The organism is Sphingobacterium sp. HMA12 (genome assembly GCF_002933815.1).
Classification (GTDB): domain Bacteria; phylum Bacteroidota; class Bacteroidia; order Sphingobacteriales; family Sphingobacteriaceae; genus Sphingobacterium.
In genome coordinates this window covers 2,381,465-2,496,807 of record NZ_BEYR01000001.1, presented here as the reverse complement: position 1 = coordinate 2,496,807, position 115,343 = coordinate 2,381,465, and the positions used below count along the sequence as shown (strand labels likewise).

General features: G+C 39.8%; 112 protein-coding genes and 3 tRNA genes (2 of these 115 running past the window's edge). 53 read left to right on the top strand and 62 right to left on the bottom strand.

The genetic code is table 11. The annotated features are described in order from the left end of the window. From HMAT_RS10840 to HMAT_RS10825, 4 genes are all read right to left on the bottom strand, one after another. Positions 1-378, bottom strand: partial view of a hypothetical protein gene (locus HMAT_RS10840; protein WP_104382718.1) — the 5' portion only. 786 nt of this gene lie to the left of the window's left edge; the window shows 378 of its 1,164 coding nt (coding positions 1-378); the start codon lies at positions 376-378; its stop codon lies off the left edge, out of view. A gap of 133 nt (positions 379-511) precedes the next feature. Further along, positions 512-1,255: a dienelactone hydrolase family protein gene (locus tag HMAT_RS10835; RefSeq protein ID WP_104382717.1), complete on the bottom strand. Its 744-nt coding sequence runs from the start codon at positions 1,253-1,255 to the stop codon at positions 512-514. Between the two features lie 168 nt (positions 1,256-1,423). Further along, positions 1,424-2,272, bottom strand: coding sequence for an NAD(P)-dependent oxidoreductase (locus HMAT_RS10830; protein WP_104382716.1), 849 nt, complete (start codon positions 2,270-2,272; stop codon positions 1,424-1,426). Between the two features lie 152 nt (positions 2,273-2,424). Beyond that, positions 2,425-3,051, bottom strand: coding sequence for a Crp/Fnr family transcriptional regulator (locus tag HMAT_RS10825; RefSeq protein WP_104382715.1), 627 nt, complete (start codon positions 3,049-3,051; stop codon positions 2,425-2,427). Positions 3,052-3,461: 410 nt separating this feature from the next. Here HMAT_RS10825 and HMAT_RS10820 point away from each other — a divergent pair, with 410 nt between their 5' ends. The 3 genes from HMAT_RS10820 (at position 3,462) to HMAT_RS10810 (ending at position 7,826) form a co-directional block, all read left to right on the top strand. Further along, positions 3,462-6,074 carry a TonB-dependent receptor gene (locus HMAT_RS10820; protein ID WP_104382714.1) on the top strand — a complete coding sequence of 871 codons (2,613 nt, stop codon included), beginning with the start codon at positions 3,462-3,464 and terminating at the stop codon, positions 6,072-6,074. A 101-nt stretch (positions 6,075-6,175) separates the two neighbouring features. After that, positions 6,176-6,559, top strand: coding sequence for a hypothetical protein (locus tag HMAT_RS10815; protein ID WP_104382713.1), 384 nt, complete (start codon positions 6,176-6,178; stop codon positions 6,557-6,559). Positions 6,560-6,629: 70 nt separating this feature from the next. Continuing rightward, the gene (locus tag HMAT_RS10810) at positions 6,630-7,826 is read left to right on the top strand and encodes a hypothetical protein (RefSeq protein WP_104382712.1); all 1,197 of its coding nucleotides are present in this window, start codon (positions 6,630-6,632) and stop codon (positions 7,824-7,826) included. Between the two features lie 168 nt (positions 7,827-7,994). Here HMAT_RS10810 and HMAT_RS10805 read toward each other — a convergent pair whose 3' ends face one another. Both HMAT_RS10805 and HMAT_RS10800 read right to left on the bottom strand, forming a co-directional pair. Beyond that, positions 7,995-8,852, bottom strand: a complete 858-nt coding sequence (locus tag HMAT_RS10805) for a prephenate dehydrogenase (protein ID WP_293942656.1) — start codon at positions 8,850-8,852, stop codon at positions 7,995-7,997. A gap of 148 nt (positions 8,853-9,000) precedes the next feature. Continuing rightward, positions 9,001-10,161 (bottom strand): pyridoxal phosphate-dependent aminotransferase, encoded by a 1,161-nt coding sequence (locus tag HMAT_RS10800; RefSeq protein WP_104382710.1) that lies wholly within the window; start codon positions 10,159-10,161, stop codon positions 9,001-9,003. Between the two features lie 271 nt (positions 10,162-10,432). Between HMAT_RS10800 and HMAT_RS10795 the strand changes: the two genes are divergently transcribed. The 4 genes from HMAT_RS10795 (at position 10,433) to HMAT_RS10780 (ending at position 14,955) form a co-directional block, all read left to right on the top strand. Next, complete coding sequence (locus HMAT_RS10795; RefSeq protein WP_104382709.1) at positions 10,433-12,256, top strand: ABC transporter ATP-binding protein; 1,824 nt, start codon at positions 10,433-10,435, stop codon at positions 12,254-12,256. 134 nt (positions 12,257-12,390) lie between these two features. Next, positions 12,391-13,590: a CofH family radical SAM protein gene (locus HMAT_RS10790; protein WP_104382708.1), complete on the top strand. Its 1,200-nt coding sequence runs from the start codon at positions 12,391-12,393 to the stop codon at positions 13,588-13,590. 17 nt (positions 13,591-13,607) lie between these two features. Next, entirely contained in the window at positions 13,608-14,234 is a 627-nt protein-coding gene (locus tag HMAT_RS10785; RefSeq protein ID WP_104382707.1) for a histidine phosphatase family protein, read from the top strand. Further along, on the top strand, positions 14,227-14,955 hold the full coding sequence (locus HMAT_RS10780; RefSeq protein WP_104382706.1) for a menaquinone biosynthetic enzyme MqnA/MqnD family protein: 729 nt from the start codon (positions 14,227-14,229) through the stop codon (positions 14,953-14,955). The genes HMAT_RS10785 and HMAT_RS10780 overlap by 8 nt, the downstream gene beginning before the upstream one ends. Before the next feature lie 88 nt (positions 14,956-15,043). Here HMAT_RS10780 and HMAT_RS10775 read toward each other — a convergent pair whose 3' ends face one another. From HMAT_RS10775 to HMAT_RS10750, 6 genes are all read right to left on the bottom strand, one after another. Further along, entirely contained in the window at positions 15,044-16,348 is a 1,305-nt protein-coding gene (locus HMAT_RS10775; RefSeq protein ID WP_104382705.1) for a DEAD/DEAH box helicase, read from the bottom strand. Positions 16,349-16,485: 137 nt separating this feature from the next. Then, positions 16,486-17,493, bottom strand: a complete 1,008-nt coding sequence (gene asnA / locus HMAT_RS10770) for an aspartate--ammonia ligase (protein ID WP_104383385.1) — start codon at positions 17,491-17,493, stop codon at positions 16,486-16,488. Between the two features lie 291 nt (positions 17,494-17,784). After that, positions 17,785-18,111: an iron-sulfur cluster assembly accessory protein gene (locus HMAT_RS10765; RefSeq protein ID WP_104382704.1), complete on the bottom strand. Its 327-nt coding sequence runs from the start codon at positions 18,109-18,111 to the stop codon at positions 17,785-17,787. Positions 18,112-18,191: 80 nt separating this feature from the next. Continuing rightward, the gene (locus tag HMAT_RS10760; RefSeq protein WP_233789187.1) at positions 18,192-19,370 is read right to left on the bottom strand and encodes a cysteine desulfurase family protein; all 1,179 of its coding nucleotides are present in this window, start codon (positions 19,368-19,370) and stop codon (positions 18,192-18,194) included. A gap of 26 nt (positions 19,371-19,396) precedes the next feature. Continuing rightward, a complete protein-coding gene (locus HMAT_RS10755; protein WP_104382703.1) occupies positions 19,397-19,822 on the bottom strand; it encodes a DUF983 domain-containing protein in 426 nt (141 codons plus the stop codon). Between the two features lie 2 nt (positions 19,823-19,824). Then, positions 19,825-20,691: an AraC family transcriptional regulator gene (locus HMAT_RS10750; protein WP_104382702.1), complete on the bottom strand. Its 867-nt coding sequence runs from the start codon at positions 20,689-20,691 to the stop codon at positions 19,825-19,827. 147 nt (positions 20,692-20,838) lie between these two features. Here HMAT_RS10750 and HMAT_RS10745 point away from each other — a divergent pair, with 147 nt between their 5' ends. Continuing rightward, entirely contained in the window at positions 20,839-21,705 is an 867-nt protein-coding gene (locus tag HMAT_RS10745; protein WP_104382701.1) for a mechanosensitive ion channel family protein, read from the top strand. Here the strand turns inward: HMAT_RS10745 and HMAT_RS27250 are convergent. From HMAT_RS27250 to HMAT_RS10720, 6 genes are all read right to left on the bottom strand, one after another. After that, positions 21,702-21,854, bottom strand: coding sequence for a hypothetical protein (locus HMAT_RS27250; RefSeq protein WP_199768590.1), 153 nt, complete (start codon positions 21,852-21,854; stop codon positions 21,702-21,704). The two genes, HMAT_RS10745 and HMAT_RS27250, sit on opposite strands and share 4 nt — an antisense overlap. Then, positions 21,851-22,825, bottom strand: coding sequence for a D-glycerate dehydrogenase (locus HMAT_RS10740; protein WP_104382700.1), 975 nt, complete (start codon positions 22,823-22,825; stop codon positions 21,851-21,853). Before HMAT_RS10740 ends, HMAT_RS27250 begins: the two co-directional genes overlap by 4 nt. Positions 22,826-23,007: 182 nt before the next feature. Continuing rightward, positions 23,008-24,450, bottom strand: coding sequence for a serine hydrolase (locus tag HMAT_RS10735; protein WP_158655769.1), 1,443 nt, complete (start codon positions 24,448-24,450; stop codon positions 23,008-23,010). Positions 24,451-24,481: 31 nt separating this feature from the next. Next, positions 24,482-25,222: a LytTR family DNA-binding domain-containing protein gene (locus HMAT_RS10730; protein ID WP_104382698.1), complete on the bottom strand. Its 741-nt coding sequence runs from the start codon at positions 25,220-25,222 to the stop codon at positions 24,482-24,484. After that, positions 25,215-26,261: a sensor histidine kinase gene (locus HMAT_RS10725; protein ID WP_104382697.1), complete on the bottom strand. Its 1,047-nt coding sequence runs from the start codon at positions 26,259-26,261 to the stop codon at positions 25,215-25,217. Before HMAT_RS10725 ends, HMAT_RS10730 begins: the two co-directional genes overlap by 8 nt. Before the next feature lie 3 nt (positions 26,262-26,264). Continuing rightward, a complete protein-coding gene (locus HMAT_RS10720) occupies positions 26,265-27,146 on the bottom strand; it encodes a LiaI-LiaF-like domain-containing protein (protein WP_104382696.1) in 882 nt (293 codons plus the stop codon). A gap of 264 nt (positions 27,147-27,410) precedes the next feature. Between HMAT_RS10720 and HMAT_RS10715 the strand changes: the two genes are divergently transcribed. Continuing rightward, a complete protein-coding gene (locus HMAT_RS10715) occupies positions 27,411-27,746 on the top strand; it encodes a DUF3276 family protein (protein ID WP_104382695.1) in 336 nt (111 codons plus the stop codon). A 97-nt stretch (positions 27,747-27,843) separates the two neighbouring features. On the opposite strand, the gene HMAT_RS10710 is transcribed toward HMAT_RS10715, so the two are convergent. After that, complete coding sequence (locus tag HMAT_RS10710) at positions 27,844-28,671, bottom strand: alpha/beta fold hydrolase (RefSeq protein WP_104382694.1); 828 nt, start codon at positions 28,669-28,671, stop codon at positions 27,844-27,846. Positions 28,672-28,857: 186 nt separating this feature from the next. On the opposite strand from HMAT_RS10710, the gene HMAT_RS10705 reads away from it, so the two are divergent. The 9 genes from HMAT_RS10705 to eno all read left to right on the top strand — a co-directional run bounded on the left by HMAT_RS10705 (position 28,858) and on the right by eno (position 35,074). Next, positions 28,858-28,931, top strand: a tRNA-Arg gene (locus HMAT_RS10705). A 29-nt stretch (positions 28,932-28,960) separates the two neighbouring features. Continuing rightward, positions 28,961-29,034: transfer RNA gene (locus HMAT_RS10700), tRNA-Arg, on the top strand. A gap of 170 nt (positions 29,035-29,204) precedes the next feature. Then, positions 29,205-29,278: transfer RNA gene (locus HMAT_RS10695), tRNA-Arg, on the top strand. A 74-nt stretch (positions 29,279-29,352) separates the two neighbouring features. Continuing rightward, complete coding sequence (locus tag HMAT_RS10690) at positions 29,353-29,922, top strand: adenylate kinase (RefSeq protein ID WP_104382693.1); 570 nt, start codon at positions 29,353-29,355, stop codon at positions 29,920-29,922. A gap of 37 nt (positions 29,923-29,959) precedes the next feature. Continuing rightward, complete coding sequence (gene obgE / locus HMAT_RS10685; RefSeq protein WP_104382692.1) at positions 29,960-30,958, top strand: GTPase ObgE; 999 nt, start codon at positions 29,960-29,962, stop codon at positions 30,956-30,958. A gap of 614 nt (positions 30,959-31,572) precedes the next feature. Further along, complete coding sequence (locus HMAT_RS10680; protein ID WP_104382691.1) at positions 31,573-31,929, top strand: TM2 domain-containing protein; 357 nt, start codon at positions 31,573-31,575, stop codon at positions 31,927-31,929. Then, positions 31,929-32,240: a DUF2752 domain-containing protein gene (locus HMAT_RS10675; RefSeq protein WP_104382690.1), complete on the top strand. Its 312-nt coding sequence runs from the start codon at positions 31,929-31,931 to the stop codon at positions 32,238-32,240. Before HMAT_RS10680 ends, HMAT_RS10675 begins: the two co-directional genes overlap by 1 nt. 229 nt (positions 32,241-32,469) lie before the next feature. After that, the gene (carA, locus tag HMAT_RS10670; RefSeq protein WP_104382689.1) at positions 32,470-33,570 is read left to right on the top strand and encodes a glutamine-hydrolyzing carbamoyl-phosphate synthase small subunit; all 1,101 of its coding nucleotides are present in this window, start codon (positions 32,470-32,472) and stop codon (positions 33,568-33,570) included. A 208-nt stretch (positions 33,571-33,778) separates the two neighbouring features. Next, positions 33,779-35,074, top strand: a complete 1,296-nt coding sequence (gene eno / locus HMAT_RS10665; RefSeq protein WP_104382688.1) for a phosphopyruvate hydratase — start codon at positions 33,779-33,781, stop codon at positions 35,072-35,074. A 94-nt stretch (positions 35,075-35,168) separates the two neighbouring features. On the opposite strand, the gene HMAT_RS10660 is transcribed toward eno, so the two are convergent. From HMAT_RS10660 to HMAT_RS10645, 4 genes are all read right to left on the bottom strand, one after another. Beyond that, on the bottom strand, positions 35,169-35,387 hold the full coding sequence (locus tag HMAT_RS10660; protein ID WP_158655768.1) for a hypothetical protein: 219 nt from the start codon (positions 35,385-35,387) through the stop codon (positions 35,169-35,171). A gap of 120 nt (positions 35,388-35,507) precedes the next feature. Further along, a complete protein-coding gene (locus tag HMAT_RS10655; RefSeq protein WP_104382686.1) occupies positions 35,508-36,395 on the bottom strand; it encodes a DUF72 domain-containing protein in 888 nt (295 codons plus the stop codon). Further along, the gene (locus HMAT_RS10650) at positions 36,392-37,588 is read right to left on the bottom strand and encodes an MFS transporter (RefSeq protein ID WP_104382685.1); all 1,197 of its coding nucleotides are present in this window, start codon (positions 37,586-37,588) and stop codon (positions 36,392-36,394) included. Before HMAT_RS10650 ends, HMAT_RS10655 begins: the two co-directional genes overlap by 4 nt. 3 nt (positions 37,589-37,591) lie before the next feature. Next, on the bottom strand, positions 37,592-38,233 hold the full coding sequence (locus tag HMAT_RS10645; RefSeq protein WP_104383383.1) for a YceH family protein: 642 nt from the start codon (positions 38,231-38,233) through the stop codon (positions 37,592-37,594). 195 nt (positions 38,234-38,428) lie between these two features. Here HMAT_RS10645 and HMAT_RS10640 point away from each other — a divergent pair, with 195 nt between their 5' ends. Genes HMAT_RS10640 through HMAT_RS10630 form a run of 3 tightly spaced genes read left to right on the top strand, consistent with a single transcriptional unit; the run spans position 38,429 to position 41,488 of the window. After that, complete coding sequence (locus tag HMAT_RS10640; protein ID WP_233789186.1) at positions 38,429-39,334, top strand: histone deacetylase; 906 nt, start codon at positions 38,429-38,431, stop codon at positions 39,332-39,334. Positions 39,335-39,343: 9 nt separating this feature from the next. Further along, positions 39,344-40,402, top strand: coding sequence for a nucleoid-associated protein (locus tag HMAT_RS10635; RefSeq protein WP_104382683.1), 1,059 nt, complete (start codon positions 39,344-39,346; stop codon positions 40,400-40,402). A 6-nt stretch (positions 40,403-40,408) separates the two neighbouring features. After that, a complete protein-coding gene (locus HMAT_RS10630; protein WP_104382682.1) occupies positions 40,409-41,488 on the top strand; it encodes a DUF3810 domain-containing protein in 1,080 nt (359 codons plus the stop codon). 82 nt (positions 41,489-41,570) lie between these two features. Here the strand turns inward: HMAT_RS10630 and HMAT_RS10625 are convergent, their stop codons facing one another. Both HMAT_RS10625 and lpxB read right to left on the bottom strand, forming a co-directional pair. Further along, on the bottom strand, positions 41,571-42,206 hold the full coding sequence (locus HMAT_RS10625; RefSeq protein ID WP_104382681.1) for a hypothetical protein: 636 nt from the start codon (positions 42,204-42,206) through the stop codon (positions 41,571-41,573). Positions 42,207-42,262: 56 nt separating this feature from the next. Then, positions 42,263-43,378: a lipid-A-disaccharide synthase gene (gene lpxB, locus HMAT_RS10620; RefSeq protein ID WP_104382680.1), complete on the bottom strand. Its 1,116-nt coding sequence runs from the start codon at positions 43,376-43,378 to the stop codon at positions 42,263-42,265. A gap of 280 nt (positions 43,379-43,658) precedes the next feature. On the opposite strand from lpxB, the gene HMAT_RS10615 reads away from it, so the two are divergent. Further along, on the top strand, positions 43,659-43,964 hold the full coding sequence (locus tag HMAT_RS10615; protein ID WP_104382679.1) for a septum formation initiator family protein: 306 nt from the start codon (positions 43,659-43,661) through the stop codon (positions 43,962-43,964). A gap of 111 nt (positions 43,965-44,075) precedes the next feature. Here HMAT_RS10615 and HMAT_RS10610 read toward each other — a convergent pair whose 3' ends face one another. After that, a complete protein-coding gene (locus tag HMAT_RS10610; RefSeq protein WP_104382678.1) occupies positions 44,076-44,789 on the bottom strand; it encodes a DUF4397 domain-containing protein in 714 nt (237 codons plus the stop codon). Between the two features lie 527 nt (positions 44,790-45,316). On the opposite strand from HMAT_RS10610, the gene HMAT_RS10600 reads away from it, so the two are divergent. Continuing rightward, positions 45,317-45,688: a YkvA family protein gene (locus HMAT_RS10600; RefSeq protein ID WP_104382676.1), complete on the top strand. Its 372-nt coding sequence runs from the start codon at positions 45,317-45,319 to the stop codon at positions 45,686-45,688. A 51-nt stretch (positions 45,689-45,739) separates the two neighbouring features. Here HMAT_RS10600 and purH read toward each other — a convergent pair whose 3' ends face one another. The 6 genes from purH to HMAT_RS10570 all read right to left on the bottom strand — a co-directional run bounded on the left by purH (position 45,740) and on the right by HMAT_RS10570 (position 52,680). Further along, the gene (gene purH, locus HMAT_RS10595; protein WP_104382675.1) at positions 45,740-47,266 is read right to left on the bottom strand and encodes a bifunctional phosphoribosylaminoimidazolecarboxamide formyltransferase/IMP cyclohydrolase; all 1,527 of its coding nucleotides are present in this window, start codon (positions 47,264-47,266) and stop codon (positions 45,740-45,742) included. Positions 47,267-47,382: 116 nt separating this feature from the next. Beyond that, positions 47,383-48,021: a uridine kinase gene (locus HMAT_RS10590; protein ID WP_104382674.1), complete on the bottom strand. Its 639-nt coding sequence runs from the start codon at positions 48,019-48,021 to the stop codon at positions 47,383-47,385. A gap of 36 nt (positions 48,022-48,057) precedes the next feature. Then, positions 48,058-48,975, bottom strand: coding sequence for a LysM domain-containing protein (locus HMAT_RS10585; protein ID WP_104382673.1), 918 nt, complete (start codon positions 48,973-48,975; stop codon positions 48,058-48,060). A gap of 11 nt (positions 48,976-48,986) precedes the next feature. Further along, positions 48,987-49,742, bottom strand: coding sequence for a hypothetical protein (locus tag HMAT_RS10580; protein ID WP_104382672.1), 756 nt, complete (start codon positions 49,740-49,742; stop codon positions 48,987-48,989). Between the two features lie 115 nt (positions 49,743-49,857). Further along, positions 49,858-51,456: a hypothetical protein gene (locus HMAT_RS10575; protein WP_104382671.1), complete on the bottom strand. Its 1,599-nt coding sequence runs from the start codon at positions 51,454-51,456 to the stop codon at positions 49,858-49,860. Between the two features lie 72 nt (positions 51,457-51,528). Beyond that, positions 51,529-52,680, bottom strand: a complete 1,152-nt coding sequence (locus HMAT_RS10570) for a hypothetical protein (RefSeq protein WP_104382670.1) — start codon at positions 52,678-52,680, stop codon at positions 51,529-51,531. A gap of 178 nt (positions 52,681-52,858) precedes the next feature. Between HMAT_RS10570 and proS the strand changes: the two genes are divergently transcribed. The 3 genes from proS (at position 52,859) to agaR (ending at position 56,126) form a co-directional block, all read left to right on the top strand. Next, a complete protein-coding gene (proS, locus tag HMAT_RS10565) occupies positions 52,859-54,331 on the top strand; it encodes a proline--tRNA ligase (RefSeq protein WP_104382669.1) in 1,473 nt (490 codons plus the stop codon). A 12-nt stretch (positions 54,332-54,343) separates the two neighbouring features. Beyond that, positions 54,344-55,132, top strand: a complete 789-nt coding sequence (locus tag HMAT_RS10560) for a GDP-L-fucose synthase (protein WP_104382668.1) — start codon at positions 54,344-54,346, stop codon at positions 55,130-55,132. Positions 55,133-55,364: 232 nt separating this feature from the next. Continuing rightward, positions 55,365-56,126, top strand: a complete 762-nt coding sequence (gene agaR, locus HMAT_RS10555) for a transcriptional repressor AgaR (RefSeq protein ID WP_104382667.1) — start codon at positions 55,365-55,367, stop codon at positions 56,124-56,126. A gap of 91 nt (positions 56,127-56,217) precedes the next feature. Here agaR and HMAT_RS10550 read toward each other — a convergent pair whose 3' ends face one another. From HMAT_RS10550 to rpoN, 3 genes are all read right to left on the bottom strand, one after another. Beyond that, complete coding sequence (locus tag HMAT_RS10550; protein WP_104382666.1) at positions 56,218-57,297, bottom strand: agmatine/peptidylarginine deiminase; 1,080 nt, start codon at positions 57,295-57,297, stop codon at positions 56,218-56,220. A gap of 80 nt (positions 57,298-57,377) precedes the next feature. Next, entirely contained in the window at positions 57,378-58,253 is an 876-nt protein-coding gene (locus HMAT_RS10545) for a carbon-nitrogen hydrolase (protein ID WP_104382665.1), read from the bottom strand. 81 nt (positions 58,254-58,334) lie between these two features. Then, a complete protein-coding gene (gene rpoN / locus HMAT_RS10540) occupies positions 58,335-59,801 on the bottom strand; it encodes an RNA polymerase factor sigma-54 (RefSeq protein WP_104382664.1) in 1,467 nt (488 codons plus the stop codon). 379 nt (positions 59,802-60,180) lie between these two features. Between rpoN and HMAT_RS10535 the strand changes: the two genes are divergently transcribed. Beyond that, positions 60,181-62,553 (top strand): penicillin-binding protein 1A, encoded by a 2,373-nt coding sequence (locus tag HMAT_RS10535; protein ID WP_104382663.1) that lies wholly within the window; start codon positions 60,181-60,183, stop codon positions 62,551-62,553. A gap of 95 nt (positions 62,554-62,648) precedes the next feature. On the opposite strand, the gene HMAT_RS10530 is transcribed toward HMAT_RS10535, so the two are convergent. After that, positions 62,649-62,972 carry a hypothetical protein gene (locus HMAT_RS10530; RefSeq protein WP_104382662.1) on the bottom strand — a complete coding sequence of 108 codons (324 nt, stop codon included), beginning with the start codon at positions 62,970-62,972 and terminating at the stop codon, positions 62,649-62,651. Positions 62,973-63,073: 101 nt separating this feature from the next. Between HMAT_RS10530 and HMAT_RS10525 the strand changes: the two genes are divergently transcribed. From HMAT_RS10525 to infB, 4 genes are all read left to right on the top strand, one after another. Further along, a complete protein-coding gene (locus HMAT_RS10525; RefSeq protein ID WP_104382661.1) occupies positions 63,074-63,850 on the top strand; it encodes a LexA family transcriptional regulator in 777 nt (258 codons plus the stop codon). A gap of 139 nt (positions 63,851-63,989) precedes the next feature. Next, complete coding sequence (gene rimP / locus HMAT_RS10520; protein WP_104382660.1) at positions 63,990-64,454, top strand: ribosome assembly cofactor RimP; 465 nt, start codon at positions 63,990-63,992, stop codon at positions 64,452-64,454. Between the two features lie 5 nt (positions 64,455-64,459). Next, on the top strand, positions 64,460-65,701 hold the full coding sequence (gene nusA, locus HMAT_RS10515; RefSeq protein ID WP_104382659.1) for a transcription termination factor NusA: 1,242 nt from the start codon (positions 64,460-64,462) through the stop codon (positions 65,699-65,701). Between the two features lie 103 nt (positions 65,702-65,804). Beyond that, positions 65,805-68,951, top strand: coding sequence for a translation initiation factor IF-2 (gene infB / locus HMAT_RS10510; RefSeq protein WP_104382658.1), 3,147 nt, complete (start codon positions 65,805-65,807; stop codon positions 68,949-68,951). A gap of 58 nt (positions 68,952-69,009) precedes the next feature. On the opposite strand, the gene HMAT_RS10505 is transcribed toward infB, so the two are convergent. The 4 genes from HMAT_RS10505 to HMAT_RS10490 are packed head-to-tail and all read right to left on the bottom strand — an operon-like array spanning position 69,010 to position 71,854. Continuing rightward, positions 69,010-69,402, bottom strand: coding sequence for a VOC family protein (locus tag HMAT_RS10505; protein ID WP_104382657.1), 393 nt, complete (start codon positions 69,400-69,402; stop codon positions 69,010-69,012). A gap of 1 nt (position 69,403) precedes the next feature. Beyond that, positions 69,404-70,465: an NADH:flavin oxidoreductase/NADH oxidase gene (locus HMAT_RS10500; protein ID WP_104382656.1), complete on the bottom strand. Its 1,062-nt coding sequence runs from the start codon at positions 70,463-70,465 to the stop codon at positions 69,404-69,406. 27 nt (positions 70,466-70,492) lie between these two features. Next, entirely contained in the window at positions 70,493-71,209 is a 717-nt protein-coding gene (locus HMAT_RS10495; protein WP_104382655.1) for a 3-ketoacyl-ACP reductase, read from the bottom strand. 57 nt (positions 71,210-71,266) lie between these two features. Continuing rightward, the gene (locus tag HMAT_RS10490; RefSeq protein ID WP_233789184.1) at positions 71,267-71,854 is read right to left on the bottom strand and encodes an NUDIX domain-containing protein; all 588 of its coding nucleotides are present in this window, start codon (positions 71,852-71,854) and stop codon (positions 71,267-71,269) included. 22 nt (positions 71,855-71,876) lie between these two features. On the opposite strand from HMAT_RS10490, the gene pyrE reads away from it, so the two are divergent. After that, positions 71,877-72,527 carry an orotate phosphoribosyltransferase gene (gene pyrE / locus HMAT_RS10485; RefSeq protein WP_104382653.1) on the top strand — a complete coding sequence of 217 codons (651 nt, stop codon included), beginning with the start codon at positions 71,877-71,879 and terminating at the stop codon, positions 72,525-72,527. A gap of 19 nt (positions 72,528-72,546) precedes the next feature. After that, positions 72,547-72,945, top strand: a complete 399-nt coding sequence (locus HMAT_RS10480; RefSeq protein WP_104382652.1) for an SRPBCC family protein — start codon at positions 72,547-72,549, stop codon at positions 72,943-72,945. Positions 72,946-73,008: 63 nt separating this feature from the next. Here HMAT_RS10480 and HMAT_RS10475 read toward each other — a convergent pair whose 3' ends face one another. After that, positions 73,009-73,725: a superoxide dismutase gene (locus HMAT_RS10475; RefSeq protein WP_104382651.1), complete on the bottom strand. Its 717-nt coding sequence runs from the start codon at positions 73,723-73,725 to the stop codon at positions 73,009-73,011. Positions 73,726-73,902: 177 nt separating this feature from the next. On the opposite strand from HMAT_RS10475, the gene HMAT_RS10470 reads away from it, so the two are divergent. Together HMAT_RS10470 and HMAT_RS10465 are read left to right on the top strand one after the other, a co-directional pair. Continuing rightward, on the top strand, positions 73,903-74,949 hold the full coding sequence (locus tag HMAT_RS10470) for a ferredoxin--NADP reductase (RefSeq protein WP_104382650.1): 1,047 nt from the start codon (positions 73,903-73,905) through the stop codon (positions 74,947-74,949). A gap of 167 nt (positions 74,950-75,116) precedes the next feature. Beyond that, positions 75,117-77,048 carry an acetoacetate--CoA ligase gene (locus HMAT_RS10465; RefSeq protein ID WP_104383382.1) on the top strand — a complete coding sequence of 644 codons (1,932 nt, stop codon included), beginning with the start codon at positions 75,117-75,119 and terminating at the stop codon, positions 77,046-77,048. Positions 77,049-77,157: 109 nt separating this feature from the next. Here HMAT_RS10465 and HMAT_RS10460 read toward each other — a convergent pair whose 3' ends face one another. Next, on the bottom strand, positions 77,158-78,765 hold the full coding sequence (locus tag HMAT_RS10460) for an acyl-CoA carboxylase subunit beta (RefSeq protein ID WP_104382649.1): 1,608 nt from the start codon (positions 78,763-78,765) through the stop codon (positions 77,158-77,160). Positions 78,766-78,918: 153 nt separating this feature from the next. Here HMAT_RS10460 and HMAT_RS10455 point away from each other — a divergent pair, with 153 nt between their 5' ends. The 3 genes from HMAT_RS10455 to HMAT_RS10445 are packed head-to-tail and all read left to right on the top strand — an operon-like array spanning position 78,919 to position 81,697. Continuing rightward, positions 78,919-80,064: an acyl-CoA dehydrogenase family protein gene (locus HMAT_RS10455; protein WP_104382648.1), complete on the top strand. Its 1,146-nt coding sequence runs from the start codon at positions 78,919-78,921 to the stop codon at positions 80,062-80,064. A gap of 9 nt (positions 80,065-80,073) precedes the next feature. After that, the gene (locus HMAT_RS10450) at positions 80,074-80,913 is read left to right on the top strand and encodes a hydroxymethylglutaryl-CoA lyase (protein WP_104382647.1); all 840 of its coding nucleotides are present in this window, start codon (positions 80,074-80,076) and stop codon (positions 80,911-80,913) included. A gap of 7 nt (positions 80,914-80,920) precedes the next feature. Continuing rightward, positions 80,921-81,697: an enoyl-CoA hydratase/isomerase family protein gene (locus tag HMAT_RS10445; RefSeq protein WP_104382646.1), complete on the top strand. Its 777-nt coding sequence runs from the start codon at positions 80,921-80,923 to the stop codon at positions 81,695-81,697. Here the strand turns inward: HMAT_RS10445 and HMAT_RS10440 are convergent, their stop codons facing one another. Then, positions 81,698-82,171 (bottom strand): hypothetical protein, encoded by a 474-nt coding sequence (locus HMAT_RS10440; protein WP_104382645.1) that lies wholly within the window; start codon positions 82,169-82,171, stop codon positions 81,698-81,700. 736 nt (positions 82,172-82,907) lie between these two features. Here HMAT_RS10440 and HMAT_RS10435 point away from each other — a divergent pair. The 4 genes from HMAT_RS10435 to HMAT_RS10420 are packed head-to-tail and all read left to right on the top strand — an operon-like array spanning position 82,908 to position 85,785. After that, positions 82,908-83,759 carry an ATP-binding cassette domain-containing protein gene (locus HMAT_RS10435; RefSeq protein WP_104382644.1) on the top strand — a complete coding sequence of 284 codons (852 nt, stop codon included), beginning with the start codon at positions 82,908-82,910 and terminating at the stop codon, positions 83,757-83,759. Beyond that, positions 83,743-84,558, top strand: a complete 816-nt coding sequence (locus HMAT_RS10430; RefSeq protein ID WP_158655767.1) for a hypothetical protein — start codon at positions 83,743-83,745, stop codon at positions 84,556-84,558. Before HMAT_RS10435 ends, HMAT_RS10430 begins: the two co-directional genes overlap by 17 nt. A gap of 1 nt (position 84,559) precedes the next feature. Further along, a complete protein-coding gene (locus tag HMAT_RS10425) occupies positions 84,560-84,943 on the top strand; it encodes a GntR family transcriptional regulator (protein WP_104382642.1) in 384 nt (127 codons plus the stop codon). Beyond that, a complete protein-coding gene (locus HMAT_RS10420; protein ID WP_104382641.1) occupies positions 84,940-85,785 on the top strand; it encodes a hypothetical protein in 846 nt (281 codons plus the stop codon). The genes HMAT_RS10425 and HMAT_RS10420 overlap by 4 nt, the downstream gene beginning before the upstream one ends. A gap of 84 nt (positions 85,786-85,869) precedes the next feature. Here the strand turns inward: HMAT_RS10420 and HMAT_RS10415 are convergent, their stop codons facing one another. The 4 genes from HMAT_RS10415 to HMAT_RS27245 form a co-directional block, all read right to left on the bottom strand. Beyond that, positions 85,870-86,622, bottom strand: coding sequence for a DUF1080 domain-containing protein (locus HMAT_RS10415; RefSeq protein WP_104382640.1), 753 nt, complete (start codon positions 86,620-86,622; stop codon positions 85,870-85,872). Positions 86,623-86,635: 13 nt separating this feature from the next. Beyond that, the gene (locus HMAT_RS10410) at positions 86,636-87,946 is read right to left on the bottom strand and encodes a Gfo/Idh/MocA family protein (protein ID WP_104382639.1); all 1,311 of its coding nucleotides are present in this window, start codon (positions 87,944-87,946) and stop codon (positions 86,636-86,638) included. Positions 87,947-87,992: 46 nt separating this feature from the next. Then, entirely contained in the window at positions 87,993-89,030 is a 1,038-nt protein-coding gene (locus HMAT_RS10405; protein WP_104382638.1) for a LacI family DNA-binding transcriptional regulator, read from the bottom strand. A 294-nt stretch (positions 89,031-89,324) separates the two neighbouring features. Further along, on the bottom strand, positions 89,325-89,501 hold the full coding sequence (locus HMAT_RS27245) for a hypothetical protein (RefSeq protein ID WP_199768589.1): 177 nt from the start codon (positions 89,499-89,501) through the stop codon (positions 89,325-89,327). 510 nt (positions 89,502-90,011) lie between these two features. On the opposite strand from HMAT_RS27245, the gene HMAT_RS10400 reads away from it, so the two are divergent. The 4 genes from HMAT_RS10400 (at position 90,012) to HMAT_RS10380 (ending at position 95,139) form a co-directional block, all read left to right on the top strand. Beyond that, the gene (locus tag HMAT_RS10400; protein WP_104382637.1) at positions 90,012-90,860 is read left to right on the top strand and encodes an RteC domain-containing protein; all 849 of its coding nucleotides are present in this window, start codon (positions 90,012-90,014) and stop codon (positions 90,858-90,860) included. Between the two features lie 261 nt (positions 90,861-91,121). Continuing rightward, entirely contained in the window at positions 91,122-91,430 is a 309-nt protein-coding gene (locus HMAT_RS10390) for a helix-turn-helix domain-containing protein (protein WP_013632691.1), read from the top strand. Positions 91,431-91,517: 87 nt separating this feature from the next. Next, positions 91,518-92,960: a DUF3945 domain-containing protein gene (locus tag HMAT_RS10385; protein WP_104382635.1), complete on the top strand. Its 1,443-nt coding sequence runs from the start codon at positions 91,518-91,520 to the stop codon at positions 92,958-92,960. A gap of 94 nt (positions 92,961-93,054) precedes the next feature. After that, positions 93,055-95,139 carry a type IA DNA topoisomerase gene (locus tag HMAT_RS10380; RefSeq protein ID WP_104382634.1) on the top strand — a complete coding sequence of 695 codons (2,085 nt, stop codon included), beginning with the start codon at positions 93,055-93,057 and terminating at the stop codon, positions 95,137-95,139. 162 nt (positions 95,140-95,301) lie between these two features. On the opposite strand, the gene HMAT_RS10375 is transcribed toward HMAT_RS10380, so the two are convergent. From HMAT_RS10375 to HMAT_RS10355, 5 genes are read right to left on the bottom strand one after another with little or no spacing between them, the layout of a single operon-like run. Then, positions 95,302-96,129: an RteC domain-containing protein gene (locus tag HMAT_RS10375; RefSeq protein WP_104382633.1), complete on the bottom strand. Its 828-nt coding sequence runs from the start codon at positions 96,127-96,129 to the stop codon at positions 95,302-95,304. Between the two features lies 1 nt (position 96,130). Then, positions 96,131-97,723, bottom strand: a complete 1,593-nt coding sequence (locus HMAT_RS10370) for an MFS transporter (RefSeq protein ID WP_104382632.1) — start codon at positions 97,721-97,723, stop codon at positions 96,131-96,133. Continuing rightward, entirely contained in the window at positions 97,723-98,769 is a 1,047-nt protein-coding gene (locus HMAT_RS10365) for an HlyD family secretion protein (protein WP_104382631.1), read from the bottom strand. Before HMAT_RS10365 ends, HMAT_RS10370 begins: the two co-directional genes overlap by 1 nt. 10 nt (positions 98,770-98,779) lie before the next feature. Further along, the gene (locus tag HMAT_RS10360) at positions 98,780-100,114 is read right to left on the bottom strand and encodes a TolC family protein (RefSeq protein ID WP_104382630.1); all 1,335 of its coding nucleotides are present in this window, start codon (positions 100,112-100,114) and stop codon (positions 98,780-98,782) included. Further along, a complete protein-coding gene (locus HMAT_RS10355) occupies positions 100,101-100,361 on the bottom strand; it encodes a hypothetical protein (RefSeq protein WP_104382629.1) in 261 nt (86 codons plus the stop codon). The genes HMAT_RS10360 and HMAT_RS10355 overlap by 14 nt, the downstream gene beginning before the upstream one ends. Before the next feature lie 92 nt (positions 100,362-100,453). Between HMAT_RS10355 and HMAT_RS10350 the strand changes: the two genes are divergently transcribed. After that, positions 100,454-101,233, top strand: a complete 780-nt coding sequence (locus HMAT_RS10350) for an AraC family transcriptional regulator (protein ID WP_104382628.1) — start codon at positions 100,454-100,456, stop codon at positions 101,231-101,233. Positions 101,234-101,292: 59 nt separating this feature from the next. On the opposite strand, the gene HMAT_RS10345 is transcribed toward HMAT_RS10350, so the two are convergent. The 7 genes from HMAT_RS10345 to HMAT_RS10315 form a co-directional block, all read right to left on the bottom strand. Continuing rightward, the gene (locus HMAT_RS10345) at positions 101,293-101,748 is read right to left on the bottom strand and encodes a DinB family protein (RefSeq protein WP_104382627.1); all 456 of its coding nucleotides are present in this window, start codon (positions 101,746-101,748) and stop codon (positions 101,293-101,295) included. Between the two features lie 201 nt (positions 101,749-101,949). Continuing rightward, the gene (locus tag HMAT_RS10340; RefSeq protein ID WP_104382626.1) at positions 101,950-102,882 is read right to left on the bottom strand and encodes a siderophore ABC transporter substrate-binding protein; all 933 of its coding nucleotides are present in this window, start codon (positions 102,880-102,882) and stop codon (positions 101,950-101,952) included. A 32-nt stretch (positions 102,883-102,914) separates the two neighbouring features. Continuing rightward, positions 102,915-103,673: an ABC transporter ATP-binding protein gene (locus HMAT_RS10335; RefSeq protein WP_104382625.1), complete on the bottom strand. Its 759-nt coding sequence runs from the start codon at positions 103,671-103,673 to the stop codon at positions 102,915-102,917. Further along, positions 103,670-104,617 (bottom strand): iron chelate uptake ABC transporter family permease subunit, encoded by a 948-nt coding sequence (locus tag HMAT_RS10330; RefSeq protein WP_104382624.1) that lies wholly within the window; start codon positions 104,615-104,617, stop codon positions 103,670-103,672. Before HMAT_RS10330 ends, HMAT_RS10335 begins: the two co-directional genes overlap by 4 nt. Then, positions 104,614-105,597 carry an ABC transporter permease gene (locus HMAT_RS10325; protein ID WP_233789180.1) on the bottom strand — a complete coding sequence of 328 codons (984 nt, stop codon included), beginning with the start codon at positions 105,595-105,597 and terminating at the stop codon, positions 104,614-104,616. The genes HMAT_RS10330 and HMAT_RS10325 overlap by 4 nt, the downstream gene beginning before the upstream one ends. 160 nt (positions 105,598-105,757) lie before the next feature. Beyond that, positions 105,758-107,761: a conjugal transfer protein MobC gene (gene mobC / locus HMAT_RS10320; protein WP_199768658.1), complete on the bottom strand. Its 2,004-nt coding sequence runs from the start codon at positions 107,759-107,761 to the stop codon at positions 105,758-105,760. Positions 107,762-107,863: 102 nt separating this feature from the next. Continuing rightward, positions 107,864-108,820 (bottom strand): helix-turn-helix domain-containing protein, encoded by a 957-nt coding sequence (locus tag HMAT_RS10315; protein WP_104382622.1) that lies wholly within the window; start codon positions 108,818-108,820, stop codon positions 107,864-107,866. Between the two features lie 87 nt (positions 108,821-108,907). On the opposite strand from HMAT_RS10315, the gene HMAT_RS10310 reads away from it, so the two are divergent. Then, positions 108,908-110,080, top strand: a complete 1,173-nt coding sequence (locus HMAT_RS10310) for an FAD-dependent monooxygenase (protein ID WP_104382621.1) — start codon at positions 108,908-108,910, stop codon at positions 110,078-110,080. Positions 110,081-110,289: 209 nt separating this feature from the next. Here the strand turns inward: HMAT_RS10310 and HMAT_RS10305 are convergent, their stop codons facing one another. Beyond that, positions 110,290-110,649: a VOC family protein gene (locus HMAT_RS10305; protein ID WP_104382620.1), complete on the bottom strand. Its 360-nt coding sequence runs from the start codon at positions 110,647-110,649 to the stop codon at positions 110,290-110,292. An 80-nt stretch (positions 110,650-110,729) separates the two neighbouring features. Between HMAT_RS10305 and HMAT_RS10300 the strand changes: the two genes are divergently transcribed. Further along, positions 110,730-111,086, top strand: coding sequence for a helix-turn-helix domain-containing protein (locus HMAT_RS10300; RefSeq protein ID WP_104382619.1), 357 nt, complete (start codon positions 110,730-110,732; stop codon positions 111,084-111,086). Between the two features lie 61 nt (positions 111,087-111,147). Here HMAT_RS10300 and mobB read toward each other — a convergent pair whose 3' ends face one another. Next, positions 111,148-112,437 (bottom strand): conjugal transfer protein MobB, encoded by a 1,290-nt coding sequence (gene mobB, locus HMAT_RS10295; RefSeq protein ID WP_104382618.1) that lies wholly within the window; start codon positions 112,435-112,437, stop codon positions 111,148-111,150. A gap of 2 nt (positions 112,438-112,439) precedes the next feature. Next, positions 112,440-112,877, bottom strand: a complete 438-nt coding sequence (mobA, locus tag HMAT_RS10290) for a conjugal transfer protein MobA (RefSeq protein WP_104382617.1) — start codon at positions 112,875-112,877, stop codon at positions 112,440-112,442. A gap of 717 nt (positions 112,878-113,594) precedes the next feature. On the opposite strand from mobA, the gene HMAT_RS10285 reads away from it, so the two are divergent. The 4 genes in view from HMAT_RS10285 to HMAT_RS10270 are tightly spaced (at most 11 nt apart) and all read left to right on the top strand, a layout consistent with a single transcriptional unit that may run on beyond the window. Then, positions 113,595-114,362: a ParA family protein gene (locus HMAT_RS10285; protein WP_104383380.1), complete on the top strand. Its 768-nt coding sequence runs from the start codon at positions 113,595-113,597 to the stop codon at positions 114,360-114,362. Between the two features lie 5 nt (positions 114,363-114,367). Further along, positions 114,368-114,790, top strand: a complete 423-nt coding sequence (locus HMAT_RS10280) for a DUF3408 domain-containing protein (protein ID WP_104382616.1) — start codon at positions 114,368-114,370, stop codon at positions 114,788-114,790. Between the two features lie 11 nt (positions 114,791-114,801). After that, positions 114,802-115,077, top strand: coding sequence for a DUF3408 domain-containing protein (locus HMAT_RS10275; RefSeq protein ID WP_104382615.1), 276 nt, complete (start codon positions 114,802-114,804; stop codon positions 115,075-115,077). Positions 115,078-115,079: 2 nt separating this feature from the next. After that, on the top strand, positions 115,080-115,343 hold the start of the coding sequence (locus tag HMAT_RS10270) for a conjugal transfer protein TraD (protein WP_104382614.1). 375 nt of this gene lie beyond the right edge of the window; only the first 264 of its 639 coding nucleotides appear in the window; it begins with the start codon at positions 115,080-115,082; the stop codon falls past the right edge of the window.

Sequence of the window (115,343 nt, the reverse complement as noted above, 5' to 3'; positions counted from 1 at the left end):
ATCGAAGAATAGTTTCGCATCGTATTTAAGTGCTTTTTGAGATGTACCTGTCTGCTTATTGTTTGTTAATATGGGCGTTGCGGCTTTTTGATAGCGTTGACTGTCATAGATCACTTTTGGTCGGCTCTGACCATCAAACAGGATCATGGCGTTTCGTTGTTGGAGGGTTGGTACATCCACCTTCCACTTACTCCTGTTGACAACAAAAGTGAATTTTTGGGCATCTGTTTTTGCGACAAGGAGTTTGGTGGTACTATAGGGTACCTGCCTAATAATTTCATTAGCCTTTTGATCATGGAGACGCATCGCGAAATCTGTTGATTTATCGGATTCATTGGTAACGAACAGAATCGCTTGGGTAGGGCCTGCGATTTCCATTGATTTTATCGTTTGGGCTCGTACCACAGTCGTACAAAACAGGAATACCAATAACTGGAAAATAATCGGATGGGGCACTATTGATCTGGAATGACAGTTCATTTGGATAAGGAGGACGAGTTGCGCTGACTTTTTAGTTTAAGACTTCTTTTAAAAATAATAAGGTATGCGCCCAGGCACGTTTCGCCATAACGGGATTATATTCTGGCGATTCCGGATTGGTAAAGGTGTGTCCGGAATTCGCATACGTAATGATCTGCCAGTCCGCCTTTCCTTCGTTCAGTTCCTTGATTAATCCATCATAATCTTCCTTTGATACACTTTTGTCAGCTGCAGGGTGTTCAACCAATACTTTCACATTGATCGCAGTATTGGGTCTGTCAGGCGATTTAGAAAGCCCGCCATGGATACTTATTACGGCTGCGACGGGCAAATCAGCGCGCGCTGTTTCGAGAGCTCCTGTTCCACCGAAGCAATAACCAATTACTGCAATTTTCTTTGGATCAGCTCCGGCTTTTTTCAATTGGTCGAGGGCGGCAGAGATCCGTTGCTGATAAGCTTTGTAGTCAGCTTTGTAATGACCTGCGATTTTTGAAGCCGCTGTATTGTCCGCTGGAATATTACCTTCACCATAGATGTCGGCAATGAATGCGATGTAACCTTCTTTTTGTAGTTGCAAGGCTGCTTGTCTCGCTTCATTATCAATTCCTTTCCATGCAGGTAAAATAAGCACCGCTGCACCTTTTTTATCTGCATTGGATGTGATTAGCCCATTAAGGCGTTGTGTTCCGTCGGTATAAGATACCTTTTTTAACTCCTGTGCTCTCATACTCATCGTGACAATAGCTAATAGAAATAATGTCAAAGCTGTTTTCATCTGTTCCTGTTTTTATCCGACAGATGTTGTGCGCGATTAAATATAGTTTTAACCTCCGCCAATTCATCTGCTATTCGATTTGATTAAACCATTTGTTTATGATTGTTCTTTAAGGTAACTGCCTTGTGTGCGGTAGGGGCCTTAATATGTTTATTAACCCTTATAAACTCAGGATTGTTTTATAGATTCAATAATTCCGATCACGTCCAATTGTCCCAGACCTTTCTCATGTGCCGCCTGGTAGGTATTGAGCAAAGTTCCGAGTAATGGGTAGGCTGCTCCTGCCTGTTGGGCCAATCGGATATCTTTTAACATCAGGTCCAATGCAAATGCTGCAGTATAGTCCTGCTGGACGAGAAGAGGTGTCTTCACTTTCGTTGCTCCGCTACCGCTGGCACTTTCATTGATGATTTCGAGCATTTCGCTACGTGCTATGCCCAATTGGTCAGAAAATAAGATGGTTTCAGCCAAACCTTGGTAAATAATAGATAGAAAATAATTTATGGCTAGTTTTGCGGCAAGGCCTTTGCCATTTTTACCGAGATGTTTAACGGATTTTCCCATTTTTTCAAGATAGGGTCTAGCACGCTCAAGGTCTGTTTGTTCTCCCCCCACCATAATGATCAGCGTACCTTCTGCGGCAGGTTTGGTACTTCCAGCCACAGGTGCATCCAGAAAAGTAGCCCCTTTTTCCTTTAGCTTACGGGCGAGATCAATACTTGCATCCTGTGCAATAGTACTCATATCCACAAATAATTTTCCGTTGATGGATTGTTCAAGAATTTTACCATAAACCTCCTGAACTGCGGCGTCATTGGTCAACATCGTAAACACAACCGCATTGGCATTGACCAGATCAGAAACTTCATCGTAAACAGTTGACTGCGCTTCGAAGGCTGTTGTTTTTGCTATATTTCTGTTATAAACGGAAAGCGGGAAACCTGCTTTTTCTAGATTTTTTGCCATGGGATGCCCCATATTTCCTAATCCTATAAATCCTACGTTTTCTGTTTTCATATTAAATTAAATGATGTGAATCGAGTATTCTCCTGCCAATAAAGGTACAAATGTTTTTGGATCATTGAATCGTACAGCTGGCCTAATACCATATTGCCTTGAAATCCGTGGGGACGAACACGATATTCGTTTCGTGTAAATTTATTTAGAATCTAAATCAAGACCCTGATTTCATTTCTGAGCAGTACGATTTTATCTTCATTTTCTAATTTCTTCAAGATCCGCGAGACCACCACACGTGAGGTGTTTAAATCTGATGCGATATCTTGATGAGTAAGGGTAAGAATGCGGTCGTCTCTGAGATTTACTTTAGCCTGCAGGTAATTGACAATGCGTTCTTCCATGTTGGAAAAGGCAAGATTATCTATCGCCTGGAGCATTTCGTTCATACGGCTTGCATAACTCGATATAATGAAATTTCGCCATGAAGAATACCTTCCCATCCAGCTATTGACCTGTTCATTAGGGATCATCGCTACAGTAGTATCTTTTTCTGCCCACGCACGAATTTCACTTTTTTTATTACCCATACAACAAGCAATGGACATGGCGCAAGTCTGTCCTTGCTCGAGATAGTATAACAGCAGTTCACCTTTCGCCTCATCCTCCCGAACCACTTTGATCGCGCCTTCTAGCAGCAAGGGCATGGCTCTGATATATTGATCGGTATCAATAATCAGATCACCTGCATGGAATGTTCTGATTCGTGCAGTGTGTGTGATTTCTTTAATTAATGCAGGTTCTAGTATTCCTGTGTAAGCTTGCTCAATGGACAACATAGTTTATTATTATTCATTTAAATATAGTGATTTCAATCCTATTGAAAGCTCCATGTCCACTGAAATAGATCATCGTGTTGATCGTAAAACTCGATCAAGGCAGGCAAGAGAAGTGGTGTTAACGATAACATATGGTAATAGAAGAATTATTTGAGTTATTCAAAGAAGACAAAATTTTATTTTGATTATTTTTTATGTATTAGTATAAAAATGATGTTTTTGTTGTGTTTATGTTAATGGTGTAGGATATCTATTAACTTTTTGGTTTTAAAATCGAGTTTAACCTGTGGAAGATTAAAATATGAAAGGAACATTAATGCTGTATTTATAGGCACCCTAGTGTTAAAATTAGTTAAAAAGACAATCAATTCCTAATTTTGCGGCACAAAAACAAAACAATCACATCTAACATGAAAAAGTCTTTACTTTTTTTTGCACTTGTTTTTGCTGGTTATGGCGTTGTTCACGCGCAAACGGCAAATACTAGTTCGGTTTCAGGAGTTGTAAAAGAGGCTACTGGACAAACAGTTAAAGGAGCAACCATTAAAATCACCCACATCCCAAGTGGAAAAGTAGTAAGCGGCTCAGCTGATGCTCAAGGAAAATTTCAAATTTCAAATCTTCAGGAGGGTGGCCCCTACAAAGTGGAAGTGACTTACATCGGAGAAACTCCAGTGGTCATTGAAAACATCATGTTGAAATCGGGCGAACCGTTAAATATCAATCCGACATTTTCGGAAGACGCTTCAACAAATTTAGATGAGGTTGTTATTGTTGGGCATGGTGTTATTGATATTGCTGTAGGTAGAAAAACACCGATTGCAGTATCCACGATCCACAAAAAAGATTTAGAGGAAAAAGTAGGGGCACAGGATATTACGTCGGCCTTGGCCAATACACCATCTGTATATATTACTGGTCAGGCTAAAGGTTTTGGCGAGTCTTCAATGACGACGCGTGGTTTTGACCAATCCAATACGGCATTTTTATTGAATGGTCAGCCAATCAATGGTATGGATAACGGAAGTGTTTACTGGTCAAATTGGTCTGGTCTTACAGATATCGCATCTTTGGTACAGATTCAACGTGGTTTGGGAGCTTCCAAACTAGCGATTTCATCTGTTGGGGGTACTGTAAACTATGTAACGCAATCCACTTCAATGAAAGAAGGCGGTTTTATCCGGACAACAGTTGGTAACGACATGTTTATGAAAGCTACAGTCGGTTACAATACTGGTTTGATGAAAAACGGATTCGCCGTTTCTGCGATGTTCACACAATGGTCTGGTAATGGTTATATGGATCATACAGAAGGTGCAGGACAGAGTTATTTCCTATCTGTAGGTTACAAAGCAAGCGAGAAGCACAACTTTAATTTTATGGTTACGGGTGCTCCGCAATGGCATAATCAAGGGTATACATCTAAATTGTCGAATTACCTACAATTTGGTAAACGATATAATGACAATTATAAAGATGTCAATGGGGTGATGATGAATCCGCAAAAGAACTTTTATCATAAACCGGTCGCTAATTTAAACTGGGACTGGACCATTGATGATAAATCTTCATTGTCTACTGTTGTGTATGCTTCTTTAGCTGCTGGTGGTGGTCAAGGTTTAAGAAGTGATAAGTATAACAAAGAAAAGTACCTAGCTGCCGATGTGAACAATCATCAGTGGTTTGGTGTTGTTTCAAACTACAACCGTAAGCTTTCAGAATCCTTGAATTTTAATGTCGGTTTTGATGTAAGAGACTACAAGGGAACGCATTACCGTAAATTGACGGATCCACTTGGAAACACAAATGGGGTATTGCTAGGTGGTAATATTAACATAACCGATCCGGTATATTTGACTAATACGTATTCAACGAATCCTTGGAAGGCTTTCTCAAGCAAACCAGATTCCCGTGATGAGCGACTTGCTTGGGATTATAACCAATACATCCGTTATGGAGGTTTGTTTGGCCAATTGGAGTATGCTAAAAATGGATTTACAGCATTTTTCCAAGGATCAGTCTCTGAACAACAAAACAAACGGTATGATTATTTTCAATATACACCCGGAAATGAAAAGTCCAAAACAGTAAACAACTTTGGATATAATACAAAAGGTGGTGTGAGTTATACCTTAGGTCAGCACAGTATTTTTGCTAATGCAGGGTATTATTCCCGTCAGCCTTATCAAAACAATATTTTCATGAATTATGCAAATGATATCAATGAAAATGCTGAAAATGAAAAAATTCTAGGTTTAGAAGCCGGTTATAAATTCACTTCTCGATTCTTGGATGTGAATCTAAACGTTTATCGTACAACTTGGGAAAACCGTGTTACGGGTAGTTCAAGATTGGCGACGGATAAAGATGTTGCTAAATATAATCCCACGAATGATCCAAACATTCTGCTTGCCGGACAATTTATTTACACATCAAATTATGGCGTTAAACAAGATCATAAAGGAGCGGAATTAGACGTTGCGGCACGTCCATTCTATGGTTTGACGTTAACGGGATTTGCATCAATTGGCGACTGGAAATACGATGGAAAGGTTACGGCTATTGAACGTAATGATAACCGTGTTGAATTGGGTAGAGAAGAGGTTGATTTGACAGGAGAGCATGTTGGGAACGCAGCACAGACCACATATGGCTTTGGTGCAAAATATGTTGTTTTCAAAGGTTTTTCTGTTGATGGTAACTACAGACAGTATGATCGCCTGTACTCGTCGAGACACAGGACGGAGGAAGAGGATGGTAAAAAAGTTGGGCGCGTAATGGAACTTCCTTCTTTCAATCTGTTGGATGCCGGATTATCCTATGAGGTTAAAGTAAGCGATAAAAATACAATGAGTTTCCGTGTTAACATGAACAATGTGTTAAACAAATTCTATATCTCTGAAGCGACCTCCAGTACAGTGACCACAGATGTCAACAACACCTGGAAGGGTATCGATACATCCAACTTCGTATTGATTGGTCAAGGTAGAACATGGAACGCTTCTGTGAAGTTTACATTCTAATAATAGCCTATTTGGTATTAAAAGACTCACATAATTGTGGGTCTTTTTTTTTGTTTTTTAATAAAAACTTAATACTTTTAGGTGATCTAACTGTCGACCTGATGTTGCATAAATTAATTTGTCTGGAAAATTTACAGATAGGTACCGTTTATTTCTCTGCTTTTGTGGTAAACCTGGATGGTGGAAATACCGGTTTTGCTTTATTTATTAACCAAGAAAATGATCCGATTTTTATTTTTCGAAAAGAGAAGAAAAATGAAGTGTCTTTTCATGTAAATGAAGAACAGTTCTTCTGGATTGTAAGAAATAGTCAGTTTACAGCTGGTGAACGTCAGGATTTTTTTGCGGAGTTTGTGGAATTTCTACGTTTAATGGAGGATAAAGTTTCCAATTATGTCTTTAAACGTGAAAAACTTGTCAGATTTACCAATTCAAGAGATATCGTCCGCTACAAATATCTTTATTTGACTGGTGAACTGAATTAAAGCTGTTTTTTAAACAGGGATTGCAGGCTGTTAAATTTCTTTTATATTGAAATTTAGCTTAGTTTTGGGTATGAAGCAACTGATATCAAATCTATCTGTTACCCTTTGGGACAAAGCTGTTACTGAGGCAGATTTTAAACTTCCGCCTCCCGTATTACTTGCTAAGTTCTCTTTTTTGCCAATTTCGTCTTTTTTTCCAACGGATACCATTTCCTTATCCCAAGACCGCTTTGATCACATTCGGGAAGAAGATATCAAACTTTTGTTAAGAGGCTTTTCTATTGGAATCATCGGTGATGAAGATCCTGTACAGCTTTTTGAAGAAGCAATTGCTTTGTCGAAAAGCGTGTTGGCTTACAGTTACCTTGGGCTCTATTATTTTAAAATAAAGGCTTATGATGAAGCTATAGCTGTCTATTCCACAGCAATTGAATATTTTAAGGAAGAACCCCATTTTTATGCAAGCCGATGCCTGGTCTATCGCATTATGGGAGAAGATGAAGGCGCATTTTATGATTACCAGATCGCTAAACGATTGGATTTTAACTATCATAGTGTTTTGGAGTGGCAGGAAAACCAAGCTGAGGTAAGCTACTTTGAAGCAGAGAACCTCGTCATTCAAGAGCTAGAATCTACGCAGAAAGATCTCAGTATGGATGAGTTGAATTCGTTGGGACTTGAGTATGTACACTGTTATGATTATTTGAAGGCGATCGAATTGTATACCTTGGCTATCAACAAAAATACGGCAGACGATTGTAATCTCTTTGTTTTTAGGGGAAGTCTATACCTTAAACTTACCTGTTTTGAGCTGGCCTTGAACGATTTTAATCGGGCAATCGAATTGGATGAACATCAAACTGCGGCCTATATATTCCGAGCGAAGGTATTTGAATCATACCGTTATTCCGAAAAAGCGCTGCGGGACTATGCGAAAGCTGAAAAAAATGACAGTAACTCGTCCATCGTTTATGAGGAACGGGCTTCTTTATTTGAGCGCTTAGGCTGCCTGCCTGAAGCACTGTCTGATTTCGACCGTTTGGTCGAACTGAATCCCGAGGACTTTTATGTGTATTCTTTACGGGCAGATCTTAAGGAAAAACTGGCAGACATGCATGGTGCATTGATCGATTATTCAATGGCTATTGAGTTGAATCCTTATTATTCGGACTTATATTCCTATCGAGCTGCGATCAAAGAAAGGCTCGGAGATTCGGTAGGAGCGAAGCTCGATCTAGATAAGTTTAATGAATTGGAAGACGAATAGAGAGATGAAACCATTCGGAGGCTGTTAGCCGCACGAATAAAATCAAATAGCAACGGGGCGGCCCGAACTTTGGGCCGCCCCGTTGCTATTTTAGGAAAGCTCCTGCCGGAGTCCGAAATTGTTGTTCTTTCAATCTGCGCGATGGCTGGCCTATAATGGATGCTCGCCCTACTTAATGATACGCTTAATCTTATTTGAACGCTTGATCAGTTTGTGCAATTTGTCATAGTCTTCACTGGCAATGGAATCATGTAATGACTGTAGTTGTTTGATATGTTCTTCCAGGACTTCAAGCACATTTTCTCGATTTTGTTTGAAGATGGGTGTCCACATATCGGGTGAACTTTTGGCCAGACGCACCGTGGATTCAAAGCCCGATCCTGCAAGCTCAAATATACGTCCCTGTGATTTTTCCTTTTCCAATACTGTTAATGCTAAGGCAAATGAAGTAAGATGGGAAATATGCGAAACATAGGCTGTATGTACATCGTGCTCATCAGCGTTCATGAAGCAAGTGCGCATCTCCAATTGATCGGTGATTGCATCGGTGATTTCGAAAGCGTCTTCGTCTGTCCTGAAAGCCTCGACATAAACCATCATCTTCCCTTTAAAAAGACCGGCAACAGCAGCCTCCGGACCCGAATATTCTGTGCCCGCCATTGGGTGGGCAGCAATATAGCGACCTCTATTTGGATGATCTTTGATTTTGTTGAGTATGTTCGTTTTAGTTGACCCCATATCGATAACAACTTGATCGGTGACCTGATCAAGAATCTGTGGAACAACCTGCAAAATAGCATCAACAGGAATAGTCAATATAAGTACCTTACATGTTTTTATTGCTTCTTCCAAGGTCATTGCTTCGTCGATAAAGCCTATCTGCTTTGCTTTGTCAAGATTTTTCTCGCTTTTATCTACGCCGATAATCTTACTGCAGAATTTTGTTTCCTTTAGGCGAATGGCAACTGAGCCGCCAATTAAGCCTACGCCTACGATGGCAATATTCATATGTGAATAATTATTAATTCGTGTTTATTGTATGTATAAATGCTTCACATTTATTTTACGGACTCTTGAAACCCGGCCTTTTTTGGTATCAAATGAAATAGCTGTTTTGTTTTTCGTCTTCACGGGCTATTTCATCTGATTCAAATGTTAACATTGAAAATTACTGTTAAAAGCTTTCTTTGATACGTTGGATGGATTCTTCAAGAACTTCAACTGTGGCACAGAGACTGATGCGGATGTACTGATTTCCACCATCTCCAAAGATTCCTCCCGGTGTGATAAAGACACGTGCTTTGTTCAATGCCGCATCGCTCAGGGCATAACCATCGGCATAGGTGTTCGGAATCCGGGCCCAGACAAATAAGCCTACCTGATCTTTTTGGTATGAACAGCCCAAAAGGTCCATGATTTCATACACCTTTTGACGTCTATCAGCATAAATTTTGTTTAAATCCTGATACCATGACGTGTCAAGTTGCAGGGCTTTCGCCGCGGCCAGTTGAACGGGAAGAAACATCCCGGAATCCATATTGCTTTTAAAACGTAGTACCTGATTGATGCGCTCCTCGCTACCAACCAGTACTCCGACTCTCCAGCCCGCCATATTGGATGATTTGCTTAAAGAATTTAATTCAATTGCAACCTCTTTAGCGCCTTCTACGCTCATGATACTACGTGGTTTATCTGTCAGGATAAAACTATAGGGATTGTCATGACAGATGAGGATGTTGTATTCCTTTGCAAACGCAATCAATTCACCATAAAATGCATCTGAGGCCGAGGCACCCGTAGGCATGTGCGGGTAATTGATCCACATCAACTTGACATCAGATAGGTCCTGTTTGCGAAGTTCGTCAAAGTCAATCAGCCAATTTTTTTCCTGCGTAAGCTTATAAGTGATTGCTTCTGCTCCACTTAATCTTACGGCCGCAGCGTAGGCTGGGTAACCGGGATTAGGGATTAGCACTTTGTCTCCTTCTTGGAGGTAAGTCATGCAAATGTGGACGATTCCTTCTTTCGATCCAATGAGTGGCAGGATCTCGGTGTTCGGATTAAAAGTAGCCTGATAATAGCGTTGATACCAATCTGCAACAGCTTGCCTTAAGGCTGGAGCTCCTTTATAATTTTGATAGCCATGTACATTTGGAAGTTGGGCATTCTCATTCAAGGTCGCAATTACCTCCGGATGAGGAGGCAAGTCAGGACTTCCAATTCCTAGATTGATTACACGTGCACCCTGTTTATTTAACTCATCTATTTCTCTTAATTTTTTTGAGAAATAATATTCTTCAGTATGCTGCAATCTTTTGGCAACGTCTATTTGCATTTTATTTTTAATAATTTTGGTATTTGAATGAAGCTAAATTAGGGAATTATCTATAAAAAGCAGCCATTTTTGTCTTTTTTTCAATTCAATACCTCGTTCTGTGTTTATCACTGAGGTGCAACAATTTTATTGAAAAGAAGTGTATGAGTGCTTTTCTTGATTAATTTGTTATTTTTGTTCAATTTCCTCACTAAAAGAAATCTTAAATGGAAGAGGAGAGATCGACAAATTACTTTTCTGTATAAAATTAATTTGTCTAAGTTCAATATTAATGAAAACATATTTTAGGCTCTTATCATTCGCTAAACCCATTGAGAAATTTGCAATTCCGTATGTGATCTGCACGTTGATTACGGTTGTTTTTAGCACATTAAATTTAGCATTACTCGCTCCATTACTCCATACACTTTTTAATACAGGCGAAGCTACTGTCGAAGCAATAAAACCCGAGACTTACACCGATATTTTGGCTTGGTTTAATTACTACGCTAGTATGGCAAATGAACAATTGGGTGCTTATGGCGCATTAAAGTACGTTTGTATTGTTATTGTAATTTCTGTATTTATAAGCAATCTTTTCCGCTATTTCTGTCAGCGGATTATGGAGAATTTTCGAATCCATACCTTGTTAAAACTCCGTAGAGCTGTATTTGATAATGTAATGGACTTACACGTTGGCTATTTTACAGGGCAACGCAAAGGAGATATCGTCTCAAAGGTGGCATCCGATGTACAGGTGGTACAATATTCGGTTACAGGTACATTGCAGGTGGTATTCAAAGAACCGTTACAATTGATCGCCTATATCGTGATGTTATTTAATATCTCGGCGAAACTGACCTTCTTTTCGCTGTTGGTTATTCCTATTTCAGGATTTTTTATTGCTCGAATAGTAAAGAACTTGAAAAGTCAGGCGCGCTCGGCACAGGAGTCTTATGGAAACATGATTTCCTATCTGGATGAAGCATTGTCCGGTGTCAAAATCATCAAGGCTTTTAATGCGGTATCTTTTATCAAAAATAGATTTCATAACGAGAATGAGCGCTACGCTAATATCGGGCGTGCGATGGCTAAGCGGCAACAAATGAGTTCACCTGTCTCGGAGTTACTGGGGGTGATCATGGTGGCAATCATCTTGTTATATGGTGGACATCTGGTGCTTTCAGGAGATCAGAGTTTGACTGCTCCCGCATTTATTGCCTACATTGCTATTTTTTCACAGGTTATGCGTCCTGCAAAAGCATTGACCGATGCCTTTAGTGGTATTCACAATGGTCTTGCTGCAGGAGAACGGGTGTTGGAACTGGTCGATGAGCGGAGTGAAGTAACCGATAAACCCAATGCAAAAAAGGTCGGAAGCTTTGAACAGAATATTGTTTTTAAGGATGTAGATTTTGCCTATACGAAGGATAAGAAAATACTACAGGGGATAGACCTGACGATTGAAAAGGGAAAAGTAGTGGCTTTGGTTGGTCCTTCGGGTGGAGGTAAATCGACATTGGTCGACCTTATTCCTCGCTTTATGGATGTCACTGATGGCCAGGTCCTTTTTGACGGTGTGGATTTGAGAGATCTGGATCAGGATTCTTTGCGCGATATGATCGGTGTAGTCAATCAGGAGTCGATTTTATTTAACGATACCATTTTCAATAATATCGCATTTGCCAACCTGTCTGCCAGTCAGGAAGAAATTGAAGCAGCAGCAAAAATAGCTAATGCACATGAGTTTATTCTTAAGACGGATCATGGATACCAAACGAATATTGGCGACAGAGGCGGGAAACTGTCAGGTGGCCAGCGTCAGCGGATCTGTATCGCACGTGCTGTGCTAAAAAATCCACCGATCATGCTATTGGATGAGGCGACTTCGGCTTTGGATACCGAATCTGAAAAATTGGTGCAGGATTCACTCTATAAATTGATGGACAATCGGACAACTGTTGTTATCGCCCACCGTTTAAGTACCATTCAGAATGCGGATAAGATTGTTGTGATCGAAGCCGGAAAGATTGTTGAAGCGGGGAGCCATAGTGAATTGCTGCAACATGATGGTTTATATAAGAAGTTGATCGACATGCAACAATTTACAGATTAAGAATATTGTTTTGATAAAGTTTTAATCGTCTTTATAACAGTAAAAAGATACACTGCCGAATAAGTGTTATCACATTTTTTATTATAACTTTTGTTGCCTTTTCGGTACATTTGTTTAAGATAGGAGATACATTAATGAACGCAATAGATAAATTAAATTTCTTGATCAATGATAAAAATTTAGCCGTTGAATTAAGAAATATAGCGGAGAAAGTTTTGCGAGAGGAGCGTATCACTTTTGATGAGGGAGTTCTTTTATATGAAAAAGGTGAATTGGGGTATCTTGGTGTCTTAGCCAATTACATTCGTGAGAAACGTCATGGAGATCATACCTTTTTTAATCGCAATTTTCACATAGAACCCACCAATGTCTGTGTATATGACTGCAAATTCTGTTCCTATTCCAGGCTGATCAAAGAACGCGCTGAAGGCTGGGAAATGGAGGTCGAGGGGATGATGGATATCGTAAAAAAATATGATAATGAAGCTGTTACCGAGGTGCATATTACGGGTGGCGTTGTTCCGAAGCAGAATCTGGAGTTTTATGCGGATTTCTTTAAAAGATGTAAAGCACATCGACCTGAATTGCATATCAAGGGACTGACCCCGGTAGAGTATTATTACATTTTTAAGAAAGCGAAACTGAGCCATTATGACGGGTTGAAATACTTGCAATCCTGTGGGCTGGATTCGATGCCGGGAGGAGGCGCAGAAATCTTTCATCCAGAAATCAGGGAGCAGATCGCACACGACAAGTGTACAGCTGAACAATGGCTGGATATTCATGAACAAGCACATCGTTTGGGGATGCATACAAATGCAACCATGTTGTACGGCCACATTGAACAGTTTTGGCACCGAGTGGATCACATGGAGCGTCTGAGACAGCTTCAGGATAAAACAGGCGGATTTCAGACATTTATTCCACTGAAATTTCGAAATAAAGAAAATCAGATGTCCCATATTCCGGAAGTTTCAGTTATTGAAGACTTGAGAAACTATGCTATTGCGCGAATCTATATGGATAATTTTGACCATATCAAAGCGTATTGGGCTATGATTTCAAGAGACACAGCACAATTGTCGTTGGCATTTGGCGTGGATGATATTGATGGTACATTGGACGATACAACTAAAATTTACAGTATGGCCGGTGCGGAGGAACAGAAGCCCGGAATGACAACACAAGAGGTGGTGGAGCTGATAAAAAAGGTAGGACGTCACCCTATTGAACGCGATACCTTATATCATGTAGTGACAGATTATAATGATGTGGTCTTTGAAGAAGACTCCAAAAAGAAAAGTTATTACGCACTACCGGTTGTGAACTCATAAACTAGATCATACGCATTTTGAAAAAGACATTTTATTTTATACGACACGGACAGACTGATCTAAATCTAAAAGGCATTGTGCAGGGAAGAGGGGTTAATTCTCCATTAAATGAAACCGGAATGGCACAAGCTCAGGCTTTCTTTGAACGGTACAATACAGTGCCTTTTGACAAAGTATACACCTCAACTTTATTGCGTACCCATCAGACGGTAAAGGGTTTTATCGACCTTAACTTGCCTTGGGAGCAGCTTGTCGGATTGGACGAAATTAGCTGGGGAATCTACGAAGGAAAGGAGCAGACTCCAGAACTGTTGTCTGGTTTTGAACAACTTGTTGCTGCATGGCGTAATGGAGAATTGGATGTCAGTATTGAAAATGGAGAATCTCCCAACGCATTAATGGAACGCCAGCGGGTTGCACTGGATCATATGCTGGCTCAAGCAAATGAAGAAAATATTCTTGTTTGCATGCATGGTCGTGCCCTGCGTATTATGCTTTGCCTGATGACTGGTATTGATGCTCGATATATGGACGATTTTCCACATACAAATACTGCTTTATATAAATTGCTGTACGATAATGGTCAATTTGAAATTATAGACCATTACAATACAGACCACTTAGAAGCATTGATGAATGAATAAAATTAGAGTTTCAGCCGTATCTTACACAAACACATATCCGTTTTTGAACGGAATACGTAAATCAAAGGTAATGGATCAGATTGATCTCAGTGTCGATTATCCAAGTGCCTGCGCACAAAAAGTAATAGGTGACGAGGCAGATATGGGAATTATTCCTACTGCCGCACTATTAAGTCTCCCCGAATATTACATCAATACGGATTTTTGTATTGGAACTGAAGGCGCCGTTGACTCGGTGTTTATTTTTTCCAATAAGCCTATTAACGAGGTGGAGACCCTCAAATTGGATAAGCAATCGCGTACTTCTAATGGCCTTGCCCGTGTGCTGCTAAAGAATTACTGGAAGAGAGAGGTTCAGTTGATTACAGACGACGGAATAGAGCCGGATGCTTATGTCCTGATCGGTGACCGCACCTTCGGTAAAAAGAACAGCGTACCCTATGTTTATGACTTGGGAAAGGAATGGTTTGATTTTACTGGATTGCCTTTTGCCTTTGCACTCTGGGTAAGCAATAAAAAGTTGCCTGAATCATTTGTGAAAGATTTCAATGATGCGCTCGCTTATGGTGTAGCTCATGCGACTGATGTCATTGAAGGATTACCCGAATTTGAAGGGTTTGACTATACAAAATATTTAACGGCACATCTTGATTTTCACCTAACGGATAGAAAACGAGAAGCTGTACAACGTTATTTGGGCTATTTGAAAGATCTCGATTGATCAAATAAAGCTTAGCGTGCTAGAAATAAAAAAAGAGGTTTGCCGGCAAACCTCTTTTTTTATACGCAGATACACGTCGTTATGCTTTCTAAGTTCTCCCAACTTTCACTTTTCGACCTTTGACCTTTTGTCCGTTTGCGGTATTAATGATCGTTAAAGCAAGTTTGCGTTTAACCGCAACATACGCGACTTTGTCTTTGACTTCGATAATGCCAATATCGTCTTTTTCGATTCCGCCCAGATTCAGCAGAAAGCCAACGATGTCAATTTTGTTGATTTTGTCCTTCCTTCCCGCGCTGACATAAAGTGTCGCAAAAGGAGAGTTTTCGGGAAGATCATAAAAATCAGGAAATTCTTCTTCAGCTGTATCGGCGGAAATATAGGGATAATTTTCTTCGGGTTTTAATATCACATACACATCACCTTTGGCCTGCATACGTGCAGTCCTTCCGTTGCGATGGGTAAAGTCATCTTCCTTGTGCGGAAGTTGATAATGAATGATGGCGTCTACCTCGGGAATATCCAGTCCCCGGGCAGCAAGGTCCGTTGTAATCAGGACATTGTTGGAGTGGTTTCTGAATTTTAGCAGCGCCAGTTCTCTGTCCTGCTGCTCCAAGCCGCCATGAAAAATGTCATGAATAATATTGCGATTGTTCAATAATTCACTGATATGCTCTACAGCATCGCGGTGGTTGCAAAAAATAATCATTTTTTTTGTGCCGATCTTGCAGATAAGTTTTAATAGTGCTTCGAGTTTCTTTTGGCTGGTAGCAACTACTTTTTTTATTGTGATCCGTGGGATATTGTTTGCATTTTTCAAGAAATCGACAGTAATGGGATCCTGAATCTGTGTAAAGGCCGGAATCGTTTCCATTGTTGTCGCAGATGTCAATACGCGCGACTTAATTTGGGGCATATGCCGAATGATAAAATCCATTTGCTGATGAAATCCAAGTTCCAGTGACTTGTCAAATTCATCCAGTATGAGGGTATGGATCTGCGTAGGATCAAAATTTCCTTCTTCAAGATGCTGTTTTATTCGACCGGGAGTACCGATCAGAATAGAGGGCGCATCTTTGAAAGCATTTTTTTCGATTCGTGTGCTATGTCCGCCATAGGCGCAAGTCACTTTGTATCCTGTTGTCAGTTTTCGGATGACTTGCTCGATCTGTAAAGCAAGTTCACGGGTGGGCACTAAAACCAAGACCTGTACTTCACGGGCGATATCTTTTAGCTGTTGTAGTATTAATAATGAAAAGGCTAATGTTTTTCCTGATCCTGTAGGGGAGAGTAAGATAAGATCTTTGTCCTGCTGGTAGGCATCCAATACCTTTTGTTGCATTTCATTCAGGGATGAAATACCTAATTTGTTTAAAATAGCTTCTAGCTGCATTGCACAAAAGTACTAATTAAAACGAAAAGGTAACCCACCTCTTTCAGATGGATTACCTTGGCCAGATTTTCGTAATGGACTTTATAGCGATTGAATGCTTTTTAAGATCCGGAGTATAATACTTTAGAAGTATCGGTTTAGAGTATGTCAATACCTTCTTCTCGCAGTGCCTGTTTTTTATCTTCTTCCCAGATACTGACCTGTACTTCGCCGATATGTTGTTTTTTTAGCATAAACATGCATACACGGGACTGGCCGATACCGCCGCCCATAGATTCGGGCAGTTCATCGTTAAGAAGCATACTGTGAAACGTGAGTTTGGACTTTTCGCTGCAATTTCTGATTGCCATCTGATGGGCTAATGCTTTTTTATCAACACGAATACCCATGGATGAAAGCTCGAATGCTGAATTTAAAATCGGGTTCCAAACAAGAATATCACCATTTAAACCATTGTAGCCAGCTTCGTTAGTTGTGCTCCAATCGTCGTAATCTGCCGCTCGACCGTCATGTGCTACTCCATTGCTCAGTGCACCGCCAATGCCATACAGAAATACGGCACCGTATTCTTTTGTGATGGCATTTTCTCGTTCTTTGGCACTTAAATCGGGATACCTTTGCAATAACTCTTCGGAGGAGATAAATGTAATGGTCTCCGGGAGAATCGCTTTTATTTGTGGATATTTACGCTCCACCTGTAATTCTGTAAATCGAAGTGATTCGTATATATTGAGTACAGTATCCTTCAGGAGAACCAAATTACGTTGATCTTTTCCGATCACTTTTTCCCAGTCCCATTGATCTACATAAATGGAATGTATAGGGGTGTAATCTTCATCTGGACGAAGAGCTTTCATATCTGTGACAATACCTTCACCCGGTAACATTTCAAGCTCTTTTAGCCGTACTCTTTTCCATTTCGCCAACGAATGAACCACGACTGCCCGCTTTTCATTTAGGGATTTGATCGGAAAGGAAACAGGGCGCTCGATGCCATTCAGATCATCGTTTAATCCTGTACCATCCAGAACCACCAGCGGTGACGAAATTGGAATCAGATTTAGCTTGTTTTTTAATTCTTGGACAAATGTATCTTTAACGAAGCTGATAGCAACTTCGGTATTTAAAAGTTTTCTTCCCTCCATATGAGTCAATTGAAAAGCCATGTACGGATCGTTGTACATCGCATCATTTTTCTTATTCAGTTATTTGATACAAAAATATGAAAATATCATTTGCTAATATGTTTTGTTGTGATTTTTGATATTTATCTATTAAAATGTTGAAAAAATATAAATATTACAAGAAAAAGCGAATAGGTCAATATGTAATTGTTAAACTATTAATTTGTCGGTGCAACTAAACTCAGCCGACCTAATAAAAAAAGCCCTGAAATAATTTTCAGGGCTTTTTTTATTTTATGGAATGGGATCCGCTTATACCGAGAAACTCTCGCCACAGGCACATGTACGGCTTGCATTTGGATTATGAAATTCAAATCCTTTTCCGTCCAACCCATCGGAGTAATCAAGTTCCGTTCCCGCTAAATAGAGGAATGATTTGATATCCAAACAGATTTTAACGCCTTTATCTTCGAAAAACTGGTCTCCCTTTTTTTCCTCATTATCGAAATTCAGTTTATAGCTTAAACCTGAGCAACCACCACTTTCTACAGCAACGCGCACAAAGTAATTGCCGTCATATTGCTCATCCTTCATGATTTCCTCGATACGAGTTTTTGCTTTATCTGTAACTGTAATCATAGTTGTATCTTTGTTGTAGACAAAGATACATACAATATCGCTATATTTCGTCTGCTCTTAAGTTTTTAGAATGTCATAAATTAACTGATCAAACCGGCCTTATAAAGTTGCCATATGGGCGATTGATCTCTTATTTTTTGTACAGCTTCTTTGATCAATTGTACGCATTGTAGGATTTCTTCACCTGTGGTCAATATACTTAGGCTAAATCTAATTGCAGAAAGTGCATCTTCTTTGGATATACCCATAGCCATCAGTACATGTGAGGGTTCCCTTGATCCGGTAACACAGGCGGAGCCGGAGGACAGGGCCAAGGTAGGACAGGCGGTCATAATCTCGCTTGCAAGCACATGTTTAAAACTGATATAGCTTGTCGTAGGTAAGCGGGGAGTATCTTGCCCATGTATAATAATTTCAGGAATATAAGCCAGTTCGGCTTCCAATAGATCCCGATATGCCCGAACGTTTGTATAGGCTTGTGGGTTTAGCATAGAGATCGCCTTTCCAAAGCCAACGATGGCCGGAACATTGTAGGTTCCGCCCCGAAAACCATTCTCCTGACCACCACCTAAAATTAATGAAGTAAGCTGAATGGGCTTTGATTTGCGTCGGATATAAAGTGCACCAATTCCTTTTGGGCCATGAATTTTATGTGCACTCAGACATAAAAGATCAATAGGAAGCTGCTGGAGGTCGATCGCAATTTTTCCGATTGCTTGTGTAGCGTCGCAAAAAAATAGAATATCTTCTTTATGGCAGATGGAGGCCACCTGTTCGATCTCAGTCAGTACGCCAGTCTCATTATTCGCAGCCATCAGACAGATTAATATGGTTTTGGCGGTAATGGCACGTTTAAGATCATCCAAGACTATGTGCCCCTGACTGTCAACGGGAAGATAGGTGATTTGAGCCCCTTGTTTGGTCAGTTGTTCACAGCAACTTAATACCGCTTTATGCTCTGTAGTGGCTGTAATGATATGATTTCCTTGAGACCGGTATTTATCAAATACGCCGTGCAGTACAGTATTGATGCTCTCTGTCGCGCCGGAATTGAAAAAAATTTCCTTTGACGTACAATTTAAAGCCTCGGCGACTTGCGCTCTGCTCTGTTGAACCGCTGCATTTGCTGCTCTACCCATCTGGTGATAAACACTGGACGCATTTGCATAATTTTGGATGAAATAAGGGATCATTTCCTGCCATACTTCATCCAAAATTCGGGTGGTTGCATTGTTGTCCAAATATAGGATATCCTTCATCAGCATAAAGATAAGGATAATGCTGTTTATGCAGAAGCTTTCACATCAACTTCCTTCTTTTTGACATTGGGGTCATAGCGCAACCCCGGCGTCAGCCAGTACATCAAAATGATACGTGAATACCGATAATTGAAGGGAGACATTAATACAACACTTAATATCGCAACAGTCGCATAAAGAATGAAGGACGAATCATTGCCGGTAAGGATGTAAGTTGCCATACAGGCTGTCACCATCTCTGCGATGGCAAATGCATAGGTGACATACATCGCACCATAGAAATAACCCGGCTCACGCTCATAACGGAGACCACAGTATTCACAATGACTGTTCATCTTTTGTACCTTTAGGCCATAGGCAGGGCCTTTGTAGACATGACCGACTCTACATCTTGGACATTTTGCTTGCCATGCGGCTTTGAATTCCGATAGTTCGTATTTAACTTCTTCCATAGTTATAATTGTTTTCTGAACTCCTCGGGTGTGAGATCAGTGGATTTTTTAAAAAATTTGGTGAAATAAGAGTTGTCCTTAAACTGCAATTCATTTGCAATTTCAGTGATATTTAAATTTCGATTAATTAACAGTCGCTTTGCTTCCAGGACAATCCGGTTGCGGATGATCTCCCCAGCGGACTGACCGATATAGGATTTACAGATCGCATTCAGGTGATTTGGGGTGATAAATAGTTGATCCGCATATACACTCGGTAATTTGGTAGATTTAAACTGTTGTTCAACTAATTGCTGAAAGCTATTGAATATTTTATGATTATAGGGGTTGCTTCCGTCTTTTTGTTCCTTTTCTGAACAAATGGAGACATATAATAGAAATTGGAGTAGCAGTGTACGGATATAATCTTCGGATAAGCCGCTAGACTTAGCCGATAAGATTTCATCCAGAATATTGGTTGCCTGAGCACGACAAGGTCCTTCCAGTTCAAAAATTAAATGCTCAATTTTGCCCTGTAGGAAACTGAAACGCTCCAGATAATCTGTACGTAATAAAAACGATTGGAAATAGTCGACCGAAAAATTGACGACATAGCCTCCTTCATCGCCGACAAAATTCCAGGTATGCACTTGACCCGGAGCCATGAAGTAGATTTGAAAGGGTTTAATTTTATAATGATTGAAATCGATGATGTGATCACCTGACCCTTTCGTAAATAATACAAAATGAAAAAAATTGTGCTTGTGAGGAAACACCATATTCGCATGTTTGATGACGTATTCACTTAAGTCATCAATATGGATAGTTGTTTTATTGTTGAGATCGAGACTGCAACTATCTATAATAGGAATGGTGTTTTTTCTATTCATACTACAAAGTTAGCTCAAATATTCTTTTTATAGTGGTGTTAATTTGGTCTTTTGTGGTATTTTTCAACGATTTTAATATTTTGAAAGGTAAATTTGGATGTTGGAACAATCCTTGTTCCAAAAAGCAAGGAAATATATTTAATAAACATGGAAAGTAATTTAAATAGTCTAGGGACTAGATTTGGACGATTGACCGATATCGTCATTGATTCAATACCAGGTATTATTGGTGGTATTATTTTATTGATTATTGGTAAATACGTTATCGATCTTGTCAACCGATTATTGCACAAGCGTTTTGAGAAGAGAAATGTTGATCCTTCAATACGTGCATTTATCTCCAGTATCGTAAGAATTGTGATGTGGGTAATGTTGATGTTGACCGTTGCCAGTCAGATTGGCATCCAGACGACCTCCTTTATAGCGGCATTGTCTGCCTTTGGTTTGGCTGTCGGTATGGCACTTCAGGGAAGCCTAAGCAACTTTGCCGGTGGAGTGTTGATCCTGATGTTTAGACCTTTCGAAGTAGGAGACTACATCTCAAGTGCGAATGGTACAGCCGGAACTGTCGAGCGGATTGATATTTTATATTCAACATTGATTGGTGACGATGGCGTGCGCATCTTTAGTCCGAATGGTCCATTAGCTAATTCGGTGATCAAGAATTATACAAAAATCGTTCAACGGATGTTTGAATATACTGTAAGCATATCGTACGATAAGAACATAAAGGACGCAAAGGATATTATCCTTCGGGTGCTTCGCTCGAATGAGACCGTTTTGACTACACCCGAACCGACAGTATTTGTGAAAGAACTGGGAACGAGCGCTATTGTGTTGACCGTAAGAGCATGGACAAAGCGCGAGCATTATTGGCCGGCAAGGAATTCAATGCAGGAAAAAATTATGCTTGAACTGGAACGAAATGATATGAGTGTAGCTCCGAATCCAACACAGATCAGCATTATTTCTAATGGGAACGATCAGGGAAAACAAGTCAAAACAGATATTTAATCATCTGCCAGGGCACGAATAAGAATAAAGTACCGGTAGGCTAATATGGCCTGTTGGTACTTTTTTAGTTTCAAGGGATCCTGCTTCCCATATTTGGGAAGGATTGCTTTATTGAGCTTATTCAGGAACTGAAAGAAATGTCGTTTCATAGATAGACTTCTGGATTTATAGTTTGTGGCATCTTTTCACCTTTGATCGCTGCCAATAAATTGCTTGCCGCCATTAGGGCCATATTGTCTCTGGTTTCCACAGTTGCGGATCCGATATGCGGTAGAATGCAGACATTTTCAAGATTCAGTAGTGGGTTGTCTGCTGCCATGGGTTCAGGGTTTGTGACATCGAGTCCCGCTCCCCATAACTCTCCCTCACGCAGCGCCTTGACTAAGTCTTCTTCTTTCACCAATCCTCCGCGTGCAGTGTTGACCAGAATTGCCGTATTTTTCATACGTTTAAATGTATCCTGATTGAATCTATTGGCAGTTTCCGTAGTAAGTGCGGCATGAATGGAAAGGATGTCGCTTTGGGTTAATAGGTCATCAAAGTTGACATACCTTGCCCCTAGGACCTGCTCGGCTTCCAGATTACGTCCACGGTTATAATAGATGATTTCCATGTTATACGCCGCTCTTGCTTTCCGGGCAAATTCGAAACCAATTCTTCCGAGGCCATAGATACCTAATGTTTTATTGTTGAGTTCTATGCCCAAATGAGCAGTTGGGTCAAAACCTTTCCATTGTCCCCCAAGAATCTGTTTATGGTTAAAGAAAGCTTTTCTGGAAACTGCTAGCATCAGCAGGAAGGCAACATCAGCTGTAGCTCCGGACAGTACGCCTGGCGTGTTGCTCACGGGTATACCGTATTGAGTTGCTGCGGAAATGTCAACATTATCATAACCAACACTCATTAGGGATAGTGCTTTAAGATTGGGACAGTTTTTGAAAAAGTCCATATCAAACTTTTGCATACCGCCATTCAGTATATAGTCGCACTGTTGTCCGGCATGAATAAGTTCGGTAGGAGAGAGCGGAATGGATGAGTCATGTATTGTGACCTGGTGTCCGGCAGCTTTTAATACATCTATACCTTTTTGTGGAATTCGTTTCGTTATAAATATCTTCATGTAAGTGTTATGTTATCTTGTAGCTTGTTGCAAAACAAATTAGAAGTCCCGTTTTATGTAGACTGTTCATCAAAGTTAACCGTTAATCATTTGTGTCACAACAAAACAAACTGTTTTTATTAGAACAAAAAAAGCTATATCGTTGTTTCGATATAGCCTTGATAATGATATTTCGCTTTTTTTTATTTTGTATGAAGCAGATAGTCTAAAATGCTTTTTCCTTGGTCATCGACAGAAAGTGCGGCATTGGACAAGACGACTACGGCACTTTTTTTATCCGGAGATAAAGCCAGGTAAGAACTGCTGCCGGCTGTCCCCCCATTGTGCCAATAAAAAGTAAGGTCATCGAGTAGGTTCATGTGCCATGCTAACCCCAAATCGGTATCGGGCGGAAGAAAGAAGGTGAACAATCTGGTGTTGGCCATTGCATTTTCAAGTGGACTCTGCGGCATCTTAAACTGTGCGTTCGCGAATTTAAGCAAATCTTCCACTGTGGACTTTAACCCGCCGGCAGCACTGAAAGCATCGAAAGACCAGGTCGTTACTTCCTGCCCATTCTTATCGTATACTTTAAAAGTATCTTTTCTTTTTGGATCTAATACCTGAAAGGTATTACTCATTTCGAGTGGTTTACAGATGATATCGCGGACAATCTGATCATACGATTTTTTGTAAATGCTAGAGATGATATCCCCAAGTACTGCGTAGCCTAGATTGCTGTATTCGTATTCCTGCCCTGGTGTCTTTTGATTTTTGAAACCGGATAAATAGCTATAGAGTGCTTTTCTGTCGTATCCTTTGTAAGGGTCATTCCCGTTGTATCCCTTTATTTTTTCAAAGTTGTCGGGCAGCCGTGGAAATCCAGATGTGTGGTTGGCTAGCATCTGAAACGTTATTTTAGTCAGATCTTCGTTCTTTTTAAGTGTATCCGGAAGGAATAAAGATATGGGTTGATCTAACGTTATAGTTCCCTCTTCAACAAGATTCGACAATAAGATGGCTGTAAAAACTTTACTGAGTGAACCGATTTCGTAAAGTGAAGTTTTTGTCGGTAATATTTGGTTGCCTTTTGCTGTCTCGCCGTAGAAATAGGTTTTAGATTGCCCGTTTTTAATAATGCCTATGGCAAGAGACTGGGCATTTTGTTGCTTTAGGTACGAATTTGCAACGGAGTCGATGAAAAAGTCATCTCTGTCCATGGTTTTTGACGGAGAGAGTGTCTCTATCGTTTTTTCTGGGCTGCTTTTTTCTGAAGCAGGTTGGTTCAGCTGGCTAAAGTGTAAAGTGTTAAACTTGAGCGTTGAATCTGTGGCAAATAATAACTCGTAAGACTGATTGTCAAAATCCAGGCGATAGGTTGCCGCACTTTTTTCAAAACTGGTGATTTCAGAACTTTTAACCCTACCCAAAGGGTAGATCTGCCGTAACATCTGTGTGAATTTCGGAAGACTATATTGCTGTTTATAGGCGTCACTAGCAAGATTATAGGCAGAGTCTGTCATCTGGGAATTGATGAAAAATTCCAATTTGTTATAAACTCCTTTGTTGACCTGTTCCGCTTGATTTGTCTGGGCAAAGGAGTAAGAAGAGATGCCCAACAATATTGCTGTATAAAAATGTTTCATAACCATTGTTAGGCACAAATCTACGGAATGTTTAAATTCCAATCAATTGTTTTAGCCGGGCATAACCTGATTTGCTGATATTGAGCTTTTCTCCGGATACCAAGGCCGCGATATAGGAGTCTTTTTCATAAGGCTCCAATTTAGCCAGTTGATCTACTTTAATGATAAATGAACGGTGAATTCGCACAAATTGATTTGGATCTAAAGATTTTTCAAAAAATGCCATGGTTTTGTTTTTGAGGTACATCCCATCTTTGGTATGTATCTTTACATAGTCATCGTAAGACTCCAGGTATTTGACGGTGTCGATAGGGATGATCTTGATTTGAGTACCAGTTTTTACAACGATACGGTCGATCTTAGTTTCGTCTTGTGCCGCGAGGACTTCATAGTTGGGCTGTACCTTTTTCTCCGGAGCGGAATAGCTGGACCTAAATTTTTCCAACGCTTTTTTGAAACGCATGGGAGATACAGGTTTTAGCAGATAGTCCAGGGCATTCTTTTCAAAAGCTTTTAAGGCATACTCATCAAATGCAGTTGTAAAAATAATGGCTGGAGGGTTATCGACCAGTTCGAGCATTTCAAAACCGGTCAACTTTGGCATCTGTACATCCAAAAAAACCAGGTCCGGTTCGTGTGTCTGGATGGCTTTAACGCCTTCAAAACCATCTCCACACTCAGCCATAACGCTCACATCAGCTTCGTTTTTTAAATAGCCCGCAATAATGGAGCGTGCTAAGGGTTCATCATCAATGATAACGACTTTAATCATATTGAGGTATTTTTAGGGTGCTAGTAAATATATTGTCCTGAATCTGGGTCTCCATAAGATCATTTCTTCCATATAAAAGATATAATCGGCGTTGGATACTGGAAAGTCCAAATCCGGTTCCTTTTTTCGGGCTTGATTGCTCCTCGACATCAAATGGATTGGTAATTTGAATCAGAAGTTGCCCCTCATTTGAAGTGCATTTAATTTGTATTTCGACTTGGTCGGTTATATTGTACAATCCATGCTTAATGGCATTTTCTACCAGAGGCTGGATGATCATTGCAGGCAATTTATTACTGAATATTTCCTCAGAGGAGGAGATGGAAGTGTTCAGGCGATGACCAAAGCGTACCTTTTCGATATCAAGGTAGAGTTGCAGATGGTCTAGTTCTTCTTCCAGTGTGATAATCTGATTGTTTTCCTTTCTCATCGTACCTCGCAAAAAATCGGACAGTTGAAATGTCATATTACGGGCTTCATCCGGATTGGCGCCAATAAGGGCAATGATCGAATTCAAGCTGTTGAATAGAAAGTGTGGTTGCAGCTGTTGCCGCAAATTATAAAGCTCTGCTTCGCGAAGCAGATTTTCGGATTCTTGTTTCCGTTTGATATTATTGATATTATCTTCCTGAATATTCCAGACGATATTTATAATAGCGACCGAAGTTAGGATCAGGAAGTTAACTATACCCCGAAAAGGTAATGTTAAATCCAAAAGTGTGATAAAATTGGGCTGGATAAAATAATTCATTAAAAAACGGCTCAATCCAGTACTAATGGCGGCCATAATTAAACCTATGATCAATACCTTCCATATCTCGCGCGGTTGTGGTGTGTAGAAGTTTAATGCAGAGGACATGCCGTAGCAGCAAAACATCATCACAGCACTATTGATCAACGAATCTTTAAATGCTAGTTGAGAATCAAATCCTGAACGTAGCATCAGTAAATATTGTAATGCAAGATATCCGATAAATACGGATATACAAATAATGCCTATTAAACGACTTTTAATACTGAGCGTCAGCCTATTTTTCATCGATTAAGCATTTTTTATCGTTAAGTTACCCAGAATACAAGTGCCGGTAATGTAGATTTTTTTATCCGTATCCGGGTTGTAGATCGTCTGGAACCTTCGGTCATCGACAGACCCTAATATGGAAGCCACATTGCTAAATACCGTCCAATGCGGTGGGATAATAATACGCGCACTGCCAAATAATTGGAAAGTGTCAATGACGATTGCCTGCTGAATGTCAGCTTTTGTTAGATCCAGTTCAATACTGCCAAAGACATTGGTCAAATTACCGCCTCTAAAATGTTTGGAATAGATGACTTTCTTTTGGCCTGCAAAAATCGTGTTCAGATTAAGACTGTCCTCAAAAGATTGGTGAAATGAGCTGTTCTCTTTGTTGCCAAAAGCCTGCGCGTTGGGCGAGGCTTGTTGGCTTGATCCGTATTGTTCGTTAAAAGGTTTTGCTTCAGCATCTGGGGCTGTTGTGTCAGCGGGATGATCCGTCGGTATATTCACCCGTTTATCCCAGTCGTATGGATTCTGTGGTGGATTGGGGTAGGTGGGTGGGACCATCGGCGGTTTGCGTTTACTCATGATAAAATAAATCCCAAGCGAAATGATGATGATAGGGACGGTTACGGAACCAAAGTCTGTACGCATCATCCTTGAAATAAGGCTGGCGCCGCCGATAATTAATAAGATGATTGCCGATTTTTTCTGAAATTGGGAGTTGACGCCAATAACAAGGCCGATGATGATCAAAATCGTTGGCCAGCTAAATAACCAGTTCGGAAACCAATTTCCTAGATTGAGGTTATTCAATAATAAGAATATACCTACAATGATGACAATGGCCCCCACGATATTGCGGCTGTTATTGCTGTTTGGTATGATAGGTTCTTTTTCCATAATGTTTTTACTATTTATGACTCAAAGATAGAGGCACAAATAAACTATACATATTCGCTTTAGGTAATACAACTTATATTTTCGGTAAATGTACTGATTTCGTCGGTAAAAAATATTGTTGTTTAATTTTTATCCGATGTCGGTTGAATGAATATACCATTTTTGCTGTTTATTGTCTTTTTTTTTAATATTATTTGGTGTATTAAAATGAATTATTATATATTTATCAAAGATTAAGATTACTTTAAACTTAAATAACAACCAATGGGAGATTTTGAAAACAAAGAGCGTGAAGAGGTTTTTTCAAAAAAGGTGAGAGCAGGTAAGCGAACTTATTTTTTTGATGTAAAAGCAACTCGATCGAACGATTACTACATTACTATCACAGAAAGCAAGAAGCGCTTTGAGGATGGCCAGTTTATTAAGCATAAGATTTTCTTATACAAAGAAGATTTTGAGAAGTTTGCGGAAGGTTTGACGGATGTTGTAAATTACATTAAGTCCAATCAGGAAGTAATCGAAAAACGATATGAGCCTAACTTTGACGATGCGTATGCTGAGGAAGCTGATAGTCGTTCAAAAGATGATTTTTCGTTCTAACGTATTATAGAATGAAATCTTAATGAAAAAAAGAAATAAGCCACTCGCGTGGCTTTTTTTATGTACCAAGGCAATATGCACTTGGTCCGAATGTATTCTAAATGTTGATTAAAAAATCGTTCAGTACCCTGTTGAATTTTTCGGGTTCTTCGAGATTTGGTAAATGTCCCGATTCTTCAAATTCCATGAATCTAACATCTGGGATGTTTTCAATGAGAATATTAGTCTGCTCCTCACTCATCAATTTATCATGCTTACCTTTGATCACCAGGGTCGGGATAATAATCGTTTTTAAGGAATGTGTCGTGTCTGTCCGGGAAGCGAGTGCAAGTTGTGTTGCACAGATACTGGAAAGCTCATTTCTACGAATACAGCTTTTGATGAGTTCGACGGCCTCCGGGTTTTCCTGAATAGTTTTTTCGTAAAATACATTTTCCGTAAAACCAATGGCAAATGGTCGTCTCCCATATTTAAGTAATGCCTGTATTGAATCGAATCGTTTTTGCTTGGCTTTGTTGTCGTCCGCAAGGGAATTGGTATCACATAAAATCAATCCTGCTAACTGTTGGCCGATCAGCTCATAGGTGCGCAGGGCGATATAGCCGCCCATTGAGATACCGCAGAGCACAACATGATTGAGGTCCAGCTTGCGTATAAATTCAACAAGATCTTTGGCAAACACATCAACAGAAAAGAAACCATGTCCATTTGTACTGAGACCATGTCCTCTGACGTCAATGGCAATCCCTGTGTATGCTTCGTCAAGATCCAGCAATTGTTGTTTCCAGGTGTTCTTATTGAAAGGGAACCCATGAATAAATAGGACGGTTTTAGGAGTAGGGTATGATTTGCTGGGACGGATATAATACGAGATGCTGATGTCACCAATGCGGATTTTGCTGAGTTTTAATTCTCTTTTGCTCATGAATAATAACATTTGTCAGTGTCTGAAAAAAAAAGTTGATATTTTAAATATAATATTATCAACGAGATAAACGAAATGTTGTTTCATAAAGTTAAAAAAAGAGAAAAAATGTTTGTTAAATCCATAAATATGTCGATATTTGCATCACCAAAACGGAAAAGAATACAGATTTGTTTTGGTTGCTTAGCGCTCCTAGCTCAATTGGATAGAGCATCTGACTACGGATCAGAAGGTTAGGGGTTCGACTCCCTTGGCGCGCACAATATACAGGTTCTGTATATATATATAGGCATTCCTAGCTCAATTGGATAGAGCGTCTGACTACGGATCAGAAGGTTAGGGGTTCGACTCCCTTGGAGTGCACAAAAGCCAATCTTAAGGATTGGCTTTTTTACTAAAAGAAGGTGGTGTTCGTGGTGATTGTGGGGGATATGGAAACTTCTTTTTAAAAAAAAGTTTGTAAAAAAATGAATTCTGACTATATTTGCGTCACCAAAACAAATGGGACAGAGTTCTAAACGTAATGGTTTACTGCGCTCCTAGCTCAATTGGATAGAGCATCTGACTACGGATCAGAAGGTTAGGGGTTCGACTCCCTTGGAGCGCACGACTGAAAAGCCTAGTCATCATCTGTGATTAGGCTTTTATTTTTTAACTCGTTTTAATTTCTTAAATAAAACTATGCTAAACCTTGTAATATTTGGCCCTCCGGGTGCAGGTAAGGGAACTCAATCTGCAAAGCTTATTGAAAAATATCAATTGATACATATTTCAACTGGTGATATTTTTAGAGCACATATTAAAGGTCAAACGCCACTTGGTCAACAAGTAAGCCAGATTATTGCTGAGGGAAATTTAGTGCCAGATTCGATTACGATAGCAATGCTGGAAGAAGAAGTGAAAAAAAATCCTGATGCAAAGGGATTTATCTTTGACGGATTCCCACGTACTGTTGCTCAAGCAGAGGCATTGGATGCTTTTTTGGAAGGTATCAACACCTCAATCTCCGTCGTAATCGCACTGGATGTAAATGAAGACGAATTGAAAGCGCGCATCGCTAAACGCAAAGAGATTTCTGGCCGTTCGGATGACGATGCTGATAAATTGGTGAAACGTATTGATGAGTATTTTACAAAAACTATTCATGTGTTGCCTTATTATGAAGCGCAAGGTAAATTATCCAAAGTGGATGGTATTGGAGAGATTGACACAATCTTCAAAAGCCTAACGGATATTATCGATAATTATTAATTGAAATAAATACTTTTTTAGACTGTAATACATTGTAATGGCGCAAGGATCGAATTTTGTTGATTATGTGAAAGTGTGTTGTCGTTCGGGACATGGGGGGGCAGGTTCGGCTCATTTGCACCGTGACAAGCATACTGCTACAGGTGGTCCGGATGGTGGTGACGGTGGCCGTGGAGGACATATCATCCTAAAGGGAACGACGAATATTTGGACATTGCTCCATCTGAAGTACCGCAAACACATCATCGCCTCTAATGGTGAGTCCGGGGGCAGTTCTCTACGGACTGGTGCTACCGGCAGGGATGAAATATTAGAAGTACCGTTGGGTACTATCGCCAAGGATGCGGAGACCGGAGAGGTGTTGTTTGACATTACCGAAGATGGGGAGACGAAGATCTTGGTTTCGGGAGGAAAGGGTGGTTTAGGTAACTGGCATTTTAAGTCACCTACACAACAGACACCCCGATTTGCGCAACCCGGAATGCCAGGCAAAGAGCAATGGATGATTCTCGAACTGAAGGTACTGGCAGATGTCGGTTTGGTAGGTTTTCCAAATGCTGGTAAATCAACCTTATTGTCTGTCGTTTCGGCCGCAAAACCTGAAATTGCCAATTATCCATTTACCACGTTGGTACCCAATCTAGGTATGGTGAGTTACCGCGATAACCGCTCGTTTGTGATGGCGGATATTCCGGGGATCATTGAGGGGGCTTCGGAAGGCAGGGGGCTCGGTTACCGCTTCTTAAGACATATCGAGCGGAATTCAGTGTTATTATTCATGGTGCCAGCTGATACCGATCGGACAATAGCCGAGGAGTATGGTATTTTGTTGAATGAGCTGACAGCTTATAATCCCGAATTGGCGGATAAACCCAAGTTGTTGGCAATCACAAAATCGGATATGCTTGATGATGAGCTTGAAAGGGAAATGGAAAAGGAACTTCCTGGAGGACTTCCCCATATTTTCATTTCGTCTGTTTCCGGTAAGAATATTTTGCCATTGAAAGATATGATCTGGAAAGCAATTAACTCGTAATAGTTGAATAATATAAACAGGAAAGGCGCTTCATAACATGAAGCGCCTTTCCTGTTTATATTATTTGCGGTAAAAAAAATGGGATCAAGTAGATGAAATTTTATGTCTAAAAAATTACTGCCCCCAAACTTTTGGTATAATTCCATTTTTGATGATTTCTCCAATTGGCTGATTATGACGAATTAAGATAAACATTAAAACGGATACATCCAACTACCAACTTATCCATTATCACAATTTTAAATCAATTTTTATTCAGTAATCATTCATTGTTTATTCAGTCTGCACTGAGTGATCACTGAACAATCACTGAAGAAGTAATGTCGAAAATCTAAATTTGGTCAAGCGTTATTTCTGACTTGCTGCAAAAAAATTAAAGGAAAAAGGAAGAAGCTGCACTTAATGTAACAAAAGATCGCAGTTGTGCGGTCATAGATCATTCTCCATTAGCCGCAGGTAACAAACGCGTTGGATATTTTGGGGCTGGAGATGAACTAGCGCGTATCCATGTAATTCAAAAAATATATGTTTTTTAAGTTTTTTTATTAATTTCAACCTATTATTTAATCCCTGATGGATACTGGTTTTTAGTTCCATCGCCAAACTAAATCTAAATGAAAGCAGAAGATGAAAAATATTGCGTAGAATGTGGCCAGGCAATTAATGTCAAGGCAGAGGTTTGTCCTTTTTGTGGGGTGAGACAACCTATATTCTATGCGAATCAACCCTTTCAGCAACAGAATCGTAGCCTGCAGGATGATCGTTGGTTGCCCGCTTTGTTGTTTTGTTTTTTTCTAGGCCCGTTCGGGGCGCATCGTTTCTATCTGGGGCAGATCGGAACGGCAGTGATCCAATTGGTTACCTTAGGGGGCTGTGGAATTTGGTCGCTGATTGACCTGATCATGATCATTGTTGGGAAATACAAAGATAATGATGGTCAATACATTAAAAGCCCGATAAACAATAATTAATGATTTATCTCGTGCTGAAATATCTCCGCTTGCATTGGATTTATTCCATTGCAATAGGGTATTTTAGTGTCGCTATAGCACTCTATATGGTGTCGGACATTCATATCCTTATTCCTTGTCTCTGGAAGCTAATTTCGGGTTATGAATGTCCGGGCTGCGGGCTCACAACTGCTCTTATTGCGCTGTTACACTTGAAATGGGGGGATGCCTGGTCCTCAAATCCGATGATTTTTGTTCTTATACCGGCATTTATCTTTTTGATTTTGAAAGACTTTCGGCGATTTAAACGTCAAGTGTCGCGTATGGGCTAAAATAATTGAAAAATGTTTTTCACTTTTAATTGATATATCGTAACTTTGTCTCCCGTGAAAATTAAAGTAGAGTCTTTATTGGTAGGTGCCTTAGGAAACGGTTTGTCAATCGTAGTATTGCATTGTTAATTAATATTTTAGCCCATTTGAGGGCTTTTTTTATATCCAATAGGAACGGTTTTAAAATTCAGAACAGAAGAGATACACATTTTATAATATTACATCGATAATGACCAACTACAGCAAATTGCCTGCAATTTTAGTTTTAGAAGATGGTACAGTTTATCACGGTAAAGCCGCTGGTAAAATTGGTACGACTACTGGTGAAATCTGTTTTAATACAGGAACAACCGGTTATCAAGAGATTTTTACAGATCCATCTTATTTTGGACAAATCATGGTAACAACCAATGCCCATATTGGTAACTATGGTATTGATGAGGATGATACCGAATCAAATCAAATTCAGATTGCGGGACTAGTTTGTAAAAACTACAACATCAACTATAGCCGTAAAATGGCCGATGAATCTATTCAAAGCTATTTTGAAGAAGGAAATTTGGTGGGTATTTCCGATGTGGATACACGTTCATTGGTAAGACATATCCGTGATAAAGGAGCGATGAATGCAATTATTTCTTCCGAAACACTTGACGTGGAAGAATTAAAAAGCCAATTAGCAAAAGTTCCTTCAATGGATGGACTTGAGCTATCTTCTAAGGTAACTACTGCCGAACCTTATTTTTTTGGAAATGAGAATGCGTCTTTACGTGTTGCAGTATTGGATTTGGGTATCAAGAAAAATATCCTACGCAATTTTGAGGCACGTGACGTTTATACAAAGGTTTTCCCGGCTAAGACAACATTTGAAGAAATGGAAAAATGGAACCCCGACGGTTACTTTATTTCAAATGGTCCTGGTGATCCTGCTCCAATGGATTACGCCATCGAAACTGTAAAATCTATTTTGAATGCACAGAAGCCAATGTTTGGTATCTGTTTGGGACACCAGATCTTAGCTTTAGCCAATGGTATCCGTACCAGTAAATTGCATAACGGACACCGCGGAATCAACCACCCGGTCAAAAATATTATCGCTAATCGTTGTGAAATTACTTCCCAAAACCATGGTTTTGGTGTTGTTGCTGAAGATATCGAAAATTCGGAAAATGTGGAGATTACCCACGTCAATCTGAACGACCAATCGATCGAAGGTATCCGTATTAAAGGACAAAAAGCATTCTCGGTTCAGTATCACCCCGAATCATCTCCAGGTCCACACGATTCACGTTACCTGTTTGATGATTTCGTAGCGATGATCAAAAACTAAACAAAGATAATAGCACAAAAGCCCTCCCATTGTGGAGGGTTTTTTGTGGTGTTTACTGGGCCAATTATTCAGATTGGTCATATTTTATTCACAATAAATGACAGATTAAATACATTTTTTGTTATATTTGGTTGTGAAAAATGTCTGTAGATAAGAGTGTGTCTTATTTACACTAAGTAATGAAAATAAATTATAGTCTAATAAAGAGATGAGTTTAATTATCGATGTTCATGCGCGTCAAATTTTGGATTCGCGCGGTAACCCTACAATTGAAGTAGATGTTACTACACAAAATGGTTTTGTTGGTCGTGCAGCTGTTCCTTCAGGTGCTTCAACAGGTGTTCACGAAGCAGTAGAATTGCGTGATGGCGACAAGTCAAAATACTTGGGTAAAGGTGTCTTGAAAGCTGTTGAAAATGTAAATACCAAAATTGCGAAAGCTTTGGAAGGCGTAGATGTTTTCGAGCAAAATGCCATCGATAAAATCATGATTGATTTAGACGGTAGTGAAAATAAAGGTAATTTGGGTGCAAATGCCATTCTTGGTGTTTCTTTGGCAGTAGCAAAAGCCGCTGCCCAAGAGTCGCGTCAACCTTTATACCGTTATATTGGCGGTGTTAACGCAAATACATTGCCTATTCCGATGATGAACATCATCAATGGTGGATCTCACTCCGATGCGCCGATCGCATTCCAGGAATTTATGATCATGCCAGTGGGTGCACCTTCTTTCTCTGAAGCATTGCGTTGGGGAACAGAAGTATTCCACACCTTGAAAAAAATCTTACACGATAGAGGTCTTTCTACTGCGGTAGGCGACGAAGGTGGATTTGCGCCGACGTTTGAAGGAACAGAAGATGCAATCGAGACAGTATTGAAAGCGATTGAAATCGCAGGTTACAAACCTGGTCAAGACATCTGTTTAGCACTGGATTGTGCTTCTTCTGAATTCTACAAAGATGGTAAATATGATTATGCTAAATTTGAAGGCGATAAAGGAGCGGTACGTTCTAGCGAAGAACAAGCAAGCTATTTAGCAGAACTGACAACAAAATACCCAATTATCTCTATCGAGGATGGTATGGCTGAAGATGACTGGGCTGGCTGGAAAACATTGACGGACAAAATTGGTGATCACGTTCAATTGGTAGGTGATGATCTTTTCGTAACAAATACAAAACGTCTACAACAAGGTATCGATACCCATACTGCAAATTCTATTTTGGTAAAAGTAAACCAAATCGGTTCATTGACTGAAACGATCAACGCGGTGACTTTAGCGCAAAATTCTGGTTACACTTCAGTAATGTCTCACCGCTCAGGTGAAACCGAAGATGCAACGATCGCTGACTTGGCAGTGGCGTTGAACTGTGGTCAAATCAAAACAGGTTCGGCCTCTCGTTCTGACCGTATGGCTAAATACAATCAGTTGTTGCGTATCGAAGAAGAATTGGGCGGTAATGCTCGCTTCATCGGCAAAAACTTTAAATATGCAAAGAAATAGGTTTACCCTATCATCCTAAAAAAAGGCCTAATCTATAGATTGGGCCTTTTTTTTAATATAATTTTATCCTAAAAAGGGGAATAGGAATTACAATTTAATGGATTGTATCCTTTCTACTTCGATCATGACTATGATTGTATTTATATATTCTGTTCCATTTCATGAGTACCTCATTTTTGAACCACAGCTGATATTCTTCATTATATGCATTTTCATAAGTTATCAATTCCATGATCGAGTTGTCATTCAGGCGGTCTGCGCCGGCGACTCTATATTGCTTTCCCATGGTATTGATCACCTCTTGTTTGCTCATACCCAACTGTATTTTTTTTATATTTGAGTCGGTTTCCAATATAGCTCGCTGGGTACTACATGATAAGAAGACGAGTAGGATAAATGAAAATGCTACAAATATTTTTGTCATAGATATAAATCAAAATAAGGTATTGCCTGTTGCTTTATTGGGGTATTTGAGATTGAGATCAAATGTTTCATTGATTTTTTTGATAAAATGGGTTGCAAGCAACGGCGATTCAATTTCGACATTCTGATGGATGAAAAAGTACAGTTTCTGTAGTCCATTATCCCGCCAGAGTTTTAGTACTTCGATCCAATTGTCCAAGCGTTCGTAATCGGAGGGATGATTGGCGCCTACATACCTTACAAATGCGAATGGGCTAGTGAGGCGCATATGCAACATGTCTCTCCTTCCGGCTGTATCTACCAATACATTGGTCACTCCGGTCTCCTCCAATAGCGTATAGAGTTCTTTCGTTACTTCAGTTTTTGAAAACCAGTCTTTATTTCGGACTTCCAATGCCAATGGGACATCCTTCGGCCAGTCGTGTAAGAATAGTTTTAAACGGGCCATGTCTTTTGGATTATAGTTGTCATGCATCTGCAGAAATACCATGCCTAACTTTTCGTCAAATCGAACAATGGCATCCGTAAATAGTTTTACTTTATCCGTCGTATTGAGCAATCGGCTGAAATGACTGATGGACTGTGGAACTTTTGGGAAAAACTTAAAGTCTGCCGGTGTTTTCTGTTTCCAGGTTTCTACTTGCTCTCGGCTGGGTGAGTTGTAGAATGTGGCATTCAGCTCGATACTGTTAAACTGATTTCCATAGTAGACGAGTTCGTCTTTCGTCCCCCTCGGATAAAAGCCTTTTAAATCTTGTTTGTTCCATTTTGCGCAGCCAACATACACTTCAAAGGGTTCGTCGTTTTTGAAATGCTGTAAAAGGGCTAAGGTCTCTTTTGGAGTAGCTGGTAGGGTGAAATCTACCTCTTCGGGATAATCTACTTGGCCAAATTTCATATCGGTTTTTTTCTTAATTTATGATCAAATAATACATGTGCGAGCAATGCCAATAGCGTATACAGGGTTCCGACCGCTATTACACCGGGCCATTGGAAGTGCTGCCATGCCTGTGCCGCAAAAAAGGTGCCTGTTGAACCGCCAATAAAATAGCTGACCATATATACAGTGTTCAGGCGGTTGTTGGCGCCAAGGTTTAGTGCGTAAAAATCACTCTGGTTTAAGATATGCATGGACTGTAGTCCAAGATCAATGAGAATAACCCCAATGATTAGTCCCCAATAGTAATTTCCGAATAACGCAAAGAGCAGCCAGCTAAATACCATTAATAAGATGGCATACAGGATAATTTTAGCGGCACCTATGTATACGGTCGCCCGATTAACAAAAGCTGCTGCAAGGGCGCCGCAGGCGCCAACAAGACCAAAGGCTCCGGCGGTAGCCGGTCCGTCAAAAAATGGGGGACCTTCAATGTGGAAAACCAACGTCGTAAAGAAGGCTGAAAATGCACCAAATCCCATGGCTCCGCGAAATGCGGCAAGTTGTAGTACCGGTTGTTTTCTGGCAAAGTTCCATACGGAAAGCATCAATTCTTTATAGGTACCCTTAAAGTTCGGAGCTACCTCAGGTAGTTTAATGGCTATAGCCAATCCCGTGACCACCATGACCACCGTAGCGATCCAGTACATTTCGCGCCACCCGAAGTAAGAGCCGACAAAACCACTCACCACACGCGATAATAAGATGCCGATCAATAGTCCGGACATCACCATGCCTATCGCAGCTCCCTGTTTTTCTTTGGAGGCGAGCTCTGCCGCCATAGGTACAAAAACTTGTGGTATCACCGATGTGAAACCGATCAAAAAGCTGAAGATTAGGATAGAAACGATAGAATGGGAGAGGGCCATTCCGGCCAAAGAAAGAATAATAAAGATAAAATCAATCAAGATCATTTTCTTTCTTTTGAACATATCCCCCAACGGGACAATCAACAATAGGCCGCAGGCATAGCCGATTTGTGTCAGCATGGCCGAATTACTTACAGTGGCTTCATCAACATCCAGATCCTTTGCAATCAGTCCCAATAATGGCTGATTGTAATAATTGTTGGCAACAACCAGGCCAGTGGCAATGGTCATCAGCCATAAGGTTGCTTGGGATAATTCTGTTTTGGAATCAGTACTAGGAATCATCGGTTAATGTAATTCGTCCCACAATTCTTGAAATTTCTGCTTCAACGCAGCGACTTCCTGTTCGAGTTGTCCAACACGTTCCAAAAGCGCCTGATCTGCGACAGCGGTATGTGAACTGCCTGCATGTTCAAAAGCTTCCAGATTTACCTCGCCAAGTAGGTGAATATAACGCACCTCTTTATGACCGGCTTGTTTTGGAAGGGATTTCAGATAGCCTTCTTGCGACAACTTTTCCAATTGTTCAGTAATTTCACTCAATGATTCGAATTCGTAGAGCCTGCCGGCGCTTGAATTAATTTCACCCGCCGTGAGCGGGCCGCGCAGCAGCAATAGGCAAATAATAGCCAATTCGGATGGTACAAGCGGAAATTGTATGGCAAAATTGTGTTTATACTTGGTTACTCTGGATCCACCACCGATGACGGTTGAAATCAAGCCTCTCTTTTTTAGGATGTCCAGTGTATTGACGATGTCTTCTTCGCTGTATTGAACCACAGGCTTGCGTGAAGTTTTTTGATTGCATGCCGCCTGTAAGCTATTGATCGTCATGGGATAATATTCAGGGGTCACCTTTGACTTTTCAATCAGGGAGCCTAGGACACGCTGTTCCATTGCAGACAATTGAGGCAGATTAGTCGTTTCCATGTTATTTTTAATGTATCTATTTATGATCGAATATAAGTTTAATGTCAAACGGCGCCCGACATCAACTTGAGGATTTGTTCTTATCCAAAGATGCCCTTTTTCCCATACAACTCCAAAATATCCGATTGATATTGTTGGAGAAAATGGGATTGCTTTAGTTTTTCTTATCTTCGCATCAATAAAATAAGATTTAAAGTGCTCAAGATAGCTTTTCATCCCGAATTTATCCATCCGGTCAAAGAAGGACATCGTTTTCCGATGTTAAAGTACGAGTTGATACCGCTGCAATTAAAGCATGAAGGATTGGTCAATGAAACTAATTTTTTTAGACCTGAGCTGGCAAGTTTTGAGACCTGTTGTCTGGTACATGATCCGGCTTATGTGGCAAAACTATTTGATTTGACCCTGGATCCAAAAATAGTGCGCAGGATCGGATTTCCCTTAAGTAAGCGCTTGGTAAACCGTGAACGCTATATTTTGGATGGAACTGTTCAGGCTGCCTGTTATGCCCTAAAATATGGAGTGGCTTTTACAATTGCAGGTGGAACGCACCACGCGGGTTATGATTTTGGCGAAGGTTTTTGTCTGCTGAACGACCAAGCTACTGCTGCAGGTTATTTATTGCACCATAAGCAGGCGGATCGAATCCTTATTGTTGATCTGGATGTCCATCAGGGAAACGGAACGGCACACATCTTTGAAGGGCACCAACAGGTGTTTACCTTCTCGGTGCATGGCGAGAAAAATTATCCCTTTATCAAACAACGTTCCCATCTGGATATCGGTCTTGCGGAACATATTACGGATCAGGAGTATCTGAAAATAGTAGAAGAGAATCTGTTGGATTTATTTCGGGGTGTCCAGCCTGATTTTGTTTTTTATCAGGCAGGTGTGGATATCTTAGAAACAGATAAACTGGGCAAATTGAATTTAAGTCCAGCGACCTGCGCACGAAGGGATGAACTCGTACTGGGCTTATGTCATCAGTTGCATATCCCTGTTCAGGTAAGTATGGGTGGCGGATATTCGCCCCAGATCAAAGATATTGTCAATGCACATTGCCAAACATTTAAAATAGCAATAGATTTATATCATTTATAATATAAGATTATGTTTTTTCATCAAGACGCAACTTTTGAAGCATTATCCATACACCGTGTGGGAAACAAAGCACAGGACGAATTTTATATCCTGTCAGACGAGCCGGTATCCCTTGACGGCGACGAAGTATTGCCCGGACTTTTGATGCAGTATTTTATGAGTCCCTTTGCTAAAGTGAATGAAGTATATCGTCTTTATCATCCCAATGAGGAACTGGATCTGAATGAGGTGTTTTATTTCGTGCGTCAGTACTTTAAAGAACAGCTGCCCTTTCATGACTTCTCCCAACAGATTTCAAAACATCTTTATGAAGTGTCCAGCCATCCGAAGATTAAAGCCGGAGAAGTGTATGTGGTGGCACTAAAAAATGTGCAGATTGAAGGTGAGGAACACGACGCGATCGGCATATTTAAATCGGAAAACAAAGAGACTTACCTAAAAGTATATCCTGAACAAGGAGCGTTTACCTTAGAATATGAACAGGAAGCGATTAATATTAATAAGTTGGACAAAGGCTGCATCATTATCAATGTGGAGGAAGAGGAAGGTTATAAGGTTCTTGTATTGGATCAAACCAATAGACAGCAGGAAGCTGTGTACTGGAAAGATGAGTTTCTGAAGCTGCGCGTGCGCAACGACAATTTTAATCAGACCGGAAATTACCTGAAGGTCTATAAGAATTTTGTTCAGGAGAAACTCGATGAAACATTTGAACTTGAGAAAGCCGATAAGATCGATCTGATGAACAAGTCAATGAACTACTTTAAGGAAAAGGAAACTTTTGTTCAGGAGGAATTTGAGGAGGAGGTATTGGGTAATCCCCAGGCTATAGCCCTGTTCCAGGATTATAAAGCGGGTTTTGAAGATGAGTTTGATTCACCCTTCCAGTCAAGTTTTGAAATCGCAGACAAAGCGGTTAAAAAGATGGAATCTTCTTACAAATCCGTGCTAAAATTGGATAAGAACTTTCATATCTACGTGCATGGAAAACGGGAATATCTTGAAAAAGGATTTGATGAAGATAAAGGGATGAACTATTATAAGGTCTATTTCGAAAACGAAAGTTGATGATTTATGGTAAAGCGTAACAAAATACCCGTTCTTACTTTGGTATTATTCATCGGGCTGATATTCTTCCTATCGCTGATCGAAAGCAATAGTTCATGGATAGAAGCGTTTTATGCGCAGGGATTTTATCGGTTTTACGGGTATATTCCGAAGTATATTTTTGGCTATATTCCTTTTAGTGTGGGAGATATCTTTTACGCTTTCGCGCTTATTTTTTTGTTTTATTGGCTGGCTAATCTCATCCGGAGGGTATGGCGTAGAAAATGGGCTGATGCCGGCCGAGCATTTTTATTTGTGCTAAACTTGTTGTTTGGACTCTATGTTTTCTTTTACATCTCTTGGGGATTAAATTATTACCGGAAGCCGATTAGTATAAATACTCAGTTGAAGGTCGATAGTTTGCGGCTTGCAGATTACCTCATGGTGCTTGACGAATACTTGGATAGTACAAATGCCTTACGGAAACAGGTGGATCCTGCTGAGTGGGGCCAAAAGAAGGATCATATGCGGGAAGATTTGGCTGGCTGGGTGAAAAAAGATACAACATTTTCTTCTTTTTTGTCTGGCAGTCAGATAAATGCCAAATCCCCCTTAAATAGCAGGATCGTTTCTTATTTTGGTGTTTCGGGTTATTTTAATCCGTTCACACATGAAGCGCAGGTCAACTATGCCATGCCAGCCTTATCTTTTCCGTTTACCTATGTGCATGAGCTCTCCCACCAACAGGGGGTAGGTTTTGAGGATGAAGCTAATTTTATCGCTTTTGTTCGCTTGCAGCATCATCCACAGGCCTTTTATCGTTATTCAGCGTATTTGCAGACAAGCCTTTATATGCTCGGGGAATTGCGGGGCATGTACCCGGAGCTTTCTAAAGTCTATCAAAACAAATTGAGTAAAGCGGTGCTGGCTGATGTGGCGGCGGAACGCCTATTTTGGAGCAATTATACGGGCTGGATTAACAACCTGATGGGGCTGTTTTACAACCAATACTTAACACATAACAACCAAAAAGAGGGCATTGCAAGATATGATCGCATGACAAGATTGGTGCTCGCATATGAACTCAAGAAGAGAGGTTGTCATTGAAGGTTACCGAAAAATAAATAGCAAAAAAAATGGCGTCAATCTTATGATTGACGCCATTTTTTTATAGGCCGTTTCGCACGTCTTATTGAGTCGAAATCAGTTCAAAGGAACCTTCCGTGCCTGCACTACCAGAGTAGATCTGCCCCTGTGGCAATCCCCTGAGACCAGTAGGCGCAGTTTTGATCCGGTCATAAATGTTTCTTAAGTCTGTGTTTGCATTGACAGCCCTGCCTCCAGCTACGACATCTGCATAGATGTAATTTGGTGATTTCTTGTCTGTTGCCTGAGGTTTTATACTACCCGTGGCCAAGGTAACCTTGACTTTTCCGCCATTTCCATTGGGAAATGTTTTTGTGCCATTAAAAGCATCATCACCTTTCGCAATAATATACAATGAGCCTAATTTTTGAAAATTGGCATTGATATCAAAGTTGGCGCCATTATTCTTCCCGTCTGTACCATAGAAAGTAGCTTTGTTGCCGATTTCCGCATATCCTATGGTGATTTTAACATCTTTCTTTCCATAAAAGGAAAGGGTAGCGTTATCCTTCATAATTAATGTGTCAATATGAATAACGGCCGTGGAATCTTTGCTGTCAATATTTTTCTTGGCTTTTTTCCCAATTTCAAGTTTGGAAAAATGCTGTGTTTCCTGCGCTTTACCGATAAGGGTAAATGCGAAGCAAAAAAGAAAGCCTAAAATAAGTTTCGATTTCATAAAGCTTTAATTATATGTAACTAATTAATAGTTTGACAATTGAAAGCCCAAAGAGTTTAATTTTTACCTAGATATTTTACAATTAATTTAGCTGTTTTTTCCGAGGCGCCGGGTGAGCCGAGTTTCTCGGCCAAGATATCGTAATTCTCCATTACACTCGCCCGATGCGCTTTGTTGTTTATGAGTTCGCCTACTTCATAGGAGATATCATAAGCTGTACAATCATCCTGGATAAGCTCACGTACGGACAGGAAATTATTGATCAGATTGACCAGGGAGATGAATTTTACTTTTACCACAAGCTTTGCTATCCAGACAGATATCGGATTAGCTTTGTAAACCACAACCTGTGGGACTTTCAATATACCTGTTTCCAGGGTTGCCGTGCCGCTAGTGACTACGGCCGCTTCCGCATTATTGAGGATATCATAAGTTTGATTGAAAACAACCGGAATATCAATACCCTTCAAAAATTGCTTGTAATAAGATTCGTCAAAATTTGGAGCACCGGCGATGACAAACTGATGGACAGGAAAAAAATAGGGGAGTTCGGCCATGATAGGCAGAAGTTTGGTGATCTCCATCTCCCGGCTGCCCGGTAATAAGGCAATAAGCGGTTTGTCTGTAAAGCCATTTTGTTCCCTGAACCTTGGATTAAAAGGATAGGTTGAAATCGCATCTAATAAAGGATTCCCTACGTAATCGACTGGCATACGCCATTTTTTATAGAAATCTACTTCAAAAGGTAAAATACAGAACATGTGATCAACAATTTTTTTGATATTTTTGACGCGGCCCTGATTCCATGCCCATACTTTTGGTGAAATATAGTAACATGTTTTGATCCCATGTTTTTTTGCAAATTCAGCAATTTTCAGATTGAAGCCCGGAAAATCGATGAGTATAACTGTGTCGGGCTTTTCTTTCAGAAGATCACTTTTAACCGCTTTCAAATTTTTGGATATCTTACCCAGATTTTTCAAAACTTCAACAAAACCCATAAAAGCCATTGCCGAGGTATGTATCAATGCTTTTTCTCCAGCCGCTTTCTGCATTAAGTCTCCACCTACAATGTTGAAGGTCGCATCAGGATCTTCATTTTTAAGCGCTTTGATCAGATTGGCACCATGTAGGTCGCCTGATGTTTCACCTGCAATAAGATAGTATTTCATAGAAAAGTGATTATGTATTGGTGCTTTTTTTCATTTGTAAAATGAACCCATTGCACTCGGTTTGTTATTTAATGCCCATATGGAAGATATAGTCTATTTTTTACGTGTATTTGTGCCTTCCATTCGGACGATTTAATAGCATGTTGTTTTGACGTGTTAAAGATAATATTATTCTAAAGATATGATGAATTTAAGGGCATTATTCCATATCTTTAATTAAAGATGTTTAACTTTAGAAGAAAATATCGGGAGTCTGAAAGCTAAATAGTATTTTTGTCCTATGCAACGATTATGGTCTTTAGTAAGAAATAAGTATTTATTAGCCACTTTGGCGTTTTTGGTTTGGATGTTATTTTTTGATAGAAATGATTTTGCTACGCAATACAGCTATCAAAAACAAAAGGCTAATTTGGAAGCCGAACGCTCCTTTTACCTGAAAGAGAATGCAACTATTATAAAAACGATTAACGATATCCGATCCAATCCACAAGAGGTGCAGCGTATTGCTCGGGAGAAATATAAAATGAAAAAGGAGAATGAAGATATATACGTCGTATCTAAAGTTACTCCCCAAGAAAAGCCGTAATATTTTTTTTGGAAAAACTTCCCTATCATCGATTTACATGTTGTATAAAATAAAGAAAGACCATCATAGAAATACGATGGTCTTTTTCAGTATATAGAAAACGGGGTATTTTTAATTTGCAGCTTGAGCTACCAAGCCTAGGTACAGAGGCTTTTTCTCGTCATTTGCCTTACCGATCAATATCAATGAATAATAGTAATTTTCTACCAGCTTGATATCTTTGCGCGTTGCAATTGTTTTTCCGGCTTTATCTTTGGCAATGACAGTAAAGGTACCACTTTTTTGAGCGATAAAACCTTGATGAGCAGTTGCTGAATTTTGGGTTTCTTTCGCACGGTTGGTCCATTCTGTTGGTGAAGTCTCACTGCCAACTTGCAGGGTTACCTGATCTGTTCCCTCCGCAAGATTAAAGAAACGTAAACCGGATTCCGTGTTTTTGATTTCTTTGTTGATTTTATCTGTTGTAATTATCTGGACAGGCTTCTCTTTTGTGCCGTAAACAAATGAGGTGTATATGGTGCTGTCTTTGATTGTAACAGTTGTGTCAACAAGGATATTGTTATATTCCGCAGAAATCGCTATTTTTCTGGCTCCAGTGAATAAGCCAACTATTGGCCTATAGCTTTTAAATTCCATAGGATAATTGGGATTTTGTAACGGCCCCCCGTCGGCGTAATAAATGACCGCATTAGCGTCACTGTAGCCATTGACCATGGTAAAGAGAGCCACTGGAACCCGTTGATCATCCTTATCTTTCAGGCAACTGGATAGTAAGAATATCGCTAAAGCGACGGCAATAAAATTAAATAATCTATAGTTTTTCATAACCGTGTAATATTAAAATCTATTTTTTGTGTAAAACACATTGCGCTTGTGTTGTCTATTATACGGTATTGACATACACTTTGCTACAGTTAGCTGTAAAAATAATAAAATTGTGTTTTATTTTAATATAATGGCTATCTCAGGCTATATTTTTCTCATCAAGGAAGGGGATAGCAGGATTAGGATATTGTCTTTCTGGTCTGTGTTCGGCACTTCGTTGGCAATCCTTCGGTGGTTCTTCGAGAATGACTTGGGATTGGTTCTGGGCTGGTTTGACTTGGCTTTGATTGTTGCAGGGCTATTATTTGTTTCGTTGTCGGAGCTGCGACGCAGAAGCAGTGAAGCGTAGCCGAACCAATCCCCCAGCTGCCTCGAACCAATGTTGACGCGTTGTCAAACCCTGTTGGGACGTGAGCGGACTTGAAGGGGCTTTAACGGACTTGAGGGGACTTTGGTTCGCGTTTAGTGCTATCTCGAAAAAAAAGGCACAGGCTTTGTTAATTAAAAAATATTGATAATTTTGAATTATGAACAGTAGAATCAAAAAGATTGCAACAGGTATGTTTGAGCGCTTTAGACATCGTAAAATTACGGAAGCGGAACTGTCACAGGCGGAATCTAAGGCAAAAAATTTGGGAAGCTATGTTGGCGATTTCAAATTACTGATCGCCATGTGCAAGGATGCAATTACTGGTAAGTTTAAAATGAACAGCTGGAATCTATCCATTATTATTGGGACGATTATTTATGTGGTTTCCCCGATAGATGCTATTCCGGATTTTATTGCTGTAGGTGGTTGGTTAGATGATGTTGCTATTGTTGCTTATGCCATCCGGAAACTTTCAGAGGAAATAGAACGATATAAATTGGAGCGACTGGGCTGGCAGGTCAACAAATAAAAAAAGCTACTTTTTAAAAGTAGCTTTTTTTATAAAGTGGGTAGACCGTTCTTAATGTTTGAAATGTCTTACACCAGTAGTTACCATTGCAATGCCTTTTTCATTCGCCATATCAATGGACAATTGATCTTTGATAGAACCACCTGGCTGCAATACTGATGCAATACCTGCGTTTGATGCGATCTCTACACAATCAGGGAAAGGGAAGAAAGCATCTGATGCCATTGCACAGCCTTTTAAGTCAAAACCAAATGAAACTGCTTTTTCAATAGCCTGTTTTAAGGCATCAACACGTGATGTCTGTCCAACACCTGATGCTAACAAGGTACCATTTTTGGCAAAAACAATGGTATTTGATTTCGTATGTTTTACAATTTTATTGGCAAAATATAAATCTTCCAGTTGCTCAGCTGTAGGTTTTACTGTTGTTACAGCGACCATTTGCTCCGGCCCTTCAATTGTATTATCCTTATCTTGAAGAATGACACCATTCAATAACGTTTTGAATTGTTGGGTAGGTAATTTTACATCTTTACGGACTAAGATAATTCTATTTTTCTTGGCCGTAAGGATAGCAATTGCTTCTTCAGAATAAGCCGGTGCGATTAAGACCTCAAAGAACAAATTATTGATCTCTGTTGCTGTTGCGCCATCCACTTTACCGTTAGTAATCAAAACCCCGCCAAAGGCTGAAACAGGATCACAAGCCAAGGCATCGATCCATGCTTGCTTGATTGTTGGGCGAGAGGCCACACCACAAGCATTTGTGTGTTTTAGTATGGCAAATGTAGGCTCCTGAAATTCGTCAATTAAAGCGACAGCTGCATCCACGTCAACAAGATTGTTGTAGGAAAGCTCCTTTCCATTTAATTTGTCGAACATATTATCCAAATCGCCAAAGAAAACCCCTTTTTGATGCGGGTTTTCACCATATCTCAATACCTGTGCTTTTTGTTCGGATTGTTTAAATACTTCAATTGGATTTTCTTGATTGAAATAATTGAAAATTGCCGTATCATAATGTGATGACGTATTGAATGCACGTTTTGCAAATTCTTTACGTTGCTCAAGTGATGTATTGCCTTCTTGATTCGCTAGCATCTCTTCAAGTTCTTTGTAGTCATTTTTAGAAGAGATGATCACAACATCATTAAAGTTTTTCGCTGCAGCACGAATTAATGAAATTCCACCAATGTCAATTTTTTCGATGATATCTTGTTCAGAAGCACCAGATGCAACAGTCTCTTCAAATGGATACAAATCGACGATAACTAAATCGATCTCTGGTATTTCATACTGAGCAAGTTGCTGCTGGTCCGATTCAAGCGGACGGCGCGCCAAAATTCCTCCGAAAACTTTTGGGTGCAAGGTCTTAACACGGCCTCCTAAAATCGAAGGATAACTTGTCAAGTCTTCAACAGGAACGACAGCTATACCTAAATCTTTGATAAATGTTTCTGTCCCTCCAGTGGAATAGAATGTAACACCGTATTTGTTTAATAATTCAACTAAAGGAGCTAGGCCGTCTTTATAATAGACTGAAACCAAAGCATTTTTAATCTTTACAGGATGGTTCATTATGATGGATTTGTTTCGTGGCGCAAAGATAAGAATTTAAAGTCTTGATGTCAATAAATCAAGCACTTTTAAATAAAGACGGGCCTATATCCACATAAGCCCGTCTTTATTGTATATTATACCAAATTGAGTTTTGCCTTCAACTCTTCAGAAATCTGATTGGTGACGTCCCAAATAGGCTCAGGTTCATCTGTATTATTAAATATAACTTGATCGCAAGAATCCTGAAACGGCAATAAATATTCGTTGTATGAGGGAAGCACATGATTTACCCATTTGTACATGACATCATCTTCAAAATAACCACGTTCGACTAAATCACGATGTAGCCTTCTGCGGAGTGCGATATCCTGATCTGCACTCAGGAAGATCTTGTGGTTGATAAGTGCGTTGATCTCTGTATAATAGAAAATGAATAACCCCTCGATAATCAGTATGGGGGCCGGCTTGATCTCTAATAATTTTGGAGTTAGGGAAGGATTATTAAAGGTATATTCTTCTTTATAAATCGTCTCTCCATTAAAAAGTGCTTTGATATCGGTATAGAAAGCTTCTCGGTCTATGGATGTCGGGATATCAAAATTGTAGAGCCTATTTTCCTCTTGTGTCTTTGTATTGGCAGGAATATAATAGTCATCTTGGGAAATCAAGGTGACTTCATCGGTTTTAAAATGTTTCAAAAAACTATTCAAAAAAAATGTTTTTCCAGAACCACTACTTCCGGCAATCCCTATGACATACGGTTTGTTATTCATTCTTGTTTCGCGCTGCAGGAGCTATTTTTGTTTTAATTAATTTTCTAACGGTAATCCGTAGGCGATTTCTACCTGAAAACGTTTATCCAGTGCACCGATGCTTGCTGCTGCGGACTTTGATAACACCACAATGGCATTTTGGTTTTCAGCATTGTCATTAAATTTCCCAACGACTTTTGCATAGGTAACGCTTTTTGTCATCGGGTTGGTGATTTTTAGGATCGTTCCTACCGGAGCGCTTTTATGAAGTGCCAGGTTGCTTGTTCCTTGAGAAGATAAGCCGTCAATCCAGACGCCGATTCCACGTTCAGATTTTTCGCGTATCCCGTAACGGTTTGTTGAAATTTGATTTTCTTCTTTATCCGCATCGTTTGTAGAATCGGGTGTTACAATTTCGATTCCTTTAGGTTCAACCAATTTTGGTCTTTCCGGTGGCAGGGGCTGATTTGGAATCATTAATTTCATACCGCCAGCGATGATGTTGTTCTTGAGGTTATTGGCTTTTTTGATATCCTCAACGGTAATACCAAACCTCTTGGATATGGCATATAACGTTTCTTTTTCACCAACAATATATTCTGTGAACCCCTGTTGTGGATCACGTGGATTCTGTTGTGCGGTGTTACCTGTCGGTTTATTCGCCGGAGGAGTAGGTTTTCGTCCCGTAGGTACTTTAACAATCTGCCCGAGGCTTAATGTGCCATTACCATTTATCTGAGTGAGCTGACCAACTGTTGTTTTGTACTTCTTGCTGAGCTGATAATAATTGTCTCCCTTTTCTATTTTAAAAAGGACAAATTCTTCGCCGTTGATTATCTCGGTACCTACAGAGTCAGGAACCGCATTTACACGTAATGAAGTGAAATTTTTCGCTTCAACTTGTTGGATAGATAGCATTGAAATCGATAAAATGACTATCTTTTTATATGTATTTAATTCGAATAATAGTTTCATATATTTTGCAATTATACTAAATACGAAACAAACTCCCGTTTATTGTCTGTCAAAAGGAATATTTGTTTGTTAACAAGAAAATAGATGTTGAAAAACTTTAAAGGTAACTGATCGACTGCAATTATAGCGTCAATTAACCGCTCTTTTGTTGATCGCACTATCCTGATTTGATAGTGATTATCTGTGTTTTTTTCATAGAAAGCCCAAATAAAATAGTCATCCAATGCACTTATCCAAATTTCGCCATCGACGGTAAAATCTGTTAAAAATTGGGGAATTTGACCATTGTAATTTATTGGGTAGACTATTTGGCCGTCAAAAGGTTTAAATGATTCCTCTTTTTTGTTTTCAATGGACATTGTTTTTAAATCTAAAAACAACTGCATTCCTTGCTCGATCATTTTGGGACGAAGCCGTAGTCCTCCATTGACCATTTCAACAAAAAGATAATTAAACCAGGTTTCTTGTTGATCTGGCTGATAGCAGTCTATCACGTGTACGCCTGCATCAATGGGTGAATTGCTGGAGATCTTTTTTAAGATGAGTTTATGGCATTGTATTCCTGCAAGCACCCACTCTTTGCTTATTGCTTCGAGGTCTTGAAGCAAATAATCGCCTTCAAAAGTAATGACATTGAAATAGGGGCGTGTGTCTGCTGGATTCCTGGTCTCTACAGCAATCAATCTACTTTTAGCATCAATTTCGATCCGCCAAATGGGATAGTTAAATACGGTATTGAATGCTTTTGAGATAGTCTGATTCGTCATGTGATTTTCAACCAAGAGGACAAATTTACTAAAAGCTTTTAAATTATGGTTGTCGGGATTGTAATAAATGAAAAACGTCCAGACAAGCTGGACGTTTTTTTCTGAGAAGAATCTCTTAAAATTTAGAACCGATTGTCAAAACGACATTTGTCCGTTGATTTTTTATATCTGCAACCGGACTGGCAGCATTCCAATAGTTTTCGTCAATAACATAGGGGCTTTCTTTGTAATTGATGGCATTGTAAGCTCCTGTCAGATCAATATACATACCACGACCGAGCTTAGCACCAATACCCAAAGAAGCGGTATAGTTTGTATAATCTGCATTTTTGTACGGATTGCCACTATAATTGAAACCAGCTCTACCACTAAAAACGTTATCAAATAAAACTTCACCACCGATGCGCGCATTGAAGGCACCTTGGTACGTGTTTTTAATGTTTTGGTTCATCTCTTGTTCCAAGGTTTTATTATATGCGCCGGCATCTTTAAATCGGATGGCACCGTAATCAACCCATTCTACATCCGCAGTAATTAATCCTCTTGAGAATACCTGACTAGCACCTAAGGAGAGCTTGTACGGTGTATTCATATTGTATTCTAGATAGCTATGACCTGCATCATCGCTGGTACGGTATTCTTTAAACGACTTATCTTCATTCGGTTTAAAATAACGGAATTCGGAATTGCTATAAGATTCGTCTCGGATACTCATAAACGTCGGAGACTTCGCTGTAAAGCCCATACTAAAGGTCGGTGTAAATTTGTAGATTACACCTAATTTGAAATCTACCCCTGTACCATCTGTGGCTTGTGCATAGTCATCATACAACTCATAATCCTTGTCCAGCATCTCACGTTTTTTTGCATATGCTGCTTCCGGTCTTAAATATTCAGAGTCTTTATTGATTTTTGTCAGCTGTTCAGCGGTCATCGTTTGGCCGTATTCCGTAAACCAGCTTGAATTGTCATAACTAAAAGCCGTAAAACCTAAAGCAGCTCCTAAATATAATTTGTTGCTATAGTTGGCACCAAAAGATAATACAGATTCTGATTTGCTTCCCTTTTCTAAGATGGAATTGACTTGATTAAAACCATTCTTTCCATCATAGTTTCCGCCAACTGTTAGGGGGATGTAAGCTCCGGCGTTCTTGGGATCAACGTCAAACAGCAGCGAATTATTATAAACTTCCTGGCCCCAGCCGCTCAGTCCTCCTTTATTGGATAGACGGTCTGAGTAGGCATCGGTAATTGAACTCGTATGATTAACGCCTCTATACTCTAATAGGTTATTATAGACATAATTTCTATTGTAGGCTATACCAACATTGAAATTCAGCCAACCTTTCTCCAAGTTTCCACCGTTTCGGTAAGTTGGCAAATGAAAGACGATGCCGGCATTATCCAAATTGAAATTATTTTTGCTGCTATTCGAATTTTGGCCGAAATAATCTGTTTTATTTTTATTGTTAAGGTATCTGCCTGTTACGGAGATATCGGATTGATTGAAGTAACCTAAGCCTGCCGGGTTTCCGGTAATTGAGCTAATATCACCACCTAATGCGGTAGATGCGTTTCCCATTGCTTTGAAGCGAGCAGTACCGCCATTGTCCCCTTGGGAAAACAAAAGTACATCTTTCGTATATTGCGCTTGGGCAGTGCCAGCTGCACCTAGTAAAAATGCAGTTCCAAAAAGTAATTTTTTGATTGTCATAAGCTAAAATGTCGTCTATAATAAGCAGTAGCACACATGGTTATGTATGCTACTGTAATTTGTTTTTTATCGCTAGCGTGTACGTCCACCGCTGGATCTTGAGCTTCCGCCGCCACCAGAGAAGCCACCGCCGGATCTCGAACTTCCACCTCCGGAGAAGCCACCACTTGAGCGTGACGAACCGCTATCATAACTTCTTGTTGGCGGAGTATAAGATGGTCTAGAAGTTGAACCCGGATTGCTTGAGCGCGTTTCCATCGAACGGCTCATTGGACGTGAAACTTCACCAGAGCTTGTTCGCGTTCTGGAAGTACCACTGGAACTCCGCATGCTTGGATATGTTCCATTTGTTCTGTCTGAACTCCGTGTTCTGCCTCCATCTGGATATCCACTTCTTGTAGAGATACCATCTGAAGTTCTCGTTCTGCCGCCTGTTCTATCATAAGCGGAACTCCGTGAGATAGAACCGTCAGACGCCCTTGTCCTACCGCCGCTTGTCCGGCCATTAGAAACGGCCGTAATACGTCCTCTGGAATCCCGGGCGACACCGGTACGATCATAAGTTCCTGAAGTTCTGGTACGAGAGGATGAAGTCCGCGTATTGTAGTAATCTCTATAAGTTGATCGGGAAGAAGCATAACGAGGTCTTGAATTGCCCCAGTAGCCACCGCCCCAGCCGTTGCCATACCAGCCAGATCCCCAGTATCCGCCACCATACCAGCCACCCCAAGGGTAATAACCACCATACCAAGGAGATCCCCAGCCCCAGCTAGAACCCCAGCCCCAGCCTAAACCGATAGACCATGAAGAACCCCATCCGGAATTCCAGCCCCAGCCTAAACCAAAAGATGGACCATATCCGTACATGCCACCAAATCCATAGCCATACCAGGGATCAAAGAATGGATCAAAATAGGTCATTCCCGGAGAGGCATAATAGAACCTGTTTATCCGATTTGCATATTCAAGATCTTCATAGGAATCATTTTTGTAATCCTGATCTGAATATTCGTCGTCGTAGTAACCACCTTGTTCCTGTCCTCCTTGTTGAACCTGATCCGCATCTGTGTAATAGTAATCTGGACTTTGATAGACTTTTTGCCTAGCCTGTCCATTATTGCCATAGACATCGTCGCCATAGATTTGCCTACTTGTACCGCAGGAACCTAACATAAATGCTCCTGTCATGGCAAGTGCTCCGATAAATAATCTATTTTTTTTCATAATATCCTAAATCGTTATTTTCGATTATACAGCCTTATTTACTATCTTAGACGCAAATTTCTCGAGGGGGTTTAATCGAAGTAATCAAAAATACAAATATTTTTTATTGAACGCTTTTTGTATTGGAAATACAGACGAGATTTAACGTAATAATGTTACAATAATTTATCAATTTCATATGAGTAAAGGAATAACAAGTCGTGCAGAAGATTATTCGCAATGGTACAATGAACTTGTGATCAAAGCTGATCTGGCTGAAAATTCAGCTGTACGAGGCTGTATGGTGATTAAACCATACGGATATGCTATCTGGGAAAGAATGCAAGCAATCTTAGACAAAAGATTTAAAGAAACAGGCCATAGCAACGCTTACTTCCCTTTATTCATTCCCAAGTCGTTTTTTTCTAAAGAAGCCGCCCATGTGGAAGGTTTTGCCACAGAATGTGCGGTGGTCACTCACTATAGATTAAAGAACGATGGTACAGGTAAGATTGTGGTCGATGAGGATGCGAAGCTTGAAGAAGAGCTGATCGTGCGCCCGACTTCTGAAACGATTATATGGAATACCTATCGTGGCTGGATCGAATCGTATCGGGATCTGCCAATTTTGGTTAACCAATGGGCAAACGTAGTTCGTTGGGAAATGCGTACGCGTCTTTTCTTGCGGACAGCGGAGTTTTTATGGCAAGAAGGGCATACTGCGCATGCAACTAGCGAAGAGGCCATTGCCGAGACAGAACGTATGCTCGATGTCTATGCAGAATTTGCGGAAAATATTTTAGCTGTGCCGGTTGTACGTGGCCGAAAAACCGAAAACGAACGCTTTGCCGGTGCCTTGGATACCTATTGTATTGAAGCGCTTATGCAGGATGGCAAGGCGTTGCAAGCTGGTACATCACATTTTCTTGGACAAAACTTTGCGAAAGCTTTTGATGTAAAATTTACCTCCAAGGAAGGGAAGCTGGAGCATGTATGGGCAACGTCATGGGGTGTTTCTACCCGTTTGATGGGCGCATTGATTATGGCACACTCCGATGACCAAGGATTGGTATTGCCTCCAAAATTGGCACCAATTCAGGTTGTTATTGTTCCGATTTTTAAAACTGAAGAAGAAAAAGCACAGATTGATACATTCGTGAATCAGTTAACCGATGAGTTGAAGATCAAGAATATTTCGGTGAAATACGATGATCGCGATACACAGCGTCCGGGCTTTAAATTTGCAGAATGGGAATTGAAAGGTGTGCCTGTACGTGTTGCTGTTGGTGCAAGAGACATGCAAAATGGAACTGTAGAACTGGCACGTCGTGATACTCAAACAAAAGAAACTGTAGCACAAGAAGGATTAGCGGAAAATATCGAACAGCTGTTACAGGTAATACAGGAAAATATTTACCAAAAGGCATTGGATTTTAGAGCGTCCCATTTTACTGAGGTAAATTCTTACGATGAGTTTAAAGAAGTGCTGGAAGGTAAAGGTGGATTTATCTCGTGTCACTGGGATGGAACGACAGAAACAGAAAAACGTGTGAAAGAGGAAACAAAGGCAACAATCCGTTGTATTCCTTTGGATGCCAAAGAGGAGGAAGGTGTTTGTATCTTTACGGGTAAACCTTCTAGCCGACGCGTTTTATTTGCAAAAGCTTATTAATCGTTTAATCTTATGCGGATACTCATTTTAGGATGTGGATGGCTGGCAGAATCGTTTGCTATGGATATGAAACATCAAGGACATGAGGTCTGGGCAAGTACCACACAATATGAAAAATACCATCGGCTTAAAACTGATGGTATTTTTTCGTTTATTGCTGACTTTGACAACAGTGGTACATTGCCAGATATGCTTTTTCCAAACAAATTCGACTTTGTATTAAATAGTATTCCTGCCAGCCAAAAAAATAGTCTTTCTGGTTTGAAAATGCGTTTTTCGAATATTTCGAGATTTCTTGAAACTATTCAATGGACCAAACAATTGTTTCTAAGTTCTATCGGAATTTATCCGGATAAAGATGCAGTTTACCATGAATTGAATGCTGATGGAATCGAGTTTTCCGAAAAGCTTCTTTTAGCAGAGCAATTGATGTTGCAACTACCGCATACCTTTGTATATCGCCTTGGTGGGTTATTTGGTAAAAATCGTATTTTCGCCAAATATTTTGCGAATCGTATCTGTACAACAGGCGAACAGTTTGCGAATTTTGTGCATAGTGATGATGCCGTGCGTTTAATTACTTTGGCTATCAGAAGAGATTTTAGTCATCGAATTTACAATGTTGTGGCACCAATACATCCCAAGAAAAAAGAGGTTATATTGGCTTCTGCACAAAAATATGGCTTCGATTTGCCAATAAAATTTGAAAAAGGGGATTCTTTTCAGAAAGTAGTCAGTGGAAGCCTGCTGCAAAAAGAATTGGATTATCATTATATCAGACCCGATCCTTTAGATTTTTAAGTGTATTGAAAACGGCAAACACTTATCTTTTTCGAATAAACTTAAATTTGCACAATGGGTGTAAATAATTAAATAATTTCATTATTTTAACGTCAGTTCTGCTAGGGAAATTCGTATAGAATAGTTGTCCACTAAAATTTGGATGGTGATGTAGGGTATATTTGAGGTATAGCGCATTTCTCATATGAATAAATCACTAGTGAATTTAATACTTTAGCGCATATAAAGAGCCATGACAAACGTAGAACGACATCAATATATTTTAAAGCAATTAAAAGAAGTGGGTATAGTCCAGGTAATTGATCTCTGTGAGGAACTTGGGGTATCTTCTGTTACCATACGAAAGGATCTGACGCTATTGGAGGAGAGTGGCTTACTTTTTCGTACCCATGGGGGAGCAACACAATATAATCCCTATACAACGGATCGGACGGTATTTGAAAAAGAGAAACTTCGCTCCGACGATAAAAGCAGAATAGGAAAGAAGGCTGCTGAGATGATCGAAGAGAATGATTCGATTATTATTGCTTCCGGGACAACTATGCAATCGTTGGCTAGGCAGATTGTACCTAAGGGAAATATTACCGTGGTCACTTCGGCGTTGAATGTGGCCATGGAATTGATTAAATACCCGTCGGTTGAAATTATGCAAATGGGGGGGACTTTGCGAAAAACGTCTACTTCCGTCACTGGAAAATATGCTGAGAATCTATTGCATGATTTTTACTGCAGTAAATTGTTTTTAGGGGTGGATGGGATAGATCTGGAATATGGCGTGTCAACATCGAGTGCACAGGAAGCTCAATTGAATCGTATCATGATAGACACTGCCCAAAAGGTTGTTGTCCTCGCTGATTCCTCTAAATTTGGAAGACGTAGTTTTGGCCGAATTTGTGGATTTGATAAAATTGATGTATTGATTACGGATGATAAGGTGAGCGCTGGATTTGTTGAGTCGCTGGAAAAATCTGGTGTACAGGTCGTTGTTGTTTAGCCTCAGCTGCTTTTCATAAAGTATTTAAGTTAAAAAAGAGCGGTGCTCTCACACTTAAGTGTGAGAGCACCGCTCTTTTTTATTGACTTAATTATTCGCTGAGTGCAGGTTCTTGCTGGCTCAGGCAGTGAAAACTTCCTAGTCCCCAGATAATGTCCACTGAATTGATCCCAATAACTTTTCTTGATGGAAAACAACCTTGGATAATATCCAATGCTTTCTGATCGTTAGCATCATTGAAAATAGGCACGACGACAACATCATTTGCGATATAGAAGTTAGCATATGAAGCCGGAAGCCTGGTATCCTCATAGATTACCGGTGCTGGCATTGGAAGTTCAACAATGTGAAGTGACTCTCCATTTAATAATTTGAAAGAACGAAGCGTTTCTAAGTTCTCCTGAAGGATCGCATAGTTTTCATCTTCAGGATTTTCTTCGACAACGGTTAAAACTGTGTTTTCATTTACAAAACGGGTAATATCGTCAATATGTCCATCTGTGTCGTCACCAATGATTCCGTCTCCCAACCAAAGTACCTGTTCTTGTCCGTAGAATTCTTTGAGATATGTCTCAATTTGCTCTTTTGTAAAATTAGGATTTCGGTTTTCATTGAGTAAACATGCTGTTGTTGTCATAACAGTTCCAGCGCCATTAAATTCGACAGAGCCACCCTCCATGACGATATTAGGTGTGAATAGAGGAAGGTCAAACTCTGTGGCTATACGCGTAGGGACTACATCATCGAGATCGAAGGGCGGATATTTTCCTCCCCAAGCGTTGTATCCCCAATCAACAATTGCTTTTGCATTTGAATTTTGATTAATAAGGAAAGCGGGACCATGATCTCTACACCAAGCGTCGTTAGTTGGATTGAAATAAAATTCAATATTGCTAAAATCTGCTGTTATTTTTTTTAGTTCTGCGATAGCAAAAGCCTTCATATCTTCGTTTGCGACATTGATTCTGACTTTCTGTCCAGAAGCAACGGCTTTAATAAATTCGCAATAAGGCTTGTATATGGTTTCAATTTTTCCGGGCCAAGATTCCTCTTTATGCGGCCAGCTCAACCACAAAGCTTCTTGTTTTGCCCACTCGGGAGGGAATGAAAAACCTTGTTTTTTTGGAGAATTATTAAAATATGCCTGTGTGAAAGTGTTTTCTTGTTCCATGCTTTAAAAAGTAAAAAGCCATTTTAATCTGTTCTTCTGCTGATGAATCACAAAATTAAAATGGCCAATATGATTTGATATTAGTCTTCGTCAATAAAACGTTTGGTGATCGGGGAATAGGTTTCTATTCTGCGGTCACGTAGAAAAGGCCAGTGTTTTCTAAAATAATCAGATTCACTTAGATCCAGTTCGACGACTTCAATTTCTTCTTTGTCATGGGAGGCGAGGTATAATAACTTGCCCTGTCCATTTGTCACAAAGCTACCGCCCCAGAATTTCATGGCGCCATCCTGTTCAAATCCAACCCTATTGACGGATACCACAGGTACACCATTTGCGACGGCATGGGAGCGTTGAATGGTTTGCCATGCATTGTATTGATCTTTGTTGGTTTCTTCATCCTGATCCGTCGCCCAGCCGATTGCCGTTGGGTAGAATAGAATTTCTGCACCCATTAATGCGGTGATCCTGGATGCTTCGGGATACCATTGGTCCCAACAGATTAATACACCGATTTTGCCAAACTTTGTTTTGAATACTTTATAACCCAGATCACCCGGCGTAAAATAGAATTTCTCGTAAAATGCCGGATCGTCAGGGATATGCATTTTACGGTATTTGCCTAAATAGGATCCGTCAGCGTCCAACACGGCCGTCGTATTATGGTAAAGTCCTTCAGTTCTTTTTTCAAATAATGAAGCGATAATAACGACTCCTGCTTCTTTCGCAACAGCAGATAGGGCATCTGTAGATGGGCCGGGAATAGATTCAGCCAGGGCGAAATTGTCATAATCTTCGACATCGCAGAAATATAAAGAAGTAAAGAGTTCTTGCAGACACACAATTTGCGCACCTTTTGCAGCGGCTTCTTTTACTTTAGCGATTGCTTTTTCGAGATTCTCTTGTTTGTTTGCGGTACAGCTCATCTGTACAACTCCAACTTTTACTTTGCTCATTCCTTAATGCTTGTTTAATTCAGCAACAAAGATACTATTCTTAATTTAGATTTGATTGTTGGTAAAAACAAAAAAGAGCTCTTAGAGCTCTTTTCGTAATCTTGCGACGGGGATGTTTAATGCTTCCCGATATTTCGCCACGGTCCGGCGCGCGATATTGTAACCCTTCTCTTTGAGAATTTCAGTTAATTTTTCATCGGCCAATGGTTTGCGCTTGTTTTCTTTGGCAATGCACTCTTCCAGTATTTTTTTGACTTCTTTATTCGAAACTTCCTCACCGGAGTCAGTTTGGATTGCCTCAGAGAAAAAAGATTTTAATAAGAATGTTCCAAATTCAGTTTGTACATATTTTGAATTCGCCACACGGGAGACAGTAGAGATGTCCATGTCGATTTTATCGGCGATATCCTTTAATATCATCGGTTTCAATTTGCGATCGTCACCGCTAAGAAAATAATCGTATTGATATTCCATGATTGCATTCATCGTTTTGAGCAGGGTTTGTTGACGCTGTTTGATTGCGTCAATGAACCATTTTGCCGAATCAAGTTTTTGTTTGACAAACTGTACCGCTTCCTTCATTTTTTTATCCTTTTGATCGGATTTTTCGTAATGCTCAAACATGTGCTGATAGTCACGGCTTATACGAAGTTCGGGTGCATTACGTCCGTTCAAGGTCAAATGAAGGATGCCATCGTTGTTGCTGATATGAAAATCGGGAATGATATGAAGCTGTTTGCCTGCTACTGCTCCGGAGTCACCCGGTTTTGGGTTAAGTTTTAGAATTTCATTCACTACATTTTTTAAGTCTTCAGATGAAACCCCTAGAGATTTTTCTAGTTTATCATAATGCTTTTTTGTGAATTCATCTAAATAATTGGCAACGACTTTAATTGCGAGTTTTATTGTAGGGTTGTTGGTATCTTTTTTTTGCAGCTGAATCAAAAGACATTCCTGGAGATCTCTGGCACCAATGCCAGCAGGTTCAAAATCCTGGATTACTTTTAGCATATCCAATACTTCATGCTCTTCGGTCATCACATTTTGACCGAAAGCCAGGTCGTCGACCAAATTTATGATCGGACGTCGTAAGTAACCGTCATCATCCAGACTTCCGATAATTTGCTGTCCGATTAAAAAATGCTTATCGTCTAAAGCAAGGAGGTCTAGCTGTTGCTGCAGTTGTTCGTAGAAGGAGTGCTGGATGGCAACTGGCATTTCTTTTCTATCGTCATCGTCATCGCCGTAATCATACCCATTTCCGTAATCTTTGTAATCGTCCTCTTGTATATAGTCCTCCAAACTGAAATCATCTGAATCGAAACCTTCTTCGTTATCAAAAGTGTCATCCGGATCTTTATCCGGGTACTCTTCGATTGGATCGGTCATATTAGTCAAGCTACCATCTTCTAATGCAGGGTTTTCTTCTAATTCTTCTTTTATTCTGGCATCTAATGAAACTGTTGGTACCTGCAACAATTTAATAAATTGAATTTGTTGTGGCGACAGTTTTTGTAATAGCTTTTGTTGTAATGTCTGTTTTAACATGCTAATAGTTGACTAGTTTACATCTAAATTTAAGCAAATATCATTATTATTTTAAAATAAAATAGATAATAAATCAAAAGTAGGTATAATATTTGCGGAACGCGTCGGCTAACTTATTGATCTCAATAAAGTCCTCCTTCAACTTTTTTTTGCATTTTAATTCTCCATAGTGAGCAAAACAGGGCTCAGGAAATGTGTTTTTGCCCATTGACTTTGTTCGAATAAATGCTTATTTTTTATTGTTAAAAAATGTAAATAGTTAATTGGGGAGATGTATTTAGTTGTATATTTAGCCCCTGAAACACATATAGGCGCATATTGAGCAAGGGTAAAACCTTTTGCTGATTCAATATGTTGATTATAAGATAAATTTCCATTTATGTTTAGACGTATAAAGAATCGGATTCTTCGTTATCTCGTTATAGCAATATATTTCGTTATTGTTTTGGTTTGTGCCATACAACTTAATTTTTTGTGGCTGTTTGGCTATTCCCCCACAAAAAAAGACATCATTATGCCCAGCCTCAATATTTCGACTGAACTATATACCGCTGATAGCGTGTTGATCGGTCGGTATTTTGATGAAGATAGGAATCCAGTTCCTTTTGACAGTATTCCTAAAACGGTGATTAATGCACTGATCGCGACTGAAGATGTACGTTTTTATCAGCATAATGGCGTTGATTTTTTAGGCTTGGGTTCGGGTATTGTCTCTACTTTAAAAGGAGATAAGCGGGGGGCAAGTACGATTACACAACAGCTGGCTAAGAATCTTTACCGCACGCGTTACAATAAGGCCGGAGGGTTGTTGACACGCTTGCCTGTTGCCGGGCTTGTCATTACCAAATTTAAGGAATGGATGACGGCTTACAAGCTTGAGCAGCGATATAGTAAAAACCAGATATTGGAAATGTATCTTAACACTGTTTCTTTTAGTAATAATGCCTATGGTATAGAGACCGCCGCAAAACGTTATTTTTCAAAAGGAGCCAATCAGCTGAATCAAAATGAAGCAGCGGTGTTGATCGGTATGCTGAAGGGAACAACCCTGTATAATCCGATCAGAAATCCTGAGAAGGCATTTGATCGGAAAAATACCGTATTGAGTCAAATGCATAAAAGTGGCTTTCTGACAAAAGCAGCTTATGATGCTTTAGTTAAGGAGAAGATTGTTTTGGATGCCAATAATCAGGATGTGAATGCTGGCGGGGATTCCTATCTGCGTACCGCTGTCGCCAAATGGTTAGAGAAATGGTCGGAGGAGAATAATTACGATATCTATACTGATGGTTTAAAAATCTATACAACAATCAATTCAAAACTTCAGAAACATGCTGAGGAGGCTGTGGCGAAACAGATGGCCGAGTTACAGCAGCGCTTAAATAATACCTGGGATGGTCAGGAGCCCTGGCGTGACCTTTCCGGAAAAGTAATTCCAAACTTTTTGGAGAATTTGGCGAAGAAGACCCCTTATTATGCATTCTTGAGTAAGAAATATGCCAATAGTCCGGACAGCATTAATTACTTCCTGGATAAAAAGAAGAAAATGGAAGTCTATAATTGGAAGGATAATGGCAAGGTTGAGAAAGAGATGTCCACGATGGATTCCTTAAAATATTATGCCATGATGTTGAATGCGGGGATGATGTCGATGGATCCTTATTCAGGTGAAATTAAGGCTTGGGTAGGTGGTATAGATCATCAATATTTTAAATATGATCATGTGATGCAGGCGAAACGGCAGGCAGGTTCGACATTTAAACCTTTTGTTTATTTGGCTGCCTTGGAGTCTGGGATGTCACCTTGTGATAAGATTACGGATAAGCCTGTTACCATAAAGATTGACAAAGGGGATTCTGTTGAGGTTTGGGAGCCTAAAAACGCGGATTGGAATTTTTCTTACAGGGAAATGTCATTACGTCATGCAATGGCCCGATCTATTAACTCAGTTACTGTTCAGCTGACCGATATGGTTACTCCGGCAAAGGTTGTGGATGCGGCGCAACGTTGTGGTATCACGAGTAAGCTTAATCCAGTGGCATCCGTTGGGCTGGGGCCTAATGACGTATCTGTTTTTGAGATGGTTAACGGTTACTCGACGATGATGAACCATGGCGAGCGGGTCACACCTATACTAGTTTCTAAAATTGAAGACCATGATGGGAATGTTATCGCTACCTTTCAAGCAGAACGCAAGCAGGTTGTTGATAAGCAAGATGCCTGGTTGATGACTTACATGTTGCGTGGTGGTATGGAAGAGCCAAGAGGTACGTCACAGGGATTATGGGAGTGGGATCTCTTTGATAAAGAAAATCAAATTGGCGGTAAGACGGGCACATCTTCCGAATATGTTGATGGCTGGTATATGGGGGTGACGAAGGATTTGGTTACCGGAATCTGGGTTGGATGTGACGAAAGAAGCATACACTTCAAGAATTCGCATACTGGAGAAGGTTCCCGAACGGCTTTACCTATATTTGGTGTGTTTTTGGAATCTGTCTACAAAGATAAGCAATTGGGCTATACGCAAGGTAAATTCCCGGAACCTACGGTCGAAATTACAAAGTCTTATAAATGTGAGACACCACGTTATAGTGATCCGGAGCCTGAACAAGGTGATTCAACAAGTATTGATGAGCAGACGGACGAAGGATTTATTGGGCCGGAAGAGGAATCGACAGAAGGATCCGCCGAGCGTAATCACAATGAAGGTGGTGACAGCGAGAATACGGGTGCATCGGAAACTCCGTAGTTGATGTAAAGTCGGTTAATAATTTGTCCTGTTTTGGATCTATGATAAATAGCTGCCTAATAAAAATTAGGTGGCTTTTTTATTGTTATATTTTATTAGGCGGCGTAATTGCTGTTTCTTTTGGCGTAGGACTGCTGTTGTTGCGGGTAGAGGTTGTTCCAATTTGGGTTATTCTTACGAATAATTCTTTCTATTTGTAGATGGGTGAAATTTTGCAACTCATTCATTCTCTTTTTAGCACATGCCAGTTTTGAAAAAGCCTCCGAATAGATGATCCGGTTTAAATGGGAGCCTTGTTGAAACGTAAAGCTGTTGACCTGCTGAAGCTCTACTATAGTGCTGAGCATATTGGAAGTAAAGTCGATTTCAAAGTATCTTCTGTTGTTGTCAGTTAATATATATACAATAAAATTGCTCATAATGCTAAATTATTTGGATGATTGAATTTTATTTACTAATTTTATTGGCACAATATTACTAATAAATTTAGTTTTTGCAAAATATTTTTTGAAAAAATAATATGTCAAATATTTCATCCAACTTGAAATTCCTTCGAAAAGGAAAGAAAATTACGCAGCAGCAATTTGCTGATATCATGGAGATTAAAAGAGCTTCTGTCGGTGCTTATGAAGAAGATAGAGCGGAGCCTAAATATGAATTGCTAAAAAAAATTGCCGAGTTTTATGGGTTAACCATGGATGAATTGGCGAATGATGTGATTGATGATAAGTGGAAGCCGGTACCTAAAAGCAATGCTTCGAATCTCAGGGTATTAAGTGTAACTGTTGATGGCAGTGATCGTGAAAATATTGAACTTGTGCCAGTTAAAGCGAGTGCGGGCTATTTAAATGGGTACGGCGATCCCGAATATGTGGCCGAGCTCCCGAAGTTTTCGCTTCCTATGTTTGGGCAGGGGACTTTTCGGGCGTTTGAGATCAAAGGGGATTCGATGTTGCCTTTGCCATCAGGATCCATTATTGTTGCTGAATATGTCGAGAATTGGCATGATATAAAACCGGGGCATACCTATGTGGTTGTATCGCGCGAGGAAGGGGTCGTTTATAAGCGTATTGCATTTAAATTTAAGGAGGATAAAGGTTTAAAGCTTGTTTCTGATAACAAAACATATGAACCTTACTGGGTTGAAACTCCTGATATTCTTGAAGTTTGGAAGGCGAAGGCTTTTATTAGTACACAACTACCGGAGCCGACACCTGAACCGACAATGGAAACATTGACCAGCATGATGGCGCAGATGCAAAAGACAATTAATGCAGTTGTTGACAATTCGAAATAATATAAAAAATACTTTCGCTGTTGTTTGGGAATTTGTTTTTTATTTTATAAAATACTATATTTGCATATCTGAAAGGAAGGGGGCTCGTATTGCCCCCTTTTTTTAATACAATTAATTTAGCATTCTAGGCAGTAGAACAATGCAAGATGTAGAAAAAAGAGTCATTGAACTCATAGAAGAGAAAATAGCAGATCGCGAGGATTTGTTTATTGTTAGTGTAAAGATGCGTCCAAATAAGATTTTGGAAATTCTCCTGGATGGGGATAATGGGGTTAATATTGATGACTGTGCACAGGTGAGCCGCCATGTTGGTTTCCATTTAGAGGAAGAAAATGTCATCGATAACGCTTATCGTCTGGAGGTTTCGTCTCCGGGTATAGATTCGAATTTTGTCAATAACCGGCAGTACCAAAAAAATATAGGTCGTACCGTTCAGATTAAGTTGGACGATAACACTAAAATTGAAGGAACTTTATTGGCTGTTGACGAGACAAAGGTCAGCATTCTTCAGAAAGTAAAAGAAAAAGGTAAAAAAATGCAAGAGGTAGAAAAAGAACTTCCTTTTGATCAAATAAAGGCAACAAAAGTGGTAATTTCATTTTAAAAATAATGAGTAACAGCAACATCAATCTGATAGACTCTTTTCAGGAGTTTAAAGAGTTTAAGAATATCGATAGACCTACGGTCATTACAGTATTGGAAGAGGTTTTTCGTAGTATGATCCGTCGTCGTTTCGGTACGGATGAAAATGTGGATGTTATCGTAAATCCAGATAACGGGGATTTGGAGATTTGGAGAACGCGTGTCGTTGTTGAAGATGAATTTTCTGAGGATGATGATCTTGAAATCGAGTTGGCAGAAGCAAGAAAACACGATGAGGATTTGGAAGTAGGTGATGATTTTATCGAGCAGATCACTTTGGAAAGCTTTGGACGTCGTGCTATTTTGGCGGCCCGTCAAACGCTTGTTTCTAAAGTGTTAGAGCTTGAAAAAGACGAAGTCTTCAAGAAATATAAAGATAGAGAAGGGGAGTTGGTTATTGGTGAGGTTTATCAGATCTGGAAAAAGGAAATTTTGGTATTGGATGAGGATGGTAATGAATTGATTTTACCTAAGTCAGAACAGATCCCTGCTGATTATTTCAAAAAAGGTGATGGTATCCGTGCCGTTGTTCACAAGGTGGATATGATGAATAACAATCCGAAAATCATTATCTCACGTACAGCACCTGCATTTTTACAACGTTTGTTTGAACTGGAAGTGCCTGAGATCTTTGATGGTCTGATTACCATCAAGAAAATTGTCCGTGAGCCGGGTGAGCGTGCTAAAGTGGCTGTAGAGTCTTATGACGATCGTATTGATCCGGTTGGAGCATGTGTGGGTATGAAAGGATCACGTATTCATGGTATCGTTCGCGAATTGCGTAATGAGAACATTGATGTGATCAATTTCACGACAAACCATTCTTTATATATCGCCCGTGCACTGAGCCCTGCCCGAATCAGCTCGATTAAAATCGACGAGGAAAATAAAACTGCTGCTGTATACTTAAAATCGGATCAGGTATCCTTGGCAATCGGACGTGGGGGACACAATATTAAATTGGCTGGTAAGCTGACTGGTTATGAGATCGATGTTTATCGTGAGAATGATGAGTTTGATGAGGATGTGGATATCGAGGAATTCAGCGACGAAATTGAAAGCTGGGTTATTGATGAGTTGAAACGTGTTGGTTTAGACTCCGCAAAATCAGTTTTATCACTTAGTGAAGAAGAGTTGGTTAGACGTACCGACTTGGAAGAAGATACCATTCGTGATATCGTACGTATATTGCAGGCTGAATTTGAATAAAATTCAGCTTGTTAAATTTTTTCTATCTAACATTCGGAATAAATTGTTTATGGATGGAAAAAAACATATTTTTGTAATTATATTAAAATAGTTTATATTATAGATGACTGAAGGAAAAGGAACAAACTTGCTTAAAGCAGCAAAGGAACTCAACATCGGAATACATACTGCCGTAGAATGTTTAGTGAAAAAAGGATATGATGTAGAAGCAAAGCCTAACACTAAATTGAGCGGAGAGATGTATGGTGTGCTGTTAAAAGAGTTTCAGGGAGACAAATCACTGAAAGATGAAGCTAAACAAATTGTTATTGGCAAAATTCGTCGTGAGGAGTCGCCGTCCGCTTCTCCTAAAGAATCATCTAAAAATGAGGATTTTGAAGAACATGAAGAGCCAAAAGAGATCTTGGTTAAGAATACCGTAGAAGTCCCATCTGCCAAAGAAACCGCTCCTACCAAACCGGAGGAACCTGTTCATCAAGGGGGTATGAAAGTGGTCGGCAAAATAGATCTTGATGCCCTAAATAGAGGGGGAAACAAGGCTAAAAAAGAGGAGCCTTCCAAACAGGAGCCTAAAGTAGCGAATGACTCACCAGTAGAGACTAAGGTTGCAGAGAAAGCTGTAGAAAAGAAAGAAGCTGAAGTCAGAGAGCCTGTTAATGAAGTGAAAAAAGAAGAACCAAAGGTTATTGAGCAAAAAACCGAAGTCGTTGCAGCGAAGGTAGAAGCTCCCAAACCTGAAGTAGATAAAACTGAAGTAAAAGCAACTCCGGTTGTAGAGACAAAAACCGAACCTGTGAAGGTAGAAGAAAAGAAAAAAGACGAAACAGCACCTAAAGCTGCTGTACCAGTAACTCCAAAAGTGGAGCCTGTGAAAAAAGAAGGCGATGATATTATTTCTGCGCGTGCAGAAAGATTGACCGGTCCTAAAGTAATTGGTAAGATTGAATTACCATCTGCTAGACCTTCCCACAAACCTGTGGCATCCTCTTCAAATGCTGGAAACAACAATGAGAAACGTAAGCGTAAGCGCACGAATCCAAATGGTCCAGTAAGTCCTAATGGCGGCCAAGGTCAAGGTCATAACAACCAAAACCGTGGTCCTCGCGATGGAAATAACAACCACAATCGTGACCAACAAGGTAACCGAGGTGGTAATCCAGGGAACAACAATAATCCGAACAATCGTCCGGGACAAAACAATCAGCATCCAGGTAGACCGGGACAAGGTGGAAACAACCAACATCCAGGTAGACCGGGACAAGGTGGCGCAAGGCCACAACATGGTCGTTTTGACAATAGAGGAAAAGGAAGACCTGTTGAAAATAAGGAGGAACCTTCTGAAAAGGAAATCCAAGATCAAATCAAAGCGACACTTGCCCGTTTAAGCGGTGCGGGTAAATCTGGTAAATTTGCACAACGTGCGAAATTAAGACGCCAGAAACGTGATGATGTTGCACAACATGCAGAAGAAGCTGCAATGGAGCAAGAATTGATGGCGAAGGTATTGCGCGTCACCGAGTTTGTTACAGCGAATGAGCTGGCAAATTTGATGGACGTTCAGGTCACACAGATTATTGCAACTTGTATGAGTTTAGGAATGTTTGTGTCTATCAACCAACGTCTAGATGCAGAGACTTTAACTATTGTGGCGGATGAATTTGGCTATCAAGTTGAATTTATTAAACCTGAAGATGAGGAAACTGCGGAACTGGAAGAACCGGATACTGAGGCGAATTTGGTGTCTAGAGCTCCAATTGTAACGGTAATGGGACACGTTGACCACGGTAAGACGTCTTTGTTGGATTATATCCGTAAAGCAAACGTAACTTCAGGTGAAGCTGGTGGTATCACACAACATATCGGTGCTTATGCGGTGAAATTAGATGACGACCGTAAGATCACATTTTTAGATACACCGGGTCACGAAGCCTTTACAGCAATGCGTGCACGTGGTGCAAAAGTAACAGATATCGTTATTATCGTTATTGCGGCGGACGACGCGGTCATGCCACAAACGAAGGAAGCAATCAATCACGCTCAAGCTGCAGGTGTACCAATTGTATTTGCCTTTACGAAGGTGGATAAACCTGGTGCGAATCCAGACCGTATTCGTGAGCAGCTTTCTGCAATGAATATCTTGGTTGAAGATTGGGGTGGTAAATTCCAAGCGCAAGAGATCTCCGCAAAAACTGGAGAGAATGTTGATCTTCTTTTAGAAAAAGTTCTTTTGGAAGCTGAAATGTTGGATTTGAAAGCTGATCCGAAAAAACGTGCTGTTGGTTCAGTGATCGAAGCAGCCTTGGATAAAGGTCGTGGTATCGTGACTACAGTATTGATCCAAGGTGGTACACTTCGTGTCGGAGATCCGATTTTGGCGGGCTCACATTCTGGTAAAGTAAAAGCTTTAACCAATGAAAGGGGAGAACGTGTTAAAGAAGCAGGACCTTCAGTACCGGTACAGATTTTAGGTATGGCCGGAGCGCCTACGGCAGGGGATAAGCTTTATGTTCTTGAAAGTGAATCTGAGGCTAGAACAGTAGCGAACAAACGTCTTCAGTTACAACGTGAACAAGGCATGCGTGCAACGAAACATATTACCTTGGATGAGATCGGTCGTCGTTTGGCTATCGGTAACTTTAAGGAACTTAATATTATCGTTAAAGGTGACGTGGATGGATCAATTGAAGCATTATCAGATTCATTATTGAAATTGTCAACAGATGAGATCCAGGTAAACATTATTCATAAATCGGTTGGTGCGATCTCCGAGTCAGATGTATTATTGGCATCTGCTTCTGATGCGATCATCATTGGTTTCCAAGTACGTCCAACACAAAATGCACGTAAATTGGCTGAGAATGAGCAAATCGACGTTCGTTTATACTCTATCATCTATGATGCTATTGAAGAGATTAAATCTGCGATGGAAGGTATGTTGGCTCCGAAATTTGAAGAGAAAATTGTTGCTGAGGTTGAAATTAGAGAAACATTTAAAATCTCTAAAGTGGGTACCATTGCCGGATGTATGGTTAGAGAAGGTAAAATCAATAGAAATAATGATATCCGCATAATCAGAGACGGTGTCGTTATCCATACAGGTCGATTGGCATCCTTGAAACGTTTTAAAGACGACGTGAAAGAGGTTGCACAAGGTTACGAGTGTGGTTTGAATATTGACCGTTTCAATGACATTCAGGTAGGGGATATTGTAGAAGCCTACGAACAAGTAGAAGTAAAACGTAAATTGTAATACTCTGATTTACGATAACATAAAAAAGCGTTGATTTTTATCAACGCTTTTTTTGTTTCTAACGCTCGTACAGTTCTATCGGAAGCTGATCGGGATCGCTAAAGAAAGTGAACCTTTTTTGTGTTAGTTCGTCAATTCTTATTCCTTCGTGTGTAATACCTGCCTGCTCTAACTTATGTATTTCCGCATTCAGGTTATCGACCTCAAAAGCGAGATGCCTTAAACCAGCCGCTTCGGGAAAACTAGGTCTGCTAGGAACGTTGGGGAAGGAAAAGAGTTCGACGATGTAAGTATCGTTAAGTTTTAAATCCAGTTTATAGGAATCGCGTTCTACCCGATAATGCTCCTGCCAAATTTCCAGTCCCAGGACTTCCGTATAAAATTTTTTTGACCGCTGATAATCCCTGCATATAATTGCAATATGGTGTATTTTGTTTAAGCTTAATTTCATCTTACTTTGCTCTTTCGTACTGTTTTGGCCAAGGGATGTCTACGGATAATTCTTTGGCAAAGTGCAATGGAAGATGCGGGTCATCCAAAAAGCCCCTTGCGATCATAATGAGGTCGGCTTGGCCATGAGCGACAATATCGGCGGCTTGAGCCGCTGTTTTAATGAGTCCGACAGTAGCAGTTTTACTTCCGGTTTTTTCTTTGATCGCCTGTGCAAATGGAAGCTGATAGGCAGGGCCAAGATCAATTTTTTGATGGGAAACCGCTCCGCCACTCGATACATCGATGATATCGACTCCCTGCTCGGTCAAAAGCTGTGACAAGGCTATGGATTGATCCAGATCCCAGCCATCCGGCGCCCAATCTGTGGCAGAAATACGTACCCATAAGCTTTGCGTCGATATTTCCTGTTTTACCCGTTTGATGATTTCCAGCAAGAAGCGTATTCTGTTTTCAAAAGTACCACCAAATCTGTCGGCTCGTATATTGCTCAGGGGGGAGAGAAACTGGTGAATAAGATAGCCATGGGCAGCATGGAGCTCAATGATTTCGTAACCAGCTTGAATGGCTCTTTTGGTTGCTTGACCAAACTGTTCGATCAGCTTCTCTATTTCAGAAGTTTTAAGCTCCTGAGGGACATAATCTCCAGCATGGAAAGTCAGTGCAGATGGAGCGACCGTTTGCCATCCTAGCGGATCTGATGGGGCAAATTGACCACGACCAAGCCAGGGCTTGTTGCTGCTGGCTTTACGGCCTGCATGCGCGATTTGAATACCGGGTACAGCGCCATTTGTTTTGATAAAAGCTGTTATCTCTTTTAATTTGTCAATATGCCGGTCATCCCATATCCCGAGGTCTCCGTAACTGATTCGACCTTCGGGTGTCACGGCGGTTGCTTCCTGTATGACTGCTGCAGCACCGCCGACAGCAAATTGGCCAAGATGAACAAGATGCCAGTTATTTGCAAAACCTTCTTCAGCTGAATATTGGCACATGGGGGAAACGACTAAGCGATTTTTCAGGTTTAAAGAACCGATGTCTATGGCAGAGAATAGTTGACTCATAATGTTTTGTTTATCCGTCTTTTTGTTTTATGGATTTGTGGACCATAAAGAGGCTGATTTTAACATTGCTCTTCGCGGTAATTTTAAATTTGCAATAATTAACTCTGCAAAATCTTCCGGTTGCAATACCTTTTCAGGGTCGCCATCCGTTAGCCCAAGATCCTTCGACATATCTGAAGCGATGGTACTCGGCATCAGGGTGCATACCCGAATGTTGTTTTTACGAACTTCACGCATCAAGGAATCAGCGAATCCAATAACGCCAAATTTTGAAGCGCTATAGGCTGATGTGCTAGCCGCCCCATTCAGTCCAGCCGTAGATGATACCATTACAATGTCACCTTGGTTTTTTTCAATAAGTTGTGGCAGTATAGCCTTTGTAACAAAATAAGTTCCCAGTAGATTAACATTGATAATCGCTGTCCAGTCATTAACGTCCATATCCATCACCGAAGAAAAGGAAGATATACCCGCATTGTTGATTAAAATATCAAAATAGCCGAAGGTTTCATTGAGGTTTTTAACTTCCTGTTGCACGGCAGTGTTGTCGGCCACGTCAAATACGCTATAGGTAACCTCTGTCCCTAATTCAGCCAGTTCGGCAACGGTCTGTTTCAACGCTGTTTCGTTTCTGCCTGTAATGGCTACATGAACCCCTTCTTTGGCCAATGCTATGGCAATGGCCTTTCCCAATCCTTTTGCCCCACCTGTAACTAAAGCCCTTTTTCCAGTTATATTTTCCATACGATAAAAATAAGAATGATCTTCCGGATTACTGTCAGATGAACCTCAAAAGACAGCCTATTTAAGCTTTTTGATGAGGTTTTCTATAATAGGATAGGTATTGGACCGCACTTCATCAAATTGGTCCACATGACGCCATTCTGCTTTCGTAATATCTTCGGCTGTTTGAGGGATCAATTTCGGAACTTTATTAACGCCCATTTCATACCAATTGGTTGCCTTTAATACGAACTCTCCGTTACGTAAATAGTAGGTATGATAAGATGTGGCGATCTTCTTGCCTAAATAATTTATTTTAATACCACATTCTTCTTCCACTTCCCTTACAGCAGCTTCTTTCATTTTTTCATTATCTTCAACCTTGCCTTTGGGGAGATCCCATTTGCCCAAGCGGTAAATAAACAGGTAATCTCCATCACCATTTTTGACCAGTCCGCCAGCTGCTTTGATGATTTTAAGTTTGCTTTTTAAATTTTGAAATACGGTTTCGAAATCCCTGTTGACGTAGAGATAGGTCTTTGGAACTTTATCAATTTCAGATTGTTTGAAAAGTTTTTGAAGTTCAATGTCTTGAATACTAATTGTTTGCGTGTTTTCGATTTTCGAAGGAACAAAATCTGCTAAAATTAGCACGGTTTCGTTCATATAAATTTTATAAATTTGCGCCATGAATAATTTAAATGAGGTTGAACAAAAAGTTGCTGAATCCTTATTGCAAATTAAAGCAATAAAATTGCAACCTAAAAGTCCTTTTACTTGGGCGTCGGGTTGGAAGTCTCCAATTTACTGTGATAACCGTATCACTTTATCTCATCCAGCAATACGTACGTATATTCGTCAGAAGCTTTCTAAGCTTATTCAAGAAGAGTTTGGATCAGTAGATATGATTTCTGGAGTTGCTACAGCAGGTATTCCGCAAGGAGTGTTGGTAGCGCAGGATTTAGGCCTACCATTTTCTTATGTTAGAAGCTCAGCGAAAGATCATGGCCGTCAAAATATGATTGAAGGCGAAGTCGTTAGTGGTCAACGTGTCGTTGTGGTTGAAGATTTAATTTCAACAGGTAAAAGTAGCCTGATCGCTGTTAAAGCATTGCGTGAAGCAGGTTGTAATGTTGTTGGATTAGTTTCCATATTTACTTATGGACTGCAACAAGCGACTGATAATTTTACAGATGCGAAATGTCCTTATTTCAGCCTATGTAACTACGATGCACTGATTCAAGTGGCCGCTGAAAATAGCTATGTATTGGAAGAGGATGTTGAAATTTTGAAAAAGTGGCGATTGAACCCTGCGGGATGGGGTGAAAACTTTCAATAAAGATCAATAATTTACCGTTATGACTACTATTCAGAATACTACAGAAATCAACAGGAATGTCGGCGAAGTATTTGCTTTTCTAACTGATCTCAATAATCATGAACAGTTAATGCCTGAAAATATTTATAATTGGTCTTCTACAGCAGACGAAGCTCGATTTACCATTCAAAATATGGCAAAATTGGCGTTAAAAGTTGAAGAACGAGTAGTCAATCAATTGGTTAAGCTCATTCCTTCTGAAAAAGCACCATTTGAGGTTACCTTACGCTGGGAACTGCAGGCTGTATCAGATACGGTGACAAAAGCGACTTTTGTAATTGATGCCGATTTAAATATGATGATGAAAATGATCGCTACGGCTCCGCTTCAAAAGCTGATCGATTTTCAGGTAAACAAACTGAAAGCGATACTGGGATAGTAGGTCTTGGTGACGGATTATAACATAAAAAAAGCTCGATCGTTAGATCGAGCTTTTTTTATGTTATGCTATTCGCTCATTTACTTTTTTCCAGTTGACGACGTTCCACCAGTTTTTGATATAGTCCGCTCTTTTGTTTTGATAATGCAGGTAATAAGCATGCTCCCAAACGTCGAGACCCAAAACTGGGATACCTTTTACGTCCGCAACATCCATTAATGGATTGTCCTGATTTGGCGTAGACGTTATTTTCAGGTTTCCTGAATCGTCGAGGATCAACCATGCCCATCCCGAACCAAAACGCGTGGTTGCTGCTGTGGCAAATTGCTCTTTGAATTTGTCGATTGAACCGAAGGTCTTGTTGATCATGGTCAACAGTTTTTCCGAAGGCTGGCTTGCTTTGTCGGACAAGCTTTCCCAAAAGAAATTGTGATTCCAGGCACCACCCGCATTATTTCTGGCTTTCGCGGAATATTTCGATATATTAGCTAAAAGCTGTTCTTCTGAAGTTTCTTTGATGGATTCGGCAACAATGGCCTCGTTGACGGCATTGATATAGGCCATATGATGCTTTGTATAATGGATTTCCATCGTCAGGGCATCAATATTGGGCTCCAATGCGGCATAACTGAAAGGTAACTTGACTTGGGAAAACTTTAAAGTAGCGGCATTTAATTCAGTTGCTTTCGCGGAAGCAATATCTTGTAATATTGATCCAGATACAGCAATACCCAATGTGGCTTTTGCTGCATTTTGAAGGAAGTTTCTGCGTGTTTGCATATAATCTTATTATGATTAGTTTTGATATAAATATAACGTGAAATTCTACAAATATTGTACGAGAATTGTCTGTCAATTGTAATACAACAAAATTGTTATATAGCGCATCTTAAAAAGTAGCTTTCGAATCCGGTTTTTTCATTTGTGTAAGCCAAAATTCGACAGTATATTTGGCTTATGTACGCATTACGAATAGCAAAGATAATTCCTCAGCCCAATAATAATATTACTTTTCAGCTGGAATCTCCCGATGGCGACTATCCTCCTTATAAAGCTGGTCAATTTATTACGCTTTCCTTCTTATTTGGTGATCGGGAGGTGCGTCGTTCTTACTCTTTTAATAGTTCCCCAGATTATAACGAGCCGCTAAGCATCACTGTAAAACGTGTGGAAAATGGCGAAATTTCGAGGTTGCTTCATCATACTGTTGCCGAAGGGGATATCGTTCAGGCCATGGAGCCACAGGGATTATTTACGTATGAACCCGAACAATATAAAGTAAGGACTTTATTTCTATTTGCTGCCGGTATTGGTATAACGCCTTTGTATTCGATTCTTAAAACGGCGCTTCTTGTTGAAGAGAAGTCTAAGGTCGTCTTGGTATACAGTAATCGATCTGCTGATCAAGCGCCCTTTCGGGAGGAATTGGAGGAATGGGCCCGACAATTTCCGGACCGCCTCACTATTGTTTGGATTTATTCCAATAGTAAATATCTGATGAAAGCCCGTCTGAACAGGGATTATATTCTTTCCATTGTCAAGGATCATCTTGTGGGCCCAAAAGAGGACGCATTATGCTTTACCTGTGGGCCAGTGATTTATATGGATTTATGTCGTTTCACACTTTTGGGAATGGGCTTTGATGCTAATCAGATCAAAAGAGAAACGTTCTTATTGCCCGAAAATGAAGAAGATGATGACGATGAGTCTGAGAGGGTGATCGATACGACCTCCTATCAGATCAAATTAGATTTTCAAGGTGAGACCTATCACCTGGAGATTCCCTACAATAAGTCTATTTTGGATGTAGGACTTGAACATAAAATTAAACTGCCTTATTCCTGCAAGTCTGGTATGTGCAGTACCTGTATCGCTCAATGTTCAAAAGGAAAAGTAAGAATGGATTACAACGAAGTGCTAACAGACCGGGAAATGGAGAATGGACGTATCTTGCTGTGTACTGGTCACCCGATGGTGGACGGAACCGAGATCGAGGTGCTTTAAAAGGGGGTATTTACCTCGTTTATTTGATGAACTGTGCGTATTTCAAAATAATATTTCAATAAAGTAATTGATGTAATCTATTTGTTCTGTTTGAGTCCCAATAAAAATTGCATTTCAAAGCAAATTTAGCTAAGTTTGGCTATAACCGTTTTTTATATCCAACTATTATGGGAAAATTACTCTGGAGCCCGACAGAAGAGCAGCAATCTCAATCGGAGATCAATAGATTCAAACAGTATGTCGAACAGCGATATCAATTATCCTTTGCGTCTTATCACGAGCTTTGGGTATGGTCAACCGGGCATATTGCTGACTTTTGGGAGAGTCTTGCAACTTATTTTAACATACAATTTCATTCAAATTTTACGCATATATTAACCCGTCCTACGGACAGAGATAGTTTTATCGGAACGAAATGGTTCAGTGGAGCGACATTAAATTACGCGGAGCATGTATTTCGCCGTGCCACCGATACCCGGCCCGCTCTTGTTTTTCAGTCGGAACAAGATTCTCCACGTGAGGTCTCCTGGGAAGAGTTGCGGGTAATGGTGCTCAGATTGCAAGTGTATTTAAAAAATCAAGGGGTCTCAAAAGGGGATCGCGTGGTAGGTGTACTGGTTAATGGAGTGGAAGCCATAGCTTTGTTTTTGGCTACGAATTCAATCGGAGCAATCTGGTCCTGTTGTTCCCCTGACTTTGGTGAGGCAAGTATTCAAGATCGTTTTGAGCAAATCGAACCAAAGGTACTTTTTGCTAATGCGGAATACACTTATAATGGACGGATCTTTGAGAAAGAAGAAAGTATACGAAAGCTTGCGGAACATTTACCCTCTCTGAAGGCCTGTGTTTTTATCAATGATAAAAACTGGCAAGTGATAATCAATTCTGCCATCCCCCAAGATGGACTTCAGTTTACAGCCGTAGCCTTTGAAGATCCCGTATGGATCTTGTATTCTTCGGGAACGACAGGGAAACCCAAAGCGATCACACATGGCGTCGGAGGGATGCTGTTAGAGCATATGAAAGCCTTGGGATTGCATCAGAATGTGCAGGAGGGAGAGCGGTTTATGTGGTATTCGACAACAGGCTGGATGATGTGGAATTACGCACTTTCGGCCCTATTAATGGGCAATACCTTGTGTATATATGACGGGGCAACCCACTTTCCGGATAAATTGAGCCTGTGGAGGTTTGCAAAAGATACAGGGGTTGATCATTTTGGCGTCGGCGCCGCTTATTTAATTTCTTGCCAAGATCAAGATTTAAAAGCATTGGCGTATATGCCGAAAACAATTGGATCGACCGGTTCTCCATTACCACCGGCTATTTTTGAATGGATTCATCAGCAATTTCCAGAAACCCAGATTATTTCGTTAAGTGGTGGCACAGATGTCTGTAGTGCTTTTCTTTCAGGATGCACATTGCTTGATGTGCATGCGGGCGAAATACAGTGCCGTACCTTAGGCTCCAAAATAGAAGCTTTTAATACAGGTGGGATGGCTGTTTACGAAGAAGTGGGGGAACTGGTTATTTTGGAACCAATGCCCTGTATGCCGATTTACTTCTGGAATGATGCGGACAATCAAAAATATTACGATAGTTACTTCGATAAGTATGCCGGTATCTGGAGCCATGGTGACTGGATTCAGATTACGAAGAATGACGGGATAATCATGTACGGTCGTTCTGATGCTACCCTTAATCGCGGTGGTGTACGCATCGGGACTGCTGAGATCTATAATGTATTGAATGCAACAGATGAAGTGCAGGATAGCTTGGTCATTTGTGTTGATCACGACAATGGCTCTTCGGATATGTTACTTTTTGTTCAACTAAAAAGCGGGACCTTAACGGATGAACTGAAGGATAAAATCAAGAAATCTCTTCGAAGGGAATATAGCCCCCGGCATGTACCCGACCAAATTTTTCAGGTTACTGAAGTCCCCTATACCTGGAGCGGGAAAAAGCTGGAACTGCCAATAAAAAAGATTTTCTCAGGTATTCCTACCGAGCGGGCAGTCTCAAAAGATGTCATGCGCAATCCTGAGTCCGTGAATGGATTTGAAATAATTAGCAAAACATGGAATAAGTTGTCATAAATAAAAGATGTATGGTTCTCTTTTATACAAAACCCTCCACGATGCGTGATCGAGGAGGGTTATTTATTGTTGGAATAGACCTTTTGGGGAACCAATTTGTCGAATATTCCTAAACCTGAATTACACCAACATTGTACCGCTCGACTATAGGTTTTTCATTAGCGGCTTCTATGCCCATGCTGATTACCTTTCGGGTTTCCTGAGGTGCGATAATGCCGTCCACCCAAAGTCTGGCAGCGGCATAATAGGGGCTTAATTGTTCATTATATCGATCTTCAATAGACTTGAGAAGGCTGTTTTTTTCTTCTTCATTGAATTCTTTCCCTTTGGCTTTTAATGCTGATTCCTGAATTTGAAATAATGTTTTACCAGCGGCAGCCCCACTCATGACGGCCATTTGGGCCGTTGGCCAGGCGTAGATCAAGCGTGGGTCATAGGCCTTCCCGCACATGGCGTAATTTCCGGCACCGTAGCTATTACCTACGATGAAAGTAAATTTAGGGACGACGGAATTTGCCATCGCGTTGACCATTTTAGCGCCATCTTTAATAATTCCGCCTTGCTCGGATCGGCTGCCGACCATAAATCCGGTGACATCCTGAAAGAAAACAAGCGGTATATTTTGCTGGTTACAGTTCATAATAAAGCGTGCAGCTTTGTCTGCTGAGTCACTATAAATAACACCGCCCATCTGCATTTCCATCGCATTACCGGGTTTCTTAGCTTTGATAATCTCCCGTTGGTTGGCGACAATACCTACTGCCCAGCCATCTACACGTGCAAGCGCACAGACAATCGTTTTACCATAATCGGGTTTATACTCTTCCAGTGTATCCGCATCAACAATTGCTTCGAGAATATCTTGCATCCGATAGGGTTTGGTGCGGTCCTCCGGAAGAATTTCTATTATTTTTTCAGGATCTGTTTTTGGCGGATGGCTTTCCTTCCGATTGAAGTTTGCTTTTGCATGACCACCGATTTTATCGATAACATTTTTAATGGCCGTAAGGCAACTCTGGTCGTCGGGGAACTTATTGTCTGTAACACCCGATATTTCAGAATGTGTTGAAGCTCCGCCCAGTGTTTCTGCATCTACGGTCTCACCGATAGCCGATTTAACCAGATAAGGGCCGGCTAAGAAGACTGATCCTGTGCCTTCGACAATGAAAGCGTAGTCCGACATGATGGGTAAATAAGCGCCACCAGCTACACAGCTGCCCATAATCGCGGCAATCTGCGGGATACCCATGGCTGACATGCGTGCATTGTTGCGGAATATACGGCCAAAGTGTTCTTTATCGGGAAAAATTTCATCTTGCATTGGAAGGAAGACACCTGCGGAATCCACGAGATAGATAATCGGAAGATTATTTTCCATGGCGATTTCCTGTGCGCGAAGATTTTTCTTGGCGGAGATGGGAAACCAAGCTCCAGCTTTTACAGTCGCATCGTTTGAGACGATAACACAAAGTTTGGATTTAACGTAACCTATCACGGCGGCACAGCCTGCATTGGTACAGCCGCCATGCTCAACATACATACCTTCTCCCGCAAACATCCCGATCTCAAGGTATTCACGGTCTGGATCCAGTAAGTAAGTTATTCTTTCCCAAGCTGACAGTTTACCTTTTTCTTTTAGTTTTTTAATTTTATCGATGCCCCCACCGAGCTTTAGATTTTCTCTTTTTTGGTGAAGTAATGCGAGCAGCTCCTTCATAGTTTATAATTCTGGTTTAAAAAGCGATATAATTAAGAATTTCTTATTTTTAGATAAATTTAAAATAAAATTTTAAAATGTTTGCAATTTTATTCCTAAATATTTTGATATATTTGAATTGTATTACCGATTGTAAATTTAATATTCATGCTTATGTTTATTGAAAATAAACAACAAATGGATATGATCAGACAAAGTGCACGAGATTTTGCACAGCATCATATCAAACCTTATGTGATGGAATGGGACGAAGCCCAAATATTTCCAATAGAAGTTTTTAAAAAATTAGGTGAACACGGTTTCATGGGCGTTATTGTGCCTGAGGAATACGGGGGGTCGGGTCTGGGTTATCAGGAGTATATCACCGTGCTGGATGAAATCTCCAAAGTTTGTGGATCGATCGGACTTTCGGTTGCGGCACATAACTCCTTATGTACCAACCATATTTTGAGCTTTGCCAGTGAAGACCAGAAGCGACGTTATCTTCCAAAGCTGGCTACAGCAGAATGGATCGGGGCCTGGGGACTTACAGAAACAGGTTCGGGTTCGGATGCCGGCGGTATGACCACCTTTGCTGAGCGGGATGGGGATTATTATGTGTTGAATGGTTCAAAGAATTTTATTACGCATGCCATTAGCTCGAGTGTTGCTGTTGTGATTGCACGCACGGGGGAAAAGGGCGATAAAAAGGGAATGTCTGCATTTATCGTTGAAAAAGACACTCCTGGCTTTACTGCAGGGAAAAAAGAGAATAAATTAGGCATGCGTGCTTCAGAAACGGCATGTCTGTTTTTTGACAACTGTAGAATACACCGCGATCAGCTGATTGGTGAGGAGGGGCAAGGTTTTGTACAGGCATTGAAACTTTTAGACGGTGGTAGGATCTCTATTGCGGCGCTTTCTTTGGGTATTGCCCGGGGAGCCTATGAATGTGCGCTAAAATATGCACATGAAAGAGAGCAGTTTGGAAAGAAGATTTACGATTTTCAGGCCGTTTCATTTGCCTTGGCAGACATGGCTACCCAAGTGGAGGCCAGTGAGCTATTGACCCGCCAGGCTGGTTATCTCAAAGATCATGGCGAGCGAGTGTCTAAAATCGGTGCAATGGCCAAATTATATGCTTCGGAGGCGGCAGTAAGCGTTTCCAATGAATCTGTGCAGATTTTTGGAGGGTATGGGTTTACGAAAGATTATCCCGCAGAGAAGTTCTTTCGCGATGCCAAACTGTGTACGATAGGAGAGGGGACTTCCAGCATTCAAAAGATGGTGATTGCCCGGGAAATTGAAAAAGATATTTAATTATACCGTATGAAAGATCAGGTTGTATTGGTCGATTGTCCGCGAGATGCCATTCAGGGACTGCATGATTTTATTGCAACGGATAAGAAAATTAAACATATCAATAGGTTGATTGAGAGCGGTCTGTTTGATGTGATTGATTTTGGCTCCTTTGTTTCTTCGAAGGCAGTTCCGCAGTTGGCTGACACTAAAGAAGTGCTGGCCGGTGTTATAAAAGATGATCGTGTAAAGTTATTGGCAATAGTCGCTAACCTGAGGGGTGTTCAGGATGCCGTTCAGGAAGAAAAAATAGATTTGATAGGTTACCCATTTTCGATATCAGAAACCTTTCAGTTGCGGAACACGAATAGAGGTCTAGAAGAATCTTATCAGCAACTGAAGGAAATGAAGGCATTGGCTGATGCCAATGGCAAGGTTCTGGTCGTCTACATCAGTATGGCGTTTGGCAATCCATATAACGATCCTTGGTCTGCGGTACTGGTTGAGGAATGGATTGATAAGCTCATGCAGCTAGGTGTCACAGAATTCTCTTTGGCGGATACAACTTCTGAGGCGAATGCTGTACAGATTACCGATCTCTACGGTCTTGTTCGGACACGATATCCGCAGTTAGCCATTGGTGCACATTTTCACGCAAAACGGGAAGATAGTCTTGTAAAGGTTCGTGCAGCCTATGATGCCGGTTGCCGGAAGTTTGAAGGGGCCCTATTAGGATATGGTGGCTGCCCTTTTGCCAAGGACGACCTGGTTGGAAATATTCCTTCTGAAATTTTACTGGATCTTTTCGGTCGTGGTAGCCTGACCGAAAGAGCAGGCTTAGAAGACAGTTTCAGACAAATGATCTTGTAGATAAATCATGGAAAAATTAAATTTCATAAAGGTACGTCGCGAACAGCATGTATTTATATTGATCCTTGCCCGATCAGAGAAAAGGAATGCCTTTAGTCCAACAATGGTCAGTGAGATTGCCTACGCCCTGGAAATCGCTAATAGTGATCCAGAGGTTCGTTTGATACAGATCGAGGCTGAGGGACCGGTATTTTGTGCAGGGATGGACTTAAAGGCTTTCGAAGACCCGACGGTTGATATCGGAAATCCCGGTATTCCAAAAGTAGAAAAGTCGCTGGCCGAGTTGTTTGCACAGCTAAATAAGCCCTCTATTTGTGTTGTTCGGGGTGATGTTATTGCGGGCGGATTTTTGATAGCACTTTCCTGTACGTATTTGTTTGCTACGCCAGATGTGCGGTTTGCACTGCCCGAGGTGAAGATTGGGCTTTTTCCGTTTCAGGTGCTGGCTTTGCTGCTGGAATACATGCCCGAAAGGAGAGCAATGGATCTTTGTATCCGTGGGGAATCTTTCTCCGCCGCGGAAGCCCTGGAAAAGCAGTTGCTGTACGCAATTTTGGAACCGGGGGAAGCTGAATTGGAAGCATTGAGAGATGCTATTGTAGCGAATGCACCTTTGGCTATTTCTAGGGGTTTTGAGGCGCTTCGTCAATTGAAAAAAAATCCACAGGCGGATAACTACGCTTTTCTGCTGGATGAGCTCGCCAAGCTTCGCAAAACGGCCGATTTCCAGGAAGGGATGGCGGCAATGCGCGATAAAAGAAAAGGGCATTGGAAGAATAGCTAATCAAAACGAACGGAAGCTCGGTCTGCTGGTCAATGGGGAGAATTCCCAGGGAATAGAACTAAGGGCAATCAGTAAAGCAAGGCCAAACCAGATTAAAAGTATTTTAAAACGTCGATCATCCGTATCGGCGTTTTTGCTTTTTAGACTACCGATGAGTAGAAATATGCCAGCGAGAATCATCATGCTGCTATGCTCCATTCCAAAAAAACGAATCTGTCGTAAGTGTACGGCTGTGTTAAAATGAGTCAGGAAATACTGTGTGATCGGACTTAATATGTAGAGTATGATACCTAATAATGCCTGTGTATAAAATGTGAAAATAACCGTATTTTTCAGGAAATTATCAGTAGGGGTGAAGCGACGTCTGTTCTTTTTTTGATAAGCAAAACGTAGTAAACTGCTTATAAAAATAATCAAAACAATCCATCGCCAGGTGGAATGCAGTGCTAAAATGAAAGGGTAAATCGAAGTCATCACATGACAAAGATGCGTATAAAATGAAAAAAAATCACATCAATAGTATGAATTTAACCGGGATAAATAGACCGATCTGAGGAATAATCCGGATGCCAGGCGTTAATATTGATCGAAGAAATAGGGGAGTATGCGTGTTAAATATATGCTGATTTTTATGTTTATATAATCTTTTTATTGTATTGATATTTAGTTTGTTAAATTTTAAATTATCTTCTTGTTAACTTAAGGTTAATGCTGTTTTTGAGCTGATAACGCGTTTTTTTGTGTTTGAAAATTGAACTGTTCGACTAAAGATTACCGATGAATATCTCCAATTGGAATCAAAGGGACAAGGTTAAGGTGTTTGGAGCTGTTTTATGTGCTTTTTAAGCGTTTTAAGCTATTTTTATAACATGACCGGGCTTTTGCTGGGAAAAATACGAACGCTTTCTACGGGGCTAATATGAGCGTTTTTCGATTGAGTATACTTTAGCTTGGAAGCCGAATCAAGTGTATTTATCCTTGTTTTTTCATTATGAATTTCGTAATATTTATATTTAATTTGTTTATATTCATGATTTTAGATACTTTTATATAAAGTATTTGTTTTCTTTTTTCTTCGTGAATTTGGGTTTTATAGGAAGTACGCCATCGATCCCCTTAAACTTTGAGAGCGTTATTTTTTTTTTAATAATTTTTGGAAACTTGGGAAATTAGTATCTATATTAGTGTATTAATTTAATAATACAGTAGTATGATTACTATCCAAAATCTAAATTTCAGTTATAGTAAATCCAGGCCACTCTTTCTCCATATGGATCTCACATTGAAGCAGGGTCATATTTACGGATTACTTGGAAAGAATGGGGCGGGCAAATCTACTTTGCTTAAGAATATGGCCGGATTGGTATTTCCCGTTTCGGGGCATGTCGAGGTGCTGGGGTATAACCCAAATCGACGGGAACCTTCGCTGTTGCGGGAGATCAGTTTTATTCCTGAGGAGTTCTATTTGCCAGCGGTAAAGTCGGAACAATTTTTAAAAGCCAATGTTGGTTTTTATCCAAATTTTGACCGGGAATATTTTTATCGCCTGATCAATGAGTTTGAAATTCCGGTAGAACAAAAGTTGGCGGAGATGAGTTATGGCCAGAAGAAGAAATACATTATTTCCTTCGGTTTGGCTTCCAATACGAAAATCATTATCATGGACGAACCTACAAATGGTCTGGACATTCCTTCTAAAGCACAATTTCGTAAAATTATGGCTTCGGCTATTACAGACGACCGTTGTGTAATCATCTCTACCCATCAGGTGCGTGATCTGGATAATTTGATTGATGCGGTCATTTTGCTTGATGAGCATAAGGTTGCGTTGAATGCACCTGTTAACGTGATTACCGATAAGCTCTGTTTCAAAAAGATGAAAGAACTGTCTTTTGATGTGCTCCATGCGGAAGAGGCACTTGGAGGTTTCAATGCGATACTTCCAAATACACTCGGGGAGGATTCCAAACTAGATCTAGAGTTGCTGTTCAATGCCGTATTGTTGCAGAAGGAAAAAATCACAAATCTTATTAAAGTCGATGAATATGTCAAACCTATTTAATACAACTCGTTTTTTTGCGCTGATCCGCAGGCAATGGATCAGTTTTGGACGAATTTATCTGATGTCGGTAGGGGTGATAGCAGGTATTATATTTTGTTTTTATGCTTTCAATATCGGTGCAAATTATAATGATATAAAAAATGAATCTGCCCATGTTTATTCGGTGTTGAACTTTAGATCACCGTTGTTTTGTGTTTTAGGGATGTTTTTCGCGACCGTAATCTCGAGCAGCTATTTTGCCGATCTCGGAAGCAAGACAAAAGCAATTTTTGAATTGATGATACCGGCCTCCCGACTGGAGAAATTTCTGGTGGGGATTTTCTATACGTTGATCGTTAGCATCAGTTCTTACTTATTGATCTATTACCTGATCGACTTGACCTTTGTCTCTTATTTACGCGGTTTTGGTCCAGCTGTAAGAACCGAGATGAATTCGCTTGGTGAGCAGGTCACCGTGGATTTTTGGCAATATTATTTTAATGTGGATTATCCCAGGGGAATTTATTATTTATGTTTTTTACCATTCTTATTGAGCGCGATATTTTTACTGGGCGGTATTGTCTTTAAGAATTATCAATATATCAAAACGGCAATCTCACTTGTTCTTTACTGTGTGATCTGGATGTCTTGCTTTGTGTACCTGATGAAAACGCAGACGGAGAACACCGTGCAGCGTATGGATGATAATTATTGGTCAGATGTCTATCACATTTTTGGTTTAATCACGGTTGCAGGAATCGTGCTCACGGTGATATTCTGGGGGCTTGCCTTTTTAAGGCTAAAAGAGAAGGAGATTTAATATGGAATTTAATGCCAACAAAGCGATTTATCTACAAATTGCAGAATATGTATGTGATCATATTTTAATGGAGACCTGGAAAACGAAGGACAAGGTGCCATCCGTACGGGAATTGGCGGTTCAGCTGGAGGTCAACCCCAATACAGTTATGCGGACATACGATCTATTGCAGCAGAAGGAGATCATCGCGAATAAACGCGGGATTGGTTTCTTCCTGACCGAAGATTCTGTCAAGAACGTTAAATCCTACCGGAAGACCATTTTTTTGGAAGAGGATCTTCCACCTTTCTTTCGGAATATCTATTTATTGGAAATTGGTCTAAGTGAATTGGAACAACGTTACAGACAGTTTGTTGAACAGAATTTTAATCAAAATGAATCATGAAATTAAGTACTAAATTATTGATAGGGCTCGCAATAATCCTTTTTGTCGTTCCAACATTGGTCGCCTCTTATATTGTCCGGACCAATCGGGTAGATACAAATGTTTATCATGCGGAGATGGACAAAGAAGTGTCAAGTGCAGATGCAAAGGATGTTTATTTTCGATCCTTCCCATTGGGGAAATTTGACAAGCTTCAGCTACTCGGTTCGGATGCGAGAGGGATAAATCTGTACCTGGTAAAAAGCGATAAGTTTCTGGTAAAGATCAATAAGAGCCAGGCTGATTTTGTAAAGTCAAAGGTGGATGGAGACGGTTTCCTTACTCTGGATTTTTTGGAAGGCGGTGATAGATATTACAAATCAGTTTATGTTTTTGCGCCGGATCTGAGCCTATTAAAATTGCAAAATGCTGGTGTGAATGAATTCTCGGCGAAGCTGGATAAAATTACCATTGTCGGTGATAGCATTGAAAGTTTTTCATTAAGTGGAGAAACTGCTATAAATACGCTTAATTTGATTTTGACAAATTCGCATATAGACGATTTTGGGTACCGCGATGACAAAAATACGGCGCCTGTCAATCATTTATTCGTTGAGGCGACGAATACGATGCTGGGATTGCCGCGTGTTGATTACAAGACGGCTCATATTCTTGCTAAGAATTCGGAGATCTATTTCAATAGAAAGGGGGATAAATCCAAAGTTGATGTGTTGGATATCACAACGGAAGGGGGGTCTTCTGTTCGGTTGGATAGCTTGCAGTGGAACACATTGCGGGGAAATCTATCAAATGACACGAAAATAGATTTGCCCGTGCATGCGCTAAGGGGTCTGATCAAATAGCAAGATTTTCTAATTTTGTTGTAGGTATCTAGTAGAAAAGGTCAACATTCCGATTGAGGGAGTGTTGACCTTTTTTATTAACGATTATGGGGTGATGCTTGCTGCAACTTGTTGATCACTTGTGACACCGGGGGGCAGTTCGATGAGTTTGAAATTACGGAAGTGAATCTCTGATCCCTCAGATTCAAGGCAGAGGTAGCCTTTTTTTACAGTTGAATTTCGCAGGCCATTGACGAATTTTCCATTGACCGCTAATTTAACCGTGCCGTCAATACATACAATGGTGTATTTGTTCCATTCGCCTTTTCCCTTAGCTCTATTTTCAATGGACTTGCTGCGTGTGCCTCTGGGATTGTCCGGAACTGTAGTGACGCCGCCTACGCCAAAAAGCTCGCCGTGTACATAGGCGATCGGTGCCTGTTTTCCATCCATAAGGTTTTGATTTACCCAGTCTAATTCGAGCATTTGTACTTCGACGCCTCCGGGAAGTCTACCCGAAGGGTCGGGCTTGGCGTCTGACCAGACGAAAATTCCTGAATTACCGCCTGCATACTGGTGGTTCCATTCAACCTCGATCATAAAGTTTTCGTACTGCTTTGTGGATCGTACAACACCGATTGGTTTTCCTTTGCAAATGAGCAAATCTTTTTTGATAAGCCAAGTGTCCGGATCCGTATTGACATTGATCCAATGTATTGTTTTCGAGTTTTTCTTATTCGATATCCAATCTTCCCATTGGATTTCCTGGCCAAAATCGAATAAGGTTTTGGTTTGCGCTATGAGCTTGCTATTGTTAAGCAATAAGATGCTGAAAATCGTATAAATGAGTCTTTTCATCAGGTTTTATTGCTTAACTAAATTTCGTCTTCCCCGGTATGGCAATTGGCGGACCATCAACATTGAGTTCCCAATTATAGGAAGCTAATTCAGGGCCAAGATTTTCTTTTGAATTCATTACCTGGTCAAATGTCAAATTTTGTCCTGTATAACCGGCCATCCTTGCCCAGATCGCCAAGAGGGTACTGTTGCTCATCCACTCGCCATCGTTGATTGGTTTGTTGCGTCGTATTGATGCAAACAACTCATCATGTTGTGTTTGGTACATGTTGTTTTTTGTACCAGTGTAGTTCCAGTCTACTTTCCCGGATATGGTATGCTTTCCGCCGATCACAACCTCAGCGAGTCCCTCAGTTCCGAGCATGCTTACCGAGTTTCTTGGCGTGGTTCCGGCTTGTTGTCGACAGAAGTGCGTTCCGATTGCGCCATTTGCATATTTAAATTCAATTGCAAAATGATCATAGATATTTCCATACTTTGGATCTATGCGGACTTGTCGGCCACCTGTACCCATTGCGGAGATGGGCATAACATCACCCATTGCCCAAGACATCATGTCTAGACTATGTACCGCCTGTTCCACAATAAAATCGCCTGAAAGCCAGTTGTAATAAAACCAATTCCTCATTTGCTGCGTCATTTTATTCCATTCTGGGCGAGGTTCGATATAAGTTGCTTCGCCGCCATAACGAAATGTGCTGACTGATTTTACCTCGCCTATTGCCCCTTCCAGTACTTTGGTGAATGTCGCCCGGTTTGGTAGATCGTAGCGAAAACAAAAACCAGATACAAGTGATAAGTTTAATTCCTTAGCTTTTTTTACCGATTGCTGGACGCTGTGTAATCCGGGGATATCGACCGCCATCGGTTTTTCACAGAAGATATGTTTTTTTGCTTGAACGGCAGCTTTTAAATGAAGCGGTCTAAATGCCGGGGGTGAGGTTAACAATACGACATCCACATCGCTATTGATGACTTTTTCATATGCGTCGAATCCCAAAAATTTGCTTCCTTTGTCTATTTTTACTTGTTTCGGGCGAACCTCCATTAAAGCGGCGTAAGATTCATCCATGCGATCCTGAAAAACATCGGCCATTGCAGTAATTTGACAGTTTGGGTCGGCCTGCAAAGCTTGAATGGCTGCGCCGGTACCCCTGCCGCCACAACCTATTAATCCTACTTTAATAACCTGATCTTTGGATTGATCCGTAAAGGCTAATAGGGTGGAGGTTGGTAGTGATGTCCCGAGTGCAATAATACTGGATTTTTTCAGGAAGGACCTTCTTGAATTGTGTTCTGGGTGGTTATCGGAATGACGTGGCATTTTTATGTTTTATGGTTATAAATGATTGTAATAAGGTTAAATTTTGTCAAAAAGCAGAGGTTGATTTTCGGTGTTCTATTTGGCAGTCCAAAAAATAAGTCTCAAATTCAAAATAATTTTTTTTGTTTCTCTTTTTCAGCATTTCAAGTAACAGTTCCACTGATTTATCAGCCATGAGGCGTGTGGGCTGAGTAATCGTTGTCAACGATGGGTTCAGGCTATTCGCAAAGGGTGTATTACTGAATCCGATTAAATTCATGTTTTCAGGAATCTTCACCTTAAGCTTATTTAAAATATGTAAGACCTTTAATGATAAAGTGTCAGTAGTAGATAAAAGTGCGTCTGGAGGAGATGGACTGTTTAATAAAGCGCTTATTTTACGTTCGAGTTCCTCATCAATATCATCTTTAGGGCTTGAATAAGATATTTCAACAATATTATCTTGGTTGTAAGGAACCGAGCTGTTAAAAAGGGCATCTTTGTAGCCTTTAATTCTAGTGGCATTTCCTCCGATATCTTTACAGAGCAATAGCATAATGTTTTTGCGTCCATTTTTTATCATTTCCGCCGTGGCTTGATAAATCACTTTGTTATTCTGTATACCAATTTTAAAGGTGTCAAGTTGGTGATTTATTCGATCAAATATAATAATCGGACATATTTGGTCCATGATGTAGATTAACAGCGATAGGCTGGAATCATTTTTTACCGGGGAAATGATAATGCCGTCGATATTACTTTGCACACAGAGTTCTAACGCCTCCTTTTCTTTTTTCTCATCGTTGAAGGTTTGTAGTAGGATTAATTGATAATTTGTTTGCGATAAAATAAGAGAGATTTCTTCGTAAAAATCAAAGAAGAACGAACTGGAAATAAAAGGGACGATAATGGCCAGTGTATTTGAACGTCCTGTTTTTAGGCTTTTGGCGGAAAAATTGGGTATATAGTTAATCTTTTGGGTGTAAGCTAGTATCATTTTTTTTGTTTCCGCACTGATTTCATGACTATCATTAAGCGCTTTGGAAATAGTTCCCGGTGACAGGTTTAATTGCTTTCCAATCTCTTTTAAGGTGACTCTTTTCATGTTCTCTTTCCTCTCCGTTTCTTATAATCGTTCCCGTTCCATTCACTATGGAATAGAGATCGAATTATTTTTACGCATGCTACTTAGCAGGTCTAATTGTATTCAGATGATGAATTATTAAATTATAAAGATAAGATAAAAAAAAGGTTTTCAAATGGAGATTGTAAAAACCAATAGTAATCCCCTAAAAAAGGTTTATTTGAAGAATTTGGTACAGCCGGGAGAGGGAAGGCTGGAGACTGGCTACGATCCATGCGGGATATTTCCGTTTTGGAAAAAATAATGTATCCCTGTTTATTCTTTGGTTCCGCCAAAAAGCTTACTAATTAGCCATATGATAAGGGTTACGACAACAACGACGATAAGTATGCCGGTCCAGACACCAGCTTTAAAGATGCTTTCTATGACTGAGCAGCTCGTCATAAGTAGAAATGTACTTAATATCAGGGTAAAAGGCAATATTCTTTTCATAATGGGTCTTTTAATTATTTATCTTTTATGTAGTAACGACAATTTAAAGCGTAAATAGTTTGTAATATATCTAGCATATTTGATGCTTTTTTTTGATTTCTGCACATCCCTGAGCCTCCGACGGATCGAACCCGGTCGGCCCTTCGTTCAAATCCTAATCCCCTTAAACAAAAAAAGCTAATCTTGCGATTAGCTTTTCTAAGTGAACCCGCTGGTACAGAACTCGAACTCTTTTTTGGAAGATTTAAGACGATTAAATCAACTTAAAGACAGTCCGTACCAATCTGATATATTCGTGGAAAAGGTTAATCAACCTAAACCTAAACAGCTTCAAATTTCGACAAAGGTAAACAAATTGAAAAGATGACAATGGCTTTTCTCCGAAAATTTCAATGTGGTCTTCAAAAAAAATCTTTCCCGACTTCGACCTGTATCATGAAAGAAACTCATTGCTAAGGACAATATTTGTGCATAAATAGTGATAGTGTTCAGTTTTAAAAAATCTTAGCTATGAGACATCCTTTGAACAACATTGTGGCTGAAATCCAAAAGCAAGAGAGAAAGCTGTCAGCCGAAACATCCAGTTTCATTGACGAAGCATATAAGATGACGGTATACCTCCAAGAGTTGTTAAGTACCGTTAAAGATGACGTAATAAAAGACGGCTTTTCCAGTAAGGATGAGGAAATCCAATTTTTTAAACAGGTAAAGCCGAACATCCTCGGAAAACTTATCTATTACAATAAGGTGTACCGCATTGAAACGGCTTGCCCCGTGGGTAACGGAAACCTGTATCAAAACTATTTCGCTTTGCAACTGCGTGACTTAAAACAGGAATACACCGAGCATGTCTGCAATTCTGAATTTTACAGGTACTTCCGTTCCGGCAGAACCGACCGTGACGGAAATTATTTCACGTTGGGAAACATCAATTATTATGACGGGCTGAACAGCTTTGTATTTGAAATCGACCCCAAATTTTCAACCTACTTTGATTATAAGGTGGCGAAAATCATAGCCAACGAATTAATCTATAATTACCTGACGACTAAACTAAACCCCGAACAAAATCCCGATGTATTGCTCCAACACGAGGAAACAAAAGATTTTTTTTGGACACAGACAAAAAATGCCCTTATCGAATTGATTTATGCACTCTACGCCTGCGATGCCATTTCACATGGTAAAATAGGCATCCGCAAAATAAGTATGGTATTTCAAATCCTGTTCCGCATTTCGCTGAATGACATACACAACAGCTTCCATAGAATGAAAACCCGTGCAGGCTCACGGACATTGTTTTTAGACCAACTGAAATACAGTCTGGAGAAATATATGGACAGGGAAGAAAGCCTGTAATTGTTATCTTATCTTTCCGGTATAAGGACAGCATCAAACGGTGCTGTCCTTTTTTTGTGCATTTGCCGATATGTGTCTATCGGCAAATGGGTTGGATAGGACACCAAGTGATTGACCAAAAGTGCTGAAATCCCCTAAAAACAGCACTTTACACAATTTGTAAAAAAATGAAAAAAGTGCTTTTTTGATACATACGTATCGGATGACAGCCTCCGCCAATCGCTCCAATTTTGTAGTGTTAAATCATTAAAAAGTATTGCTATGAACATCGACAGAATGGAATTTATCGCTTGGATGGAACGTATCATGGAACGCTTCGACATTTTGAAAGAATACGTCCTCAACATCAAGAAAGAACGCCACAGTATAGACGGCGAGGAACTTTTGGACAACCAAGACCTGCTCCTCATGCTGAAAATCAGCCATCGTTCCCTGCAACGCTACCGCTCCACAGGGAAGCTACCGTATTACACCATCAGCGGAAAGTTGTACTACAAACTATCGGATGTACACCAGTTCATCAGGGAGAGTTTCAAAGCCCCTATACGGCGTACAAAAGAAAACCGATGACAAACCCTACCACGTGAGGACGAATACGGCTATGCCGTATCTGCTTCACCTACATTCGGACAATGTAAACTTTAAAAAATCAATATCATGAGCGAACAAGCAAACGAAAATCCACAGCAATATCCCGAACAGCTTTCGGATGTGCTATTGGTGATGGACAAGGAAAAAAAGACCATCCAAGCCGTCGCAGGTGTTGACGAAAACGGCAATCTGAAAACCGTAGATGCCAACAAGAAAAACCAAAACCAATTTATGCGAGTGGACAGAGCCGGAGATCTGTTTACAAATTTCTTCTCCAACTTTTGGCGACAGCTAAAAGACCCGACCCACTTTTCATTCTTTAAAGTACCTGCAAATGAAGCGGTCGATACTGCCAAACAGATACAGAAACAGGTCGATACCCCGACCAAAGAGGGTGAAGCCGTCATGGCAAAGCATGAGGTCAAAGAGCCAAAAGAGAAACAGCAGGAAACCAAAAAGGATGTGGAAGTACCACAGGCAACACCCCAAATGCAGGAAGCAGAGGAAAAAAACGATCATCGCTATAAAGCGGAAGACGTTGACTGGAAAAATTTAGAGCAATTCGGGGTAAACAAAGAACGACTTGAAAAAGACGGACAGTTGGACTTGCTATTGAAAGGCTATAAAACCAATAAAGTCTATCCGACAAGTTTCAATTTCGGTTCGGTTATTATGCGCTCGGAGGCACGTCTCGGTTTCCAAGACGGTGAAAACGGGAAACCTGTACTTATGATGTATGGTGTCCGCCATGAGCCAAACCTCCATACCCCTTTCTTTGGTCACGAATTTACCAAAGAGGACAGGGAAAACCTGCTGAAAACCGGAAACATGGGGCGTGTAGTGGAATTGACCAACCGCAAAACCGGAGAAAAAATACCGTCCATTATCAGTATAGACCATCTAACGAATGAGGTTATCGCATTCCGGCAGGACAGGATAAAAGTACCCGATGAGATTAAGGGCGTAAAGCTGACCGATGACCAAAAACAGGATTTGAAAGATGGGAAAGCCATTTATTTGGAGGGGTTGGATTTTAAAAACAGTACGAACAAAAATGCCTATATACAGTTCAACGCCGATAAAAAATACCCAGAGTTTCTTTTTGGCGATAAAGCACCCAAGCAAACACAGGAACAAGACCCGAAATATTACCGTGGTAAAACGTTCTCCGATGAACAGTACAAGCAACTTACGGATGGCAAAACTATTTATGTGTCGGATTTCAAAGATGGGCAAGGACATCCGTATAAGGGGTATGTTACATTGAACAAAGAAACGGGAGGCTATAATTTTAGCTTTAAAAACCCCAATGCGTTGAAAAATAAGGCACAGCCTGCCGAAGCACACAAAACACAGGTAGGCGTAAATTCCGAGGGAAAGACCAACGAGGCGACAAAGAACATCAGAGAGCCATTGAAACCGGAACAACAAACGCCGAAAAACAAAACCCAACAGCAACGGCAGAACAACCCCAATGCTCCGGCTAAATCCAAAGGGGTAAGAAGATAATACCATCAAAAAACATTTTTCTTTGGAAATCCCCTCTCACAGAATACGAGGGGTTTCTCAAAGAGAAATGTCCAACACTTAATCCATTAGCATTATGAAAGCAATCATTGCAGAAAAGCCAAGTGTGGCAAGGGAAATAGCTACCTTATTGGGAGCGACCGAAAAACGGGATGGCTACCTAACGGGAAACGGGTATGAAGTTACGTGGGCATTGGGGCATTTGGTCGGACTGGCGATGCCCGAAGATTACCGGGTGTCGGGCTTCCAACGTGAAGCCCTGCCCATATTGCCCGACCCTTTTTTACTGACGGTACGAAAGATAAAAAAGGACAAAAGCTATGTTCCCGATAGCGGAGCATTGAAACAGTTGAAAACCATCGAACAGGTCATCGGTAGATGCGATAGTATTATCGTGGCCACCGATGCCGGACGTGAGGGCGAACTCATCTTTAGGTACATCTACGAATACCTAAAATGCCGTAAACCCTTTGAACGTCTATGGATAAGCTCGTTAACAGAAAAAGCGATTAAACAGGGTTTTGACAGCCTAAAAGCCGGAAGCGATTTTGACGGGCTGTACAGAGCCGGACAAGGGCGAAGTAGAGCCGATTGGCTTGTGGGTATCAATGCCTCGCAGGCGTTGAGCATTTCGGCAGGTCGTGGCGTGTACTCGCTCGGACGGGTACAAACGCCAACGCTTACCCTTGTCTGCAAGCGGTATTTGGAAAACAGGGATTTTGCCATCAAAAAATATTTCCAAATCCAGTTGGAACACCGCAGAGAATTTGTGGACTTTAAGAGCCTTTCAAAGACCAAATGGGATGACAGAAAACTTGCTGACGATACGCTGAAATCTATCCAACGTGCCGGAACGGCTACTGTTACGGCAGTCGAGAGCAAAACGGTTACGGAGCAACCGCCTTTGCTATTCGACCTTACGGGATTGCAGAAAGAAGCCAACAAAAGAGCATCCTATACCGCCGAGGAAACATTGAACATTGCCCAAAGCCTTTACGAAAAGAAGTTTATCACCTATCCACGTACAGGGAGCAAATATATACCCGAAGATATGTGGTCGGAAATCCCTGCACTGATTAGGAATTTGGAGGCAAGGGCTTCGTGCAAAAAGGCTGTCGGGAAAGTGAAATGGGGGCGTTTCAATAAACGTATCGTGAACGATGTAAAAGTAACAGACCACCACGGTCTGCTGATTACCGAAAAAATCCCGTCCGAACTGTCCGCACACGAAAACGTCATATATGATATGATTGCGCACCGCTTACTGGAAGCCCTTTCATCTGCCTGTACTAAAGAAATAACCGACATCGGATTGCAGGCTTTACACTGTGATTTCACATTGAAAGGGTGCAAAATCCTCGAAGCCGGATGGCGTGGTATCAAAGAAAAATTTGCAGATGACGACAGCGAGCCTGTACAGGAACTGCCGGAATTAAAGGTCGGTGATGAACTGAAAATCAAAGAGGCTTCCGTACTGGAAAAGAAAACCAAACCGCCCGTACTTTACACCGAGGCAGGTCTGTTGTCCGCAATGGAAAATGCCGGAAAGGAAGTGGACAACGAGGACGAACGCAAAGCCCTAAAAGACATCGGTATCGGCACACCTGCCACAAGAGCATCCATTATAGAAACCCTTTTTAAAAGGGATTATATACGGCGAGAAAAGAAATCGCTAATCCCTACCGATAAGGGGTTGCAGGTTTACGGGGCTGTCAAGGACAAAAAGATTGCCGATGTAGCCATGACAGCCGAATGGGAATTGGCGTTGCAAAAAATCGAGAACAACGAGACAGATGCAGATGCTTTTCACAGGGATATGGAAGCCTATACCACTTCCATTACACGGGAGATTTTGGATATGAGCATTGCCAAAGAAAAGCAACCCGAACTGACCTGCCCCAAATGCAAGAGCCATCAGTTATTGATGTGGAATAAGGTTGTAAAATGCCCTGATAAGGGGTGCAGTTGGCTTCAATTCCGTACCGTGTGTGGAGTGCCTTTGAGCATTGCCGATATAGAAAGCCTCGTGACCAAAGGTAAGACCAATCTTATCAAAGGCATGAAAAGTAAGTCGGGCAATAAATTTGATGCCTATATCGTCATGGACGATACAGGCAAAGTGTCTTTTGAATTTGAAAAGCGGAAACCCAAAAGGAAATAAAAGCCAATGTTTCTGAACGGCATACAGCGTGAGGGATAGAAGCGACATCCTTTTGTGGTCCTTTCAGATCCACAAAAGATATAGCGGATAGCCCGACCCGTCTGCATTACTGCTATTGCCTGTTGTGCGGTGGTGAAATGCAGACGGTGGCACGCCCAAACTCTACTTTTCGTCTTGCTCGTCCATTCTCCGTATAAGTTCATCCCGTAGCGCATCAAGGAATTTTGTTCGGTTCATCTTCCGGTTTCTCAACTCCAAATAGGTTTGGTAGAAATTGCCCAAGTCAATCTCAAAGGCACTTTCAAAGTATTGGGCAACTTCCCTTATATCGTTGTTCCCATTGTCAAATACATTTTGGTAGTGCAGGGCATAAATCAGTTCTATCAATGCCACCTTGCTACCTGTCCATTTCAGTTTCTTTTGAGTTTTCGATTTATTTTTTTTGATTTTTTTATACAACTGGTCTTCGATGTAGACCTGAATCAAATCGTTGGCTATTATCTTGGCGACCTTGTAATCATGTGAGGTCGAAAAGGTATGGTCTGACTGGAAATAGTACGTGTCCAACCATAACTTTATATCATGCTTGCCCCGAACGAAATATTTCTCGTCAAGGAACGAATTGTTGCTACGGTAATACTTGTAAAAATCGAGGTTGTTGTTATAGAACCTCTTTAGCTTTCTCAGTTCTTTTTTTAGGTATTTCCTTATAGGTTTTGCGCCATAGGGTTTCTTTGTCTCGATTTTGTAAACGGCGTTGTAGTAAATGAGTTTTGACAAGATAACAGGTTTCTGATTCTTAAAAAAAAAGATTTCGTCCTTAATATTACTAAACCCTTTTATTAATAATTGACTTTCCAATTCTGACAATGATTTTAAAATAAGTTCTATATCAAGCTCTATTTGATGGATAAAATTATCATTGGTAGTATGATTTTTTTTTAGATTCCCATCTAAACTATTTAGTATACTGTAGAATATATTGTTCATTCTAATAAGGGATATTACCTTTTCTTAATTTCAAAACAACATGTTGAATTTGTGGCAAGAGGAGCAAAACAACAATTACTAAAATCACACCTGTTAGCATCCAGTCGTAATAATCTCTAGTAGCACGAGCCAATATTTGATGACCTACCATTTGATTAAAGTAGCCTGAGGATACTGCTTTTGAAGTATAGATATCGCTACCGGTATTCATATATTGATTTTGAATATCCAGTAAGGTAGTTGGCAATTGAGGGTTGGTTTCCGTAACTGCTTCCCGAATCTTTTCGCGAACTCCTGACTTTGCAAATAATTGAAGTTCGTTATTCAGTGCCAGACTAGCTGTAAACCCTGTAAACCTAGCCAATATACCAACGAGCGATGCATTGATAGCAATTGCTGGCGGTGCTGATGAAGCGGTAAACGAAACAATAGGAACAAATAAGATTCCTGTTGCCACACCATAAATAAACATCGGTAAAATGAAATCCATTGTTTCGCCCTGTACAGAAACAAATAGTATCATATATGCATAATAAATCGCCATAATTCCAAAGCCAACAATAATCATTCTTATCAGATTATAACCCATCAAAACAAATCTGGAAGTAACGAACATGCTCAGTGTAGTCCCTAAAATTACAGACGTCCATATCGGAATGGTGCTCAATGGGTCATTTCCTAAAATTATTTCAAGATAGCCGTAGGCAAGTCCTGTACTTCCTTTAAAAATATAAAATGTAAAAAGGAGTACTAGACCAATGACAAAATTCTTGGTCTTGAAAATCTGTAAGTTGATTAATGGTCGTTTAAGCTTCAATTCTCTAATGATGAAAAGTGAAAGAATAATTAGATTGATTACGCTAAGCGTAGTGATTAATGAACTACCGAACCATCCCAATTGTCGCCCATAGACAAGGATGTATCCCAAGATTAAGATGAAAGACACGTAAAACAGATAGCCTATCCAATCCACCTGATACAATGGAATCTTTTTGGTAAATCGAGCTTTGCTGTTCATCGTAAGCAATATGGTAATCGTTAGAATGAAGAGTATGACGATAAATCCGTAGAATAGCCAGTTAAAATCAAAAAAATGAATGACTACACTGGTAAAAATAGAATAAAAAGGAACGGCAATCTGTATGCTGCCATACAGTAGGCTAAAGGCAATCACACGGGCACGTACAGATTGTAATCTTGGAAAAATGAGTTGTAACACAATTCCTGACATCAATGCACAGGTAATTCCTTGAAAGAACTGGCAAATAACAAACAATGTCCAATCTTTAAAATGAAAACAGAGCACAGAACATATTGCGTTTACAGCAAGGGCAATCAGTAAATATTTCCTAGGTGCAAAATATTTTACGATCCGAAAATCAAGTGCCAGGAAAGCTACAGTAGAGCCATAGATAACGACCATACCATATTGCACATCGGTAGGTTGTATACCGTAAAAACCCATCGCAGCAACTGGATTACCGTAATAAGCAAAGCTAAACAGACAGGTCATAAGAATGGCAAATATGACAGATCTCGCCACCCATTCAGATACCCAGGATTTGAAAATCGGTATTTTATGTGCTTGCATCATTAATCTTTTAAAACATAAACATTAGCATTCATCCCGGCAGAGAGTTTCCCTAATTTTTCAGGCGTATCGGTCAGTTTAATTCTTACAGGAATACGTTGGATGATTTTGACAAAATTACCTGTTGCATTATCTGGTGGAAGTAGCGAATAACGTGAACCTGTGGTGGGCGAAAGTGATTCGATAGTACCATTGAATTTTTCATTCGGAAAAGCATCAACTTCTATAGACACTGCTTGTCCAATCTTAAAGTTGCCAATCTGTGTTTCTTTAAAATTGCCAATCACCCATTTTTCCTCGGCTTTGTTCACCAAAAAAGCCAAAGTTTGCCCAGCTTGTATCAGTTGACCTTCCTGAATGGTCTTTTTACCAATTTGCCCATCAAAAGGTGCAGTGATAACCGTATATCGAATGTCCAATTCTTGTCTTTGAACAAGTGTTTCTTTAATTTTTATCTCTGCCTGTATAGCATTATGTTGAGCTCTGAAATCATTCAATTTAGATTCTGCTACTTCTAAAGAAGCTTTAGCCTGATCATAATCTGACTGTGCAATGGATAAAGAAGCATTGATGTTGTCGAATTTTTGTTGTGTGGTAGATTCATCCGCCAGTAGATTTTTATAACGGTCAAATTCTTTTTGCTGTTGGTTCAATCTCGCCTTAGCTCCTGCTAATTGTGCTTTTATAACCTCAATACTTTTAAGTTGCGTTTCTTCGCTCGCAGTTAAAATCGGTAATTTAGCGTGTGAACTCATGAGTTCTGCTGATGCCGCGTCTTTTTTCAGTCCATACTCGTCCAACTCAATGACCACAAGTGTATCACCTTTTTTAACAAGCTGATTGTCCTTGTAATATATTTTGCTGATATAGCCACCCACTTTTGCGTTTATCGGTGAGAGATAAGCATCTACCTGTGCGTCATTAGTTTGTTCATAGCGATATCCTTTAAAGAAATAGGTAGATCCCCAGATAATGATCCCTACGAATAATGCGATACCAAACCATTTGGTTAGGTTTACAATAATTTTATCTGTTTTATTTTTGTTCATAATATTTGTATTAAAGAATTCCTATAATTGCTAATAGTCTGATATGGGTTACTTTTACGTTTGTTTGTGCTGTTGTCAGATTGAATTTTGCTTCCAATAAGGCATTTTCTGCTTCCAAGAGATCGGTCAGTAATGATTCCTGATTTAGGTAGCTACTTCTGATAACGCGAACGGTTTCGGCGGTTTTAATAATATTTTGTTCTGCCGTTAGCACACTTTCCAAAGCCTGTTTTTGCTGTAAATAAGCTTCTTTTACCTGAAGAGAGATTTCTTCCTTCTTCATTTCTGCTTTTTCTTTCGCTTGATTGCTGACAACTTGGGCACGAGCAATGGTATGTTTGCTTTTGTACAAATTATCAATAGAATACTGTACTTTAATTCCTGTCTGACCAAATCCCCACAAATCGTTTGAATACGGATAAAAGGAAATCTGTGGATAGTTGTAATTATAGTTAGAGTACAATGAAACTTTGGGTAATAGCGTAGTTTTCACTTGTTTTACGTTCAGTTCACTCCATTTGATGTCACTACCAGCCATTTTGTATTCTGGGGATTTGTTGAAAGCAATGTCTACATAGTCATTGTAGTCACCGTCTGTGATAGTGTTTAATTCAATTGTATCTTCGTATTTGATTGCTAGCCCCATATCATTTTCACGTCCCATCAGAATATTGAGCCGTTGTTTGGCGATTTCAATCTTTTTCGTAACATCGGAAAGATTAAGTTCCAGTTGAGACAATTTCACGGAGGTTCTCAGTACATCACTCTTTAATACAGTGCCGTTTTTATGTAGACTTTCTATCAATCTCAATTGCTTTTTTTCTGCTTCAATCTCTGCATTTAGAAAATCATAGAAATGCAAGAACTTATATAAATCAAAATAAGCAACTGCAACATTATATTTTACACTATGCTTTTGCAGATCAACTTCATATTGTTTTCGTGTCTCTTCTTCCTTTTTCATGGCGATGTTCCTTTTGTCTTTACCGCCATTGTAAAGATTAAAATTTAAGTTGTAGCCTACTCCGTACCCATAGCCCTTTACAGGTACATCTTGTGGAGAAGAGAATAATCCATTGTCATAAATCAGAAATTTGGAATTGAGTTTTAAGTCCCCACCTACTGAAAGTTCGGGCAACAAACGGTCTTTGGCTTCCAATATTTCTATTTTACTTTGCTGAAGATTTAGATCAGATAGTTTCAGTTGTCGATTATTCATTTCAGCAACTTTCCATATTTCTTCCAAACTTAAAGGTTGGACTTTTTCAGTATGCTGAGCGTAAATATGGTGTGCAAATAACAGCATCAGTACACTCAGGATCGGAACTGTTTTATATTGTTTCATTAGTTTTGTTTTTATAAATGATTGGTTTCTTTCTCTTTTCTAACCATTGTTTTAATAACTTTTTCAACTCATCAAAAGCAAAGCTTAAATCGACCATTGGCATAAAGGGACTGGAATAGGCACAAGCCAGCCAGTAGATGCTGGCTTTATCTATTTCTTCATCTGTACGAATTAATTTATGTTCAGATTTTTGGGCTTGTATTTCAAGCTCAGAATCTTTGTCGGGTTTTATGATTTTATGTTTCATAACGATTCTACGATTATTAACACAACAAAATTATTCAAGATACCAAGCTATTTTTCTATATAATTAGCCTAATATTTGCTATATTTGGCCATATGGAAGTTCTTAGCCAATTAATAAATATTGTGGATCAAAATCCCGAATCAATTCTAGTGATGCGACAACAAACTGAGCAGCGTTTACCTGCTCATCAGCACGATAAAGCTCAGTTATTATTGGTTTATGGGGGAATTGCTTATTTACAAACAGACACAAAAGATTTCTATATTCCGTCTAATCATTATATATGGATACCCAAAAACTACCCTCACAATCTGATGTTTAATACACAGGATTTATACATTATAAATATTTATTTTCCAGATGAAAAAGCAGATAGTTTTTATGATGAACTGGGTATTTATCCTGTTAGTAAGCTTCTGGCAGAAATGCTCTCATTTAGCGAGAAATGGCAAGGTGATTATTTTAAACGTTCATGGGAATTTGAGTTTTTAACTACGCTTAAAGGCGTATTATCAAAGGAAAACCTCAAAAAATTCTCCATTCAACTTCCTACAACTGACGATAAAAGGCTCAATGCCATAATCGACGGTTTTAGAAATCGATTAAATGAAAATCTAAGTTTAGATAGTATTGCTCAGCAATCGGGAATGAGTGTAAGAAGTTTGACCAGATTATTCCAAACGAAATTGCATATCACTTTTGTTCAATACTTAAAAATGCTTCGTATTATTAGAGCAATGGAATTGATTAATGATACAGATTTGAACATGACGGAGATAGCTTATGAAATAGGATATTCAAATATATCTGCGTTTAGCAATAATTTTCAGCAACTAACTAATATGAGACCTACTGAATTTAAAACCAAATAAGAACGGCCGCTTTAATTGGTTTAGCGGCATCCTAATTAGGAAGCATCAGAAAATTTGCTTTAAACAAATTTTCTGATGCTCATTGCATATCCCAAATGTAACCCTTCGTGAAAGTTATTGCATTCAAACGCATCTTGAATAGAAGTTAAGTGAAATCCTATTCCTGTTGTGCGTTCGTTATAGGTAACGAAAGTGCCATTTTCAAAATCATTGATGGTTCGTTCAATTTGAGAAATCAACAGGGATCTAAGTCCGTCTGCTTCTTGTTGAGAAACAGGCGCTGTCGGTTTTGTTCCAGATTGATATTTATTGAACATTTCGTCAGAAAGATATCCTTGCAAATCGGAGCCTATGTAAATCAATTTGTGTTGCGTAGCAATGATGTGTCCGATGTTCCAGATCAGATTGTTATTAAACCCGTTGGGGATTTCATTGAGTTGGTCTAACGAATATTTATCAAAAAAATCCAGATATAATTTCCGACTAGTTTTCCATGTTTTAAATACAGTTTCCATTTTTTATTGCATTTGTAAATATCCGATCTGCATTATTACTTCAAAAAGTTCATTCTAAAGATAGGAAAAATCTAAAAGTATTGATGTTGATGGTTTGATTTAACTCAGCATCACATTACAAGCGTTTTCCAATTTCATAATGCACAACAGATTGTAAATAATATAAAAGGACTGATTTTGAAATTTACAGTCCTTTTTTAATTATTTATACCCCTTAAGAATATCCTCTATCATGGTCCTCGTAGAATAAGATCCTCCTCCAGAAAGATACCAAACATCAGGGTCAAGATAGATAATTTTATTTTTCTTGTATGCACTGGTTTGTTGAACAAGCTTGTTTTCGATTTCATTTCTATTTGTCACATTTCCCAAGACTGAATTTCGATCAATAATGTATAATACATCAGGGTCTTTTTCAGCGATATACTCACTAGAGACCACAGTTCCATGATAAATAGCTTCTTCTTTTAAATCATCTGCCGCCTTAGCTTTTAAATCACTAAAGACAAATCCATATCTGGAATCGGAACCAAATGTGCTAAAAGTTCCTGCATTATAAAGCAGAATCATAATTTTATTCGATGAAGAAGCAATCTTTTTAGAAGCTTCGTTTATAGCTTGTTCCAATTCTTTATTTATTTGATTAGTTTGATCAGTTAATTGAAAGACCCGTCCTATAGTATTGATATTTTTTTTGATAGATGACTTAAAGTCTCCATTTTCTATGCCGAGATATAATGTCGGGGCTATAGAAGAAAGTTTTTCATAATCTTTTGCTTGTAAGGCAGATATAATAATAAGATCGGGATTAATCTTACTAACCATTTCAAAGTTAGGTTGTAAAATGGACCCACCATCTTTGACGTTTTTATCGTTAATATATTTATGTAGATATTTAGGTACATAATCCTTACAAATTCCTGCGACAGGTATATTAAGTTCATTCAGAGTTTCGAGACTACCCATATCAAATACCACAACCTTTCTCGGATTAGTTGAGACATTTATTTCTCCAAGTTCATGTTGAACGGTTATACTATCCACTTTGTCTTTTTTGCTTTCATGGTTATTGCAGCTTATAATTAAACTACTGAGACCTCCTAAGAGTGTTAAAAAAAAGTTTCTAATTTTCATGATATAAAAAAATTATTGATTAATTATTTTTGTTATTTATAGTAATTGCAAATAATGACTTTGTCATCTTGTATTATTTTGAATTCGATATCGAATAATTCTTTTAGGTTCTTTTCGGTTATAACTGATTTATTGGAGCCATAAAAAAATACACGACCATTTTTCATCGCAATTATATAATCGCTATAATTTGCCGCAAAATTTATGTCATGGACAACTGTAATTACAGTTTTTCCGTATTCGTCAGCAAGGAATCGTGTTGTATTCATGATTTCTACTGAGTGCTTCATGTCAAGATTATTTAAAGGTTCATCCAGCAGTATATATTCTGTATCTTGAGCCATTACCATGGCTAAAAAGGCTCTTTGAAGCTGACCTCCACTAACTTGATCTATATATGCATGTTTGATATCTTGAAGATTCATTTTATTTATAGATTCTTCAATTTTCATATTATCCTGAATAGTCAGTTGCCCTTTACTGTGAGGAAATCGTCCAAAATCAACCAATTCTTTGATCGTTATCTTCACATCAAACACATTCTGTTGCCTTAAAAATGATATTTTTCTTGAAAGTTGGTCTAATGAATAGTTAGATAACTTTTTACTATCAAGAATAATAGAACCATTGTCTGCTTTTGCCAATCTTGCCACTAATACAAGAAGCGTAGATTTTCCAGCTCCGTTAGGTCCAATTAATGAGATAACTTTCCCTTTTGGAATTTCTAAATTTATATCGTGCAAAATAGGTATGCCTGCATAACTTTTGCTTAGTGAATTGATGTTTATCATTTTTTAGTTCTTAAAGTTCGAAGTATTAATAAAATAAAATAGAGTCCTCCTGCGAGGTTTATCAATACCCCGAGGCTGTGTCTATAATTTAAAATATGTTCAATCACAAATTGAGCCGCCAACATGGACATTGCTGTAATAAAAAATGCAACAGTTATGGTTCTATGATGAAGATATGTGTTAGTCAATCGATAGCTAATATTAGATATAAATACACCTATAAAAGTTATTGGTCCGATAAGTGCTGTGGATATTGCTATTAGTACTGATATTCCGATAAGCTGATTTCTGGCAATCTTGTCATAATCTACTCCAAGTCCCAAGCTATATTCTCTACCAAGAACCAGAATATCTAGAAATTTAAAGAAACGAGATAAATAGACTATGACAATCAATATCGTAACTACGGCTATTGAAATAGTTTTTATCGAGATTCTACTCAACGAGGAAAACATAGCACCTTGGATATACCCAAACTCATTTGGGTTGATAATCATTTGTAAAAACTGAGTCGAAGTATTGAAGAATATCCCAAGTACTAAACCTATAAGTAAAATAAAGTATACATTTTTCTTATTTCTCTTAAAAAACACTCTATAGAGAATCAGGGAATAAACTATCATGATGCTTGAAGCAAAAATGAAACTTAATTCTTTAGATCTGAAAAACAAGCTATTGCCGCCAAATATTAATAAAAGTAATACCTGTGAAAAGACATACAAATATTCGTATCCCATTAAAGAGGGAGTAAGAATTTTATTGTCCGAAATAGTTTGAAATACCACTGTAGAGTAAGAGATACTGATACTTACAAGAATCAATGCCACTAAACGTTCCACTCTTCCTGCAACAACGAATTTGTTACTGAAATCTATATCGTAACTTAGGAATGTCAACACAATTACTACCAGCAATGTCAACAAAATGAACAATAGTTTTTTCATCGATTCCTATTTATTAGAATAATTAAGAAAATAACAGCTCCTAATGATCCTACAATCATACTGACAGGTATTTCATAAGGATAAATGATAAGTCTTCCTACAATATCGCAAATCAGTAATGCCAGAGCACCGTAACATGCTGTAAAAGGTAGATTTTTACGCACATTATCACCGTATATAAATGCTACAATATTTGGAATTATGAGGTCGATGAATGGTAATGAGCCAACCGTCAAAATAGTTGTGCTTACCATGATAGAAGTAAGAATCAAACCAATGATAACAACCATTTGATAATTGATTCCTAAAGATGTTGAAAAATCTCGTCCCATCGATGCTATAGTAAACTTACGGGCATATAGGTAGCATATGACAAACAAAGGCACCATCAAATAAATTATTTCATATTGACCCTGCAATGTTTTTGTGAAATTTCCGACCATCCAACTCTCCATATTCTGTACTATGTTAAGCTCAACACCAAATAGATTACTTATTGAGTTGAGTGTATAACCGAACATTATTCCCAATATGGGTATAAGAACTGTATTGCGGTTGGCTAACTTGGTAATTGAAAAAACAAAAAGTAAAGTAAAGCCGAAACAGAAAAGAACACTAAACAGTAGTTTAGTAAATACACTGTACTGGGGAAACAAAAACAAACTAAATAATATACCAAGTTTTGCAGAATCCAATGTTCCAGATGTTGTGGGAGAAATAAACTTATTGTGGGAAAGCTGCTGTAATATAATACCACAGATTGAAAGCCCTGCACCTGTTAAAATAAGTGTAACTGTTCGAGGAATTCTACTTATAATAAGTATTTGTAGATCCGAGTGTTTTAGCAATGTAACACTATTTGGCAATATTGATTTAACCCCAATAAGAAGTGATGCAACAGAAGCAACCAATAAAATAAAATATAGTGTTACAATATGAATTGCATTAGCTTTGTTTTTCAAATAATAAAGTTTTGTCATTCCTTCTTTGAATAAGAATTAAAGTTCAAAACTATTAAAGATGAAGGCTTGTTTATATCTATAATTAGCCTAATATTTGTTGTATTTAGCCAATGGGTTTTCAATTTACGATATGAAATATTTATCAAATCAAGAATTGTCTTATGGTAAGAAAGGCTCGTTATTTTTCGGTTATCAAATGCTGTAAATTAGGATCATTCTTAATCCGCTCCATTTCAGATTGAATTATATCGATAATATTCAATTTTATCTGACGGTAATTGCTTTCAATTTCCTGCTTCATTTTATCCTCGCCCTGCTCATTTACAAAAGATAAAATCTGCGGTATTTGCTGATAATCTTTGGTTTCAGCGGCTACCTTATCATTATCCACCACAATTTCAGCGTGAAATATTTTTTGCTCAATGCGCTCATCAAAATTATCCGAAACAGAACCGACAAACATACCCTGTGTAAGCGTTGAGATTTTGGAGGCCGGAATAAGACTGTCTAACTGCGTGGAGATAGATGTAGATTTATCGTTACGGTTAATGGTCATACTTTGGCGTTTCTGCAAAACTTTTCCAAAACGTTCCGAAAGACTTTTAGCCGTTTCGCCAACCACTTGACCACTGAAAATATTACCAACAGTATTTTGAATTACTTTAGCTTCTTTATCTCCATAATCCCTAATTAATTGCGAAAAATCCTGGAAACCCAAACAAACAGCCACTTTATTGCTTCGAGCTGTTGCGATGAGATTGTCCAGTCCCCTGAAATAAATCGTGGGCAGCTCATCTATGATAACCGAACTCTTCAACTGTCCCTTTTTATTAATCAGTTTTACAATCCTTGAATTGTACAAACCCAAAGCTGCGGAATAAATATTTTGACGGTCGGGATTATTGCCAACGCACAAAATTTTCGGTTCTTTTGGATTGTTGATGTCCAATGAAAAATCATCGCCTGTCATTACCCAATACAATTGCGGACTAATCATTCTTGACAAAGGAATTTTTGCCGATGCAATCTGTCCTTGTAATTGGTCTTGCGCTCCTGATTGCCAAGCGTCCATAAATGGAGATAGATAATTTTCCAAATCAGGGTATGAGGTTAAAATCGTGAATACGTCCGAATACTTTTTATTCAGCAGTTCAATAGCGTGCGGAAATGTGCAATACTTTCCATCCTCATAAATTTTCAGATACCAAATAATGGCTGCCAGTAATATAATTGGACTTTCCACGAAAAAGTCCCCCTGCTTCTGTATCCACGACCTGTTGAGGTTAAGCATTATAGTATAGGCGGCTTCGTAAGCATCTGAAATATCAGTCATAAATTCGGGGTTCAAGGGATTACAGCGATGACTCTTGCTGGGATCATCAAAATTGATGACATAGAATTTTGGTTGAATTTTGTACTTATCCCGATGCTTCAGCAAATGATTGTAGGCAATGGTAGAGAGATCGTCAAACTTGAAGTCGTAGATGTACATACTAAAGCCTTTTTCTATCTGCTGCTTAATGTAGTTATTTACGATGGCATAAGATTTTCCTGAACCCGGAGTTCCCAAAACAATGGTTGCCCGAAAGGGATTGACTATATTAATCCAGCCGTTGTTCCATTTGTTTTTGTAGTAAAACTTAGTAGGAAGATTGATGGAATATTCATTTTCCATCAGCTTGGTTTCCTGTTGAAAACTCTCGTTCTCGTTATTGAAAACATCGTCCATTAAATTGGTACGGAGCAATCGGCTCATCCATACGCCTGCCATCAGCAAGGCGATATAGCCTAACGAGATAGTAAGGATATACAGGAATGTACCTATTAACGGAGATAGCTTTAGCAATGGTGTATTCAAGAAAAACAACACAAAACCGATACCTAGAGCCAAGTAAATTTTAGTCCAGGTTATCTTTTCGTTCTTTACGCCTTTTGTTCCCAAGCAGCTTAAAGAAAGTAGAACAATAGCAAATACTTTGGTGTATAAAGTGTGTTCAAATAAACTAGCGGTTCGATTAAAGTTTCCTAATATTTTATTGATGATTTCTAGTGTCCAGCCGCGTTCTAAAAGGAAACCGTAGCAAAACCAGTAAAGATGCATCAGCACCAGTAAAACACTGACAGCCCTCATAAAAGCCATTATCTTGGCAAGGCCTCTTAAATCGTCTTCTCCCTGCATTATTTTTAGTTTTAATTTTCGGGCGTGAATTTAAAGACTGTATATAATAGTATCTATTTATATAGTAGTTATTGGCTTTGAAAGGTAATGTTTGGCTGATTGCTGTTATTTATTTTGGCTCCATTTCTTCGGTTTGCATCCAAAATGTCTTTCAAATAATCTTCCAAAATAGCTTAAGTTGCTAAAACCTAACTGGTAGCCGGTTTCAGACACCGATAAATTTTCTTCACGTAAAAGTCTTGCCGCCTCTTGCATACGCAAATGCTGGTAATAAGAATACATCCCTTTACCAAATACTTGCATAAAAAGTTTCCGAAGTTTAATGACATTCATACCGCTTAACTTCACTAACTCTTCCTGGAGAAACGGTTCGTCTATCGAAGCTGCGATTTTATCTCGTACGTTGTAAACCGATTCTAGTTCATATTTTGACAGATGCTGATGCGTAACATTTGCTCTTCTTGATAGGTTTTTAAACAAATAAAATAGTAGTTCGAGCGATTTTAGCCTATAGTAAGCATCTGATAGGGTATCCTGTATTTTTGTAATCGAAATTTCATTAGCCACTTCTGCTATTTCCGGAGATATGAATTCTTCAATCCAAAGCGTTTTCTCGTTATTAAAAAGATAATCAAATTTTACATGGTCTTTCCCGATAAAGCTTTTTAAATAATCAAGACTTACAATTATGGTTACCTGCTGAATATTTATATCTTTTGGAAAGCTCACATCACTTTCAACATGCAACGGGATAATGCGAACGTGTGGCTGTGTTTGTTGTAATATTTGTTTGTCTTTGACAGATATGTCTAATGGCGAATTGATAATATTTTGAAATGAAATGGATATTCCGCTCTCAAAAGCTGTTATCGGTTTTCGCCGAATAGAAAATGTTTCCTTTGCCACGACAGAGCGAACCATAACCAACATTTCTGGCATTAAATCTATGATTTTAAGCTCATTGAGATAAAGCATATCCAATTCAGATCTGGATGGTGTAAGCGAAACCCCTAAACGCTCTACCCAATAGTACATCTCTTGTTTTTTTATATCATCACTCATCTTATCGGACTATTTTTGTTTTTTACTGGGCTATTTTAGCCTTAAAAGTATAAATAAATTTGCAATATCAATTTAAAAATAGAAGAAATGAAAAAACACATTTTAATATCCGGAGCAGGGATTGCAGGTTTAACAGCTGCTAACTTTTTGTCAAAACAAGGTCATAACATTACAGTAATTGACAGATCGCCTTCATTCAGTAAAGCAGGATTTCTTATTTCCCTCAAGAGTTTCGGTGTAAAAATCATGGACGAATTGGGGCTAACTCAAAATCTACAAGCAGAATCATCACCCTCTGAAACAGTTCATTTTGTAGAAACCAATGAGAGAGTCATTCAAAGCATTGATTATGATAAAATGCATACTAATATTGAACGTTCAGTTCTTATAAGTCGTGGTGGATTACATCACGTTTTGTATGAAGCGATCAAAAACGATGTAAATGTGCTTTTTGACACAACGATTTCACAACTCGAAAAAAAATCAGATTTGACAAAAGTTATACTTTCAAACGGAAGTTCGATAGATGTTGATTTAGTCATTGTTTCCGAAGGATTACGTTCCTCAACAAGAGAACGGTATTTTACCAATTATCAATTAGAAGATTTCAATACGCTTTATGTAGGAGGAAAACTAAAACTAAACCATGAAAAACAAGTTGGTGTATTTAAGGTTTATGTAGATGTCAACAGATCGCTACATGTCTACCCTATTGCAGAGGACGAAATAGCCATTCAGTGTTATATCCGTAGCTCCAAAGACATTGGCTTTATTAAAAATAATGCTTCATCTATTCTTAAAGATTCTTTTGCTGATTATAATCCGGAAGTAAAGCAATTACTGCAAAGCCTTTTAGACGATGGCTTGTTTTTCATGGACAAAATGGGCATGATAAATGCTTCAAACCTGCATAATGGTCGTTTGGTTTTGTTAGGAGACGCAGGTTTTTGTCCGACTGCTTTATCAGGAATGGGAGCTTCCCTGTCTATTTATGGTGCAAAGGCATTGGCACACTATATTGCGGAATATCCGGATGATATCTTAACCGCCTGTGATAGCTATAACATATTGATGCAGCCTATTGTAGAAAAATTTCAGACCAATGCAAAGAATAATGCGGCATCTTTCCTGCCTAAGAGCGAAGCCGATTTAGAAAAATTTGTTGACGGATTCCGGACTGCTGATGATAAAGCCGTTCAAAAAATAATGACAGACCCCATTGTTTTAACCAAAAATCAGGAAAACTTTATATTGAATTGATTGAATTGTAAATTAAACTAATGCTCTATCATTAATGCTTGTTTAAAGTCTTCTCCTCCCATAATTTTTGTTTACATAAATATATTAAGAGTGATTTAAGGAAGCTTATTATTTAGCTTTCGAGGTTGTAAAATTTTCAAACTCGAAAGCTGTTTTTTTTCATTAAAATACAAATCACAGATAGCATAGCCCAGAGCAATACCTCCGACTTAATTATCATTAAGTTGAAGATATTCAATCACTTTTCCATCTTTTTGTTCTACTATAAATCGGACACCTGTACTAACTCTATTAACGGGAATAATTATTCTTTTTGACTCTTTTTCAAGTATTTTCCAAAAAGCTTCCAAATCGTCAACTACAAATATTGCATTAACCAAGCTAGGTATCTCGAGTGCTTCAGGCCCGTCTACAGCACCCAAAATAACAAAATGATCCACTAAACTTAATTGATACCCGTCGTGGGCAGCTGAAAGAGATACATCTTTACCAGTAATTTTTCTATAAAAAGCTACTGTCTCTTCAAAATCATCAGTAACAATTGGTAACAATACTATTTTAATTTCCATAAACTTAATTTTTAATTTTGCAACAAAGCTATGCTGATTGTCAGTAGTACGCAATAACTCATTTTTTTATTAGTAATGTAATGGGAGATAAAATTAAAGAAAGCTCTACCAACCAAGCCAACAGAAGAATATTATCAGATAGATGTAGAGTAAATGACACACTTAGTTTGGTAGGTAAACGATGGCTGATGACAATATTATATGAAATTTCATTAGGGAATAATCAATTTTCTACACTAACTAAAAGCATCCCTGAAATTTCGGAACATGTTCTCGCAACCCGTGTAAATAATTTGGTCGAAAACAACTTAATTGAGAAGAATAAAATAATGAATACGACTCCTTTACAGATAATTTACTGTATTACTGATAAAGGCAAGCAACTCTTATTACTAGTCGATAGCTTATGCAAATGGGATGGATATTGGAATAGTTAATATTATGTTTTTGAATATAATTGATTTAAAAGAAGATCTAGCCGTATAAATGTAGTTAAAACTATTTTAAGCCTCTTTTTACTTTTTTCTTCTTCATACGGTTGGCAAATTCCTGTTCCTCGTAGTCTTCGCCCTGTGCTTCCGGCAGTAGCCCACCCAATCCGTCTATCAACAAATCATCGGTAGGCTGTTCTTTATTTAGGAAATTAAAGAATGCGTGGGCTTCCTCTTTTTCTACGGTGTTGTCTGTGGTCAATGACTGATTTTGTGCGGATGTTTTTTCAACCTCTTGGAGTTGCCCGATTGCCTGTTCGTTCCACCAATCATTAAAGACATTAGCCGAAAGGTTTTTGCCCAAAGCCGAACCGTTCCAAACGGTACGGCTTTCGTGGTCGATAAAAGTCATACCGTATATACGCCCCTCATCGTTGCGCCGTACCACGGTATTGATATCCTGCTCCAATAACTGCTTTTTAAAATCGGCTTCGTTTGTAGCGGTGTGCATCGCTACTTCAATAGTACCTTTGAGGACGGCTCTTACAGGGTCGGCTTTCATTTTCTCCTTAGCCTTTGCGAATTGGTTTTGCAGTTCGTCCAGTCCTGCCTGCTTGCCGAAAAGGGATGCCTTAAAAGGATTGCTCGCTTTCTCTCCCTGCTCGTTCAGTGCAAAATAGACAAGCCCATTTTTGGGCTGTCCGTGCAATTCCCCTTTGACTTCCTCGGCGGTGATATTGAAAAGTGAAAGCAAGGTGTTGTATGTCCCAAGACTTGCGTACCCGTAATATTTCGGCAGGTGTCGCACCACCGAAGCGATTTGGCTCTTAATGTCTCCGGCTCTGTAATCCACCGGACGGAATACCTGCTCGTTTCCCGTGCGCTGTTTTTCCGTGGCAGGTACGAGGTTGTATTTTTGCTCCAATGCTCGGCAGATTTCCATCGAGCGTAACTTTTCGTAATTATCGGGTATCTTTTTGCCGTAACGGTCAACGCAGGTCGATACGATATGGATATGGGTGCGTTCAATATCGGTATGTTTGAAAACGATATACGGCTGTTCGCCGTAGCCCAAACGCTCCATGTATTCCTGTGCCATTTTTACAAACTGCGCATCGCTGACCTTATCCGCAGGATCTGGGTTCAGCGAAATGTGTAGGACAGGTTTTTCCGTCCTTTTGTTTGCCATGAAATAAGGCTCAAAAGAACGGTGTAACTGTGCTACCGTATATCGTCCGTCCGGCGTTTCCATAATCCTTTGGGTGGCTAATATCTGTCCGTTTTCCTTTTCAACTTTAAGTTGGTTGTAAGCAAGTGCGCCCATCATATTAGCCCCTCGACCAATTTTTGCTATCATTTTTAATCGCCTTTATTGATGTGATTGGCTTCAAACTCCTGTGTCAATTCCATGATTTCACGACATAGACTTGCCAATTCTGCTGTTTGTTTTTCCAGTTTAAAGAGGTAGGCAGATGCTTTCTTTTCAGAAAAATTGCGGTAGAGTATCTTTACAATCTGATTGTAATTGACACCGATTGCCCTAAACTGACCAAAGAAATTGGTTAGCCGTGTGTAATAATCCATAACAGCCATGTCCACCTTTACGCTTTTAATCGGCTTTTCAAAAAGTACGGAAGTAACAAACTGTGCTTTGTTTTCCGCTCCCGATGCTTCAAAAAGCGAAAGGAATTTGGCATTTTCTTCGTCCGTAAGACGGAAAACATAACGGTGGGTGCTTGGGTCTGCTTTAGGCTTGCGCCCACCTCTGTTATGTTTCTTTTTCTCATTTCCATTCATCACAAATCCATTTTAATAGTTCAACAAAACCTCGACTTCGGAGAGTGTTTTAAAGCTCCCTGCAAGGGCAAGTGGTTTTGAGGCACAGAAACGGGTTTCGAGTGCCTCAAAACACAACTTGCTCTGTTCGGGTGAACAGAAAATCCGCCCTACGGGTCGGATTGGGAAAAGCGGAAAAAAACGGCTTTATGCCGTTCCGCCCATAACTTTCTTTCTCCAATGATTTCTCCATTTACCCCTTGCATTTAAGCCCTTACAAAGTAAGGGTAGCTTTTTCAAAGCATTGACCTATCCGTCACGACCAAACATTGCCAACAAATGCCCCGAACTACCGCATTAAAAGAGTGTATCGGAATAACCTGCTTCTTTGCGCTATCAGTCACGCAAGCCTGTTTGCAGGCATCCGCTCCCGATGGCAGTTAGGAAAGCCGGAGCGTAGGAATGCCGGAATACATGACGACGTTCCGCATAGCAGACAGGAACGCCGGACGGCATGAAAGCTATCCGGTAGCCACTCCAACAGACAGGACGACAGACAAGCCATCGGTCTTGCCTGTATGAAAGCCGGAATGACGGCACGGCTGACTGAACGAATGAGGGGAAGCCCGACAGAAGGAATTGTATCAAAACTGCCAGATAGTGTGCAGGGATGAAAACCCTGTTTCACGCAAGACGGCAGGCAGTCCACGGAAACAGAAACTTAAAAATAGAATAGAAATGGAAACAACAAACAGGACAAAATTCATTGCTTTTTCAAGCCAAAAAGGGGGCGTTGGGAAAAGTACGTTTACAACGGTTACGGCAAGCATACTCCATTACCAAATGGGGTATAATGTCGCCGTCTTTGACTGTGACTATCCACAGCACAGCATCTGCCAAATGAGGGAACGGGATTTGAAAGCGGTCATGCAAAACGAGGTGCTGAAAAAACTGGCGCACCGCCAATTCTCTACCATCAACAAAAAAGCCTATCCGGTATTGCAAAGTAAAGCGGACAATGCCCTAACGGATGCGGAAGCATTCATACAGTCCTTGACCGTTCCCGTGGATATGGTTTTCTTTGACTTGACCGGAACGGTTAACACTACGGGCTTGCTCAACACACTGGCAGGGATGCACCACATCTTTTCGCCCATCACGGCAGACCGTGTGGTCATGGAAAGCACATTGAGCTTTACCGATGTGCTGACCAATGTGCTTATAAAGCACGGGCAGACCTCCATCGAAACCATACGGCTGTTTTGGAACATGGTCGATGGCAGGGAAAAATCCCAACTGTACGAAATCTACGGCAATGTCATTAAGGAAGTCGGACTGCAAGCAATGGAAACACGTATTGCGGATAGCAAACGTTTCCGCAAGGAAAGCGAGGCAACGGCAAAGACCATCTTCCGCTCTACGCTATTGCCACCCGACAAAAGATTGCTGAAAGCCTCCGGCTTGGATTTGTTCATCAGTGAGTTTTTAAGAACCATCAACCTGTAACTGCTATGGACAACGAAAACAAGAAAAAACAGAATGCGCCAATTGACGAGGCGTATCTCATGTCGATTATGGCAGGCGAAACAAAGAAGCCCCAACAGGTGGAAGCTCCCCAAGAGCCGAACGTAGATCCGACAAAAGAAACGATAACGGAAAAGCCCGTAGCCAAAGAGCGAACACGGCAAAAGAGGGCTTCCGATACGGGCTATGGTGAGCGTTTCCTCAACAGCCATACCATGACACGCCGTGGTGATAAGAGCATCTACATCCGGCAGGAATACCACGAACGGCTTTCCCGTATCGTGCAGGTTATCGGCGAGGACAAGATACCCCTGTATGCCTATTTGGACAATATTCTCGAACATCACTTTGAACAGTTCGAGAAAGCCATCACAGATGATTTCAATGATAAGTTTAAACCCATTTTTTAAAGTATTCGATTATGAACAAGACACGGCAAAAACAACCGGAAAAGGTATTGCGCAAAGCGCATTACAAATCAGCATTTTTAAGACCGACAGGGGTCGTGGCAAGGTGTGGAAAATCGGTCTACATAAGCCCCGATTTCCATAAGAAATTGTCCCGTATCGTCTTTCTGCTCGGAGAGGGAGAAATTACGCTTACCGATTACCTGCACAGTGTGCTGAAACACCACTTTGAGGAGTTCGGAGACGAAATAAAGATTATCTACTCCGACAAGCAAAGGCCAATCTTATAGCTATGGAAACATTGATTGTAATTTGCCTTATCATCGTCATCATCCTGTTGCTGAAAGATAAGGTGGTCATCCATAAGTATGTCCGAAAGGAAATAAAGCCGGAAAAGAAAAGACCTGACCTGCCGGATATTATGGGGCTTGCCAAGTCTGTGGAACGCCACACCTTGCCACTGAATGCCACAAAGAGCCATTCCGGCGAACGTGACGGGATAGCTGATAATTTTGATGCAGAAATCTACGGGATAGGTGTTGGATTGGAAAATCCG

What these genes read in the sequence shown, in the direction of transcription:
- HMAT_RS10835 (WP_104382717.1), bottom strand. Translation starts at nt 1,255, where the DNA reads ATGAAAACAGCTTTGACATTATTTCTATTAGCTATTGTCACGATGAGT.
- HMAT_RS10830 (WP_104382716.1), bottom strand. Translation starts at nt 2,272, where the DNA reads ATGAAAACAGAAAACGTAGGATTTATAGGATTAGGAAATATGGGGCAT.
- HMAT_RS10825 (WP_104382715.1), bottom strand. Translation starts at nt 3,051, where the DNA reads ATGTTGTCCATTGAGCAAGCTTACACAGGAATACTAGAACCTGCATTA.
- HMAT_RS10820 (WP_104382714.1), top strand. Translation starts at nt 3,462, where the DNA reads ATGAAAAAGTCTTTACTTTTTTTTGCACTTGTTTTTGCTGGTTATGGC.
- HMAT_RS10815 (WP_104382713.1), top strand. Translation starts at nt 6,176, where the DNA reads ATGTTGCATAAATTAATTTGTCTGGAAAATTTACAGATAGGTACCGTT.
- HMAT_RS10810 (WP_104382712.1), top strand. Translation starts at nt 6,630, where the DNA reads ATGAAGCAACTGATATCAAATCTATCTGTTACCCTTTGGGACAAAGCT.
- HMAT_RS10800 (WP_104382710.1), bottom strand. Translation starts at nt 10,161, where the DNA reads ATGCAAATAGACGTTGCCAAAAGATTGCAGCATACTGAAGAATATTAT.
- HMAT_RS10795 (WP_104382709.1), top strand. Translation starts at nt 10,433, where the DNA reads ATGAAAACATATTTTAGGCTCTTATCATTCGCTAAACCCATTGAGAAA.
- HMAT_RS10790 (WP_104382708.1), top strand. Translation starts at nt 12,391, where the DNA reads ATGAACGCAATAGATAAATTAAATTTCTTGATCAATGATAAAAATTTA.
- HMAT_RS10780 (WP_104382706.1), top strand. Translation starts at nt 14,227, where the DNA reads ATGAATAAAATTAGAGTTTCAGCCGTATCTTACACAAACACATATCCG.
- HMAT_RS10775 (WP_104382705.1), bottom strand. Translation starts at nt 16,348, where the DNA reads ATGCAGCTAGAAGCTATTTTAAACAAATTAGGTATTTCATCCCTGAAT.
- asnA (WP_104383385.1), bottom strand. Translation starts at nt 17,493, where the DNA reads ATGGAGGGAAGAAAACTTTTAAATACCGAAGTTGCTATCAGCTTCGTT.
- HMAT_RS10765 (WP_104382704.1), bottom strand. Translation starts at nt 18,111, where the DNA reads ATGATTACAGTTACAGATAAAGCAAAAACTCGTATCGAGGAAATCATG.
- HMAT_RS10760 (WP_233789187.1), bottom strand. Translation starts at nt 19,370, where the DNA reads ATGAAGGATATCCTATATTTGGACAACAATGCAACCACCCGAATTTTG.
- HMAT_RS10755 (WP_104382703.1), bottom strand. Translation starts at nt 19,822, where the DNA reads ATGGAAGAAGTTAAATACGAACTATCGGAATTCAAAGCCGCATGGCAA.
- HMAT_RS10750 (WP_104382702.1), bottom strand. Translation starts at nt 20,691, where the DNA reads ATGAATAGAAAAAACACCATTCCTATTATAGATAGTTGCAGTCTCGAT.
- HMAT_RS10745 (WP_104382701.1), top strand. Translation starts at nt 20,839, where the DNA reads ATGGAAAGTAATTTAAATAGTCTAGGGACTAGATTTGGACGATTGACC.
- HMAT_RS27250 (WP_199768590.1), bottom strand. Translation starts at nt 21,854, where the DNA reads ATGAAACGACATTTCTTTCAGTTCCTGAATAAGCTCAATAAAGCAATC.
- HMAT_RS10740 (WP_104382700.1), bottom strand. Translation starts at nt 22,825, where the DNA reads ATGAAGATATTTATAACGAAACGAATTCCACAAAAAGGTATAGATGTA.
- HMAT_RS10735 (WP_158655769.1), bottom strand. Translation starts at nt 24,450, where the DNA reads ATGAAACATTTTTATACAGCAATATTGTTGGGCATCTCTTCTTACTCC.
- HMAT_RS10730 (WP_104382698.1), bottom strand. Translation starts at nt 25,222, where the DNA reads ATGATTAAAGTCGTTATCATTGATGATGAACCCTTAGCACGCTCCATT.
- HMAT_RS10725 (WP_104382697.1), bottom strand. Translation starts at nt 26,261, where the DNA reads ATGAAAAATAGGCTGACGCTCAGTATTAAAAGTCGTTTAATAGGCATT.
- HMAT_RS10720 (WP_104382696.1), bottom strand. Translation starts at nt 27,146, where the DNA reads ATGGAAAAAGAACCTATCATACCAAACAGCAATAACAGCCGCAATATC.
- HMAT_RS10715 (WP_104382695.1), top strand. Translation starts at nt 27,411, where the DNA reads ATGGGAGATTTTGAAAACAAAGAGCGTGAAGAGGTTTTTTCAAAAAAG.
- HMAT_RS10710 (WP_104382694.1), bottom strand. Translation starts at nt 28,671, where the DNA reads ATGAGCAAAAGAGAATTAAAACTCAGCAAAATCCGCATTGGTGACATC.
- HMAT_RS10690 (WP_104382693.1), top strand. Translation starts at nt 29,353, where the DNA reads ATGCTAAACCTTGTAATATTTGGCCCTCCGGGTGCAGGTAAGGGAACT.
- obgE (WP_104382692.1), top strand. Translation starts at nt 29,960, where the DNA reads ATGGCGCAAGGATCGAATTTTGTTGATTATGTGAAAGTGTGTTGTCGT.
- HMAT_RS10680 (WP_104382691.1), top strand. Translation starts at nt 31,573, where the DNA reads ATGAAAGCAGAAGATGAAAAATATTGCGTAGAATGTGGCCAGGCAATT.
- HMAT_RS10675 (WP_104382690.1), top strand. Translation starts at nt 31,929, where the DNA reads ATGATTTATCTCGTGCTGAAATATCTCCGCTTGCATTGGATTTATTCC.
- carA (WP_104382689.1), top strand. Translation starts at nt 32,470, where the DNA reads ATGACCAACTACAGCAAATTGCCTGCAATTTTAGTTTTAGAAGATGGT.
- eno (WP_104382688.1), top strand. Translation starts at nt 33,779, where the DNA reads ATGAGTTTAATTATCGATGTTCATGCGCGTCAAATTTTGGATTCGCGC.
- HMAT_RS10660 (WP_158655768.1), bottom strand. Translation starts at nt 35,387, where the DNA reads ATGAGCAAACAAGAGGTGATCAATACCATGGGAAAGCAATATAGAGTC.
- HMAT_RS10655 (WP_104382686.1), bottom strand. Translation starts at nt 36,395, where the DNA reads ATGAAATTTGGCCAAGTAGATTATCCCGAAGAGGTAGATTTCACCCTA.
- HMAT_RS10650 (WP_104382685.1), bottom strand. Translation starts at nt 37,588, where the DNA reads ATGATTCCTAGTACTGATTCCAAAACAGAATTATCCCAAGCAACCTTA.
- HMAT_RS10645 (WP_104383383.1), bottom strand. Translation starts at nt 38,233, where the DNA reads ATGGAAACGACTAATCTGCCTCAATTGTCTGCAATGGAACAGCGTGTC.
- HMAT_RS10635 (WP_104382683.1), top strand. Translation starts at nt 39,344, where the DNA reads ATGTTTTTTCATCAAGACGCAACTTTTGAAGCATTATCCATACACCGT.
- HMAT_RS10630 (WP_104382682.1), top strand. Translation starts at nt 40,409, where the DNA reads ATGGTAAAGCGTAACAAAATACCCGTTCTTACTTTGGTATTATTCATC.
- HMAT_RS10625 (WP_104382681.1), bottom strand. Translation starts at nt 42,206, where the DNA reads ATGAAATCGAAACTTATTTTAGGCTTTCTTTTTTGCTTCGCATTTACC.
- lpxB (WP_104382680.1), bottom strand. Translation starts at nt 43,378, where the DNA reads ATGAAATACTATCTTATTGCAGGTGAAACATCAGGCGACCTACATGGT.
- HMAT_RS10615 (WP_104382679.1), top strand. Translation starts at nt 43,659, where the DNA reads ATGCAACGATTATGGTCTTTAGTAAGAAATAAGTATTTATTAGCCACT.
- HMAT_RS10610 (WP_104382678.1), bottom strand. Translation starts at nt 44,789, where the DNA reads ATGAAAAACTATAGATTATTTAATTTTATTGCCGTCGCTTTAGCGATA.
- HMAT_RS10600 (WP_104382676.1), top strand. Translation starts at nt 45,317, where the DNA reads ATGAACAGTAGAATCAAAAAGATTGCAACAGGTATGTTTGAGCGCTTT.
- purH (WP_104382675.1), bottom strand. Translation starts at nt 47,266, where the DNA reads ATGAACCATCCTGTAAAGATTAAAAATGCTTTGGTTTCAGTCTATTAT.
- HMAT_RS10590 (WP_104382674.1), bottom strand. Translation starts at nt 48,021, where the DNA reads ATGAATAACAAACCGTATGTCATAGGGATTGCCGGAAGTAGTGGTTCT.
- HMAT_RS10585 (WP_104382673.1), bottom strand. Translation starts at nt 48,975, where the DNA reads ATGAAACTATTATTCGAATTAAATACATATAAAAAGATAGTCATTTTA.
- HMAT_RS10580 (WP_104382672.1), bottom strand. Translation starts at nt 49,742, where the DNA reads ATGACGAATCAGACTATCTCAAAAGCATTCAATACCGTATTTAACTAT.
- HMAT_RS10575 (WP_104382671.1), bottom strand. Translation starts at nt 51,456, where the DNA reads ATGACAATCAAAAAATTACTTTTTGGAACTGCATTTTTACTAGGTGCA.
- HMAT_RS10570 (WP_104382670.1), bottom strand. Translation starts at nt 52,680, where the DNA reads ATGAAAAAAAATAGATTATTTATCGGAGCACTTGCCATGACAGGAGCA.
- proS (WP_104382669.1), top strand. Translation starts at nt 52,859, where the DNA reads ATGAGTAAAGGAATAACAAGTCGTGCAGAAGATTATTCGCAATGGTAC.
- HMAT_RS10560 (WP_104382668.1), top strand. Translation starts at nt 54,344, where the DNA reads ATGCGGATACTCATTTTAGGATGTGGATGGCTGGCAGAATCGTTTGCT.
- agaR (WP_104382667.1), top strand. Translation starts at nt 55,365, where the DNA reads ATGACAAACGTAGAACGACATCAATATATTTTAAAGCAATTAAAAGAA.
- HMAT_RS10550 (WP_104382666.1), bottom strand. Translation starts at nt 57,297, where the DNA reads ATGGAACAAGAAAACACTTTCACACAGGCATATTTTAATAATTCTCCA.
- HMAT_RS10545 (WP_104382665.1), bottom strand. Translation starts at nt 58,253, where the DNA reads ATGAGCAAAGTAAAAGTTGGAGTTGTACAGATGAGCTGTACCGCAAAC.
- rpoN (WP_104382664.1), bottom strand. Translation starts at nt 59,801, where the DNA reads ATGTTAAAACAGACATTACAACAAAAGCTATTACAAAAACTGTCGCCA.
- HMAT_RS10535 (WP_104382663.1), top strand. Translation starts at nt 60,181, where the DNA reads ATGTTTAGACGTATAAAGAATCGGATTCTTCGTTATCTCGTTATAGCA.
- HMAT_RS10530 (WP_104382662.1), bottom strand. Translation starts at nt 62,972, where the DNA reads ATGAGCAATTTTATTGTATATATATTAACTGACAACAACAGAAGATAC.
- HMAT_RS10525 (WP_104382661.1), top strand. Translation starts at nt 63,074, where the DNA reads ATGTCAAATATTTCATCCAACTTGAAATTCCTTCGAAAAGGAAAGAAA.
- rimP (WP_104382660.1), top strand. Translation starts at nt 63,990, where the DNA reads ATGCAAGATGTAGAAAAAAGAGTCATTGAACTCATAGAAGAGAAAATA.
- nusA (WP_104382659.1), top strand. Translation starts at nt 64,460, where the DNA reads ATGAGTAACAGCAACATCAATCTGATAGACTCTTTTCAGGAGTTTAAA.
- infB (WP_104382658.1), top strand. Translation starts at nt 65,805, where the DNA reads ATGACTGAAGGAAAAGGAACAAACTTGCTTAAAGCAGCAAAGGAACTC.
- HMAT_RS10505 (WP_104382657.1), bottom strand. Translation starts at nt 69,402, where the DNA reads ATGAAATTAAGCTTAAACAAAATACACCATATTGCAATTATATGCAGG.
- HMAT_RS10500 (WP_104382656.1), bottom strand. Translation starts at nt 70,465, where the DNA reads ATGAGTCAACTATTCTCTGCCATAGACATCGGTTCTTTAAACCTGAAA.
- HMAT_RS10495 (WP_104382655.1), bottom strand. Translation starts at nt 71,209, where the DNA reads ATGGAAAATATAACTGGAAAAAGGGCTTTAGTTACAGGTGGGGCAAAA.
- HMAT_RS10490 (WP_233789184.1), bottom strand. Translation starts at nt 71,854, where the DNA reads ATGAACGAAACCGTGCTAATTTTAGCAGATTTTGTTCCTTCGAAAATC.
- pyrE (WP_104382653.1), top strand. Translation starts at nt 71,877, where the DNA reads ATGAATAATTTAAATGAGGTTGAACAAAAAGTTGCTGAATCCTTATTG.
- HMAT_RS10480 (WP_104382652.1), top strand. Translation starts at nt 72,547, where the DNA reads ATGACTACTATTCAGAATACTACAGAAATCAACAGGAATGTCGGCGAA.
- HMAT_RS10475 (WP_104382651.1), bottom strand. Translation starts at nt 73,725, where the DNA reads ATGCAAACACGCAGAAACTTCCTTCAAAATGCAGCAAAAGCCACATTG.
- HMAT_RS10470 (WP_104382650.1), top strand. Translation starts at nt 73,903, where the DNA reads ATGTACGCATTACGAATAGCAAAGATAATTCCTCAGCCCAATAATAAT.
- HMAT_RS10465 (WP_104383382.1), top strand. Translation starts at nt 75,117, where the DNA reads ATGGGAAAATTACTCTGGAGCCCGACAGAAGAGCAGCAATCTCAATCG.
- HMAT_RS10460 (WP_104382649.1), bottom strand. Translation starts at nt 78,765, where the DNA reads ATGAAGGAGCTGCTCGCATTACTTCACCAAAAAAGAGAAAATCTAAAG.
- HMAT_RS10455 (WP_104382648.1), top strand. Translation starts at nt 78,919, where the DNA reads ATGTTTATTGAAAATAAACAACAAATGGATATGATCAGACAAAGTGCA.
- HMAT_RS10450 (WP_104382647.1), top strand. Translation starts at nt 80,074, where the DNA reads ATGAAAGATCAGGTTGTATTGGTCGATTGTCCGCGAGATGCCATTCAG.
- HMAT_RS10445 (WP_104382646.1), top strand. Translation starts at nt 80,921, where the DNA reads ATGGAAAAATTAAATTTCATAAAGGTACGTCGCGAACAGCATGTATTT.
- HMAT_RS10440 (WP_104382645.1), bottom strand. Translation starts at nt 82,171, where the DNA reads ATGACTTCGATTTACCCTTTCATTTTAGCACTGCATTCCACCTGGCGA.
- HMAT_RS10435 (WP_104382644.1), top strand. Translation starts at nt 82,908, where the DNA reads ATGATTACTATCCAAAATCTAAATTTCAGTTATAGTAAATCCAGGCCA.
- HMAT_RS10430 (WP_158655767.1), top strand. Translation starts at nt 83,743, where the DNA reads ATGTCAAACCTATTTAATACAACTCGTTTTTTTGCGCTGATCCGCAGG.
- HMAT_RS10425 (WP_104382642.1), top strand. Translation starts at nt 84,560, where the DNA reads ATGGAATTTAATGCCAACAAAGCGATTTATCTACAAATTGCAGAATAT.
- HMAT_RS10420 (WP_104382641.1), top strand. Translation starts at nt 84,940, where the DNA reads ATGAAATTAAGTACTAAATTATTGATAGGGCTCGCAATAATCCTTTTT.
- HMAT_RS10415 (WP_104382640.1), bottom strand. Translation starts at nt 86,622, where the DNA reads ATGAAAAGACTCATTTATACGATTTTCAGCATCTTATTGCTTAACAAT.
- HMAT_RS10410 (WP_104382639.1), bottom strand. Translation starts at nt 87,946, where the DNA reads ATGCCACGTCATTCCGATAACCACCCAGAACACAATTCAAGAAGGTCC.
- HMAT_RS10405 (WP_104382638.1), bottom strand. Translation starts at nt 89,030, where the DNA reads ATGAAAAGAGTCACCTTAAAAGAGATTGGAAAGCAATTAAACCTGTCA.
- HMAT_RS27245 (WP_199768589.1), bottom strand. Translation starts at nt 89,501, where the DNA reads ATGAAAAGAATATTGCCTTTTACCCTGATATTAAGTACATTTCTACTT.
- HMAT_RS10400 (WP_104382637.1), top strand. Translation starts at nt 90,012, where the DNA reads ATGAGACATCCTTTGAACAACATTGTGGCTGAAATCCAAAAGCAAGAG.
- HMAT_RS10390 (WP_013632691.1), top strand. Translation starts at nt 91,122, where the DNA reads ATGAACATCGACAGAATGGAATTTATCGCTTGGATGGAACGTATCATG.
- HMAT_RS10385 (WP_104382635.1), top strand. Translation starts at nt 91,518, where the DNA reads ATGAGCGAACAAGCAAACGAAAATCCACAGCAATATCCCGAACAGCTT.
- HMAT_RS10380 (WP_104382634.1), top strand. Translation starts at nt 93,055, where the DNA reads ATGAAAGCAATCATTGCAGAAAAGCCAAGTGTGGCAAGGGAAATAGCT.
- HMAT_RS10375 (WP_104382633.1), bottom strand. Translation starts at nt 96,129, where the DNA reads ATGAACAATATATTCTACAGTATACTAAATAGTTTAGATGGGAATCTA.
- HMAT_RS10370 (WP_104382632.1), bottom strand. Translation starts at nt 97,723, where the DNA reads ATGATGCAAGCACATAAAATACCGATTTTCAAATCCTGGGTATCTGAA.
- HMAT_RS10365 (WP_104382631.1), bottom strand. Translation starts at nt 98,769, where the DNA reads ATGAACAAAAATAAAACAGATAAAATTATTGTAAACCTAACCAAATGG.
- HMAT_RS10360 (WP_104382630.1), bottom strand. Translation starts at nt 100,114, where the DNA reads ATGAAACAATATAAAACAGTTCCGATCCTGAGTGTACTGATGCTGTTA.
- HMAT_RS10355 (WP_104382629.1), bottom strand. Translation starts at nt 100,361, where the DNA reads ATGAAACATAAAATCATAAAACCCGACAAAGATTCTGAGCTTGAAATA.
- HMAT_RS10350 (WP_104382628.1), top strand. Translation starts at nt 100,454, where the DNA reads ATGGAAGTTCTTAGCCAATTAATAAATATTGTGGATCAAAATCCCGAA.
- HMAT_RS10345 (WP_104382627.1), bottom strand. Translation starts at nt 101,748, where the DNA reads ATGGAAACTGTATTTAAAACATGGAAAACTAGTCGGAAATTATATCTG.
- HMAT_RS10340 (WP_104382626.1), bottom strand. Translation starts at nt 102,882, where the DNA reads ATGAAAATTAGAAACTTTTTTTTAACACTCTTAGGAGGTCTCAGTAGT.
- HMAT_RS10335 (WP_104382625.1), bottom strand. Translation starts at nt 103,673, where the DNA reads ATGATAAACATCAATTCACTAAGCAAAAGTTATGCAGGCATACCTATT.
- HMAT_RS10330 (WP_104382624.1), bottom strand. Translation starts at nt 104,617, where the DNA reads ATGAAAAAACTATTGTTCATTTTGTTGACATTGCTGGTAGTAATTGTG.
- HMAT_RS10325 (WP_233789180.1), bottom strand. Translation starts at nt 105,597, where the DNA reads ATGACAAAACTTTATTATTTGAAAAACAAAGCTAATGCAATTCATATT.
- HMAT_RS10315 (WP_104382622.1), bottom strand. Translation starts at nt 108,820, where the DNA reads ATGAGTGATGATATAAAAAAACAAGAGATGTACTATTGGGTAGAGCGT.
- HMAT_RS10310 (WP_104382621.1), top strand. Translation starts at nt 108,908, where the DNA reads ATGAAAAAACACATTTTAATATCCGGAGCAGGGATTGCAGGTTTAACA.
- HMAT_RS10305 (WP_104382620.1), bottom strand. Translation starts at nt 110,649, where the DNA reads ATGGAAATTAAAATAGTATTGTTACCAATTGTTACTGATGATTTTGAA.
- HMAT_RS10300 (WP_104382619.1), top strand. Translation starts at nt 110,730, where the DNA reads ATGGGAGATAAAATTAAAGAAAGCTCTACCAACCAAGCCAACAGAAGA.
- mobB (WP_104382618.1), bottom strand. Translation starts at nt 112,437, where the DNA reads ATGATAGCAAAAATTGGTCGAGGGGCTAATATGATGGGCGCACTTGCT.
- mobA (WP_104382617.1), bottom strand. Translation starts at nt 112,877, where the DNA reads ATGAATGGAAATGAGAAAAAGAAACATAACAGAGGTGGGCGCAAGCCT.
- HMAT_RS10285 (WP_104383380.1), top strand. Translation starts at nt 113,595, where the DNA reads ATGGAAACAACAAACAGGACAAAATTCATTGCTTTTTCAAGCCAAAAA.
- HMAT_RS10280 (WP_104382616.1), top strand. Translation starts at nt 114,368, where the DNA reads ATGGACAACGAAAACAAGAAAAAACAGAATGCGCCAATTGACGAGGCG.
- HMAT_RS10275 (WP_104382615.1), top strand. Translation starts at nt 114,802, where the DNA reads ATGAACAAGACACGGCAAAAACAACCGGAAAAGGTATTGCGCAAAGCG.